General features: G+C 63.6%; 93 protein-coding genes, 1 tRNA gene, 1 other RNA gene and 2 pseudogenes (2 of these 97 running past the window's edge). 23 read left to right on the forward strand and 74 right to left on the reverse strand.

Translation table 11 applies throughout. The annotated features are described in order from the left end of the window. A protein-coding gene (locus KP001_RS13620; protein WP_217286161.1) for a PAS domain S-box protein crosses the window boundary here: on the reverse strand, nucleotides 1–1,530 show its 5' portion. The gene continues 1,209 nt to the left of window position 1, outside the view; the window shows 1,530 of its 2,739 coding nt (coding positions 1–1,530); it begins with the start codon at nucleotides 1,528–1,530; the stop codon falls past the left edge of the window. 287 nt (nucleotides 1,531–1,817) lie between these two features. Here KP001_RS13620 and KP001_RS13625 point away from each other — a divergent pair, with 287 nt between their 5' ends. Continuing rightward, nucleotides 1,818–5,486: a DUF748 domain-containing protein gene (locus tag KP001_RS13625; RefSeq protein WP_217286162.1), complete on the forward strand. Its 3,669-nt coding sequence runs from the start codon at nucleotides 1,818–1,820 to the stop codon at nucleotides 5,484–5,486. Between the two features lie 167 nt (nucleotides 5,487–5,653). Here the strand turns inward: KP001_RS13625 and KP001_RS13630 are convergent, their stop codons facing one another. The 3 genes from KP001_RS13630 to KP001_RS13640 all read right to left on the reverse strand — a co-directional run bounded on the left by KP001_RS13630 (nucleotide 5,654) and on the right by KP001_RS13640 (nucleotide 7,389). After that, nucleotides 5,654–5,815, reverse strand: coding sequence for a hypothetical protein (locus tag KP001_RS13630; RefSeq protein WP_217286163.1), 162 nt, complete (start codon nucleotides 5,813–5,815; stop codon nucleotides 5,654–5,656). Between the two features lie 71 nt (nucleotides 5,816–5,886). Then, a complete protein-coding gene (locus KP001_RS13635) occupies nucleotides 5,887–6,306 on the reverse strand; it encodes a low affinity iron permease family protein (RefSeq protein WP_217286164.1) in 420 nt (139 codons plus the stop codon). A 60-nt stretch (nucleotides 6,307–6,366) separates the two neighbouring features. Then, nucleotides 6,367–7,389, reverse strand: coding sequence for a hypothetical protein (locus KP001_RS13640; RefSeq protein WP_217286165.1), 1,023 nt, complete (start codon nucleotides 7,387–7,389; stop codon nucleotides 6,367–6,369). Nucleotides 7,390–7,602: 213 nt separating this feature from the next. On the opposite strand from KP001_RS13640, the gene KP001_RS13645 reads away from it, so the two are divergent. The 3 genes from KP001_RS13645 to KP001_RS13655 all read left to right on the forward strand — a co-directional run bounded on the left by KP001_RS13645 (nucleotide 7,603) and on the right by KP001_RS13655 (nucleotide 10,764). After that, a complete protein-coding gene (locus tag KP001_RS13645; RefSeq protein ID WP_217286166.1) occupies nucleotides 7,603–8,772 on the forward strand; it encodes a PQQ-dependent sugar dehydrogenase in 1,170 nt (389 codons plus the stop codon). A gap of 99 nt (nucleotides 8,773–8,871) precedes the next feature. Further along, nucleotides 8,872–9,762 (forward strand): LysR family transcriptional regulator, encoded by an 891-nt coding sequence (locus KP001_RS13650; RefSeq protein ID WP_217286167.1) that lies wholly within the window; start codon nucleotides 8,872–8,874, stop codon nucleotides 9,760–9,762. Nucleotides 9,763–9,843: 81 nt separating this feature from the next. Next, complete coding sequence (locus tag KP001_RS13655; protein WP_217286168.1) at nucleotides 9,844–10,764, forward strand: AEC family transporter; 921 nt, start codon at nucleotides 9,844–9,846, stop codon at nucleotides 10,762–10,764. Nucleotides 10,765–10,834: 70 nt separating this feature from the next. On the opposite strand, the gene KP001_RS13660 is transcribed toward KP001_RS13655, so the two are convergent. Next, nucleotides 10,835–11,800, reverse strand: a complete 966-nt coding sequence (locus KP001_RS13660; RefSeq protein ID WP_217286169.1) for a hypothetical protein — start codon at nucleotides 11,798–11,800, stop codon at nucleotides 10,835–10,837. A gap of 437 nt (nucleotides 11,801–12,237) precedes the next feature. Between KP001_RS13660 and KP001_RS13665 the strand changes: the two genes are divergently transcribed. Further along, nucleotides 12,238–13,338: an HD-GYP domain-containing protein gene (locus tag KP001_RS13665; protein WP_217286170.1), complete on the forward strand. Its 1,101-nt coding sequence runs from the start codon at nucleotides 12,238–12,240 to the stop codon at nucleotides 13,336–13,338. Nucleotides 13,339–13,418: 80 nt separating this feature from the next. Here the strand turns inward: KP001_RS13665 and KP001_RS13670 are convergent, their stop codons facing one another. After that, the gene (locus tag KP001_RS13670) at nucleotides 13,419–16,436 is read right to left on the reverse strand and encodes a response regulator (protein WP_239027779.1); all 3,018 of its coding nucleotides are present in this window, start codon (nucleotides 16,434–16,436) and stop codon (nucleotides 13,419–13,421) included. Between the two features lie 319 nt (nucleotides 16,437–16,755). Here KP001_RS13670 and KP001_RS13675 point away from each other — a divergent pair, with 319 nt between their 5' ends. Next, nucleotides 16,756–17,376, forward strand: coding sequence for a class I SAM-dependent methyltransferase (locus KP001_RS13675; RefSeq protein WP_217286171.1), 621 nt, complete (start codon nucleotides 16,756–16,758; stop codon nucleotides 17,374–17,376). A gap of 15 nt (nucleotides 17,377–17,391) precedes the next feature. Then, on the forward strand, nucleotides 17,392–17,610 hold the full coding sequence (locus KP001_RS13680; RefSeq protein ID WP_217286172.1) for a hypothetical protein: 219 nt from the start codon (nucleotides 17,392–17,394) through the stop codon (nucleotides 17,608–17,610). On the opposite strand, the gene KP001_RS13685 is transcribed toward KP001_RS13680, so the two are convergent. The 11 genes and pseudogenes from KP001_RS13685 to KP001_RS22400 all read right to left on the reverse strand — a co-directional run bounded on the left by KP001_RS13685 (nucleotide 17,593) and on the right by KP001_RS22400 (nucleotide 25,755). Further along, complete coding sequence (locus tag KP001_RS13685) at nucleotides 17,593–18,201, reverse strand: response regulator (protein WP_239027780.1); 609 nt, start codon at nucleotides 18,199–18,201, stop codon at nucleotides 17,593–17,595. The genes KP001_RS13680 and KP001_RS13685 overlap by 18 nt on opposite strands. A 255-nt stretch (nucleotides 18,202–18,456) precedes the next feature. After that, the gene (locus KP001_RS13690) at nucleotides 18,457–19,173 is read right to left on the reverse strand and encodes a DUF2459 domain-containing protein (protein ID WP_217286174.1); all 717 of its coding nucleotides are present in this window, start codon (nucleotides 19,171–19,173) and stop codon (nucleotides 18,457–18,459) included. Between the two features lie 168 nt (nucleotides 19,174–19,341). Next, nucleotides 19,342–19,686: a cupin domain-containing protein gene (locus KP001_RS13695; RefSeq protein WP_217286175.1), complete on the reverse strand. Its 345-nt coding sequence runs from the start codon at nucleotides 19,684–19,686 to the stop codon at nucleotides 19,342–19,344. Between the two features lie 145 nt (nucleotides 19,687–19,831). Then, nucleotides 19,832–20,503, reverse strand: coding sequence for a hypothetical protein (locus KP001_RS13700; protein ID WP_224961541.1), 672 nt, complete (start codon nucleotides 20,501–20,503; stop codon nucleotides 19,832–19,834). A gap of 1,025 nt (nucleotides 20,504–21,528) precedes the next feature. Next, on the reverse strand, nucleotides 21,529–21,687 hold the full coding sequence (locus KP001_RS13705; protein ID WP_217286176.1) for a hypothetical protein: 159 nt from the start codon (nucleotides 21,685–21,687) through the stop codon (nucleotides 21,529–21,531). A gap of 10 nt (nucleotides 21,688–21,697) precedes the next feature. Next, entirely contained in the window at nucleotides 21,698–21,847 is a 150-nt protein-coding gene (locus KP001_RS13710) for a cupin domain-containing protein (protein WP_217286177.1), read from the reverse strand. 11 nt (nucleotides 21,848–21,858) lie between these two features. Further along, on the reverse strand, nucleotides 21,859–22,044 hold the full coding sequence (locus KP001_RS13715; RefSeq protein WP_217286178.1) for an aldo/keto reductase: 186 nt from the start codon (nucleotides 22,042–22,044) through the stop codon (nucleotides 21,859–21,861). An 82-nt stretch (nucleotides 22,045–22,126) separates the two neighbouring features. Further along, nucleotides 22,127–22,978, reverse strand: coding sequence for an aldo/keto reductase (locus KP001_RS13720; RefSeq protein WP_217286179.1), 852 nt, complete (start codon nucleotides 22,976–22,978; stop codon nucleotides 22,127–22,129). Nucleotides 22,979–23,104: 126 nt separating this feature from the next. Next, on the reverse strand, nucleotides 23,105–23,716 hold the full coding sequence (locus KP001_RS13725; protein WP_217286180.1) for a flavodoxin family protein: 612 nt from the start codon (nucleotides 23,714–23,716) through the stop codon (nucleotides 23,105–23,107). Nucleotides 23,717–23,910: 194 nt separating this feature from the next. Then, complete coding sequence (locus tag KP001_RS13730; protein ID WP_217286181.1) at nucleotides 23,911–24,738, reverse strand: SDR family oxidoreductase; 828 nt, start codon at nucleotides 24,736–24,738, stop codon at nucleotides 23,911–23,913. Between the two features lie 37 nt (nucleotides 24,739–24,775). Continuing rightward, nucleotides 24,776–25,755 (reverse strand): annotated as a pseudogene (locus KP001_RS22400) (aldo/keto reductase). 404 nt (nucleotides 25,756–26,159) lie between these two features. Between KP001_RS22400 and KP001_RS13740 the strand changes: the two are divergent. Genes KP001_RS13740 through KP001_RS13750 form a run of 3 tightly spaced genes read left to right on the forward strand, consistent with a single transcriptional unit; the run spans nucleotide 26,160 to nucleotide 28,709 of the window. Then, nucleotides 26,160–26,753: a TetR/AcrR family transcriptional regulator gene (locus tag KP001_RS13740; protein WP_216511226.1), complete on the forward strand. Its 594-nt coding sequence runs from the start codon at nucleotides 26,160–26,162 to the stop codon at nucleotides 26,751–26,753. Between the two features lie 60 nt (nucleotides 26,754–26,813). Beyond that, nucleotides 26,814–27,581: a 4Fe-4S binding protein gene (locus tag KP001_RS13745; protein WP_217286182.1), complete on the forward strand. Its 768-nt coding sequence runs from the start codon at nucleotides 26,814–26,816 to the stop codon at nucleotides 27,579–27,581. Between the two features lie 54 nt (nucleotides 27,582–27,635). After that, nucleotides 27,636–28,709 (forward strand): NADH:flavin oxidoreductase, encoded by a 1,074-nt coding sequence (locus KP001_RS13750; RefSeq protein WP_217286183.1) that lies wholly within the window; start codon nucleotides 27,636–27,638, stop codon nucleotides 28,707–28,709. A gap of 62 nt (nucleotides 28,710–28,771) precedes the next feature. Here KP001_RS13750 and KP001_RS13755 read toward each other — a convergent pair. Next, nucleotides 28,772–28,987: pseudogene (locus tag KP001_RS13755) on the reverse strand (helix-turn-helix domain-containing protein); the annotation flags it as partial. 8 nt (nucleotides 28,988–28,995) lie between these two features. On the opposite strand from KP001_RS13755, the gene KP001_RS13760 reads away from it, so the two are divergent. The 4 genes from KP001_RS13760 to KP001_RS13775 all read left to right on the forward strand — a co-directional run bounded on the left by KP001_RS13760 (nucleotide 28,996) and on the right by KP001_RS13775 (nucleotide 34,815). Then, a complete protein-coding gene (locus KP001_RS13760) occupies nucleotides 28,996–29,211 on the forward strand; it encodes a flavodoxin (protein WP_217286184.1) in 216 nt (71 codons plus the stop codon). Between the two features lie 321 nt (nucleotides 29,212–29,532). Continuing rightward, entirely contained in the window at nucleotides 29,533–30,276 is a 744-nt protein-coding gene (gene lexA / locus KP001_RS13765) for a transcriptional repressor LexA (protein WP_217286185.1), read from the forward strand. Then, nucleotides 30,252–31,502, forward strand: a complete 1,251-nt coding sequence (locus KP001_RS13770) for a DNA polymerase Y family protein (RefSeq protein ID WP_217286186.1) — start codon at nucleotides 30,252–30,254, stop codon at nucleotides 31,500–31,502. The genes lexA and KP001_RS13770 overlap by 25 nt, the downstream gene beginning before the upstream one ends. Nucleotides 31,503–31,671: 169 nt before the next feature. Then, nucleotides 31,672–34,815 (forward strand): DNA polymerase III subunit alpha, encoded by a 3,144-nt coding sequence (locus tag KP001_RS13775; RefSeq protein WP_217286187.1) that lies wholly within the window; start codon nucleotides 31,672–31,674, stop codon nucleotides 34,813–34,815. On the opposite strand, the gene KP001_RS13780 is transcribed toward KP001_RS13775, so the two are convergent. The 24 genes from KP001_RS13780 to KP001_RS13895 all read right to left on the reverse strand — a co-directional run bounded on the left by KP001_RS13780 (nucleotide 34,781) and on the right by KP001_RS13895 (nucleotide 61,090). After that, nucleotides 34,781–36,940, reverse strand: coding sequence for a GAF domain-containing sensor histidine kinase (locus KP001_RS13780; protein ID WP_217286188.1), 2,160 nt, complete (start codon nucleotides 36,938–36,940; stop codon nucleotides 34,781–34,783). The two genes, KP001_RS13775 and KP001_RS13780, sit on opposite strands and share 35 nt — an antisense overlap. 347 nt (nucleotides 36,941–37,287) lie before the next feature. Continuing rightward, nucleotides 37,288–38,442 (reverse strand): cell division protein FtsZ, encoded by a 1,155-nt coding sequence (ftsZ, locus tag KP001_RS13785; protein WP_217286189.1) that lies wholly within the window; start codon nucleotides 38,440–38,442, stop codon nucleotides 37,288–37,290. A gap of 111 nt (nucleotides 38,443–38,553) precedes the next feature. Then, a complete protein-coding gene (ftsA, locus tag KP001_RS13790; RefSeq protein ID WP_216800665.1) occupies nucleotides 38,554–39,792 on the reverse strand; it encodes a cell division protein FtsA in 1,239 nt (412 codons plus the stop codon). A gap of 15 nt (nucleotides 39,793–39,807) precedes the next feature. After that, nucleotides 39,808–40,632 carry a cell division protein FtsQ/DivIB gene (locus KP001_RS13795; RefSeq protein WP_217286190.1) on the reverse strand — a complete coding sequence of 275 codons (825 nt, stop codon included), beginning with the start codon at nucleotides 40,630–40,632 and terminating at the stop codon, nucleotides 39,808–39,810. A gap of 94 nt (nucleotides 40,633–40,726) precedes the next feature. Then, a complete protein-coding gene (locus KP001_RS13800; RefSeq protein WP_217286191.1) occupies nucleotides 40,727–41,644 on the reverse strand; it encodes a D-alanine--D-alanine ligase in 918 nt (305 codons plus the stop codon). Between the two features lie 125 nt (nucleotides 41,645–41,769). Beyond that, nucleotides 41,770–42,675 carry a UDP-N-acetylmuramate dehydrogenase gene (murB, locus tag KP001_RS13805; protein ID WP_217286192.1) on the reverse strand — a complete coding sequence of 302 codons (906 nt, stop codon included), beginning with the start codon at nucleotides 42,673–42,675 and terminating at the stop codon, nucleotides 41,770–41,772. Beyond that, entirely contained in the window at nucleotides 42,676–44,058 is a 1,383-nt protein-coding gene (gene murC / locus KP001_RS13810; protein ID WP_217286193.1) for a UDP-N-acetylmuramate--L-alanine ligase, read from the reverse strand. Between the two features lie 138 nt (nucleotides 44,059–44,196). Next, nucleotides 44,197–45,273, reverse strand: a complete 1,077-nt coding sequence (murG, locus tag KP001_RS13815) for an undecaprenyldiphospho-muramoylpentapeptide beta-N-acetylglucosaminyltransferase (RefSeq protein WP_217286194.1) — start codon at nucleotides 45,271–45,273, stop codon at nucleotides 44,197–44,199. Beyond that, nucleotides 45,270–46,349, reverse strand: a complete 1,080-nt coding sequence (gene ftsW, locus KP001_RS13820; RefSeq protein ID WP_217289617.1) for a putative lipid II flippase FtsW — start codon at nucleotides 46,347–46,349, stop codon at nucleotides 45,270–45,272. The genes murG and ftsW overlap by 4 nt, the downstream gene beginning before the upstream one ends. Nucleotides 46,350–46,369: 20 nt before the next feature. Further along, nucleotides 46,370–47,731: a UDP-N-acetylmuramoyl-L-alanine--D-glutamate ligase gene (murD, locus tag KP001_RS13825; RefSeq protein WP_217286195.1), complete on the reverse strand. Its 1,362-nt coding sequence runs from the start codon at nucleotides 47,729–47,731 to the stop codon at nucleotides 46,370–46,372. A 152-nt stretch (nucleotides 47,732–47,883) separates the two neighbouring features. Next, the gene (gene mraY, locus KP001_RS13830; RefSeq protein ID WP_217286196.1) at nucleotides 47,884–48,960 is read right to left on the reverse strand and encodes a phospho-N-acetylmuramoyl-pentapeptide-transferase; all 1,077 of its coding nucleotides are present in this window, start codon (nucleotides 48,958–48,960) and stop codon (nucleotides 47,884–47,886) included. After that, nucleotides 48,960–50,369 (reverse strand): UDP-N-acetylmuramoyl-tripeptide--D-alanyl-D-alanine ligase, encoded by a 1,410-nt coding sequence (locus tag KP001_RS13835; RefSeq protein ID WP_224961566.1) that lies wholly within the window; start codon nucleotides 50,367–50,369, stop codon nucleotides 48,960–48,962. The genes mraY and KP001_RS13835 overlap by 1 nt, the downstream gene beginning before the upstream one ends. A 234-nt stretch (nucleotides 50,370–50,603) precedes the next feature. Further along, nucleotides 50,604–52,118, reverse strand: a complete 1,515-nt coding sequence (locus KP001_RS13840) for a UDP-N-acetylmuramoyl-L-alanyl-D-glutamate--2,6-diaminopimelate ligase (protein ID WP_217286197.1) — start codon at nucleotides 52,116–52,118, stop codon at nucleotides 50,604–50,606. Nucleotides 52,119–52,132: 14 nt separating this feature from the next. Beyond that, a complete protein-coding gene (locus tag KP001_RS13845; protein WP_217286198.1) occupies nucleotides 52,133–54,097 on the reverse strand; it encodes a penicillin-binding protein in 1,965 nt (654 codons plus the stop codon). After that, on the reverse strand, nucleotides 54,094–54,429 hold the full coding sequence (gene ftsL / locus KP001_RS13850; RefSeq protein WP_217286199.1) for a cell division protein FtsL: 336 nt from the start codon (nucleotides 54,427–54,429) through the stop codon (nucleotides 54,094–54,096). The genes KP001_RS13845 and ftsL overlap by 4 nt, the downstream gene beginning before the upstream one ends. Nucleotides 54,430–54,443: 14 nt before the next feature. Then, nucleotides 54,444–55,382, reverse strand: a complete 939-nt coding sequence (gene rsmH, locus KP001_RS13855) for a 16S rRNA (cytosine(1402)-N(4))-methyltransferase RsmH (protein ID WP_217286200.1) — start codon at nucleotides 55,380–55,382, stop codon at nucleotides 54,444–54,446. Then, nucleotides 55,383–55,865, reverse strand: coding sequence for a division/cell wall cluster transcriptional repressor MraZ (mraZ, locus tag KP001_RS13860; RefSeq protein ID WP_217286201.1), 483 nt, complete (start codon nucleotides 55,863–55,865; stop codon nucleotides 55,383–55,385). Between the two features lie 272 nt (nucleotides 55,866–56,137). Continuing rightward, nucleotides 56,138–56,467: a hypothetical protein gene (locus tag KP001_RS13865; RefSeq protein WP_217286202.1), complete on the reverse strand. Its 330-nt coding sequence runs from the start codon at nucleotides 56,465–56,467 to the stop codon at nucleotides 56,138–56,140. Between the two features lie 19 nt (nucleotides 56,468–56,486). Continuing rightward, nucleotides 56,487–56,981 (reverse strand): hypothetical protein, encoded by a 495-nt coding sequence (locus tag KP001_RS13870; RefSeq protein ID WP_217286203.1) that lies wholly within the window; start codon nucleotides 56,979–56,981, stop codon nucleotides 56,487–56,489. Nucleotides 56,982–57,258: 277 nt separating this feature from the next. Further along, nucleotides 57,259–57,680, reverse strand: an RNA gene (gene rnpB, locus KP001_RS13875) — RNase P RNA component class A. A 130-nt stretch (nucleotides 57,681–57,810) separates the two neighbouring features. Next, entirely contained in the window at nucleotides 57,811–58,527 is a 717-nt protein-coding gene (locus KP001_RS13880; RefSeq protein ID WP_217286204.1) for a zinc ribbon domain-containing protein, read from the reverse strand. 47 nt (nucleotides 58,528–58,574) lie between these two features. Continuing rightward, nucleotides 58,575–59,693 (reverse strand): Nif3-like dinuclear metal center hexameric protein, encoded by a 1,119-nt coding sequence (locus KP001_RS13885; protein WP_217286205.1) that lies wholly within the window; start codon nucleotides 59,691–59,693, stop codon nucleotides 58,575–58,577. A gap of 120 nt (nucleotides 59,694–59,813) precedes the next feature. After that, nucleotides 59,814–59,890, reverse strand: a tRNA-Ile gene (locus KP001_RS13890). 75 nt (nucleotides 59,891–59,965) lie between these two features. Continuing rightward, nucleotides 59,966–61,090: a THUMP domain-containing class I SAM-dependent RNA methyltransferase gene (locus tag KP001_RS13895; protein WP_239027781.1), complete on the reverse strand. Its 1,125-nt coding sequence runs from the start codon at nucleotides 61,088–61,090 to the stop codon at nucleotides 59,966–59,968. Between the two features lie 382 nt (nucleotides 61,091–61,472). Here KP001_RS13895 and KP001_RS13900 point away from each other — a divergent pair, with 382 nt between their 5' ends. After that, nucleotides 61,473–62,762 carry a sensor domain-containing diguanylate cyclase gene (locus tag KP001_RS13900; protein WP_217286207.1) on the forward strand — a complete coding sequence of 430 codons (1,290 nt, stop codon included), beginning with the start codon at nucleotides 61,473–61,475 and terminating at the stop codon, nucleotides 62,760–62,762. Nucleotides 62,763–62,981: 219 nt separating this feature from the next. Here KP001_RS13900 and KP001_RS13905 read toward each other — a convergent pair whose 3' ends face one another. From KP001_RS13905 to KP001_RS13925, 5 genes are all read right to left on the reverse strand, one after another. After that, on the reverse strand, nucleotides 62,982–63,773 hold the full coding sequence (locus tag KP001_RS13905; protein WP_217286208.1) for an outer membrane protein assembly factor BamD: 792 nt from the start codon (nucleotides 63,771–63,773) through the stop codon (nucleotides 62,982–62,984). Between the two features lie 74 nt (nucleotides 63,774–63,847). Further along, on the reverse strand, nucleotides 63,848–65,653 hold the full coding sequence (typA, locus tag KP001_RS13910; protein ID WP_217286209.1) for a translational GTPase TypA: 1,806 nt from the start codon (nucleotides 65,651–65,653) through the stop codon (nucleotides 63,848–63,850). A 105-nt stretch (nucleotides 65,654–65,758) separates the two neighbouring features. Beyond that, nucleotides 65,759–66,490 (reverse strand): tetratricopeptide repeat protein, encoded by a 732-nt coding sequence (locus KP001_RS13915; protein WP_217286210.1) that lies wholly within the window; start codon nucleotides 66,488–66,490, stop codon nucleotides 65,759–65,761. 57 nt (nucleotides 66,491–66,547) lie between these two features. Continuing rightward, nucleotides 66,548–68,053 carry a lytic transglycosylase domain-containing protein gene (locus KP001_RS13920; protein ID WP_217286211.1) on the reverse strand — a complete coding sequence of 502 codons (1,506 nt, stop codon included), beginning with the start codon at nucleotides 68,051–68,053 and terminating at the stop codon, nucleotides 66,548–66,550. Nucleotides 68,054–68,592: 539 nt separating this feature from the next. Beyond that, entirely contained in the window at nucleotides 68,593–69,729 is a 1,137-nt protein-coding gene (locus tag KP001_RS13925; RefSeq protein WP_217286212.1) for a DUF362 domain-containing protein, read from the reverse strand. Nucleotides 69,730–69,789: 60 nt separating this feature from the next. Here KP001_RS13925 and xerC point away from each other — a divergent pair, with 60 nt between their 5' ends. Then, a complete protein-coding gene (gene xerC, locus KP001_RS13930; RefSeq protein WP_217286213.1) occupies nucleotides 69,790–70,665 on the forward strand; it encodes a tyrosine recombinase XerC in 876 nt (291 codons plus the stop codon). A gap of 119 nt (nucleotides 70,666–70,784) precedes the next feature. On the opposite strand, the gene scpC is transcribed toward xerC, so the two are convergent. Together scpC and KP001_RS13940 are read right to left on the reverse strand one after the other, a co-directional pair. Continuing rightward, nucleotides 70,785–72,383, reverse strand: coding sequence for a succinyl-CoA:acetate CoA-transferase ScpC (gene scpC / locus KP001_RS13935; RefSeq protein WP_217286214.1), 1,599 nt, complete (start codon nucleotides 72,381–72,383; stop codon nucleotides 70,785–70,787). Nucleotides 72,384–73,018: 635 nt separating this feature from the next. Further along, nucleotides 73,019–75,100 carry a methyl-accepting chemotaxis protein gene (locus tag KP001_RS13940; protein WP_217286215.1) on the reverse strand — a complete coding sequence of 694 codons (2,082 nt, stop codon included), beginning with the start codon at nucleotides 75,098–75,100 and terminating at the stop codon, nucleotides 73,019–73,021. 201 nt (nucleotides 75,101–75,301) lie between these two features. Here KP001_RS13940 and KP001_RS13945 point away from each other — a divergent pair, with 201 nt between their 5' ends. Next, entirely contained in the window at nucleotides 75,302–75,730 is a 429-nt protein-coding gene (locus KP001_RS13945) for a PAS domain-containing protein (RefSeq protein WP_217286216.1), read from the forward strand. A gap of 82 nt (nucleotides 75,731–75,812) precedes the next feature. On the opposite strand, the gene bfr is transcribed toward KP001_RS13945, so the two are convergent. From bfr to KP001_RS13965, 4 genes are all read right to left on the reverse strand, one after another. Next, nucleotides 75,813–76,280: a bacterioferritin gene (gene bfr / locus KP001_RS13950; RefSeq protein WP_217286217.1), complete on the reverse strand. Its 468-nt coding sequence runs from the start codon at nucleotides 76,278–76,280 to the stop codon at nucleotides 75,813–75,815. Nucleotides 76,281–76,691: 411 nt separating this feature from the next. Then, entirely contained in the window at nucleotides 76,692–77,972 is a 1,281-nt protein-coding gene (locus KP001_RS13955; protein WP_217286218.1) for a uracil-xanthine permease family protein, read from the reverse strand. A gap of 63 nt (nucleotides 77,973–78,035) precedes the next feature. Further along, a complete protein-coding gene (gene upp / locus KP001_RS13960) occupies nucleotides 78,036–78,665 on the reverse strand; it encodes a uracil phosphoribosyltransferase (protein ID WP_217286219.1) in 630 nt (209 codons plus the stop codon). 215 nt (nucleotides 78,666–78,880) lie between these two features. Then, nucleotides 78,881–79,717: a rhomboid family intramembrane serine protease gene (locus KP001_RS13965; protein ID WP_217286220.1), complete on the reverse strand. Its 837-nt coding sequence runs from the start codon at nucleotides 79,715–79,717 to the stop codon at nucleotides 78,881–78,883. Nucleotides 79,718–79,928: 211 nt separating this feature from the next. Here KP001_RS13965 and KP001_RS13970 point away from each other — a divergent pair, with 211 nt between their 5' ends. After that, a complete protein-coding gene (locus KP001_RS13970; protein WP_217286221.1) occupies nucleotides 79,929–81,020 on the forward strand; it encodes a Glu/Leu/Phe/Val family dehydrogenase in 1,092 nt (363 codons plus the stop codon). Nucleotides 81,021–81,119: 99 nt separating this feature from the next. On the opposite strand, the gene KP001_RS13975 is transcribed toward KP001_RS13970, so the two are convergent. The 5 genes from KP001_RS13975 to KP001_RS13995 all read right to left on the reverse strand — a co-directional run bounded on the left by KP001_RS13975 (nucleotide 81,120) and on the right by KP001_RS13995 (nucleotide 86,917). After that, nucleotides 81,120–82,430 carry a dihydrolipoamide acetyltransferase family protein gene (locus tag KP001_RS13975; RefSeq protein WP_217286222.1) on the reverse strand — a complete coding sequence of 437 codons (1,311 nt, stop codon included), beginning with the start codon at nucleotides 82,428–82,430 and terminating at the stop codon, nucleotides 81,120–81,122. A gap of 130 nt (nucleotides 82,431–82,560) precedes the next feature. Then, on the reverse strand, nucleotides 82,561–83,523 hold the full coding sequence (locus tag KP001_RS13980) for an alpha-ketoacid dehydrogenase subunit beta (protein WP_217286223.1): 963 nt from the start codon (nucleotides 83,521–83,523) through the stop codon (nucleotides 82,561–82,563). 1 nt (nucleotide 83,524) lies between these two features. Further along, on the reverse strand, nucleotides 83,525–84,580 hold the full coding sequence (gene pdhA / locus KP001_RS13985) for a pyruvate dehydrogenase (acetyl-transferring) E1 component subunit alpha (RefSeq protein ID WP_217286224.1): 1,056 nt from the start codon (nucleotides 84,578–84,580) through the stop codon (nucleotides 83,525–83,527). Between the two features lie 69 nt (nucleotides 84,581–84,649). Then, entirely contained in the window at nucleotides 84,650–85,333 is a 684-nt protein-coding gene (locus KP001_RS13990; protein ID WP_217286225.1) for a TVP38/TMEM64 family protein, read from the reverse strand. 60 nt (nucleotides 85,334–85,393) lie between these two features. Then, the gene (locus KP001_RS13995) at nucleotides 85,394–86,917 is read right to left on the reverse strand and encodes a mercuric reductase (RefSeq protein WP_217286226.1); all 1,524 of its coding nucleotides are present in this window, start codon (nucleotides 86,915–86,917) and stop codon (nucleotides 85,394–85,396) included. 250 nt (nucleotides 86,918–87,167) lie between these two features. Between KP001_RS13995 and KP001_RS14000 the strand changes: the two genes are divergently transcribed. After that, complete coding sequence (locus KP001_RS14000; RefSeq protein ID WP_217286227.1) at nucleotides 87,168–89,738, forward strand: sensor domain-containing protein; 2,571 nt, start codon at nucleotides 87,168–87,170, stop codon at nucleotides 89,736–89,738. Nucleotides 89,739–89,927: 189 nt separating this feature from the next. On the opposite strand, the gene KP001_RS14005 is transcribed toward KP001_RS14000, so the two are convergent. The 16 genes from KP001_RS14005 to KP001_RS14070 all read right to left on the reverse strand — a co-directional run bounded on the left by KP001_RS14005 (nucleotide 89,928) and on the right by KP001_RS14070 (nucleotide 110,600). Then, entirely contained in the window at nucleotides 89,928–90,818 is an 891-nt protein-coding gene (locus KP001_RS14005) for a hypothetical protein (RefSeq protein ID WP_239027782.1), read from the reverse strand. An 89-nt stretch (nucleotides 90,819–90,907) separates the two neighbouring features. After that, on the reverse strand, nucleotides 90,908–91,057 hold the full coding sequence (locus tag KP001_RS14010; protein WP_183345221.1) for a lmo0937 family membrane protein: 150 nt from the start codon (nucleotides 91,055–91,057) through the stop codon (nucleotides 90,908–90,910). Nucleotides 91,058–91,111: 54 nt separating this feature from the next. Further along, nucleotides 91,112–91,303: a Thivi_2564 family membrane protein gene (locus KP001_RS14015; protein WP_217286228.1), complete on the reverse strand. Its 192-nt coding sequence runs from the start codon at nucleotides 91,301–91,303 to the stop codon at nucleotides 91,112–91,114. Between the two features lie 155 nt (nucleotides 91,304–91,458). Further along, nucleotides 91,459–91,638, reverse strand: coding sequence for a CsbD family protein (locus KP001_RS14020; RefSeq protein ID WP_217286229.1), 180 nt, complete (start codon nucleotides 91,636–91,638; stop codon nucleotides 91,459–91,461). A 207-nt stretch (nucleotides 91,639–91,845) separates the two neighbouring features. After that, nucleotides 91,846–92,097 carry a hypothetical protein gene (locus KP001_RS14025; RefSeq protein ID WP_217286230.1) on the reverse strand — a complete coding sequence of 84 codons (252 nt, stop codon included), beginning with the start codon at nucleotides 92,095–92,097 and terminating at the stop codon, nucleotides 91,846–91,848. A gap of 130 nt (nucleotides 92,098–92,227) precedes the next feature. Further along, nucleotides 92,228–92,878 (reverse strand): response regulator transcription factor, encoded by a 651-nt coding sequence (locus KP001_RS14030; RefSeq protein ID WP_217286231.1) that lies wholly within the window; start codon nucleotides 92,876–92,878, stop codon nucleotides 92,228–92,230. A gap of 18 nt (nucleotides 92,879–92,896) precedes the next feature. Next, nucleotides 92,897–94,831: a sensor histidine kinase gene (locus KP001_RS14035; RefSeq protein WP_217286232.1), complete on the reverse strand. Its 1,935-nt coding sequence runs from the start codon at nucleotides 94,829–94,831 to the stop codon at nucleotides 92,897–92,899. After that, a complete protein-coding gene (locus KP001_RS14040; protein ID WP_217286233.1) occupies nucleotides 94,815–95,822 on the reverse strand; it encodes an ABC transporter substrate-binding protein in 1,008 nt (335 codons plus the stop codon). The genes KP001_RS14035 and KP001_RS14040 overlap by 17 nt, the downstream gene beginning before the upstream one ends. A gap of 287 nt (nucleotides 95,823–96,109) precedes the next feature. Then, nucleotides 96,110–97,000 (reverse strand): M48 family metalloprotease, encoded by an 891-nt coding sequence (locus KP001_RS14045; protein ID WP_217286234.1) that lies wholly within the window; start codon nucleotides 96,998–97,000, stop codon nucleotides 96,110–96,112. A 10-nt stretch (nucleotides 97,001–97,010) separates the two neighbouring features. Then, nucleotides 97,011–97,520: an SH3 domain-containing protein gene (locus KP001_RS14050; protein ID WP_217286235.1), complete on the reverse strand. Its 510-nt coding sequence runs from the start codon at nucleotides 97,518–97,520 to the stop codon at nucleotides 97,011–97,013. Between the two features lie 50 nt (nucleotides 97,521–97,570). Beyond that, on the reverse strand, nucleotides 97,571–98,983 hold the full coding sequence (locus KP001_RS22030; protein ID WP_239027783.1) for a CHAT domain-containing protein: 1,413 nt from the start codon (nucleotides 98,981–98,983) through the stop codon (nucleotides 97,571–97,573). Nucleotides 98,984–99,009: 26 nt separating this feature from the next. Further along, nucleotides 99,010–105,894, reverse strand: a complete 6,885-nt coding sequence (locus KP001_RS14055) for a hypothetical protein (protein WP_239027784.1) — start codon at nucleotides 105,892–105,894, stop codon at nucleotides 99,010–99,012. Beyond that, nucleotides 105,879–106,172: a YdbL family probable chaperone protein gene (locus tag KP001_RS22035; RefSeq protein ID WP_239027785.1), complete on the reverse strand. Its 294-nt coding sequence runs from the start codon at nucleotides 106,170–106,172 to the stop codon at nucleotides 105,879–105,881. Before KP001_RS22035 ends, KP001_RS14055 begins: the two co-directional genes overlap by 16 nt. Nucleotides 106,173–106,186: 14 nt before the next feature. Further along, on the reverse strand, nucleotides 106,187–106,528 hold the full coding sequence (locus KP001_RS22040) for a hypothetical protein (protein WP_239027786.1): 342 nt from the start codon (nucleotides 106,526–106,528) through the stop codon (nucleotides 106,187–106,189). After that, on the reverse strand, nucleotides 106,515–110,132 hold the full coding sequence (locus KP001_RS14065; protein ID WP_217286236.1) for an AsmA family protein: 3,618 nt from the start codon (nucleotides 110,130–110,132) through the stop codon (nucleotides 106,515–106,517). Before KP001_RS14065 ends, KP001_RS22040 begins: the two co-directional genes overlap by 14 nt. A gap of 84 nt (nucleotides 110,133–110,216) precedes the next feature. Next, on the reverse strand, nucleotides 110,217–110,600 hold the full coding sequence (locus tag KP001_RS14070; protein WP_224961612.1) for a cytochrome c3 family protein: 384 nt from the start codon (nucleotides 110,598–110,600) through the stop codon (nucleotides 110,217–110,219). A gap of 458 nt (nucleotides 110,601–111,058) precedes the next feature. Between KP001_RS14070 and KP001_RS14075 the strand changes: the two genes are divergently transcribed. From KP001_RS14075 to KP001_RS14090, 4 genes are all read left to right on the forward strand, one after another. Then, entirely contained in the window at nucleotides 111,059–111,676 is a 618-nt protein-coding gene (locus tag KP001_RS14075) for a helix-turn-helix domain-containing protein (protein ID WP_217286238.1), read from the forward strand. Then, the gene (locus tag KP001_RS14080) at nucleotides 111,666–113,105 is read left to right on the forward strand and encodes an ABC1 kinase family protein (RefSeq protein ID WP_217286239.1); all 1,440 of its coding nucleotides are present in this window, start codon (nucleotides 111,666–111,668) and stop codon (nucleotides 113,103–113,105) included. The genes KP001_RS14075 and KP001_RS14080 overlap by 11 nt, the downstream gene beginning before the upstream one ends. A 199-nt stretch (nucleotides 113,106–113,304) precedes the next feature. Continuing rightward, nucleotides 113,305–113,994 carry an ABC transporter ATP-binding protein gene (locus tag KP001_RS14085; RefSeq protein ID WP_217286240.1) on the forward strand — a complete coding sequence of 230 codons (690 nt, stop codon included), beginning with the start codon at nucleotides 113,305–113,307 and terminating at the stop codon, nucleotides 113,992–113,994. Beyond that, nucleotides 113,991–115,343, forward strand: partial view of an ABC transporter permease gene (locus KP001_RS14090; protein WP_217286241.1) — the 5' portion only. The gene runs 1,200 nt beyond the window's last position; the window shows 1,353 of its 2,553 coding nt (coding positions 1–1,353); it begins with the start codon at nucleotides 113,991–113,993; its stop codon lies off the right edge, out of view. The genes KP001_RS14085 and KP001_RS14090 overlap by 4 nt, the downstream gene beginning before the upstream one ends.

Genomic DNA, 115,343 nt, shown 5'->3' on the forward strand with positions numbered 1-115,343 from the left:
GATCCCCTCCAGGTGCTGCAACGACTCGGGCGTGAAGCGGTCCTTACGGTGATCGTTGCACTGGATCAGGCCGACGATCTTGTCCTTGTAGCGGATGGGGACCAGTGCCAGGGAGGCGTACTTGCGGTGCATGCAGACGTTGCGCGGATTGTGGCGCGGGTCCTGGTCGGGGGGGAACCCCAGGAGCAGAAACGAGTCGTTGGTCCAGAAGCTCCCCCCCGGGGTGACGTTGGGATGCCCCTGCGGGACCTGCCCGGAGATGACCAGGCCGCAGGTGCATTCCAGGCGCACCTTCCCGTCCTGGTCCCTGCAGAGCCCGCCATCCGCCGAACGTTCCACCAGTGTATTTTCCTGTTCGAGCATCGCCTGCGGAAATCCCGACTGGGACCAATAGGGGTAGTCCTCCCCCTCCTGCAGGCGAATCCCGACTGCGGAAAAATCAAGCTTCACCTTGATCAAGTCGATGATGCGTTGCACCGACACCTTCAGGTCACCCGGCTCGTTCAGGACCTGCAGTACTTCCCTGCTCACCTCTCTGCGCGTCTCCGCCTGCTTGTGTTCGGTAATGTCCTGGTCCATCCCCCGGTACCCCAGGAAGTTTCCGTGCCCGTCGAAGTACGGGACGCCGCTGGTCTCCAGCACCACCAGCCGGCCGTCCTTGTGCCGGTTGGTGTTTTCCAGCCTGTGAAACGACTCGCGCCTGGAGCTGATGCCGGCGAAGATGGTCCTTATGCGGGACGCTTCCTCCTCGGGCATGAGGTCGAAAGGTGTTTTCCCGATCACCTGCTCCGGTGCGTAGCCAAGCAGTTCCTTCACCTGCGGGCTGGCAAAGGTGTAACAGGCGTTGGCGTCGACCTCCCATATCCAGTTGTGCGACGATTCGATCAGGTTTAGGTGGCGCATTTCCTTTTCCTGCAGCCCCCGGTGCATCCTCTCAAAGTAGATGAGGATCATACCGATGGCGATGCCGGTGGCAAGGACGCTGCCGATGAGAAAGCCCCAGGGGGCGAACCATTCTATGGGGCGCAGCAGCGGGTAGTCTGCCTGGTGGATCCCCCAGGCGATGAAGAGCCAGCCGACCACCCGGCTGGCGGTCTCGCCCTGCTCCGCCTGCTTCAACACCTGGATGCCGATGCGGATGTAGGTAAAGGCCAGGAAGGCGAAGATGGGGATGATGGTGTACAGGGTCGACAATCCCGCTGACACCGTGCCGATGGTCCAAAGGGCCAGCACTGTGCCGGTGCTGGTGAACCCATGCCCGGGGGCGGAGCCGATGAAATTCCTGGTGCCCGCCAGCAGGATAACCGCACTGGCGATGATGCAAAGGTAGTTGATTTCCTTGAAAACCAGGTTGGCAGGCCAGAGGACCGAGAGGATGAGAAACAGGTACCTGCAGACGTGTACTCCCCACGCGAATGCCCACAATTTCAGGAAACGCTCTTTGTAGCGTGAGTAAAGGTAGACATTAACCAGCGCCAGTACCGTCACCGAACTGGCAGTCGCTATCGCTGCAATGATTATCCAAGGCATCCACTACCTCTAACAAGCACTTCGAATCGGTCAGATCTACACGTTCTTGTAGCCTTCAAACAGTTGAATTAAGATACTAGCCAAATAAGGGCGAATTACCACCCTTTTATTTCATTCCGTAAGTGTTTTTAAAGATCTTTTATGGCAGGAGATTAAACTTAACTTCACTTTGCTGTGTCGGCAACCTCGCCGTACTGAGCAACATTGCGCAAATGTGGGGTGCACTTTATCACAAAAGTGTTAAGTTATTAGTAAGTGGAACGACAACCAGATCACCGAGGTTTCCCTTGCCAAAGATCAGAAGATACGCCGTCATTTCAATAGCAGTAATTGCCGTCCTGGTTCTTTTCATTGCAACGCTACTGCCCATCATCGTAAAAAATAAGGCGGTAGCGGCGATCGAGGATGCCACAGGGCGCGCGGCACGGATCGGCTCGGTCAGCATCAACCCGCTCACCCTGCACGTTGCGGTCAGGGACTTCGCCGTTGCCGAAAAGACGGGCCCGCCGCTGGTCGCCTTCCGCGCGCTGGAGGCAACCGTTGCGCCGGCATCGATCTTCAAAAGGACACTGATCCTCTCGGAACTCACCCTCGACACCCCGACCATCAACCTGGTGCGCACGGCCCCGAACCGCTTCAACTTCAGCGACATAATCGAGCGGCAACCCAAGGAAAAGCAGACCGAAAAAAAAGAGCCGACGCGTTTTTCCCTCAACAACATCACCATCAAGAACGGGTCCATGGATTTCGACGACCGCATCGTCGACGGCGGCAGGAAACACAGCGTCCGCAGCCTCAACGTCGCGATACCGTTCATAAGCAACAGCCCGTATCTCGCCGAAAAGTACGTCGATCCGCGCGTTTCCGCGGTCATCAACGGCGCGCCCTTCAATTTCGCGGGAAAGCTGAAACCGCTCAGCAAGTCCTTGGAAACCTCTGTCCACATCGGACTCAAAGAGCTGAGCCTGCCCCAATACATAGCCTACTCCCCCGTCAAGCCCCCTGTCGACTTCACCTCCGGCAAGCTCACCGTCGACCTCGACCTCGGCTATCGCATCTCCGCCAACCAAAAGCCGGAGCTGACCCTGAAGGGGCTGACCAGGGTGGATGGAGTCGCCGTCGATCTTCCGGGGGGGAAACCGTTGTTCCGCCTCCCCTTGCTGGAAGTGAAGGCGGCAAAACTGGAGGCGCTGGCCAGAAACTTCCAGTTCGAATCCATCAGCGCCGGCGGGCTTGAGCTTTTCGTCGAGCGCAACCAGCGCGGGGAGTGGATGTACTCGCGGCTCATCCCCCCGGCCAAGAAACAGGAGGAACCGAAGAAGGCGACCGAGGCCGAGCAGAAGACGGTACTCCTCGTCCCCTCTTTCTCCTTAAGCAAGGCGACCGTCCACTTCCGTGATGACCTGCCGAAGGGGGGCTTCAAGACCACGGTCTCGGACATCGAGCTCTCGGCGAGAAACGTCAGCACCGTGCCGGGAACGGCGGCTAGCTACCAGCTCTCGCTGAAACCCGACGACGGGGCAATGCTGAAAACCGAAGGGAAGTTTTCCGCCGCACCGCTGAGCGTCACCTCCTCACTCCAGCTTGCCGGACTCAGGCTCCAGCGCGCCTGGCCTTACCTGAGCCAGTACCTGACCGCGCCGGTGCAAGGCACCGTGGGATTGGCCGCGGAGGTCGGCTACAGCGAGTCCGCCGGCGTGACCCTACAGAAAGGGAACCTCACGGTTGCCGGTCTTGCCGCCCGCTACGGCAGCAAGGAAGGCTTCGACCTCGCCGCGCTGCAGGTGAAGGACGCCTCCTTCGGACAAAACGACAACCGCCTGGAGATCGGCGAGATCCGCCTGTCCCAGGGGAGCATGTCCCTGTCGAAAGAGGCCGACGGCAAGTTGTCACTCCTCTCATTGTTTGCCGACCAACCGGCTGCGAAGGCGTCCGCGCAAGCCTCGTCCCCCGTAGCTGGTTCACCGCGAAAGGGGGCCACCTCCCCCGTAGCAGCCTCACCGAGAAAGGGGACCTCGTCCCCCGTAGCGGGTTCACCGCGAAGGGGGATAACCTACCTCTTAAAGCAGCTCCAACTGGAGAAGCTCAACTTCGCCTTCACCGACAAGACCTTCGAGGAGCCGCCGCGCTTCACCCTGCGCAACACGAACCTGACCCTCTCGAACCTGCAGGGGCCGAAGTTCGCGCCGGCGCCCCTGCGCTTCTCCGCGACCTACGGCAAGGGGGCCGCCCTCAAGTTGAACGGCACGGTTACCCCCGCTCCCTTCCGCTACCGGGGGAGCGTCGGCATCGCCCGGCTCCCCATCGCCGATTTCGAGCCGTATTTCCCCGACACCTTCAATTTTTCCGTGATCGGAGGCTCACTCGACACCACGCTGAACCTCGACCTCGCGCTGAAGGACGGCAAGGCCAAGGGGAGCTTCCGGGGGAACGCGGGTGTGCGCGACTTCCACAGCATCGACGCCGTCGGCGATCAGGACCTCCTGAAATGGGAGAGCCTGCAGTTCGACGAGTTCCAGGGCAACTTCGATCCCTTCGTGCTGAACATCCGCGAGGTCGCTCTCAACGACGTCTACTCCCGCATCATCATCAGGAGGGACGGGACCCTCAACCTTCAAGACATGGTGAAGAAGGGGCCGGCCGCGCCTCCTGCACCCCTCCCGGCAACGGTCCAGGCTCCCGCGCCAGCCGGTGTGAAACCGGCGCCGGCAGCCGCCACTGTTGCCGCAGCGCAGGCACCCGCAGCACAGCGACAGGTCTCCGTCGGCAGCGTCACCATCCAGAACGGGACCCTGGCCTTCACGGACAACCACCTGCCCCAGACCTTCAACAGCACCTTCTACAACCTGGGCGGGCGGGTCAGCGGGCTTAGCTCCGAGGAAACGAAGTTCGCGGACGTCGACCTGCGCGGCAACTTGGAAAACCACTCGCCGATGCAGATCACGGGGAGGCTCAACCCGCTGCGGGACGACCTCTTCGTCGACCTCAAGGTCTCCTTCCGCGACATCGAACTCTCCCCGGTGACACCGTACTCCGGCACCTATCTCGGGTACGCCATCGACAAGGGAAAGCTGTTCCTCGATCTCAAGTACCTCATCGAGAGAAAGCAGCTCACCTCGGAAAACAAGGTGTTCATCGACCAGTTCACCTTCGGCAAGAAAGTGGACAGCAGCCAGGCCACCAGCCTCCCGGTGCGGCTCGCCGTCGCCCTGCTGAAAGACCGCAACGGGGAGATCCATCTCGACCTGCCGGTCACCGGGCGCACCGACGATCCGCAGTTCAGCATCTGGCGCCTGATCGGGCAGGTGCTGAAAAACCTGCTGGTGAAGGCGGCCACGTCCCCCTTTGCCCTGCTCTCGTCGCTTGGCGGCAGCGGCCAGGATTTCAGCGTCATCAACTTCCAGCCCGGCTCCAGCGAACTGCCGGCGGACGAAGAAAAGAAGCTGACCCAGTTGGCCAAGGTCGTCGCTGACCGCCCGGGGCTCAAGCTCGAGATCAAGGGATTCGTGGATAAGGGTAAAGATCCGGAGGGGTATCGCCAGGAACTCTTGACCCGCAAGGTGAAGAACGAGAAGTTCCTCCACCTGGTCAAGGAGCAGCAGACCAAGGAAGGGGAGAGCAGCGAGAACGTGCAGCTCTCCGCGGAAGAATATTCGAAGTACCTGAAGGCGGTCTACAAGAAGGAGAAGTTTCCCAAGCCGCGCAACGCCCTGGGCATGGTGAAGGACCTCCCCGACAACGAGATGAAAAAGCTGATCGTCGCCAACACGGTGGTCGGGGAAAACGAATTGCAGTCGCTGGCGCGCGAGCGCAGCGCCAACGTGATCAAGTACCTGGTTGCCAAGGGGGGGCTGCCGCCGGAAAAACTGTTCCAGGCGAGCGACAACATCTACAAGGCACCCGAAAAAGAAACCGCCAACCGCAGCCGCGTCGAATTCAACGCCATCGCGAGATGAAGCAGAGGACGGGGCTTCGCATGGGCCGGACCTGGAACTGGGCCTGGAGCCGCACAGCATTCTACATCCGGAGCGCTTTGCGCTGACCCGTGCGACAGCTGCCAGCGGCGCTCCAGTCTCGACGGTTCAACGGGCTCCCCCTGCCGGGCCAAAGCCGCGCAAGGGCGCTATCGTTTCTTTTTCTTTTTCCGGCCCTTCCTGGCATGATCGCCATGGCCGTGCGGCGGCTCGACGGTTTGCTGCTGATCGCTCTTCATGAACATGAACGGTATGATGACGACGGCGAAAAACGCCAGGATGGCGGCCAAAGCGATTAGTGGTGTCGACATAACTTCCCCCCTCTTTTCAATAGGCAAACTTGATCCACAGGCAGCCCGTCAGCCGCCTGCAATCCCTGTCCTCACACGGAAGGCGGGGTTGCCGCCTTCTGTTTTCTACCTTTCCTCAAGCTGTTGCGCGCATCTTCGGCCAGTTTCAGATAGCTCTCCCTGATCGTCTCCAGATCCTTCTCATCCAGTTCCTCCATGTTGAGGAGCGCGTTGTTCGCCCCCTGCAGTGACCGGATGATCTCGTCCAGCTTGAGCTGAGTGGCCGCGGAATCGCGGTTCTGGGTGTTCTGGATCACGAAGACCATCAAAAAGGTGATGATCGTGGTGCCGGTATTGATGACCAGTTGCCAGGTGTCGCTGAACTTGAATATAGGCCCCGTGACCGCCCAGACCACGATGATCGCCAGGGCGAATATGAAGGAGGACGGGTGCCCCGAGGTGTGTGAGGCCCAGGTGGCGAAGCGGCTGAAACGGGACATGTGGTGTTCCATGACTCCTCCAGTTCGTTCATTTGGCCGGAGCGGCCTGACGCCCGACTCCCAGGCGCGCGATTACTTGCCTCTTCGCCTTGTTGCAGCCGGAGGTTTGGCGGCGGGGGCGCTCCCCGGCCCGGCAGTCTCGCCACTCCTGAAATTGCCGCCGGCCTCCCGGTCGCGGCGGACGATAGCCGCCACCTCTTGCTCGGTCAGATCCGGATCTTTGCGCGCATCGGCAACCACCCAAAGGCCGTCCCGCTGCTCGCACCTGATCACGAAGGCCCATTGCCGGGACTGATCATCGGAGAGGATGATGTGCTGGACAGGCATCCCCTCGGTGAGGTTGGGGTCGACGGAAGGATCCTTCTCGTGTACCCGGAAAAACAGGGAAGGGATCCCCGTTTTACCGAACAGCTTTTCCCGCAGCCCCATCGCCTGTTCTTTCGTGTAACGGGTCCGGGTGGCGCGGTACAGGTCGTTCAAAGGGCCGCCGTTGGCAAGAGCCAGGATGTACTGACTGGCGGCGCTCCCCGGCCCGTAAGCGGACCCGACCCGGCTCTCCGGCAGTTCGGAAACGAACGAGATGCGGTAGGCGACCGGCGTGGTGCTGTCGGTGCTGAGCCGGATGAATCCCCGCCGCACCTTCCGGATCCGGGCCAGGTCCGTTACGGAGATCATCGACGTCTCGACCAGCTTGGCGCCCTTTTGCGGCGCGACACTCTTGCGGGACCAGACCCCTGGAACGGAATCATTGCCCGGCACCGCGATGGCGTCCTCAATCAGCAGGGGTCCGGTCGATCCTATGCGGATGTAACCGGGTCCATCGTCGGCGGCGACAACGTACCAGCTCTTCATGCCGGTCACGATCACGCCATCCGCAGGTCCCCCCCCTGCCTTCAGACCCTTGGCGGTGGAAAGCGAGTTGTTGGCTGTGGTAACGGTGAGCGGCTGCCCGGCAGCCCCCGGAGGAGTCACCGCCTCGTCCGCCTCTACCAGTATCCCCGGCTCCAGCCACCACGCCGTCTCCGCGAGAACCGGCAGAGATGAGGAGAGCGTGAGCACGGTCGCCGTCACAACATTGAGCATCCACTTTTTCATAATCCCCCCCTACCCCGTGATTTACGCATGGTGCGTCCACCCGCCTTCGGCAGGCGCAGCATACCACGCGAAGTTAACCACTATCAATGTAAATGTATCAACTCCCCCATCATCCCTTCCCGCAGCGCTCTCTGTCTCCGTGGACATCGCCCCCGAGCCGGATATACTTGCCGCGTTTCTCAGCTACCCAATCCGGATCCGCCGGGAGGTGCCATGATCAGCAGGAGAGCTTCGCTTTCAAAAACCTCAGCCGCGCTCTGTGCCATTGCCGTTTCCCTCTGCTCAGCCGCCTGCGCCGGTACCAGTGAGGCCGCGGCGCCGCCCCGCACTGCGTTCCCCGCCAAGCTCGCCCTGACCGCGGTAGCCAAAGGGCTCAAGCAGCCGACCGCCATCGTCAACGCCAGGGACGGCAGCAAGCGCCTCTTCGTACTGGAACAGCAGGGCAAAATCAGGATCATCCGCAACGGCACTCTCGCCCCCGCCCCCTTTCTCGATATCACCTCGCTCGTGAAGTCCGGGGGGGAGCGGGGGCTGCTGGGGCTCGCCTTCCCCCCCGACTTCGCCTCCAGGAAAACCTTCTACGTCGACTACACCAACAAAAGCGGCATCGGCAATACGGTCATTGCCAGCTTCAAGGCCGGCAACCACCCCGACGCCGCCGATCCTGCCAGCCGCAAGGAACTGCTCACCATCGTGCAGCCCTACGCCAACCATAACGGCGGACAACTCGCCTTCGGCCCGGACGGACTGCTCTACATCGGCATGGGCGACGGCGGCAGCGGCGGCGACCCGCACGGCAACGGGCAGCGGCTCGACACCCTGCTCGGCAAGATACTGCGCATCGACGTCAGGTCGGACGCGGCTCCGTACCAGCTCCCCAAGAACCCCTTCGGCAACGAGATCTGGGCCTACGGCCTGCGCAACCCCTGGCGCTTTTCCTTCGATCGCGGGACCGGAGATCTCTACATCGCCGATGTCGGGCAGGATGAGGTGGAGGAGATCGACTTCCAGCCCGCGGGCTCCGGGGCAGGCGCCAACTACGGCTGGAACGTCATGGAAGGGGACCGCTGTTTCAAGAAGCCCGGCTGCACGAAGTCCGGCCTCACCCTCCCCGTCGCCGTCTACCGCCATGGCGAGGGGAATTGCTCCGTTACCGGCGGTTACGTCTACCGGGGGAAGATAGAGCAGCTGCGCGGCATCTACCTGTACGGGGATTTTTGCAGCGGTCGTATCTGGGGGCTGCGCAGGGGCGGCGGAAAGTGGCAGTCCAGGCTGCTCCTCGATACCCCCTACGCCATCTCCACCTTCGGCGAGGACGAAGATGGAGAACTCTACCTCGCCGACTACGGCAGCGGCACCATCTACCGGATCGGAGCGCCTTGACCTCTCACCCCGGGGCTCGCTTTCGCGCGTACCATATTGCAGTGAAGGGGGATTCCGTGTACAACGTAGCGATCCACAGATCATGATCCCGGAGAAAAGATGTCCTTACGCAGCCTGCGCATCCTCGCCGCCATCGCCAGCAAGGGAACGTTCGCCGCCGCGGCGGAACAATTCCACCTGACCCAATCCGCCGTCAGCCTGCAGATGAAAAACCTGGAGGAGGAGCTGGGCGTGCCTCTTTTCGAACGGCTGGGCCGGGGCACCAAGCTGAACCTGAACGGCAAACTAGTGGTGGAACGGGGCCGGGAGATCCTCGACCTCTACGATGGCATGAAGACCGAGCTGTCACCTTCAGGCGCCATCAAGGGAGTCCTGACCCTCGGCGCGGTCCCCACCGTCATCACCGGTGCGCTCCCTCCAGTCCTCGGTCGCCTGCGCAGGGACCACGAGGACATGCAGGTGAGAGTCGTCTCCAGCCTCTCCGCGGAGCTGGCGCGGCAGGTGGAGGAGGGGGACCTCGACGCGGCGCTCACTACGGAGCCGCCGTTTTCCATCCCTGAGCACTACCAGTGGCGGGTCTACGATGAGGAACCCTTCTTCGTCGTCGCCCCCAAGGGGGCCACGCCCGCAACCGTCGCGGAACTTTTCAGTACCTACCCTTTCGTGCGTTTCGACAGGACGGCCTGGGCGGGTGCCCTCGTGGACGGTCAGTTGCTGGCGCAGGGAATCCGCCCGCGCGAGGTGATGGAGTTCGATTCGCTGGAGGCCGCGATGAGCCTGGTGCAAGAGGGACTGGGGATTGCCGTGGTGCCGCTCAACCGGCGGAGGTTCAAGGAGGCGCAAAGGCATTTCACTCTGACCCCGTTCGGGGCGCCTCAGTTGGTGAGGAGGGTCGGGATGTACCAGAAGCGCCGCCATCCGCGCCTCGCGCTGACGCACCTGGTGTTGGAGGAGTTGTGCCGGGAGTGCGGATACATAAAAAATACTTGAACTTCACCAAAGAAATATGAACTTTTCAGCTGTATGACCCCGTGCTACTCTGCTTCCACCACCGCCCGGAAGGAGAGTAGCTTGATCACCATAGTGAATGCCCTCACCCCCGTGCTGTCCCTCATCCTGCTCGGTTTCGTGATCAGGCGCAGCGAGTTCATTTCCCCTTCCTTCTGGCCCTCCGCCGAGAGACTCACCTATTTCCTGCTGATGCCCGCCGCCCTCATCCACAGCCTGGCGGGGAAGAACATCGGCTCGCTCCCCTGGTTCGGCATCCTGGTCAGCGTCGAGGGGGTCGTCGCCGCCAGCGCCCTCCTGGTCGTCGTGTGGGGCGCCGCCAACCGGGGCATGGGAGGCGGTGTCTTCACCTCGCTGTTCCAGGGAAGTGTCCGATTCAACACCTTCGTGGCGCTGGCCCTGGCGGAAAGCCTTTTCGGCAGGGATGGCCTCTTCCTGGCGGCCCTGGGGGCGGGCTTCATGATCGTGCTCATCAACGTGCTGTGCGTCTCCGCCTTCTCGCTTACCGTCGGCAGCGGCGGCGGGGTCGATCTCAGGCGCCTGGGCACCGACCTCCTGCACAATCCGCTGATCATCGGCTGCGTCCTGGGAATCGGCCTCAACGCGTCGGGGTGGCAACTTCCCGCCGCTCTGGACGGAACCCTTGCCCTCGCCGGGAAAGCGGCCTTCCCGGTGGGGCTCATGGCCGTGGGGGCGGCGTACCGGGCCGGCAACCTGGCCCTGCACTGGCAACCGCTGGCGGTGAGCTGCGGCATCCAGTTCCTGTGCAAGCCCGTGCTCGCCTGGTCGCTCACCACGGCGACCGGCCTTACCGGCGCGGCGGCGGGTGCGGTGCTGCTCCTTTTCAGCGTCCCCACCTCGCCTGCCTCCTACATCCTCTCCCGGCAGATGGGTGGCGACCATGACAGCATGGCCTCCATCATCACCGCCCAGACCTGCCTCTCCTTCGTCACGCTCCCAGTCACGGTCTGGATGCTCCTCTGACACCTCACGCAAAACGGGCGTCCCGCTTCCGGAACGCCCGTTTTCTTCCCCGTCGAAGACCTTCCCGTTTCTAACCGGCAACGGTCCCCTTGGCCAGCTCCGATTTCAGGAGCTTGTCGATCTCCTTCTTGAGCAGGCTTTTCTGGTCGTCCGACATCACGGACATCACGCTGCGCTCGATCCTCAAGGATTCCCCCTCGAACCCGAGCTTGTTCAGCTTGATAAGATCGGTCGCGAAGATCGGGATGTCGAGCTGCTTCACGTCATCACCCTTTACTTCCTTCTTGGCGAGGTTCGCGTACTTCTTCGTGATGGCGCTCGCCTGCTGCAGCTGGCTTCTCAACATCCTGGAGACATCGATGTCCTTCTTGCTGACGACGTCCTCGGATTTCGCGGTGATGATGATCTTCTCGATGTCGTCGCTGACGGCACTCAGGCGCACCAGGCTGATCTCCGCCTTGCCGTTTTCGTCGAGCATGACCGGGATGCTGGCACCATCGCCGGAGCTGACGGTAATTTCCTTGTTCACCAGCGGCAGCTTGACGAACTCGTCCTTCTCATCGAGCAGCTTCTTGTCGGACTTGATTTCGGTACGCTCCACGCGGCTGGTGGACTCGATGTTCATGAAGGGATTGAGCCCCGCAAAGCTCGTATCCAGGATGGAATCGGTGATGCTGTTGGGGATCAGGCCAAGCAGGAGGAAGTCCGCCAAATTGACAACGACGCCAACCGGCAGCAGCGCAACCCCGACCGGAACCTCGTAAAACTCGCGCAGCCCCTGGTACGGCGTCGAGAAATCGTAATCGGTCTTCATCTCGTACGACTTCACCCTGAACGCCTTGGAATCCTGTACCGCCACGCTGATCTGCGGCACGGTGACCAGCGACCCGGTGTTGGAATCGATGTCCACCGTGTGGGTCTTCTGATCCCGGATCACCTGGCTTTCCGTGATCGTGCTCACCTTGACGTGATTCGCGCACCCCAAAGAAAGCAGACATGACACTACGACCGAAACTTTCCCGACTTTTTTAAGCATTTGAAACTCCCTCCTCATCTTCCACTCATTTAATGATGCTTCTCAAAAAACACAATCAGCGCCGTCTCAAAGAATAACAACGGGCATGGCCTCGGTTTATGAGTCTTATCGCCATCAAGGCTGCCCCTGTAAGTATCGTGAGTATCGGTTTATATACAATATCAGTTGCTATGGCAAACAGATTGTGGGGCAAAGTGATAAAAATTACCGTCCTTTCCGGGCCTTAGAGGGAAAATGGTGTCTATCGACCCCAATTTTTGCATTCCTCCGGCGCCACCGCCACGGTCACCAGCACAGCGATCCAATGACATCTCTCCACCCTCCCATGCGCAGCGACACATTCAAGCGGAATGAGAATCATCCGATACGGTGGGAAGGCGGGAAAAGTTGCTTCATTATCCGGCCCACAGCATCCTGAGACGATAGGGAGAAACAAGATGTTCGAAGACGTGAAGGTGATCCTGGCGGACGACGACCCCCTCAACCTCGACCTGCTCGAGAAGATGCTGCAACAGTTCGAGTGCACCCTGATCAGGGCCGGCGACGGCCAGCAGGTGCTCGACGCCATCACTGCCGCCCCCCAGGTGGACCTGGTGGTCATGGACCTCAAGATGCCGGTTTTGGACGGCTACGAGGTGCTGCGCCGGATCAAGCAGGACGTGCACTGGCACGACATACCGGTGGTGGTGGTGACTGCGGACGGCGCGGAGGTGGCAACCGTCCTCGAACTGGGCGCCAACGATTTCATCGCCAAGCCGTTCAACCTCATCGAACTGCGCCATCGCGTCATGAACCAGATCCGCAACAAGAGGCTTGCCGATTTCGCCAAGGATACCAACGCGGTGCTCGAGGTGGAGGTAGCCAAAAGAACCGCGGCCCTGCAGCAGGCGCTGGCGAAGGCCCTGCAGACCGAGTACGAGATCTCGCTGCGCCTGGGCCGGGCGGCCGAGTTCAGGGACCAGGAAACCGGCTCGCACCTGAAGTGCATCAGCCAGCTTTCCAAGCGCCTGGGACAGCTGGCCGGCATCCCCGCCGACCAGTGCGACATTTTGTACTTCGCCTCGCTGCTGCACGACGTGGGAAAGATCGGCATCCCCGACTCGATACTGCTCAAGCCGGGCAAGCTAACGCCGGAGGAGTTCGCGGCCATGAAGGAGCACACGGTGATAGGGGGGAAGATCATGTCGGGAGCCCGGGATTACCCGGTCATCGAGGCGGGGAGGATCATCGCGCTGCAGCATCACGAGAAGTGGGACGGGAAGGGGTACCCTTACGGGCTCAAGGGGGAGGAGATACACATCTTCGCGAGGGTGGTGTCGATTGTGGACGTATTCGACGCCCTTTTGACCGAGAGGGTCTACAAGCGGGCCTTCAGCCCCGAGGAAACCGCCGGGATCATGATGGACGAAAGCGGCAGTTCCTTCGATCCGCATCTGCTCGAGCTGTTCTTCAAGCACGTCGAGGAGTTCCTGGACCTCCAGAAAAACATCCACGCCGACGCTCACCCCTTCGCCAGCATCACCGAAATGATCCGTTAGCCCCCGTCCCCCACATCCGCGCGGCGCCAGGTTCCCCACGCCGCCGGCGGCCCCCATGGCGGCGGACGGCTCCCGGCCGGTCAGGGGTTGTGTCGCTCCTTGGCGCGGATGCGCTGCAGTTTCTGGCTCAAATCGGCCAGACGGTAGGGCTTCTGGATGAACCCGGCCAGCCCCCTGCCGGTGAACCTCTCGGTGATCTCCTGCTCGCTGAAGCCGCTGGAAAGGATCACCTGCACCTGCGGATCCAGCGACCGCAAGAGCTGCAGGGCCTGTTCTCCGTCCAGGTGAGGCATGGTGAGGTCGAGGATCACGCAATCCACCTCGTCCTTGCACCGTTGGAACATCTCCACGGCGGCCAAGCCATCCTCGGCGGTGAGCACGCTGTAGCCAAGGCTCTCCAGCATCTCCCGCCCCAGGCTGCGGATCGCCTCCTCGTCGTCGACCAGCATCACGGTGCCTGAGCCGGAGGCCGCAATGGCGTGTCGCTCTTCTTGCGCGGTCTGCCGGCTTTCGGCGCGGCAGGCGGGCAGGTACACCCGGAACAGGGTTCCCCGCCCCGGTTCGCTGTGCACCTCGATGGTCCCCTTGTGCCCGCGGACGATCCCCAGGACGGCAGCCATCCCCAGCCCTCTCCCGGTGAACTTGGTGGTGAAGAAGGGGTCGAAGATCTTGGACAGGGTCTCCTGGTCCATGCCGCATCCGTCGTCGTCGACCTCGAAGTAGACGTAGAGCCCCTCCTGGAGCCGGTCGTTGAGCCACAACCGCGACAGGGCGGCGTCATCGAGTTCCCTGACGCCGGTACGGACCCTGATCGCCCCTTCCCTGTCGCCGATCGCCTCCGAAGCGTTTATCACGAGGTTCATGATGACCTGGCGGATCTGCGTCGCGTCCACCTCCAGCGGGGGGAGGTCGCCGGCCAGTTCCAGGCGCATCTGCGCCTTCTTGGAGATGGATACATCCAGCATGTGGCTCATCTCCCTGATGAGGGAGTTGAGGTCCAGCACCTCGATGACGAAGCTCCCCTTTCCAGAGTAGGCGAGCATCTGCTGGGCGAGGTCGGCCGCCCGTTGCGACGATTTCTCGATGTTCTGCAGGTTGCTCCGTGCCGGGGATTCCTGTGGCAGCCGCAGTAGCGCCAGTTCGGCATTCCCCATGATGGCCATGAGGATGTTGTTGAAGTCGTGGGCGATCCCCCCGGCCAGCACCCCCAGGCTCTCCAGCTTCTGGACGTGCAGGATCTGCGCTTCCATCTGCGTCTTCTCCTGGGATAGGCGCCGTTCATCGCTGACATCGCGCCCCACCACCAGCAGGTGTTTCTTGTCCCTGATCATCAGGCGGGACAGGATGTAGGACATCGCGACGTCCTTGCCGAAGCTCGTGTGCAGGTCTACCTCGCGCACCCGGGCCACCCCGTCTTCCAGCACCTGTTCCGCAACCTCCACGAGGCCGCTTTCCCGCCACGAATGCAGATCCCGGAAGTTCTGGCGCTGCATCTGCTCCAGGTCGCCCCCGGCGATATCGGCGGTGGCCTGGTTCAACAGGATGCACTGCCCCGACTCGCCGTCGAAGATGCGGATCCCCATCGGGGAGTACTGCATCAGTGATTCGAACAGCAGCAGGTTTTCACGTCGCTCCTCTTCGCTCTTTCTGTGCCCGGTGATGTCCCGGGTTATCCCCAGCAGCGAGACGATCTCTCCATGATCGTTGCGGAAGGGGACGGCGTGGGTGTCAAGCCAGACCCGCCCCCCCTTAAGCCCGATCGCCTCGAACACCAGGTTGCCGGGTATGCCGAGAAAGACGTTCCGGGTCAGCTCCATGAAAGCCTCCCGGTACTCCGGTGCGACCAGGTCGTAAACGCACGCCCCCTGCACCTGGGCCAGCGAATCCGCCTGTATCATCCCGAGCCCGGCACTGTTCATCATCTGCAGGCGCCCCTCTCTGTCGAGGAGCTTCACGCATTCGGGTTCCGTCTGGATGATCGTATTCAAAAACGCCTCGCTGCGGGCCAGTGCGTCTTCCCTGGCGCGCAACTGCTCCGCCATCGCGTCGAAGCTCCGGGCCAGGCTCCCAAGCTCCCCCCCCACCACGAGGGAGGAAATCTTGACCTCGGAATCCCCCCCGGCGAGCCTCTCCGAGGCGTCCTCGAGGACCTTGATGCGGTCGCCGATACAGCGTTTGCCGATCACGATGGCGCAGCCACAGGCGAGGAACAGAACCGACGACAGCAGCACGATGCTGTAGCCGAGCGCGCGGCGGGCATCGCGGGTAGCCACCTCGATGGGTATGCCGGCCGTCACGTACAGGTAGGGGGTGGTTTCCCCCGGCAGCCGCAGTTTGCGGTAGGAGATGATCCTGTTGTCGCCCTGCAGACCGGCGCGGACGTGGGTGTCGACATCCGGTCCTTGCTGTATCTTACGAAAGGCCGCCTCCGGGTAGGACTTGCCGACGTACCTCTCCTGGTCGATACCCCGGGCGAGGATGATGCCCTTGTGGTCGAGGATCACAAAACTGGACCGCGGGGGGAGGTTCATCTGCTGCAGCAGTTTTCCGTAATTGCCGATGTTGATGCTGACCCCGATCACCCCCGCCGCCCCCCCCCGCTCGTCTTTGAGCGGGTACCCCAGGTTGAAGACCGGCTTGGTGCTGATCCGGCTCACGATGTACTCGCCCGAGGAGAGCCTGCCGCTGGCGACGGCGTTTTTAAAGAAGCGCCTGGAGCTGACGTCGAGGGGCTGTTTCGTGGGGACCGCGGTCGCCCACATCCTCCCCCGCGGGTCCGAAATGGTGATGTTGCCGTACATCGGGTTCAGCTTGAGCAGCTCCCTCAGGATCGGCTCCACTTTCGACTTGTCCCGTTCCTTCACCTCGGGGAGCTGCGCCAGCGAGGTCATCAGCTGCTCGGCCGCCACAACCAGGTTGTGCTGCTCGGTCGCGATCCTCTCGCTTAGCTGCATGGTCTCATGCCGTGCCTCTTCCAGCATGGCGTTGCGGAACTCGATTCCGGAATAGAGGATGACGCCGGCCGCCGGCAGAGCGACGACGAACACGATGAGCAGCAGTAAAAAGCGGATGGACAGCGAGGATGGGCGAAACATCATACCTCTCTCTAAGGGCGAAACATTGACAAAGTGCCTCCGAAGGCTTTATGTATCTTAGCAGAAATTAAAGCGGCCAAAAATGTGACATTCCGAAAGAGAGAGTGCTATATGTCATTGCCGCGCCGCAGTTAACCTGTCAAGAGTGCCGTCTTTGCTTCCTGACCAGGAATGATGTTCCGCTGTTCCAGTCCCTCTCCCCGTGGGAGAGGGTGCCCGAAGGGCGGGTGAGGGGGGATGTGGATCTATGCGGAGAAAGATCGCCGCCGATCACCCCTTCGCTTGGCGCAGTCTCCCAGCCCATGCCGCGCGAGGTGGAGTCATGAACGTCTACAATGAACTGTTTCTCCCCCATCTCACCAACTGCGCCTGCGGTTTCAAGGCGCTTGCCCGCCAGCGGGAGCTGATCGTCCCGCTGGCGACCGGGCGCGTGCTGGAGGTAGGCATGGGAACGGCGCTTAACCTTCCTTTCTACGACAGGGAGAAGGTGAGCTCCCTTTGGGGGCTGGAGCCTTCGCCGGGGATGCGCAAGGCGGCGGAGAAAAACGTGCGGCGAAGCGGGATCGAGGTCCGCTGGCTCGACCTCTCCGCTTCCGCCATCCCGCTGGAGGATGCGACAGTCGACACGGTGCTCCTCACCTTCACCTTGTGCAGCATAGCCGACTGGCGCGGGGCTTTGGCGGAGATGCGGCGCGTGCTCGCGCCGCGGGGAAGGCTGCTGTTTTGCGAGCACGGCGCCGCGCCCGACGACGGCGTACTGAGATGGCAGCGGCGGGTCACGCCGTGGTGGAAACGGGTGGCGGGAGGATGTCACCTGGATCGTCCCATCCCGCGGCTGATCGAGACTTCGGGCTTCAGGATCGACAGACTCGATTGCGGGTACATGGAGGGGGTGCCAAGGCTTGCCGGGTATGTCTATCGCGGCTGCGCGCAAAAGGGGTGAGGAAGCGGGTTTGCCTTGCCCGCGGCACGCCCCGCCGAGGGGGAGGTGGAGGTCGGCGTCCCCCCCCTTGTTGTCATGAAGGTGGACGTGCGCCAGACGGGAGCCGAAACGCTCGATGATCTCGTCGGCGCTGCTGGTCTTGAGCATGAGCTCGGTGTGCCCGATGTCCAGGTGCAGCCCCAGTTCCGGCAGGGGAGCGGGTCTGGCACCACCTCGTCACACAGCGGCCGGTAAACAGCTCTTCAATACCTCCCGCAGCACCGACAGCTTGTACGGTTTCGGGACAAACCCGGCCACCCCCTTTCCGGCGAACTTGCGGGTCACCTCGTACTCGCTGAAGCCACTGGACATGATCACCCGGGCGCCGGGATCGATCTCGCGCAGTTCCCTGAAGCACTGTTCGCCGTCCATGTGCGGCATGGTCAGGTCGAGAACGACCACGGCGATGTCCGGCCGCGCGGCGTACACCTGCACCGCCTCGCAGCCGTCGGCGGCGGTGAGGACCTCGAAGCCGAGTTCGCGCAGCATGTCGCCGCCGATCCCACGCACCGTCTCCTCGTCGTCCACCAGCAAGGCGACGCCGCTGCCGCACCAGCTTTCATCATCCACCCCGCACGCTTGGGCGTCGTCAGGCGCCTCGAGCGGTCGTCCGCTCGCCGGCAGCAGCACCTTGAAGTTGCTCCCCCGGCCCGGCTCGCTGTAGACCTTGATGGCCCCCTGGTGGCCGCGGATGATGCCCAGCACCGCCGCCATGCCAAGGCCCCTGCCGGTGAACTTGGTGGTGAAGAAGGGGTCGAAGATCCTGGAAAGGGTTTCCCTGTCCATGTAGCACCAGGATTTTCTTGGGGACGGAGGCCTCGACATTGCATGGCAGGACCAACAGGGATATCAAGCAAAGGCATAAGAGAAGACATCTGAGAAGTAGTCTGGACATTCAGCTCTCCATTCTCAGAAAAAGGGGGTGTGAATAGTTGCCATGTTTACACTTTCTCAGAGAGTTGAAAAATCGGCAGCTAAATCTTGCCAGATAAGAGACAAGAGGAAGGATGTGATAATGCGTAACCTTTTTGGCCGGACCACCTACTCAGATGGCCGTAACTTCAGGTACGCCCTTTTGGCGTTCTTCGCCTGCCTCATGACGCCTGCCGAGCGCAGGGTGAAGAGCGTGTCCATGGGCACTCCCCCGCTTGCCAGCACCTTGGCTGTCCAGGTGTTGCAGGTATGGGTGATGAGGTAGTAGCCCCGGGCCTCGAAGAACCGGTTTTCCCGGTGCGGTGCCCCCTTCAAGGGGTAAGGATGCCGCACCGGGTCGAACTTGAAGCTCGCACGCAGCTGGTCCTTCAGATGTTTCAATCCCGTTTCCGATAGTTTCAGCTCGACCATGTCGCTGCCGCTGAACTGTTCTGCCGGTGTTGCCGGTATGGAGAAGACGTGCATGACGCTGGGATTTCTCCAGAACACAGCCTTCAAAAAGATAGGCGCCGTGACCTTGTCCGCCTGGTAAAACTCCGCCTCGCCCCATCCGAACTCGTAGTAGCGCCCGGGACGGAGGTACTCCCTGACAAAGCCTAACTCCTCACCCAGGTCTTCGCTCGACAGAGCGATCCCCGCATGCCAGCCGTGGGCGATGACGTAGATGGATCGTTCCTCCGCCCGCGTCGCCGGCAGGTAGTTCCACTTTTTGCTGCCGGCGCAACCGCTCAGCACCAGCACGAGGGGGACAAGAAGCAGGACCACCCACCATTGCAGTGCCGGTCCCCGTGCAAGAAGTGATTTGCTGCCGCGCGTCTTTTCCATGAGAACCTCCACGCAGCAAATAATGACAGGAAATTTTAAACTTTGGAGTAGCACTACTGGAAGGGAGCACGACAGCGAGGCGTGATGGTCCCACCAAATGACCAGATGCCGGCACGGTATGGGAGGCCTGCACAAACATCCAGACCATGAGGAGACTTTGCTATGAACTCACTCCTGCCTCACTATATCGACCGAGATCTCCACGGCCGGAATGGTTCCTCTGTTCTCGAGCCAGTGCGTGGTGTTGCGATCCTCTGGCCAGCCCACCCCTGGTCCGTAGTCCGTGGCGATTCCATCCCGATGGTCAGTGATCGTTCCTTGCAGGATGTAGACGGTGCCGGGTCTGTCCTTATGGTCGTGAACCGGGCCGAACACGCCTCCGGGTTCGATGGTCACCAAACGCATACGAAGTTGGCGCCCCGCCATCCCCTCTATCTCGGGACCAAGGTCAACCGTCGCAAGTAACTTCACCGTTACACCTTTTGTCTCAGGCGCCACCTGTTCGTTGCTCATCGCGCTCTCCTCTTGGTACTTTCAGGACCAGCCGCAATGTAGAATCTTGCCGTTTTCGGTCGGAGCCTCTACTTCTTGAAGTGTAGCTCTTTACCGTTGCCTCGTGTCAAGGGGTGACCCACCCGATACTCGTCACATGCATTGATCACAGAATGTTAACAGCACGCGCCGCAAGTAGAGCAATGACCAGCAAGGATATGATCGATTGCAGCATCATCAGGACTTTCGCCCAGCGCGACAGGACCGGTACATCCGTCGGGGAGAAGGCTGTGGAGGTATTAAAGGCGAGGAAGAGGTAGTCAATGAAATTCGGTGACCACTCGTGCAATCCCGCGGCATGCCTTCTTTCCGGCGCCATCGTCATCTGTGGAAAAAGGAAAGCGCCCTGTGAGTGATCCCCTCGTAGAGCCCGTTTGTGCGGCCCACCGGCATCCAGCCGCCAGTACCACGATGCGAATACCAAGATATTGGATAACCAGAGAGCTGCAGCGGACATCAGAAGCTCTTGCGGCATTTCCTTATGCGAAGGCAATGCCCTGATCAGCAACGCCAAAGAGATGATCAGGAAAATCGTCACCACGCCATTCAAGATGTAACCCAGCACCTGGTTTACAGTGTGGGCGCCTTGGTAATACGTGATGAGGACAGGAACGATAAGCGCGGAAATGACGACCAAAGGGAACCAACGCGTCCCACCAATCAGCAAAGAGGAGGGGAGTGCGGCGTACAGGCCGCCAAGTGCCAGCAACGCACTTAATGCCGGCCAGCGGGACTGCCAGGTGGCCTTCTTGGGTGAATTCTCGTCCATCTGTGTCATGGTTATCTCACATTCCAGTGTCTAAACTTCCCAAACCGGCTCCCCCTCCTCCCGTAGGCGGGGCAAGCAGAAGCTGAATCCCCCGCAGCAGAGCAAGGCTTGAGGCATACAATCGACCACGCGGTCCAGGCGAAGTTATACCAGCTGTTTGTGCGGAGTATAAAATGCCTAACGCTCCCGTTCTCTCACGCGGGGGGCACCTCTTCCTGGATGAGCAGGTGATTGGACCGGCGTAGGCTTTATCAACCTAATTCCTGTAAATCCCACAATTATCACCAACAACCACGCAATTCCCAACAGGAGAAGGATGTCGGCTCCTTCAGAACGGGAAACCGAACCGACGCCCTTGTGGCTAACATATGACGCAGGAGAGAGTGTTAAGCCCAGTAAAACAACCGACAACGCGATGCAGACACATCCGAAGAAAAACCTTGATGCCTTCAACTCAACATCAGGGCGCTCACGAGGTGGGACCGAAGCCAGTATCTTACCGCACGAATAGCATTTCGCATCGTCGGCGAAAATCAGAGTGTCGCAACTCGGGCAAGTCAGCACTTTTCCTCCACTCTGAGATCCTTCCGATGATGCTTGTCCCCCTTGATCAGGCAGGGCTATGGGAAAGGTTTTATTGCATCTTGGGCATTGGGCATGGCCAACATGACGAGGGAGGGTTTCGTACTCCTTATTGTACCCGCAGTGAGGACAACAGATTTTGATCATAGCCTTACCATTCATGAAATCGACCGGTGATCGGGCCAACCGTTTGGGTGGAGAAGAGGCTTCACCGCTCCGCCACCTGGTTTAGCCTTTCTCGCAACGGCACAAACAAACGCGCCTCAATTACTATCTTTCATGTATTACAACAAATACACGGCACTATATTGAGATCCTCCATACATGTCAAAGCCGAAGTGACGCGCCCTTGAACTGGTGTATTCCAGCGCTGCTGGATTTCATGAGGCAGTCAAGGGTTCACATCATCCGGAACGCGGAATATCACGGCCTGCTCGATGCCAGGATGATCATCAGCGCCTCCTGGAGTCGAGGCTCCCGTGGCTGAGCACCTCGTCGAAGGCGAAGTTGTCAAACACCTCGATCATTTCCGGGTCGGTGACCTTCAGGGTCGACTGGTGATTTGGAAAGAGTTCGTCATGGTTTTTTTCTGCAGTCTCGCTGATAGCCATATGATCCTCTTTACCTCAATTTGTCGTATTCGACTTCCGCTACCGGCTCCAGCCAGGTTGCTGGTCCCTTTTCGGGGTGGACCTCGATGGCAAGGTGCACAAACCAGCTATCTTTGGCCGCGCCATGCCAGTGTTTGACGTCGGCCGGGATTTCGACCACGTCTCCGGCACCTAGCTCCCTCGCCTGCCGTAAATCTGTGCGGTATCGAAGAAGGTCACGCCGCGTTCCGCGGCCGCCCGGACAAGCGCAACGGCCGCCTCCCTATCGGTTGCCGGTCCATAACCATGGCTGAGCCCCATGGCGCCGTAGCCAATGGCCGAGACTTCGAGGCTCCTACCAAGAATTCGTTTTTGCATGATCATTCTCCTTAAATGTGCTCGAGATGTTCAGGAATCCCCGTCGAGAGTTTCAGCCCCGGGTTATGTTTTCCGCTGTCACTCACAGATCGAGCTTTCTTTCGCCCAGCCACTTGACCATCATCGGGTCACGATGATCGAAGAAGCTGCTCTGTTTCCGATCCAGGGTCGCTATGGCCGCCATATCTTCAGCGCTAAGGGTAAAATCAAGCACGTCGAAATTTTCCCTCATCCGTGCGGGGTGCACAGACTTCGGGATTGCAACAACTCCTCTCTGGGTCAGCCAGCGCAGGACAACCTGCGCGACAGTTTTGTTGTATTTCTTGCCGATAGACAGCAACAACTCGTTGGTAAAAATATCGTTCTTCCCTTCGGCAAAGGGTCCCCAGGATTCGATCTGCACTTGGTTCTCCTGAAGGAATTCCTGGGTTTCGACCTGCTGGCAGAAGGGATGGGTTTCGATCTGATTGACAGCGGGAACCACGTCGTTGTGGACGATGAGGTCCATCACCCGGTCAGGCTGGAAGTTACTGACCCCGATCGCCCTGATCCTTCCGGCCCGATAGAGCTCTTCCATTGCCCGCCACGAACCGTAGATATCGCCGAAAGGCTGATGAATCAGGTAGAGGTCCAGGTAATCGAGCTGCAGCTTGTTAAGCGACTTTTCAAAGGCCTTTTTGGTGTTCTCGTAGCCGGCATCCTGGATCCACAGCTTCGTCGTGACGAAAAGCTCGTCCCGCGCAACGCCGCTTTTGCTGAGCGCACTACCGACGGCTTCTTCGTTCATGTAGGACGCCGCGGTGTCGATCAGGCGATAGCCGATCTGAAGGGCATCAGAGACGCTCCGTTCGCACTCTTGGGGATCAGGCACCTGAAAAACACCGAATCCGAGAATGGGCATCTCCACGCCGTTATTCAAAGTAATATTTTCCATGCTATTTCTCCTTTCGAACAGAAAAACGGTCCCGGCCGCAACGCCTGCGAAAACACCGGCACCCAAAGCTGCAATGGCTCCTGACAGCAGGACGCGGTCATAGGCACTGCGGCTTTTGGCGCGTATTTAATGCAGTTCAACGGCAACTTTGGGAAAGGGGTCGGCCGACGCCAGGCCCTTGCCGAGCCAGGCGATGGTCCGGCCCAGATGCTCCATGTTGTGCAGTGCCTCCTCATCACCTCGCACCTCCTCTTTGAGACACCCCACGCCCAGGTTCCAGTACAGGGAGCCGGGGACGATCATCGAGGAGGTGAGGAACATATGGTTGATGGTGTCGAAGACGTGGGTCGCACCGCCGCGGCGGACCGCCACGACCGCAGCCCCGATCTTGCCGCTGAAAGCGCCGCCGTTCGCCAGCGCAACAAAGCCGGCCCGATCGATGAGAGCCTTCAGCTCCGAAGTGACATCGGCAAAGTAGGTCGGCGAGCCGAGGATAATCGCGTCGGCGGCAAACATCTTTTCTATATACTCGTTCATGGTGTCGCTCTCGATGGCGCACTTGCTGTTTTGCCGTTCGACGCACTGCATGCAGGCTACGCAGCCCCGCAGTGGTTTCCCGCCTATCCGCAGGTACTCGGTGTCCCAACCCGCCGCCTCCAAGGGTTCCAGAGCTTTCTTAAGGAGAATCTCGGTGTTGCCGCCCGGTCTAGGGCTGCCGTTTATAGCAATTGCTTTCATTCACTTTCCTTTCACTTGTCGTTTAGAATGCCATCCGCATGATCTGAAGAGCCTCGTCCTTCGATTTGCCCTTTGCCGAAGTAAGCGGTGGTGGGAATGCTGAAAATGAAATTGTTCACTTTGGTTCTCCTGAAAGTTTTTTTAGATGTAGAAATGAAGAAGTCGTTCGGTTACGGGGGCAGCGAGCCCTGCGCTCACTTCGGCGCCAGATCGCCGAACCAGTAAGAGGCTGTGACCCCGCCGTCCATCAGGAAATCGCTGCCGGTGATGAAGGTCCCGTCCGGCCCCATCAGCAGAGCAGCAACCGCCCCCACCTCATCCGGGGTTCCGGCACGCCCGGCCGGAGAGAGCTCGATCATGCGGCGGTAGCCCTCGCCACGCGGACCGGTGAGTTCGTCATTAGCAAGAGGAGTGATAATGATGCCCGGGCTTATCGTGTTGACCCGTGCGCCACGCTTGCCCCACCGCACGGCCTCAGCCATGACCCGCAGCGAGTTGCCGCGCTTGGAAATCTGGTAAGCGTGGAGGGGGTCAGTCACCTGGTCCGGCTGGAGCATCGGCAAAGCGAGCAGTTCCTCGGCAGGGGTTGTCGCCAACGCCTTGTCCTGCTCAGGAGTCAGAGCCGGGAGGCGGTGCCCGGACTGGGAAGCGATTACCACCCCTGCCCCGCCAGGCACGATCACGTTGCCGAATTCCTCGAGCACCAGCGCCGTGCCGTACAGATCGACCTTGAGGATGGTAGCCGGTGCTGCTTGAGAGGGGGAAACACCAGCGGCATGAATGACACCAGAGACGGGGCCGATCGCGGTGGCCGTCTCGACCAGGGTGTGAACCGAGTCACGCGAGGATACATCGACGATTGCCGTGCTCACCTTGTATCCGGCATCGCCGAGGACCTTCGCAGCCACCTCGACATTATCCTGACGTAGATCGGCCAGCAGGACGTGCTTGCCGACGCTGACCCGCCGCGCTATAGCCTGGCCGATCGATCCGGCACCGATAACTACGATTACGTTGCTCATAACTAGCTCCTATCAAATGCTTTGCGAGACTCCTCTGCTATTCCTCCGAAAGGGACAGCAGTTCTTTGGAGAGTCGGTCTCCCTGGATGGCGATCACCGCAAGCCGCCTCTCGATCTCTTGCAGGTCGGTCGGCGTCAGCTCCAGTGAGGCGGATTTTATGTTGTCCTCTATGTATTCGAGCTTATCCATGCCAGGAATGGGGACGATGAACGGCTTTTGTGCCAGCAGCCACGCCAGGGCGATCTGCACCGTAGAGACTCCTTTGCCGCGGGCAATGTCGTTTAGCATTTCCACCAGGGGCATGTTGGCTTTCATCGCTTCCCGTGTGAAGCGGGGGAAGGTGGCCCGCAGGTCGGTCGCACTGTCGAACTCGGTGTCGGGGGTGATGGCACCAGTCAGAAAGCCAGTGCCGAGGGGGCCCCAGGGACGAAGCCAATCCCCAACTCCTCGCACACCGGCAACACCTCGGCTTCCGGCTCCCGGGTCCAGATGGAATACTGATTCTGCACTGCGGCCACCGGCTGCACCGCGTGAGCGCGGCGAATAGTGTCGGCTCCTGCCTCGGAAAGACCGAAATGCCTGACCTTCCCTGCGTCGATCAGCTCCTTTACTGCCCCGGCCACATCCTCGATCGGCACGTTCGGGTCGACCCGGTGTTGGTAGAACAGGTCGATGTAGTCTGTCCTCAGCCTTTTCAACGAAGCATCCGCGACCTTTTTGATGTGTTCAGGACGGCTGTTGAGTCCGCCATCCTCGGAAATCATGCCGAACTTGGTGGCGAGGATTACTTCCTTGCGGAATGGCTCAAGCGCATGGCCGACCAGTTCCTCGTTGGTGAAAGGGCCGTACGCCTCCGCGGTGTCAAAGAAGGTGATGCCTTGCTCATAGCCGGCCCGGATCACCTCGACCCCTTCGCTGATGTCGACCGCTTTGCCAGTACCGAAGCTCAAGTTCATGCAACCCATGCCGATGGCCGATACCTCCAAACCGCTGTTCCCCAATTTTCGCTTTTTCATACTGTCCTCCGTTTACTGTTTGCAGGAGCGTGCTGATGATTGAATCGTACACCCGTGCAATAAAAGGAGGTAGTTAGATCCTGTCTTATTTTTGCCTGATCGTCTGGATATAAAAAAAAGTGGTGTATCGGGACAAGGGGGCGCCACGGCAACGGATAGGAGGTGTGTTGCGGGCAAACAACTAAATATCCACGAGAGCGCTGGTGCAGGCATGGATACCACTGCCGGTGGGCGGAGAAATGATATTTGCTCATTGGACCGGGGAGGGAAAAGAAAATCCGGTCCATCGGCTAGACCTAAAGGGCGGCGATTGCTGTTTCTTGAGGTGATGTGTGAGGCACAGTCAAACCATCCTGAGGAAAACTTCTTGACACATTAGACCGACCGGTCTAAAGTCCGATGCCATGAAACGAATTCACAATAAAGATGACATCGTCCAGGTCGGGCTCGACCTCGTGCTAAGCAAGGGGTTTAGTGCTACCGGTGTTGAGACGATTCTGAAGCAGGCGAAGATCCCAAAGGGTTCTTTTTACAACTTCTTCTCCAGCAAAGAAGAATTCGGCCTTGCCATTATCGATAAATTTGTCGAGGACAGGATGGAAGTCCTCTATCCCATTTTGGCCGACGACTCTTTACCACCGCTGGAACGTGTCAAAAAGAGCTTCGAAACCATCATCGCCATATTTGAGAGTAATGATTGCTCCAAGGGGTGCTTGCTTGGCAACCTGGGCCTGGAGATGTCCGACCATTTCGAGAACGTTCGGCAACGCCTTGAGCAATCTCTGCAAAACTGGACAAAGGGGTTGTCAGAATTACTCCTGCAAGCCCAGGATGCGCATACCATTCCCGCAGAAATAAACGTTGAAATGCTGGCGGAAAACCTGATTTCGTCATTCCAGGGAGCACTGCTTCGCTCAAAGGTGAAAAAGTCCGCACAGCCATTAAAAGATTTCATCCACTTATATTTCAATGTCTTTCTCTCTCAGCGAGAAGGATAATAAGTTTTTTTTTGCGCCCAACACTACATAGACCGGTCTAAATAGTTGAGAGGAGTAGAGATGAAAGAACGCATACGCGATTTAGCCCTTGGGTGGGGTGTAGATGATGTTGGGTTCGCATCGGTCTGTGACTATCGCAGTCCCAACTCTCCTTCAATTGAGTCTCTGTTCCCCGGCGCCAGATCCATGATCGTCATGGCGTTTCGGGAACTCGCGGCATGCGAAAGCTCAAGCCCACAGATGGCAATGAGCGCCAGGCTCGATCTCATGGAATTTTCCCGTTCCGCCTGTTACCGTATGGGCCGCTTTGTGGAAGGTACGCTCGGCAGCCCCGCCATGACCGTTCCAGTCGGATATCCGATGGATTTCAACACCCCCGGAAAGATCGGAGTAGGTGAAGTGTCGTTGCGTCATGCTGCTGTCGCCGCGGGACTAGGCACCTTTGGCCGCCACAATTTGGTTGTTCATCCTCGCTTCGGGACCAGGGTGATTTTCACGGCAATACTTACCAAACTTGAACTTGCGCCGGATGTGCCCGTGGAAATCAATTCCTGCACCGACTGCGGACTGTGCGTGAGCAACTGCCCTGCAGGTGCACTCGACGATGCGGGAAAGACTGAAGTGCGGAAATGTCTAGGAAAGAGTCAGCCATTCGGAATGGGGGCCAATATCGCTTTCTGGTCCCGCTATGGTGATGCGACCCGCGACGAGCAGAAGGCGATGCTCCAGAGTCCGGAGTACTTAAGCCTGTACCAGGCAGGTTCCATTGGCTATCAATATTACTGCTTTCGCTGCTTCTCGGTGTGCCCGATTGGCCTCAGAAATTAAACGCCAGGTTCATGTGCCGGCAAAGTTAACGGAACAATGAACCCAGGAGGGAAAATGAAGACTCTGTTCGACCCGATCACCATTGCCGGAATGAAGCTGAAGAACCGTTTTTTTCGCTCAGCCACCTACGACGGATTCTCCGACGACAAGGGGCACCCCACTGCAAGACTCTACAAGACTTACGAGGATCTCGCTAAGGGGGGGGTGGGGACCATCATCACCGGTCTCACCTCGGTGAGCGATGCGGAGCAGTTGGAAAGCGGCCAGATGTCCTTCCGCGACGATTCTTTCAGCGCCGAGTACCGGACCATGACGGACGCCGTGCACAACCACGGAGCCGCAATTATCCTCCAACTCGCCTTTTTGGGGTCACAGTGCTACTCCCCTGCCGGGGACAAAACAATTTGGGGTCCCAGTGCCGTCAAAGATGTTGCCTTTGAGAAAACGCCACGGGAAATGAGCAGGGAGGAGATCGCCCGCATGCAGGAGGACTTCGCAATGGGGGCCCTGAGAGCGAAGCAGGCCGGATTCGACGGGGTTCAGCTGCACATGGCGCACGGGTATCTGCTGAGCCGGTTCTTGACTCCCTACTACAACCGCCGCAGCGACGAATACGGCGGCTCCATCGAGAACAGGGGGCGGGCGCTCTTCGAAACCTACTGCGCGGTACGCGAAAAGGTGGGACCGGCGTACCCAGTGCTGATCAAGATCAACAGCGAAGACTTTATTGAACAGGGGATGACCTTCGATGAGTGCCGGTTTGTCTGCAGAAGGCTCGTCGAACTGGGGATAGACGCCATTGAGGTCAGCGGAGGATATGCGTCGTCACCGCCGAGCGCGGGTCCCTGCCGAAAGGAAGAGGGGTACTTTGGCTCGTCTGCCGAGCACCTCGCACAGGAGCTCCCGGTTCCGGTGATCGCGGTTGGAGGAAACCGCGACTTCGACGCCATGACCGAATTTATCCAGCACACGGGGGTCACCGCAGCATCCCTGTCCCGGCCGCTGATCCGCGAGCCCAACCTGGTTGAACGCTGGCAAGGAGGAGACCGCCGTCGCGCGCTTTGCATTTCCTGCAACAGATGTTTCAAGCTGAACGGGACCGCTTGCGTGTTCAGCGCTGAAGCATAGAGGCTTGCTACGTCTGATGATCTACAGGTACAAAAGACGCCGTCAAGCTCCCGCTGAATTTCTCAGGCTGCGGCAGATGTCTGCCGCAGTCTGTTGATGTCTCTCAAGGGAGGCGCACCAAAGAGACGGCCGTACTCGCGGCAGAACTGCGAAGCACTCTCGTACCCCACGTTGAAAGCTGCCGTTGTAGCATCGAGGCGCTCAGCCAGCATCAGGCGCCGGGCCTCGTTCAGGCGCAGCATTTTCTGGTACTGCAGCGGACTCATGGCGGTCAGGGTCCATGCCCATGGCAGTCTTCACCTTTCTGGAAGGATATGACTTCTCTGGAAAGACCATCATCCCGTTCTGCACCCACGAAGGGAGTGGCATGGGACGCAGCGAGAACGATATCCGCAAGGTTTGCCCGGCGGCAACGGTGTTGAGGGGGCTCCCCATCGTGGGCGGCAGCGTTCGGACTGCGGAGGATGCGATCCGGAAATGGCTCGGGCTCCCGCGTCCGTAAAGCGTGAACTGCCGTATCCAACCTCTTATGAGCTTTCTTCCCGCGCTCTGTTGCCGCTGACACATTTCACTCCTTCCCAGTCGCGTCGACTCGTACGGAGTTTCATCCTCTCCTACCATCTACCATGCTGCCCACCACCAACAACTCCGCATTCGCCCGCCCTTGACTTGCGACAAACTTACGAGTATTCTCGCACACCGGATCCCGACGATCTCCCCTCGCCCCTGCGCCTCCCACTGAGGGATAGGGAATGTGGACGCTAGACGACGGGAGATTGCGACACCACGTGTTACGGGTAAAGGACGTTGAATGGAGGTGGGGATGACGCCTAAACAGAAGAGGGTGCTTGATTTCATCCTGGCTTTCGTGGACCACCACGGCTACCAGCCTTCGCAGATGGAGATCGCGCAGGGGTGCGGCTTCGAGTCCCTGGGAACGGTGCAGCACTACCTCCGCTCGCTGGAACGACACGGGCACCTGGCGCGCCAGGCTAATGCCAAGCGGGGGCTGCAGTTGGCGGCATCGACTGCTGGGACGCTGGACAGACAAAAGGCAAATCCCCCCAGTCCCCCCTTCGCAAAGGGGGGAACGCGTACGACACCTTCACGTGCAAAAAAGGGGGGGGGTACGGCGGGGGCTTTTGGACAGGGGGGAAATGTAAGTTTCCTGGAACTGCCACTGGTGGGTATCGTGGCGGCGGGAAAGCCGGTGCACGCTTTTGAATTGGCGGACGCCATCGAGGTCCCCTCCGCCATGGCGGGGCCGGGGAACGTGGTCTACGAGGTACGCGGCGATTCAATGGTCGAGATGGGGATCATGGACGGCGATTACGTGGCGGTACACCCGCAGTCGGTCGCGGAAAACGGCCAGACGGTGATCGCGGAGGTGAACGGCTCGATAACCATCAAGAAGTACCTGCGCAAGGGAAATACCATCCAGCTTGTCCCCGCCAACTCGGCGATGAGCCCCATCACGGTTACCGAAGAGGACGAGTTTCATATCAGGGGAGTGTTGGTGGGCTCCATGAGGTTTTATCGCAAGTGGACCGGGAAATCCTCCACATAACCGTGCCCGCCTTTCCCATCGCGCTGGCACGGGTGATCCATTCGCAGTTGCGCGGTCGCCCCGTGGCGGTGGCCCCGCTCAACTCGGAGCGCGCCCTGCTGCAGTCGGTTTCATCGGAGGCTGCCGCCGAGGGGGTGCATGTGGGGACGCCGATTTATCACGCCCGCAGGTCCTGCCCGTCGCTCATCGTCATCGCGCCGGATCCGCACCTGATGGCCAGGGGGAGCCAGGCGCTCATGGAGCTCTCGGCGGAGTTCACCCCCATGGTCGAACCGGGGGCGGGACGGGTCTTCCTGGACGTGACGGCATCGAGAAGACTCTTCGGCCCGGCGCGCGACGTGGCGGCGCGCCTGGAGAAGTCCATCGCGGGCGAACTCGGGCTGGAGGCGATGGCCGGGACGGGGGGCAACAAGCTGGTGTCGCGGGTCGCGGCGGACACCATGCGGGAGCCGGGAGTATATGACGTCTTCCACGGCGCCGAGCGTCCTTTCCTGGCGCCGTTCCCGGTGTCGGTGTTGCCCGGCGTGGGGGAGTCGCGGCAGACGCTCCTCTTTCGTGATCTCAACCTGAAACTGGTGCAAGAGGTCGCGGCGCTCTCGGTACCGCAACTGCGGCTGGCCGTGGGGCCGTTCGCGCCCCTCTTGCACGACCGGGCCTGCGGCATCGACCGCTCTCCCGTGCAGCCGCCGCGCATGTCGACGGAGATCGTCGAGGAAGGGCTTTTGGAGCAGGAGGAGAACGACGACGCCATCTTGCTTTCGGAGCTGCTGCGGCTGGTGGAAGGATGCGGCCTGAGGTTGCGGCGTCTGCGCAAGGGGGCACGCAAGATCACGCTCTCGGTCATATACGCGGACGGCGTCACACAGCAGGGGAAGAAGGTGTTGCCGGTGCCGGCGTCGCTGGATCTGCCGCTGCTTGCGGCCGTGGAGGAGCTCTTCTTCGCCACCTGCAAGAGGCGTCAGCGGGTGAAGAGTCTGCGGCTGAGCTGTGACCAGGTGGCGGAGGATGCGGGGCAGATGGATCTCTTTGCGGTCGTGCCGGCGCAAGTGTCCAGGAAGGAGAGCGACCTGCAGGAGACGCTGGATCTCTTGCGGGAAAAGCACGGAAAAAACGCGGTGCGCTGGGGGAAGGGGCTCGCGGCGCGCCGTGAGGTCACGGTCGCCAGCGAGGCGCCGCCGGAATGGGATCCGGAGCAGAACAAGTACATGACGGTCACTAAAAACTAAGGTATTAACAGGGATAAAGGGGATAAAAGGGATAACGGAAAAACCAGACTTCTGGTTAAGACCTAACGGCCACGTCCTTAAACCTCCCCCTCCCTGGCCCTCCCCCTCCGGGGGCGGAGCCCGTGTTCATCCCTTGTATCCCTTTTATCCCTGTCAATTAGGTTTCCTGATGTTCGTCCATCTCCACGTACATTCATCCCTCTCTCCCAACTGGGGCGTCCACTCGCCGGAGGCGCTGTGCGCGGAGGCGGCGCGCCTTGGCTTCGATACGCTCGCTCTCACGGACCGCAACGGGCTTTACGGGGTGCCACGCTTTCTCGACGCGGCGCGCGAGGCGGGCATCTCCCCCATCATCGGCACGGAGGCGGTGACGGAACAAAATCGCGCGGTGCTGCTCGCGGCTGACCAGGAGGGGTACGCCAACATCTCGCGCCTCCTCTCGGACCTCCACTGCGACAACTCTTTCGACCTCTGCCAAGCGCTCTCCCGCTACCGGCACGGCGTAATCGTCGTGAGCGACGACCGGCGCCTGCTATCTGCGTTGAAGCGGGTATCGGAGGATGGGCTTTTCGTGGAACTGTCGCCTGGACACGACATGCACAGCGCACTGGCGCTGTCGCGGGAACTGCGGCTGCCGGCGGTGGCGACGGCGAGGGCTGTCCTTCGCGCTGCGCGCTGCGCACCAGGGTCCCATGCGGCCGACACCCTCACCCCGACCCTCTCCCAGGGGGAGAGGGAGGATGGGGACGAGTCCCATCACGTGGTTCAGGGAACAGGGGTAAAGGGGACAGGCACCTGGCGGAGCCAGTCCCCTTTACGGGGGGATATCGGCGACTTCCACTTGCACCGGGTGCTGCGGGCCATTCACCTCAACACGAAACTGTCCCGACTGACGCCGGACCTGACGGCATCGGAGTCGGATGTGCTCTTCTCTCCGAACCAGATGGCGGAGTTCTTCCCGCACTGCCCGGAGGCGCTCCAGAACTCGCTGCGCATCGCTACCATGTGCCGCCGGGATTGGGACCTCTCCACCACCATCTTCCCCGCCTTCCGCGGGCTGGGCAACGACGACGCCTTCGAGACGCTCAACCAGCGCGCGCGGGAGGGGGCCCTCTGGCGCTACGGGTCCATCGCGCCCGACGTGGAGGCGCGCCTCGCCAAGGAACTCGCCATCATCCGCGACAAGGGGTTCGCCCACTACTTCCTGGTGGTGGAGGAGATCACCCGGCAGTCCCAGCGCACCTGCGGCAGGGGGAGCGCGGCGGCGTCGCTGGTCGCCTACTGCCTCGGCATCACCCACGTCGATCCCATCCGCCACAACCTCTTCTTCGAACGATTCCTGAACGAGGGACGCAGCGACCCTCCCGACATCGACGTGGACTTTCCCTGGGATGAACGCGACGCCATCCTCGACTTCGCCTTCGCCCGCTACGGCGCGAGACGCGCGGCGATGGTGGCGAACCAGGTGGGGTTCAAGGGGAGGTCGGCCCTGCGCGAGGTGGCCAAGGTCTACGGGCTGCCCGACTTCGAGATCAAGGAGATGACGGAACGCATCTCCGGTTTCTGGCGCGCGGAACAAAGCGCGGCCGCGATGTCCGGGCACCCGCTGTTCCAGGGGGAGACGCTCTCGCGTGACTGGCAGGAGATCGTCGCCACGGCGCGCCACCTGAACGGTCAGTTGCGCCACCTCTCGCTGCACTGCGGGGGGCTCGTCATCGTCCCCGACGAGATCCGCAGGTACGTTCCGGTGGAGATTTCGCACAAGGGGCTCCCCCTGATCCAGTGGGAGAAGGACCAGGCCGAGGACGCAGGGCTGGTGAAGATCGACATCCTCGGGAACCGATCGCTCGCGGTGATCCGGGACGCAATGGCCGCGGTGAAGGAACAGACAGGGATCGAAATCGACTACGCGAGCTGGCGCCCCCTGGATGACGGCCGGACCCAGAGCCTGATGCGCCGGGGACTCACCATCGGCTGCTTTTACCTTGAATCCCCCTCGGTGCGCCTGCTGCTAAGAAAGATCTGGAGTTCGACGGCGCCGCCGGAGACCTTCGCCATCGACCTCTTCGAGGTGCTGGTGCAGGCGTCCTCGATCATCCGTCCCGCCGCCAACAGTTTCATCCAGGAGTACGTGGCCAGGATGCAGGGTAAGAAATGGTCGCACCTGCACCCGCTGCTGGAACCGGTCCTCGGGGAGACGCTTGGCATCGCCATCTACCAGGAACAGATCACGCAGATCGCCATGGAACTGGCCGGTTTCTCTGCCAGCGAAGGGGACCTGCTCAGGAAGGTGATCACCAAGAAGCACCGGGAGAAGAGACTTGCCGATTTCCGGGCCAAGTTCATCGCGGGAGGAAAGGAGCGGGGCGTCACGGAACCGGTGCTGGACGCGATCTGGGAGCAGATCCTCTCCTTCGCCGGATATTCCTTCTGCAAGCCGCACTCGGCGAGCTACGCCCTGTTGAGTGCCAAGGCGGCCTACATGAAGGCGAACCACCCCGCGCAGTTCATCGCGGCGGTCATCTCCAACCAGGGGGGGTATTACTCGCCATTCGCCTACCTATCGGAGGGGCGCAGGCTGGGGCTCACCATACTGCCGCCGGACATCAACGAGAGCGACTACCACTACACGGGCTTCGAGAAAACGCTGCGGATCGGGTTGATGCAGATCGACGGGCTGACCCGGGAGGGGGCGCAGCGGCTCCTCAAGGAGCGCCGGGAGGGGGCCTTCACGTCGTTCCAGGATTTCCTGCGCCGGGCCAGCGTACAGCGGGCGGACGCGGAGCGGCTGGTGAAGGCGGGATGCTTCGACGCAGTGGAGGGGGAACAAAGGCGACCAGCGCTCTTGTGGGAACTGCTCCATTTCCAGCAGCAGGCGACGGCGCTCCTTTTCGAACAGAAAACCGAGCTCCCCACGCCACCCCCCTACGACGCGGAGACGGTCTTGAGGCAGGAAGTGGAGGCGCTCGGCTTCCTGGCCTCGCGGCACCCGCTCACCTTGTACAAGGCACAGTGGCAGAGGCACAGGCCCATCAAGGCGTCGGAGCTGATCAAACATTCGGGGAAGTGGGTGACCATGGTGGGATGGTGGATCACGACCAAGACGGTGGAAGACAAGCACGGCCGCCCCATGGAGTTCGTGTCGTTCGAGGACGTGACGGCGATCTTCGACGCCACGTTTTTCCCGGACATCTATGCCCGCTTTTGCCGCAAGCTGTCGCAGCGCCGTCCCTACCTCATAAAAGGGGTGGTCGAGGAGGAGTTCGGCGTGGCCACCATCAGGGTGAAATGGGTCGGTTTCCTGGACGGTTGAAGGGCCTCCCCCCCTCACCCTGCGCGTCGGCGCCGGTAAGGTCGGGAATTCCCGCCGCGGCCGCGCCGGTGAGAAGCGGGAGGTAGACGTTGAGGGTGGTGCCGACTCCGGGAGTGCTGTCGATCTCGACGTACCCGTCGTGCTGCTTGACGATGCCGTACACGATGGCAAGCCCCAGGCCACTCCCCTTACCGACCTCCTTGGTGGTGAAGAAAGGTTCCAGCACGTGGGCCCTGGTCGCCTCATCGATACCGGTGCCGGTGTCTGAAACCGTGAGCACGGCGTAACTCCCCGGCCTCCCGTATCCCCGCGAATCGATCCACTCGTCGTTCATCTCCATCATGCCGGTGCCGATGGTGAGCGTCCCCCCGTCGGGCATGGCGTCCCGCGCGTTGTTGACCAGGTTGGTGATCACCTGGTCGATCTGGCTGGAATCCGCGACGACCGCAAGTTTCTCAGGCCATAGATCGAACTGCAGCGTGATCCTGAAAGTCACCAGCCGGCTCAGGAGCTTGCGCAGATTTTCGATCACCTGGTTCAGGTTGACCGGTTCAGGATGGTTGACCTGTTTCCTGCTGAAGGCGAGCAACCCCTGGGTCAGCGAGGCGGCCCGCTCCGCGGCGTTCAACACCTGCTCCAGGTACCCCTGTGCGGGGTCGTCCCTTTTCATGTTCATCTGGGCAAGCGCGACGAATCCCATCATACCGGTGAGCAGGTTGTTGAAGTCGTGGGCGATGCCGCCGGCGAGCACTCCGACCGATTCCATCTTCTGTGACTGCCGGATCTGCTCCGACATGCGCCGCTCCCGCTCCAGGGAGATGGCGTTACGCAGGCTCATGCCGATGACCGGAGCGATGCCGGTTAAAAGGCTCAGATCGCTCTGCATCAGCGGGCGCTGCGATTTCTTGTTGTCGACCGCCAGGATGCCGAAAACCTCTCCGTCGCAGGCGATGGGGCAACAGATGAAGGAACGCGCCTCCAGTTCCTGCGACAGCACGAGGCTGCGCGGCGTGTGCAGGTGCTCCACCTCGGTGAAGTCGCTCACGAATCTGCTCTGGTTGTTGCGGAAACAGGTGACGAAGATGCCACGGCCATCGGTTGCGGTGAGGTCGAAGGAGGCGTTGGTCAGCGCGTCGCGTTGGGCGTCGGTATAACCGTAGCCGGTGCGGAAGGTCAGCCGCGATTTCCTGGCATCGGCCAGCATGATCACGGCGCGGTCGTACCCAAGCCGCTTCTCGATCACCTGGATGACGCTGTCCAGCACCTGGTCGATCCCGCTCTGCCTGCTGAGGGCCTGACCGACCTCGTTCACCATCCGGGCGTTGTTGTAGTTGACCCCCATCTGCGCGAGCACCTGCTCGGTCGATTCCTTCACCTGGGCCAGTGCGGTCTCGATCTCGCGAGTTTCCAGACGCTGCGCGAAGTAGGAAGTCCCCAGTGCGAAGAAGGCCAGGCTGGTAAGGAATTCCACCAGGTGCCCCACCTGCCAGAAGTGCTGCAGCAGCGCATAGACGATTAGGGCGAGCGGGAGAAGGCGGTTCCTGGCGCTGCGCACGGATGCGTACAGCTTCTTGTTCCAGGACACGATGTAGCGGCAGCACTCCCCCCCCTGGAAGATGCACTCCGGGTGCTCGATCTCAGGTGGCTCGTAATTGAACAGCATCACCACCGCCTCGAAGATGCCGATGCGGTTCTCGCACTGGTAGGGCTGTTCCTCCACCCCCTCGTGCGGGACCGCGGTGATCTCCACCTTGTTGTCTGCCAGTTTGGTCGCATCGTAGGTCGCGGACCTGCTGAAGTGGCCGGAACATTTCCCTATCGCGAGCAGCGTGTTGGCCGGGCCGATGAGGCCAAAGGTGTATTTCATCATCATGCCGTGGGCGCCGGCCGAGGCCGCGTGACGTCCCCCCTCCCTGGCGATGTCACTCCCCACCATCTGCGTCATGCGGGTATGGAAGCGGTCCACCTGGCGCTGGGTGAGCCAATGCCCTTCGTCGCTCAGCTCAAACGGGGTGATTTCCGCGTAGCGCAGCAGCTCCGGAACGTCCACCTGCGGATACTTCTTCTCCAGCAGGCTCACGAAGATCCTGATGATTTTGCTGTTGTAGAGGGGCTGCTCATCCATCGTCAAGGGGAACTCCGACTTAGCGTGCGCCACAGGGGCGGCCTGGTTTGGACAAAAAGGCCATTGTGAACCTATCGGATAAATCTGCGGATGCTTGAGGGAGAGGGGGGGATAGAGGCGAAAAAGGGAGGGAATCCCCCCCTCCCCTTGCGGGAGCGGGTACGGAGTGGGGGAGAGTGCCACCATTACCGTGCTTGCGGCTTCGCCCCCCCTGCCCCCTCCTGCCTCCTGGGGACAAAGCTCTTCGGCGCGCAGGGCCGTCAAGGGAGGGGGAAAGGCCAACCCGACAAAAAAAGGCCCGGCTCCCTCGCGGGGCCGGGCCTTGTCGTTTCGTCTGCGGGCCGGTGTTAGTCGACGGACTTCCTCAGGAAGGTCGGGATGTCGTACTGATCCTCGTCGTCCATCAGGAAGCTGCGCTGCTGCCTGGTGGCCTCGCGCTCCTGCTTGGCGCGGATGTAGGTTGGGATCTCGCGGTTCACCTCGGGCTGCGGTTTCACCAGGGTGCTCACGTTCTTGATCTCGTGACGCCCCTTATCGAGGTCGAAGCGGTCGCCGAAGCCAGTGGCAATGGCGGTGACCTTGATGGTCTCGCCCAGGTTCTCGTCGATGACCAGACCGACGATGATGTTGGCGTCCTCGTGCACCTTCTCGTGGATCACCTTGCTGGCGGCGTCGAACTCGTCCATGGTCATCGAGGAGGAACCGGAGATGTTGACCAAGACGCCCTTGGCGCCGGAGATGTCGATGTCTTCGAGGAGCGGACTGGAGATGGCCTTGAGGGCCGCGTCAACGGCGCGGTTCTCGCCGTTGCCCAGACCGATGCCCATCATGGCCATGCCGCGCTCGCTCATGATCGACTTGACGTCGGCGAAGTCGACGTTGATCAGGCCGGACTGGGTGATCAGGTCGGAGATGCCCTGCACCGCCTGGCGCAGCACGTCATCGGAAGGCTTGAAGGCGTCCAGGATGGACATGGACTTTCCGGCCAGGCCCAGGAGCCTGTCGTTGGGGATCACGATCAGGGAATCGACGTGCTTCTTGAGTTCCTTGATCCCGTCCTCGCCCTTGGCGAGACGCTGACGACCTTCGCGGGTGAACGGCTTGGTCACCACCCCCACGGTGAGGGCGCCCTGCTCGCGGGCGATCTCCGCGATGATCGGCGCCGCGCCGGTGCCGGTGCCGCCGCCCATGCCGGCTGCGACGAAGATCATGTCGGCACCCTTGAGCGCCTCGGTGACCTTGTCCTTGTCCTCGAGAGCGGCGTCGCGGCCGACGTTGGGGTTCGCCCCCGCGCCAAGCCCCTTGGTGAGCTGGGTTCCGATCTGTATCTTGACCGGCGCCTTGGACATCCTGAGCGCCTGCGCATCGGTATTGGCAACGATGAAATCGACCCCGGTGATACCCACAGCCATCATGGTGTTGACTGCGTTCCCGCCGGAACCACCAACGCCTATCACCTTTATCTTCGCACTCTGGTCGATGCTTTCATCGAAATGAAACATGAACTACCCCCCTTATGATCGCGCCCCCCGGCGACGGGAAAAATATTAGGCCGTTTTATACTACGTTTGCCGTGATAATGGAAGTCTTAAAACACTACATCTAGTGTTTTTTTAGAAGAACTCGCCGAACCAATCCTTCATCCTGCGGCTCACCCGACGGAACACCGTCTCGTCACTTTGCTGGGTCGGGAACTCGTGCACGCCCACGTTCTTGGAGCCGTAGACGACGAGGCCCACGCCGGTCGCGTAAACAGGCGAATTGACTACATCGGTGAGGCCGCCGATCCGTTGCGGCAGGCCGCGGCGCACCGGCAGGTTGAAGATCTGCTCGGCCAGTTCCGGCATCCCTTCCAGGATGGTGGAGCCGCCGGTGATCACGACGCCCGAGGCGATCATGTCCTCGAGGCCGCTCTTCACGATCTCGCGGTTCACCAGGGTGAAGATCTCCTCGACGCGCGGCTCCAGGATCTCGCACAGGAGCTGGCGGGAGAGGACGCGCGGCTTTCTGCCGCCGACGCTTGGAACCTCGATGGTCTCGTCCTTGCCGACCAGGGAGGAGAGGCAGCAGCCGTACTTCTGCTTGATGCGCTCCGCTTCGGCCATGGGGGTCCTGAGGCCGACCGCGATGTCGTTGGTGAGGTGGTTGCCGCCAAGCGAGAGCACGGAGGTGTGCTTGATGGCGCCGTCAACGAAGATGGCGATGTCGGTGGTGCCGCCGCCGATGTCCACCAGCGCGACGCCCAGTTCCTTCTCATCGGCGGAGAGCACCGCTTCGGAGGAGGAGAGCTGCTCGAGGACGATGTCCGCCACCTCGAGCCCGGCGCGGTTGCAGGACTTGACGATGTTCTGGGCGCTCGCCACGGCACCGGTGACGATGTGCACCTTGGCTTCCAGCCGGACGCCGCTCATTCCCAGCGGCTCGCGGATGCCGTCCTGGTCGTCAATGATGAATTCCTGGGGGAGGATGTGGATCACTTCGCGGTCCATCGGGATGGCGATGGCCTTGGCGGCCTCGATCACGCGCTTCACGTCCTCGGGGGAAACCTCGCGGTTCTTGATGGCGATGACGCCCTGGGAGTTGAACCCTTTGATGTGCCCGCCGGCGATTCCGGCGTAGACGGACTTGATCTCGCAGCCGGCCATCAGCTCGGCCTCCTCGATCGCCTTCTTGATCGCGGAGACGGTGCTCTCGATGTTGATCACGACACCTTTCCTGAGCCCCTTGGACGGGCTGGTGCCGATGCCGACGATGTCGATGCCGTCCTCGGTGACGTTGCCGACGATGGCGCAGATCTTGGTTGTGCCTATGTCGAGGCCGACGATCAGGTTATCCCTTCTGGTTGCGGACATGCTCCCCCCCTTTTCCTACACTTTTTTCACTATGATTTTGTCGATGTAATCGAGGTCTATGTAATCCAAAGCCTGCATTTGCGGTTTGAGGTCGCGGTAGATGTTGGACAGGCGCGCGAGCTTCTGGCTGAAGTCGCCGTTGCCCAGTTTCACCGGAACGCCCCCCTGCATGGTGAACAGGGTGAAGCCGTACCCCTTGCTGTAATGGATCTCCGAGATGTCGGCCAGGGTGAACACGCTCCCGCTCCTCAGGGTGGCTATCAGCTGCAGCGCGTTCTTGAGCGCCTCCTGGCTCCCCTTCGGGTCCTGGGCCAGATCCTCCTCGGTGATGCCGGTGATGAGCGGGAAGTCGAGGCGGTCCCCCTCGGAGAGAGACTTGAACAGCACTCCCTTTTCGTCCAGGTAGTAGAGGCATCCGACGTTGGCGACGGCCTGGGGCGTCCGTTCGGAAGCCGTTATCGAAAGGGTGTGCGGGAAGTAGCGGCGCACCTGGACCTGTTCCAGCCAGGGGTCCTTGGAGAGCCGCGCCATGATGGTCTTCAAGTCCAGCCCCAGCATGGAGTCCCCGGGCCTCACCCCGGCGAGGGTGATGATCTCGTCCCGGGAGACCTTCTTGAGCTGTGAAACCTCGATGGTTTCCAGACGGAGCAGCGTCGTGCGCGAGACGAGGCCATACGCCTTCCAGCCGCCGAAGCCGGCGACGGCGCAGATGGCAGAGGCGCCAATCCCCCGGGAGAGCCACTTGAGAATGGGGCCCCAGTTGATCGGCTTGCGCTCTTTGGGTGCCTTCTTAACCCTGTTGTGGGGCACCCTCTGTTTTTTAGCGTGCAGGTCGCGCATTGCAGTTACCGTCTAGATTGAATTTCAGTGCAACAAATAACATCCGGCTACAAATCAGGCTCAGACTGCAGGTTGAATCAGAGCTTCAGTTCGGTCAGATCTTGAGCGATGCGGCCAGGAGGATGCGCACCACCAGTTGATCGAAATCGATGTCCGATCCGCGGGCGATCTCCGGCAGCAGGCTCAGGTCCGTCATGCCCGGCAGGGTGTTCACCTCGAGAAGGTAGCACTCTCCCGCCTCGTTCACGAGGAAATCGACGCGGCTGTAGCAGTCGCACCCCAGGGCGGCATGCGCCTTCTCCCCTTCCTTCAAGACCGCACGGTAGACGTTCTCCGGCAGGCGGGCCGGGAGGATGTGCTCGGCGCCCCCGTCGGTGTACTTCGCCTCGTAGTCGTAGAACTCGTTCTTCGGGACGATCTCGATGGCGCCCATGGCGCGTCCGTCGAGGATGCCGACCTGGACTTCCTTGCCGCTGATGAACGCCTCGACCAGGATCTCGGAGTCGTAGCGGAAGGCCTCCTTGAGCGCCTTTGCCATCTGCCCGGGCTCCTTCACGATGCTGACGCCCACCGAAGAGCCTTCCTTGGAGGGCTTCACCACCACCGGGAGGGGGTTCTCGAGCTTCAGCTCCTCGCCGCGGCGCAGCACCTGGTAGGGGGCGAGCTTCAGCCCGGCGGCGGCAAACATCACCTTGGCGGCGATCTTGTCTATGGCAAGGGCGGAGGCGAGGACCCCGGAACCGGTGTAGGGGATAGCCATCAGTTCCAGGAGCCCCTGGACGGAACCGTCCTCACCGAAGCGGCCGTGCAGGGCGATGAAGGCTAACTCCACCTTCTCCCCGGCCAGTCGCTGGGCCAGGTCGCGCCCGACGTCGATGCCGACGGCGTCGTACCCCTGGCGCGTGAGCGAGGCGAGCACCGCCTTGCCGCTGTTAAGGGACACCTCGCGCTCTGCGGAAAGTCCCCCCATCAGCACGGCGATCTTCTTGGTTTTCAGCTCCTGTACGGTCATCGCGTTACTTCCTTTTTCTTTTTGTTTCCTTTGTCCTTGTACTGCCATCAGCTCCGGGTCCCCCTCTGGGAGAGGGTCACTTCCGTGTATCCCCTCTCCTTGCGGGTGGGGAAGGAAGATACAAGCTAAGCTTCGCCGACCACCCTTACTTCTTCTTCGAGCTCCACCCCGCTATGCTCCTTCACCCGGCGCTTGATCAGCTCCGCCAGGGTCAGGAAATCGGTGGCCGTGGCGCCGCCGCGGTTCACCAGGAAGTTCGTGTGCACCTCGGAGACCTGCGCCCCCCCGATCATCCAGCCACGCAGCCCCGCCTCATCGATCAGGCGCCATGCGCTCCCGCCGGGCGGGTTCTTGAAGAAGGATCCCGCATTGGGAAAGCCGACCCGCTGGCCGCCGCGCTTGGTGATGTACTCCTGTATGTTCTCCTCGATCAGGCGGCGCTCGGCAGGCTCGAGTCTCAGCCGCGCCCCCAGCACGATCTCGCCCGGTTCCAGCTTGAGAAAGCGGTAGCCGTATTCCAGCTCGCTTCTTTTCCGGACCAGCACCCCGCTCTCCCGCAGGGTGGTCAGCAGCTCGACCCGCTGCATGGTCTCGCCACCGTGGGCGCCGGCGTTCATGGTCAGCGCGCCGCCGAAACTCCCCGGGATGGCGCTCAGGAACTCGATCCCCCCCAGGCAGTTTTGCGCGGCGTAGCGGGTGAGGGCCTGGTTGGTGACCCCGGCGCCCACCTCGAGCCTCGCCCCCGGCAGCGGTTCCACCGCGTCCAGCCGCTTTAGGGAGACCACGCATCCCCTGATGCCGCCGTCGCGGACTAACAGGTTGTATCCCCCCCCTGCCACGAGGCACGGGACGCCGGCGGACCGGATGAGCACCATGGTCCGCTCCAGATCGGCAAGGTCTGCCGGCTCCAGGTAGAGATCCGCCGGGCCGCCTACCCTGAGCGAGGTGTGCCGGGACATGGGTTCGTCCCACAGGACGGTCCCCCGTACCTCTTGCGCCACCCGCTCCAGCTCGGCCCGGGACCAGGTCACTTATGCCCCCGCGGCCTTCAGGCGCTCCAGCATGGTCTCGCCCACCTGCCAGACGTTGCCCGCCCCCAAGGTGAGCAGGATATCGCCCGGTGCGAGCACCCGCTCCAGGTGTTCGCAGAGCTTGTCGCGCTCCGGGATCCAGGTGACGTCCTTCTGGCCGTGCCTTCTGACCCGGGCGGCCAGCGATTCGGCGGTGATCCCCTCTATGGGGGCCTCTCCGGCCGCGTAGATGTCGGTGAGGATCAGTACGTCGGCGTCGTGGAACGCCTTGACGAAGTCCTCGAAGAGCTCCTTGGTGCGCGAATAGCGGTGCGGCTGGAACACGACCACCAGGCGGTTCTCCGCGAAACCGGCCTTGGCCGCGGCCAGGGTCGCCTTGATCTCGGTCGGGTGGTGGCCGTAATCGTCCACCACCATGATGCCGTTCACCTCCCCCTTGAGGGAGAAGCGGCGCCCGACGCCGCCGAAGGCCTTGAACCCTTCCTGGATGGTCTCGAACGGAATGTCCAGTTCCATGGCGACCGCGATGGAGGCCAGCGCGTTCAGCACGTTGTGCGCGCCGGGCATGGAGAAGGTGATCTCTCCCAGCCTGACCCCCTTGTGGTGGGCCACGAAGCTCGTGGAGAAGCCGGAGAGGCGCACGTCGGTGGCGCGGAAGTCCGCCTGGGCCGAGAGACCGTAGCTGGTGAAGCGTTTCTTCACCCGCGGCAGGATGTCGGCGATGTTGCCGTTATCGAGGCAGAGGACGGCCAGGCCGTAGAAGGGGACCTTGTTGATGAACTCTACGAAGGTGTCCTTGATCTCCTCGATGCCGCTGTAGAAGTCCAGGTGGTCGGCGTCGATGTTGGTCACGACGGCGATGGTCGGGGAGAGGAGGAGAAACGAGCCGTCGGACTCGTCCGCCTCGGCCACCAGGAACTGTCCCTGGCCAAGGCGCGCGTTGCTCCCAAGCGAGTTCAGCCTCCCGCCGATCACCATGGTCGGGTCGATGCCCCCCTTGGCGAGGAGCGTCGCGACCATCGAGGTGGTGGTGGTCTTGCCGTGGGTGCCGGCGACCGCGACGCCGTACTTCATGCGCATCAGTTCGGCGAGCATCTCCGCCCTCGGGATCACCGGGATCAGCTTCAGGTGTGCCTCGATCACCTCGGGGTTGTCTTCATGCACGGCGCTCGAGATGACCACGACGTCCGCCTGGGCCACGTTCTCGGCGGCGTGGCCGATGAAGATCTCGCCCCCGAGGCTTTCCAGGCGCTGGGTGGTATCCGAGCTCTTCAGGTCGGAGCCGGTCACCTTGTACCCGAGGTTCAAGAGCACTTCCGCGATCCCGCTCATGCCGATGCCGCCGATACCGACGAAATGTATCCTCTCTATCTTTCCGTACACAGAAACTCCCTTAACGACCGTTCTACGTTCTATGTTCTACGTTCTACGTTAACTGCTCCCCCTTCCACAGGGGAGGCTTCTCTGGCAGCCGGTTCAGGTTTCAACGTGGAACCCGGAACGTAGCACTTGGAACGTCTGTTATTTTTTCAAAACCATGGCCGCGACGATGGCCTGAGCGGCGTCGAGCTGGGCCAGGGACCTGGCGTTCTTCTCCAACTCGGCCATCTGCTCGGGGTGCTCCATCAGCTGCAGGATCTCGGCGGCCAGGTGCTCGCCCGTCAAATCCTCCTCCAGGATCATCCTTCCGGCATCGCGCTTCACCAGCGACTCGGCGTTCTTCCTCTGGTGGTCGTCGGCCGCGTACGGATACGGGATGAAGACGCACCCCTTGCCGCAGGCGGTCACCTCGGCGATGGTGGTCGCCCCGGCCCGGCAGATCACGAGGTCGGCCGCGCCGTAGGCCGCGGACATGTCGTCGATGAAAGAAAGCACCTGTGCCTGGACGCCCCGGGCCTGGTACCCCTCGCGCACACGCGCCACGTCCTTCTCGCCGGTCTGGTGCGTGATGCGCAGCTTCCCCTTCACCTGCTCCAGGTGGGGCAGCGCCTCCAGCATGGCGGAGTTGATGCGCTGCGCGCCGGCGCTGCCGCCGAAGACCAGGATGCTGAAGTCTCCGCTCTTTCTGGCCCGCTGCTCCTGAAAGCCCCAGAGGATTTCCTTGCGGATCGGATTGCCGGTCATCTGGGTGATCCCCTCGGGGAAGAAGGCCGCGGCCTCCTCCATGGAGATGAAGACCCCGTCCACGACTCGGCTCAACACCTTGTTGGTCAGGCCGGGCAACGCATTTTGTTCATGAATAAATCGCGGGATCCCCATCCCCTTGGCGGCAAGGAGGATCGGAGCGGAGGCGTAGCCGCCGACACCGAGCACCAGGTCGGGCCGGAATTCCTTCAGGATCTTCCGGGACTGCGCGTAGCCGTACAGCAGGCGCCCGGCGCTCATAAGCTTCTTAACCGTACCGAGCCCCTTCATGCCGCTGGCGGAGATAAGCTCCAGCTTGTACCCAAGCTTCGGCAAAAGGCGCGCCTCGATGCCGCGCTCGGTCCCGACGAACAGGACCTCGTTCTCGGAACTCCGTGCCAGGAATTCCTCGGCCACCGCTATCCCCGGAAAGAGGTGCCCTCCGGTGCCGCCTCCCGCGATGATCAGCCTCATGGTGTCCCCCTCATCCTGGTGGAAACGTTGAGGAGCACCCCCACCGCGCAGAGCGAGATGATGAGCGAGCTGCCGCCATAGCTCAAAAACGGGAGCGCGATCCCCTTGGTGGGAAGCAGTCCCGTGACCACCGACATGTTGATGAAGGCCTCCAGGCCGAGCAGCGTGGCGATGCCGAAGGCGAGGAACCTGCCGAAGCTGTCCTCGGCGGCGATGGCGACCCGGATGCTCCTTTGCACCAGCAACAGGAACATCGAGGCGATGACCACGACCCCGATGAACCCCATCTCCTCGCCGAGGACGGAAAGGATGAAGTCGGTATGCGCTTCGGGGAGGTAGAACAATTTCTGTTTCCCTTCCCCGAGTCCCTGCCCGAAGAAGCCGCCGGTCCCGAGCGCCAGCCAGGACTGGATGATCTGGAACCCGGCGTCGGTCGGGTCCTGCCAGGGATCCAGAAACGCGGTGATGCGCCGCATTCGGTACGCCTTGGTGAAGACCAGGTAGCAGACGCCGGGCAGGGTGACGAGCCCCATCCCCAGGATGTACTGCACCTTGGTCCCCGCCGCGAAGAGCATCACGATGGCGACCACCAGCATGGTGAGCGCCGCCCCCATGTCGTGCTGCGCCAGGAGGATCGCGATGAAGACCCCGAGGATCAACATGTACGGGAAGAAACCGGACATGAACTGCTTGAGCTTCTCCTGGCGCTTCTCCAGCGAGTAGGCCATGTACATGATCAGCGCCACCTTGGCGAGTTCGGAGGGCTGGAAGTTGAAGCCGGGGAGGCGGATCCAGCGCGAGGCCCCCTTGGCGGTCCCCCCGATTCCCGGCACGAAGACCAGCAGGAGCAGGAAGAAGGTCCCCAGAAAGAGCGGCACCGCCCATTTCTTCCAGACGTGGTAGTCGACGTGCATGGCGAGCCCCATGCCGATGAACCCGATGAGCGCGTAGAGGGACTGCCTTTTCAGGAAGAAGAAGCCGTCGTGGAACCTCTTGGCCGCCATGACGGAGGACGCGGAGTAGACCATGACCACACCGAAACAGGTGAGGATCACCGCCATCATAAGCACGATCATGTCGTACCCCTCCAGTCGCCTCACTTCTTCTCAGCCTCCTTGGCCGCGCGTACCGCCGCCTTGAAGCGCTCCGCGCGCTCCTCGTAGTTCTTGAACATGTCGAAGCTGGAACAGGCCGGCGAGAAGAGGACCACGCCGCCGGGCCGGGTCAGCCTGCGGGCGGTCTCGACCGCCTCCTCCAGCGTGTCGGCGAAGTGGGTATCGGTGAGATCGCCCAGCGCCTGGTGCATCCGCTCCCGCGCCTCGCCGATCAGGACCAGGTGGCTGACCCGTTGGGATACGAGCTGGGCCAGCGGCTCGTAGGAGCCCCCCTTGTCCTTGCCCCCGGCGATGAGGGTGATGCCGGAGTCGAAGCTTTCCAGGGACTTGACCACGCTGCCGACGTTGGTCCCCTTGCTGTCCTCGTAGTAGGCGACACCGTTCACTTCCTCGACGAACTCCATGCGGTGCGGCAGCCCCTTGAAATGCTTGACCGTGGCGTAGGCGCAGTCGCCGTCGCAGCGCATGAGGAGCGTGGACGCCATGCTGGCCATGATGTTGTCCAGGTTGTGCACCCCCTTCAGCTTGAAGCCGTCGGTCCCGAAGCGGAGCACCTTGCCGTCGTGGGCGAAGGTGATGAATCCGTCACGGTAGCTGATCCCCTCTTCCAGCTCGTGGAAGCGGCTCATCGGGAAGAGGCGCGCCTTCAGCTTCGAGGCGCAGGCGGCCACCAGCGGGTCGTCGATGTTCAGGACCGCGAAGTCCTCGGGTCCCTGGTTCTCGAAGATGCGCAGCTTGGCGTCGATGTACTCCTGGAAGCTGTGGTAGCGGTCCAGGTGGTCCTCGGTCAGGTTCAAAAGCACAGCGACGTGGGGGCGGAAGCTCTCGACTCCCTCAAGTTGGAAGGAGGAGAGTTCGACCACGACGCGCTCCACCCGCTCGCCGCTCATGGCGAGTTCGATGAGGGGATTGCCGATGTTGCCGCCGACGAAGGTGTCGAAGCCGCACCCCTTGAAGATCTCTCCGGTCAGGGTGGTCGTGGTGGTCTTGCCGTTGGTGCCGGTGATGGCGACCATGGGGGCTTCGATGAACCAGGAGGCGAGTTCCACCTCGCTTACCACGCGGCGCTTCTGGGCCCGCGCCATCTCCAGCGGTTTGATGTCCATGGGGACGCCGGGGGAGACCACGATCAGGTCCGCCATCAGGAAGCTGTAGGGGACGTGACGGCCGAGTTCCAGGCAGAGGTCGAGATCGGAGAGTTCCGCCAGGACGTCCGCAAGCGCCTCGTCATCACGCATGTCGGTGACCGTGACGAGCGCCCCGCGCTCCGCCAGGAAGCGGGTCACGGCGACGCCGGTCTTCGCCAGCCCCACCACCAGTATTTTCTTGTCCTTTAATTCCATGTGACCTTCTTTTATCTCCAGAAAAACCTGAATCCCCCCTGTCCCCCCTTCGCAAAGGGGGGGAACGCGGGTTCACGGACAGTACGTTGTGGCCGGCGGCACCCTCGCTTCCCATTTCGCGATGAAACTTCGCAAAGGGGGGCGCAGGGCGGCTAGCGCATCTTCAAAGTCGAGATGGCGACCAGGGCCAGGATGATGGTGATGATCCAGAACCTGACGATGATCTTCGGCTCGGCCACCCCCTTCAATTCAAAATGATGATGAATGGGCGCCATGCGGAAGATCCGCTTACCGCGGTACTTGTACGACCCCACCTGGAAAATTACCGAAAGAGCCTCGACCACGAACACGCCGCCGACGATGACCAGCAGGATCTCCTGCTTGGTGAGCACGGCCAGGGTGCCGAGCCCTCCCCCGAGCGACAGCGAGCCGACGTCCCCCATGAATACCTCGGCGGGGTAGCTGTTGTACCAGAGGAACCCGAGACCCGCGCCGACCATGGCCCCGCACAGCACGGCGAGCTCGCCGCCGCCCGGGACGTAGGGGATCTGCAGGTAACCGGAGAGTCTCGCGTTGCCGGCGATGTAGCAGAACAGCATGTAGGTGGCGGCGTTGATCGCCACCGGGCCGATGGCCAGGCCGTCGAGGCCGTCCGTCAGGTTCACCGCGTTGCTCGCCCCCACGATGACCAGGGTGACGAACGGGATGAACAGTATCCCCAGCTCCGGGTGCAGCCTCTTGAAGAAGGGGAAGTACAGCTCGGTGGAGAAGCCGGGGAGGTTGTAGAGGAAGATGCCGACGCCGCCGGCCAGGATCACCTGCCAGAACATCTTCTGGCGCGGCGAGAGCCCCTTGGGGTTCTTCTCCACCACCTTCTTGTAGTCATCCACGAAACCGAGCACGCCGTATCCCGCGATGATGAGCAGGGTGAGCCAGATGAAGACGTTCTTCAGGTCGGCCCACAGAAGGGTCGGCACGATGATGCAGACCAGGATCAGCACCCCGCCCATCGTCGGGGTCCCCTGCTTCTTCAGGTGCGACTCCGGGCCGTCGGTGCGGATCACCTGGCGCGCCTGCAGCCCTTCCAGCTTCCTAACCACCCAGGGCCCCACGATGAAGGAGAGCACCAGCGCCGTGATCATGGCGTAGATGGTACGGAATGTCAGGTATTTGAAGACGTTGAAAAGCTTGTAGTCCGAGGCGAGCGGATACAAAAGATGGTACAGCATCAGTCATGCCCCCCTTGTTTCGTGGGTGCCAGCGCCTCTTTTACCGCCGTCGCCACCTTGTCCATCTTCATGCCGCGCGACCCCTTGAAGAGGACGCAGTCGCCGGGTTCGAGCCAGGCGATCAGTTCGCGGGATAGCTCCTCGTGGCTCGCCGCGTGCACGATCCGCTCTGCCGGGAGCCCCGCTTCCAGCGCACCCTTGGCGACCTCCCGGGCCAGCTCTCCCAAAAGGAAGAGACGCTCCACGCTCGCCGCCGCCTTGCCGCCGAGCTCCCGGTGTGCCTCCTCGGTGCCCAGGCCAAGCTCCAGCATGTCGCCCAGGACCGCCGCGCATCTCGCGCCGCCGGCCACGTCCTTCAAGGTGGTGAGGGCGGCCGCCATGGAGGCGGGGTTGGCGTTGTAGCTGTCGTCGATGAGCGTCACCCCGGCGACGTCCTCGAGCTGGAAGCGCTTGTCGTAGGGGGTGAATTCCTCGAGCCCCTGGCGGATCACCGCTCCGGACACGCCCAGCGCATGTGCGGCTGCCGCCGCGGCCAGGGCGTTGTAGATGTTATGCCGGCCGTAGGCCCTGAGCGTCACCTGCTCCTCGCCGTCGGGAAGCCGCAAGGTGAAGCTCTCCCCCTCTTTACCGAGGCTCCTGATGGAGGCGGAGGAAATCTCGGCGCCGCGCAGGCCGAAGGTGAGCCGGGTCACGTTGAGGTGGGTCGGGCAGGCCGAGATGAGCGGATCGTCCACGTTGTAGACGGCGACCGCGCCCTGTTTCAGGCGCAGGAACAGCTCACCTTTGGCGCGCGCCACACCTTCAACGCTCCCCAGGGTCTCCAGGTGCGCCGGGAAGGCGTTGGTGATGACCCCCACCTGCGGCTCGGCGATCTCGGCCAGCCGGTCTATCTCGCCGAACTCGCTCATGCCGATTTCGACCACCGCCCAGCGCTCGCGCCCGGTGAGGCGGAACAGGGTGAGCGGCAGGCCGATCAGGTTGTTCAGGTTCCCCTCGGTTTTCAAGCCGGGACCGGTCTGGGCCAGGATGCCCGCCAGCATCTCCTTGGTAGTGGTCTTGCCGTTGCTGCCGGTCACCGCCACCACCTTGAGGTCGAAGCGGCGGCGGTGCCAGGCGGCCAGGTCGCCAAGGGCGCGCAGGGTGTCCTTGACGGCGACGCCGCAGGCGCCCGCCGGAACACCGTTGCCGGCAAGCCAGCTCTCGGCCATGAGGAAGGTGGTGACGCCGCGTCCGGCCGCCGTACCGATGAAGTCGTGGCCGTCGAAGCGCTCGCCGTTGAGCGCCACGAACAGCTCGCCCGGGGCCACCTGGCGCGAGTCGGTGGAGACGCCTGAGACTACGGTCTGCCCCTCGCCGATCAATCTACCGCCGGTCGCCTCGGCTATTTCCTTAAGCGTGAACATCGCCATCTGGATCCTTGTTTCCTTATGCTGCCGGACGCTTGCGCCCTTATTCTTTTTCCCTGTGCCTTCTTGGTCCACCTCCCCTCGCGGGAGGGGATAGGGGGTGGGGGAAGGTTCCATCATCTCGCTCTGCGTGCGGCTTCACCCACCTCCCTGCCCTCATCCGTCAAGGGAGGGTGGGAAGCGGGTCTGCCGAAACTATGTAATGTGCCGCAAAATAAGGGAAAAGGGAACCTTTTTTTACGCCCTGAGCTTCAGGGCCGCGGCCGCCTCTTCTCTGTCGTCGAAGTGGAATTTCTCGGTGCCGACGATCTGGTAATCCTCGTGCCCCTTCCCCGCCAGGAGGACGATGTCCCCCGGGCGCGCGGCCAGGATGGCGGCGCGCACCGCGGTACGCCGGGACTCGATGGTGGCGAACCCCTTCTCGCGCACGCCCCCCTCCAGCTCTTCCAGGCTGTACTCCTTGAGGCCGGCCGGGATCCCCGCCCTGACGTCCGCGAGGATCGCCTCGGGGTCCTCGGTGCGCGGGTTGTCAGAGGTGACGATGGCGAGGTCGCTATAGCGGGCGGCGATCTCACCCATGACCGGGCGCTTTCCCTTGTCGCGGTCGCCGCCGCAACCGAAGAGGGTGATGATCCGGTCCGTCTTCAGCTCCGCTATGGTGGAGAGCACGTTCTCCAGGGCGTCGCCGGTATGGGCGTAGTCCACGAGGACGATGATCCCCTGCTCGTTGGGTACCCGCTCCAGGCGTCCCGGCACCTTCTTGTGCCCCTCGATCCCCGCCTCGATCGCCTCCCTGGGGACCCCCAGCGCGAGACCGGCGCCCACGGCGCCCATGATGTTGTACAGGTTGAAGCGCCCCAGGAGGTCGGAGTTGATGTTGATCTCGCCAACCGGTGAGTTGAGCCGGCAGCGGATGCCGTGCACCGAGAAGTTCACCTCGGCGACGCTCAGGTCGGCCGGGCCGTCGACGGCGTAGGTGAGGACCGGAGCCGCCGACTCGGCGGCGATCCTCGCCCCGTACGGGTCGTCCAGGTTCACCACGGCGCGCCTAAGCGGCTTGTGCACGTTCGGGGTCAAAAGGTCGGTGAAGAGCCGGAGCTTACTCTGGTAGTAGGACTCCATGTCCACGTGGTAGTCGAGGTGGTCGCGGGTCAGGTTGGTGAAGATGGCCACGTCGAAGATGCAGCCGTCCGCCCGGCGCTGCTCCAGCGAGTGCGAGGAGACCTCCATCACCGCCCCCTTCGCCCCCTGGTCCACGAGTTCCCTGAGGATCCGCTGCAGGTCGACCGATTCCGGGGTGGTGTTGGGGGCGGGGATGCTGGTATCCCCGAAGCGGTAGCTTATGGTACCGAGCACCGCGGCCGGTACGCCGGCACGCTCCATGATCCCCTCGACCAGATAGGTGGTGGTGGTCTTGCCGTTGGTGCCTGTGATGCCGACCAGCGGGATGTCACCGGTCGGCGTGCCGTAGAAGACCGCGGCCATGAGGCTCATGGCGCGGCGCGCATCGGGGACCTCGACACAGGTGACCCCGGCAACGGCGCAGGGGCGGTCCGCAATAATTGCGACCGCCCCCCCCTTTACAGCGGATGCCACGAATTCGGTCCCGTCGCTCTTCACGCCGCGCAGGGCGAAGAAGAGGGCGCCGGGCGTCACCTGTCGCGAATCGTAACAGAGCGACGTTATCTCAACGGCGTCGTCCCCGGTCGGCTTGGCGTCCGGGACACAGGCCAGAAGTTGTCTCAGATTCATACTTCCCCCATGGATCAGGCCGACGGCACGAAGCGCACCCAGACCTGGTCCTGCGTGGTGATGCGGGCTCCCGGCGGCGGGTTCTGCTCCACCGCGCGTCCGCTTCCCTGCAGCTTTACGTTGAGGCCGCGCTGCTCCATGACCCTCAGCACCTGCCTCATGCTCATGCCGCGGAAGTTCGGCATGGCCCCGGCGTCAGCCCCCTCGACCGTTCCCCCCTCGACCACCGCCTGCTCCGCCTGCGGCGTGATCTTCTCGGGTACGGGCGCGGACTTCTTCTTGACGCTCTTGTCCGGCGGGACGTTCAGGTAGCACAGGCTCTGCTGCGCTATGGCACTGAAGGCCGGCGCGGCGACGATGCCGCCGTAGACGTTGGCGGTGGGCTCGTCCACCATCACCATGATGGCCAGCCTCGGTTTCTCCACCGGCACGAACCCGATGAAGGAGCCGATCCGCTTGCTGGCCGAATAGCTGCGCCCCTCGACCTTCTGCGCGGTGCCGGTCTTGCCGGCGACACGGTAACCGTCTACCGCGGCCCCGGTGCCGGTCCCCCCTTCGACCACGACCCCTTCCAGCATGCGGGCCACGGTCTTGGCGGTCTCGGGCGAGATGACCCGTCTTTTCACCTGCGGTCCGAACTGCTGCAAGACGACCCCTTCGTCGTCCACGATCCGGTCCACCAGGTAAGGCTTCATCAGGTTCCCGCCGTTGGCGACGGCCGAAACCGCGGCGGTGAGCTGCAGGGCCGTGGCGGTCACCCCCTGGCCGAAGGAGATGGTGGCGAGGTCGATGCCGTACCACTTCTCCTGGGGGCGGAGCATCCCGGAAACCTCGCCGGGAAGGTCGATACTGCTCTTCTCCCCGAACCCGAAACCGGTGAGCGCCGTGAACAGGCGCTGCGAACCGAGCCTCTGGCCGATCTTCGCGGCGCCGATGTTGCTCGAGTACTTGAGGATCTGCGGCACGGTCAGCGCACCGTACTTGTGCGTGTCATGGATGGTCCTGCCGTACATGTTGCAGGAGCCGTTCTCGCAGTTGAAGCTGTCCCCGGGGCGGATCACCCCCGCTTCCAGGGCCGCGGCAACCAGGAAGATCTTGAAGGTGGAGCCGGGCTCGAAGCTGTCCGCTATGGCGCGGTTCCTGATCGCCCCCGGGGTCAGCTCCTTCATGTTGTTCGGGTTGAAGGAGGGGTAGTTGGCCATCGCCAGCACCCGCCCGGTGTCAGGCTCCATGACGATCGCGATCCCGGCCTTGGCGCCGTTTTTCTCGATGGTCTTGGTCAGTTCCTTCTCGGCTATGTACTGGATGTTCTTGTCCAGGGTGAGGACGACGTTGCTCCCCTTGGAGCCCGCCTTCCCCTCGCTCCCCTTCTTCAAGGCTATGTCGCGCCCGAGGGCGTCCCGCTCGGTCACCAGGTAGCCGGTGTTGCCGAGGATGATGTTGTCGTACTTCTTCTCGACCCCTTCCAGGCCGCTAGGGTCGAGCCCCGTGAAACCTATCACGTGAGCCGCAACCTGCGAGTTCGGGTAGAAGCGGCGGCTCTCCTTTACGAACCCGACACCCTCCAGGTCGAGGGCCTTCACCTTTTTCGCCTGCTCGGGGGGCATCCTGCGTGCCAGCCAGACGAAGTTCCTGGCCGCTTTCAGCTTGGCCTCGAGCTCCTCCCTCGTGCACCCAAGCACCGGGGCGAGTTGGGTGGCGGCCTCGGGGATGTTCTCCATGTTCCTGGTTTCCGCGTAGCAGGAGTCCATCTCGATGGAGACGGCGAAGGGGGCGCTGTTGCGGTCGAAGATCCCCCCCCGGCTGGGTGTCAGCGGGATGCTCTTCTGGTGCTGCTTCTCCGCGATCTTCACCAGCTTGTCGTTGTCCAGCACCTGCAGGTAGAAGGCGCGACCGGTAGCCGCTATGAAGAACCCGATGAAGAGCAGAGCCACGAAGCGCATGCGGACCCGGGCCCATTTCTCCCACTTGTCTATCACTTGACCAGGACCACCTGCTGGTCGGTGGGGAGCGCCATGCCGAGCTCACCCTTGGCGAGCGCCTCGATGCGGGCCGGCGCCTTCAGGGACGCCACCTCCACCTTGAGGCGCTTGTTCTCCTGCTGCTGGTCCCGGTACTGCCTATTGGCCTCGCCGATCCTGAGGTTCAGGTCGATGACCTCGACCCGGGACCATACGTGGAAGATGGAGACCAGCGTGAGCAGGACCATGACCCCCGTCAGATACCGGAAGCTGATCCAGTTTTCCCTTACTACCGCGCCGGGGCGTGCCGGTGCGGCGACCTTGCCGTAGGCAACTTTGCTCTGTGCCATAGTGGTACCTCTTGTTAAATCTTCTCGATGCCTCTAAGGCGTGCGCTCCTGGAGCGCGGGTTTGCATTCAGTTCGTCGTCCCCGGCCTTGACCGCTTTTTTGGTCAGCACCTTGTACTGCGGAACCCGGTTGCAGACGCAGATCGGGAGTTCCTTGGGGCAGGTGCAGCCGGCGGCGGCGTTACGGAAGGCCTCCTTGACGATGCGGTCCTCCAGCGAGTGGAAGGAGATCACCGCGCCGCGCCCCCCCGGCTTCAGGAGCTTCAGGAGGTCCGTGAGCCCATCCTCCAGGCTCTTCAGCTCCTCGTTGACCGCGATCCTGAGCCCCTGGAAGGTCCGGGTCGCCGGGTGCAGCCGCTCCTCCCACTTGGCCTTGGGTATGGCCCCCTTGATGATGTCCACCAGTTGCATGGTGGTCTCGATGGGGTGTTCCTGCCTGGCCTTCACGATGAAGGAGGCGATCCGCTTGGCCCAGCGCTCCTCGCCGTACTCCGCGATGATGCGGAACAGTTCGGCCTCGGAGAGGGTGTTCACCAGGTCCGCGGCGCTCGCGCCGGAGCTTCTGTCCATGCGCATGTCCAGGGGAGCGTCGGCCTGGAAGCTGAAGCCCCGCTCCTCCTTGTCCAGCTGGTGGCTCGAGACACCCAGGTCGAGGACGAAACCGTCGATGGCGTCCACGCCGGTCTCGGCCAGGGTTGCCGCTATCGAGGAGAAGTTCCTCTGGAAGATCCTGACCCGGTCGCCGAAGGGGGCGAGCCGTTCGCGGGCCACCGCGATCGCCTCCGCGTCCCGGTCGAACCCGATCAGCACGCCGTCCGGCGCGCTCGCGGTGAGCACCAGGCCGGCGTGGCCCGCGCCCCCGAGGGTGCCGTCCACGTAGATGCCGCCGGCCCTGGGGGCGAGCAGTTCGAGGACCTCGTCCGGGAGCACCGATATGTGATGGAAGTCCTCCATCTACAGGCCAAGCGCCGTGAGCCCCGGCGCGTCGATCGGGAAGTTCTGCTCGTCCTGGGCACAGACCTGGGCCCAGATGGCCTGGCTGTATATGTCGATTTTCTTCTGCATGCCGACGAAGTGGAGCTCACGCTCCAGCTGCGCGGCCTTTCTCAGGTCGGGGGGAACCAGGATGCGCCCCAGTTTGTCCGCCGTGCACTCGACGGCGGGAACCAGGATGGTGCGCCGCACCGAGGCGAGCTGATCCACTGAGAAGCCCAACGCCGCCCCGTCCTTCAGCCTTTCTTCCAGGGCGAGAAACTCACTGTGGGGATAGATGACGAGACCGTAGCTCATCTGCTCCCCGCCCAGTCGCATCGGAATGGACTTGGTGAGGAAGAAGCGCTCGTCGCCGAAGCTGTCGACCAGAACCTCGCGAAATTTCGCGGGAATGCTGGTGCGCCCCTTGGCGTCGATGGTCGTGTCGAACTTCCCTCTGAACATGGTTTCCCCGGCACCTGTTTCCACTTTATACCACTACATACCACTTTCGTGCACGAACTATACGGGAGGCAAGGGTTGATGTCAAGGCAAAATTAGCGGCAAATAGGGAATTTTTGGGAGGTTTTCCGGTGGGTTAAGCGGGAGACGGGAACCGGTGGCAAGAAGTGGTAAAAGCGCGGGTGGTGAACCGGGGTCAATTAAAATATCAAGCGGACAGAGGGAAAAAACGCGGCGGGCGGGGCCTTGAGGGCCCCGCCCGGAACGGTGCGACATCACTGGTTCTTTTTCCTGTCGAAGAGGGAAACCACGTTCCCCTTCTTCTGTCCTCCCCCGTTGTCGACCGGGGGCACCGGCTTTTGGGGCGGCTCGGGGGAGACGATCTTCTCGAGCATGACCGGCGTACCGGACATGGTGAAGGGGGCGCCGTTCACCTGGCTCTCGTCCAGGATCCAGTGATACACCTGGAGCGGCACGGTGAGCACCAGGAGCTGCACCTGCCACCACCCCGGCTTCCCATCGGGGATGATGTCCTCGATCCGGGCGTAGAAAGCGGGCTTGTTGTCGATGTGCGCCAGCACGATGTCGTTGATGGTTGTCGTCATGGTGACTTCTCCTTTGCGGTCAAAGCAGGGGGCCGTCCATGCTCCGCCCCGGGAACAGGGCGCGGATCTCCGCGTAGCGGGCGGCAAGCTCCTGCTCCATCTTGTAAAAGCGGGAGACTTCCTCCCGCGGCAACTGATCCTCGATGAGGTCGCAGTTAAAGGTGATGCAGTTGAAGGGGCGGTACCCCGGCGGGATCAGGCACTCCGGCTCACCAAGGTACGGGCAGAGCCCGTTGTCGAAGCGAGGCGCGAAGAGCGGCTTCCCGGCGGCCAGGTAGACCAGGAGGTCGACCGCGCTGAAATGGTACTTTCCCCTCGCGCAGCAGGCCCCGCCGCAGCCGGCGCAATGGGCGGCGGCGTCCACCTGGGCGACCAGTTGCTGCATCGCCTCCTTGTGCGCCGCCATGCCGCGTGCGAACTCTTCCAACTCCAGGCGGACGGGATGGGGCAGGCGCCCGAACGCCGCCGTCACCCTGTGCACAGCCTCTTGCCACTCATGATCCCAACCTGCCACGTGAAACCTCGTGCAACATAAAAAAACGCCGTCCGGAGCGACCGGAAGGCGGGGCTAAATGCTCAAACCGCTTATTTAATGCAAAGACGCAGAGACGGCACAAAACGATGAACGGCAAAAGCATGAGGCAGCCGCGGTTCCAGTTTTTCTTTGCGGCTTTGCCTTCAGGGCCGGTTCAACATCCATGCGTACAGCCCGCCGGCACCACGCAGGTGGCCGGAAGACGGGCAGATGCCGAAGGTTGAACGCTGAACGTTGAACGATCTATTTGTATATTGGCCGAAGCAGCCCGTAAGCCGGGTTCTGTTCCCGCCACCGGTTACCCGGAGGCGGGCGATGATCATTCATCTAGGAGTACCGTTGCCGGCACCCTCAAGCAACCAACCCGGAAGCACGGACGGGCCGTCCTTGGCGCTTCCCTATTTGGTCTTGCTCCTGGTGGGGTTTACCTGGCATCCGGCGTCGCCGCCGGACCCGGTGAGCTCTTACCTCACCCTTTCACCCTTACCCCCCTTCGCCAAGGCTTCGGGGGGCAAGCCCCTTAAGCTTTGGAATTGGCGGGCGGACTTCTCTCTGTGGCACTTTCCCTGGGGTTGCCCCCGCTGGACGTTATCCAGCACCATGCCCTGTGGAGCCCGGACTTTCCTCCCTCCACCATCGCCAAAGGCTACGGTGAACAGCGATCATCTGGTCTGCTTCGGCCAAATCTCACAAACTGGTTCTGCGTTCTATGTTCCAGGTTCTACGTTGACACCGCCCAGCTCTCCGCGCCAATTCCGCCGCAGCAACGGGCGGGTTTTAACGTAGAACTTGGAACGGATGTTAGCTTTTAGTCCTGCACTTCCTGCTTCATGATCAGGATGCGCTGGCAGTGCGGGCAGGTGATCACGTCGTCGGCGCGGAACAGGGTGTTGTAGAGCTGCGGCGGCAGGTGCATGTTGCATCCCATGCAGTTGCCTTCCTTGGCCTCGACCACGGCGACGCCCCTTCTCTGGTCACGCAGCTTGCTGTAGCGCTTCATCACCGAGGCGGGGAGCCCCTTCACGGTCTCTTCACGGGTGGCGGCATCCTTGGCGATCCCCCCCTCCAGCGCCTCGACCTTCTGCTGGACCTCGGCCTGCTGCGAGGCGACGTTGCCTTCCAGTTCGGCGAGATCGGCTTCGCGCTTGGCGATGTCCCCGTTTATCTCCTCGATGGCGTTGATCTTCTGCAGGATCTGCTCCTCCAGCTCAGCGATCAGCTTCTTCGCGCCGGAGATCTCCTTGGAGACCGCCTGGTACTCCTTCTGGGTCTTGATCTCCTTCAGGTGCGACTCGGAACGGTTGATGTTTTCGTTCTCGGAGGCAAGGTTCGCCTCCAGGGTCCCCTTCTCGTCCTCGAGTGCGCTCACTTCCTCGCGACGCGCCGCGATCTTCTCCCGGGCCTCCGCAAGCTTCGCGTCCAGCGCCTGGGACTCGCTCACCAGCTGCGCCTTCTCACCGTCCAGACCGTCGATCCTGAGATCGATCTCCTGCAATTCGTATAACGCCTTCAGTTTGTTACGCAAAATCCGCCTCCCCAACTACCTTTTTATGTTCTTAAAGAGCAGATGCCTCACCAGAAGCTGAAAGGTTCCTGCTCCCCTTGGTATTCCACTACTTCCGCCTCGAAACGGCGCGCCGCGAGGACGTCCTTCAACTGCGCACCAAGCCCCTGCACCATCAGTCGCTCGGTGGCAAAATGGCCGGCATCGAGCAGCGCCACGCCGAGCGCCTCGGCCTCACGCGCCTCGTGGTATTTGACGTCCCCTGTCACCAGGATGTCGGCGCCTTTGCGGGCCGCCTCGTGCAACAGCGAAACGCCCGAGCCGCCACAGACCGCCACCTTCTTCACCTGGCGCTCCGGGTCCCCCACCAGCCGGACCCCCGCGGCGCCCAGGCGTTCCCGTACCTCCTTCGCGAAGCGTGCGGCCGGAACCGGGGCCGCCAGCGTGCCGATGCGCCCCAGACCGCGCGACGGGCCCTGGTTCAGCACCGGGTAGAGGTCGTAGGCGGGCTCCTCGTAAGGGTGCGCACCCCTGAGGGCAGTCACGGCCGCACCGGTACGCTCCTTCAGGAGCAGGAATTCCAGCCGGCTCTCCGGCTCCGCGTGCCCGGCACCGACCTCCCCCACGAACGGCTTGGCGCCATCCACCGGGGTGAAGCGCCCGGTCCCCTCTACCTGGTAGGAACAGTCGCGGTAGTTGCCGATCGGCGGCATGAAGGGGGAGAGCGCGGCCAAAAGTTTCTCCTCGTACCCGCGCGGCGCGAAGAGCACCATCTTCACGTACTCCACCCCCCCGGTGATCTTCAGGGGCTGCGCCCCCTCGAGACCGAGGCGGGCGGCGAGAAGATCGTTCACGCCCCCGTGGGCTATGTCGAGGTTGGTGTGCAGGGAGATGATGGCGAGGTCGTGCTTGAGGGCGAGGATGGTAAGACGGCCGGTCTCGTCGGCGGCGGTGATCTTTTTGAGCGGGGAGAAGATGAACGGGTGATGGGTGACGAGCAACTGGCAGCGGGCCTCGATGGCCGCCTCCACGGCGGGCCGCCCGGGATCGAGCGCCACCATGATACGGGAAACCTGGGCGACGGGGTCGCCAAGCTGCAACCCCACGTTGTCCCAGGATTCAGCGAAGTGAATTGGGGCAATTTTACCAGTTATTCCAACTATATCCGATATTCTTGGAGTTATCATCACGCTCAAAAGAAAAAGAGTGCAACCGCTTGGTGTGCACTCTTTCTCCCCACTAGAAGTGTATTTTTTCGTCTGACCAGGTGCTTTAAGGGCATCCCCACATCATCCTAATTTGTAAGGTGGTGGGCCCACCAGGACTCGAACCTGGGACCGACCGGTTATGAGCCGGTAGCTCTAACCAACTGAGCTATAGGCCCGAAAAGCGAAATTAAAACATATAGTAAAAGGATTAACGTGTCAAGCTTCTATTTTAATGACAGAAGCCACCGCTTCTAATACATCTCGTACTTGAGCAGACGGCACTCGATGGGGCCGTTGTAGAGCACCATCCTCCGGGTAGCCTTCAGCCCCACCGACTTGGCGAGCTCCAGGTTGCCGGTGAAGAGGTAGGCGGTGTATCCCTTGCAACGCTTCTTGAGGGTATCCCCGATCTCCTTGTACAGCGGGCGCAGCGCCTCCACCTCGCCGAGCCGTTTGCCGTAGGGAGGGTTCAGGATCAGCACACCCGGCCCGGGAGGGGGTTCCAGTTCCGCCATGGGAAGCCGCCCCAGCACCAGGCGCTCCAGCACGCCCGCCCGTTTCGCGTTCTGCACGGCCATCCCGACGGCGGAATGGGACAAGTCGGAGGCCTGCACCGGCGCCGGGAGCCGTTCCAGCATCCCGGAGCGAGCCTCCGCCACGATCCGGTCCCAGAGCGCACGGTCGAACCCCTGCCAGCGCTGGAACCCGAAGCCGCGGTTGAGTCCCGGTGGGATGCGCAGCGCCTTCAGAGCCGCCTCGATGGCGATGGTCCCGGTGCCGCACATGGGGTCGACGAGCGGGGTGCCGCCGTCCCAGCCGGAGAGTTCCACCAGCGCCGCCGCCAGGTTCTCCTTGAGCGGGGCCTCGTGCCGGTCCAGACGGTAGCCGCGCCGGTCCAGCGGCTCGCCCGACAGGTCGAGGCTCAGGGTGCAGCGGTTCTTGAACAGGCGCACGTTCACGCGCAGGTCCGGGTCCTTCGTGTCCACGCTGGGGCGGCTGCCGAAGTGATCCCTGAGCGCGTCGACGATGGCGTCCTTGGTCTTCAACGCCACGAACCCGGAATGGGTGAGCGTCGAGTCCCTCAGGTTGCAGTCGACGGCAAGGGTGAGCGCCGGGGTGAGAAAGCGCTCCCAGGAGATCCCCCGCACTTCGCGGTACAGCTCCTCCGGGCTCTCACAGGGGAACTCTGCGAGCGTCATCAACACACGGCTCGCGGTGCGCAGCCAAAGGTTGGCCCGGTAGGCCGCCTCCATTCCCCCGGCGAACCGGACGCCACCGCTCTCGGCGGTAACATCGGGCACGCCTAGCCTTACCAGCTCGGCAGCCAGTGCCTCTTCCACCCCCTTGGCGGTGGTGGCGAAAAAAAACTGCTTCATCATCTCTCCTTAAAAACCGTGCCCGGGGCCGTGTCATGAGACCTCCGGGTCCACGACGCCACGGGCGCTCTCGGCGTGCCGCCGACCTTCATGAGGACTATACACGTAGCGGCTTTGCCGCCGCAACGTCAAAGGGCAAATTAATTTGGCGACGCGGTTGTATTGATTAAAAATAATGATAAAAAATTAATTTCTTTAGTTGCGGAGGCGGCGTGCCGATAGGTAGTTTCATGAACACGGCGCAGGCTTGGTTTTGCACCCCTGGCGCCACCGATCGGGGCATTTCTCCCACCGGCGCGGGGGCTTGCCTTTGCGTCGGCGTCATTTACAATTTCCCGGTGTCCGGTGCCACAATCCCCTGTTTTATCGGAGAAAATAGCACATGAAGAGACTGTTAAGAGTCCTTATCGTAGAGGACGCCCCGGACGATGCACAGCTGATCGTGATCCAGCTCGAGCAGGGGGGATTCGACGTGCATTTCCAGCGGGTGGACAGCGCGCAGGCCCTGACCGGCGCCCTGGAATCCGCCCCGTGGGACGTCATCATCTGCGACTACGTGATGCCCGGCTTCAGCGGCCTCAAGGCGCTGCAGATACTAAAGGAGCGCGGCAGCGACGTCCCCTTCCTGATGATTTCCGGGAAGGTGGGCGAGGAGGCTGCGGCGGCCGCCATCCGCGCCGGCGCCGATGACTTCGTACTAAAGGGGAACCTGGCCCGCCTGGTGCCGGCGGTGCAGCGCTCCATCGCCGAGGCCGCGCTGCGTCAGCAAAGCCGACGCCACGAGCAGGAACTCAAGGAGAAACTGGAATTCATCCAGGTCCTCATCGACACGCTCCCCACCCCGATCTTCTATAACGACCCCAACGGCCTGTACCTTGGCTGCAACAAGGCCTTTGAGGAGCAGATCGGCATGAACCGGGACGAAAACATCAACAAGAGCATCTACGAGATCCTCCCCCCGGACCTGGCCGCCCTCTACAGCCGCGGCGAGGAGTCCGCGGAGAACGGCGTCGGACCGCGCAGTTTCGAGGGGACCATCACCTGCGCCGACGGCGAACGCCGGGACATGATCTTTTACAGCGCCACCTTCAAGAACTCGGGAAGCAGCTCCGGTGGCGTCGTCGGGGCACTCCTCGACATCTCGGAACGAAAGCAGGCCGAGTTGAAGCTGCGCTACCTGAGCAGCCACGACATCCTGACCGGCATCTACAACCGCGCCTACTTCGACGAGGAGCTCGAGCGGCTGAGCAAGGGGCGCAAGTTCCCGGTCAGCATCGTGATGGTCGATGTGGACCGCCTGAAAGAGGTCAACGACCAGCAGGGGCACGCGGCGGGCGATGAACTGCTCCGGCACGCGGCCGAGGTGTTGAAAAACGCCTTCCGGCGCGAGGACGTGGTGGCGCGGGTGGGGGGGGACGAGTTCGCCGCCCTGCTCCCCAACACCGACGAAGCCACCCTGCGCGAAGCCATGGAGCGGCTCCAGGCCCAGCTGGCGCAGAACAACCAGGAGCACGCGCCGCTCCCCTTGAGCCTCTCCATCGGTGCCGCCACCGCCCATGACGGCGAGGAGCTCATGGCCTCCTGGCGCCTGGCCGACCAGCGCATGTACCGCCAGAAGAAAGGTCGCAAAAACAGCAACGCCGGCAGCAGGCAGCACCAGTTGGTGGCCTAGCGCCGGCGGCAGGCAGTCTGGGCGCGCGTCCCGTCTCCGGGGCGCGCGCCTTTTTTATTTTCCGTTCGACGTGATCTCCCGCCACATGCCTCCGCCACCCACCTCCCGGTGGAGAGGGCTGAGGGGAGCCGGCAGTTATCCCCCCTTGGACACCCTGTTCCGGAAGGGAGGGAACGGGGTAAGAGCACGCTTTTTTAAGCCACTACCTTCCGCTACTCCCTACTTGAAGATGATCATGGGAAGCTCGTCCTTGCCTGCGGCCGGCTTCGCCCCCTCCCCTTTCGGCTCCTCACCCTTCGCCTCGCGCGCCTTGGCCGGATATTCCGTCTCGAGCCTTTTCGCCACCTCTTCGGCACGCGCCGTGTCCCCGGACTTCAGGTAGGCCTGCTGCAGGTAGAAAAGGGTGTCCGCGAGCCCCGGTTCGCCGGGGAAGCGCTGCAGCGCCTCGCTCAGACGCTTGATGGCCGAAGGGTACTTCTTGGTCCTCAGGTAGAAGTTCCCGACGTAGTTTTCGTAGGCGAGTTCCTTGGCGCGGCAGTCGGCGAGCTTCGCCTTGGCGTCCTCCGTGTACTCCGAGCCAGGATACTGGGCCAGGAACATCTCCAGGTAGTGCACCGAATTCTTGACCGCCGTCTGGTCGGTGTCGATGCCGGTGATCTGGTTGTAGTTGGCAAGCCCCAGGCGGTACAGCGCGTAAGGGGCCTTCTCGTTACTGGGGTGGAGCTTGCGGAAGTCCTCGTAGGCGGCGGCCGCCTCGATGAAGGCGCCGTTCTCGAAATGGGCATCCGCGATCTTCAGCTCGGCCTGCGCGGTCAGTTCGGGATTGCTGTAGCTCTCCTTCACCTTCTTGAACTGCGCGATGGCGTCCTCGAAGTGCCGGGAGGCGTAGGCGGCCTCGCCTTCCTTGAAGTAGGTCTCAGGGCCCTTTACCGGAGCGGGGGCCGTGGCGCAGGCGCCCAGCAGGGTAAGCAGGGTGGAAAGGCCCAGGTAACGCAGGGGTCGAGAGTGCATGTATGACTCCTTGAGGTGCGATGAGATCGTTCAAAGCCCCCGAAGCCGGAACCGCCACGGCCGGGGGTGATGTTTCAGGACCGGCCGGCGCGCTTGCGCTTGGTCGGATCGAGCTCCTTCTTGCGCAGACGGATCGAAACCGGAGTCACCTCGACCAGTTCGTCCTCGTCGATGAACTCGAGCGCCTGCTCCAGGGTGAGGACGCGCGGCGGTGTGAGCTTGATGGCGTCATCGCTGCCGGAGGCGCGCACGTTGGTGAGCTTCTTCCCCTTGCAGGGGTTCACCTCGAGGTCGTTGTCTTTCGCGTGCTGACCGATGATCATGCCGCCGTAGACCTCTACGCCGGCCCCAAGGAACAGGATGCCGCGCGGCTGCAGCGCGTCCAGCGAGTAGGCAGTCGTCTCCCCCTGCTCCATGGCGATGAGGACACCGTTCTTGCGTCCCGGGATCTCCCCCTTGTAGGGAGCGTAGTCGTGGAAGGTGTGTGTGATCACCGCGGTGCCGCGGGTCTCGGTGAGGAACTCGCCCCTGATCCCGATCAGGCCGCGGGCCGGCACGATGAACTCCAGGCGCACCGTCTCTCCCATCGGGTTCATGGCGACCATCTCCCCTTTACGGGGTCCCATGCGCTCGATGATGGCGCCCTGGTACTCGGCGGGGACGTCCACCACCAGGTACTCCATCGGCTCGTGGCGCACGCCCTCGACCATGCGCATGATCACCTCGGGCTTGGAAACGGCCATCTCGAAACCTTCGCGGCGCATGTTCTCGATCAGGATGGAGAGGTGCAGCTCACCGCGCCCGGAGACCTGGAAGGTATCGGCGTTGGCGGTGTTGGCGACCCTGAGCGACACGTTGGTGCGCAGTTCGCGGTCCAGGCGCTCGCGGATGTTCCTCGAGGTGACCAGCTTGCCCTCGCGCCCGGCGAAGGGGGAGGAGTTGACGATGAAGTTCATGGAGAGGGTCGGCTCGTCGATGGCGACGTAAGGGAGCGGCATCGGGTTTTCGGCAGAGGCCAGCGTCTCGCCGATGCCCACCTCGGTGAAGCCCGCGATGGTGACGATGTCGCCGGTGAAGGCCTCCGGGATCTCGACCTGCTTCAGCCCCTCGTACCCCAACAGCTTGGTGACGCGCCCCTTGGAGATGGTGCCGTCGCGCTTGATGAGGGCCACGGTCTCGCCGGCGCTCACCTTGCCGTTGAAGATCTTGCCGGTGGCGATGCGGCCGATGTAGTCGTTGTAGTCGATGTTGGTGACCAGGAGCTGGAAGGGGGCGTCCGGGTTCCCCTCGGGGGGATGCACGTTGTCCTTGATGAGCTCGAAGAGGGGCTCCATGTTCTCGCTGGGCTGGTCCATCTCCCTCATGGCGTACCCCATCTTGGCGCTGGTGTAGCAGATGGCGAAGTCGAGCTGGGCGTCGGAGGCCTGCAGTTCGCAGAACAGGTCGAAGACCATGTCCACGACTTCGGAAGGGCGGGCGCCGGGGCGGTCCACCTTGTTGATCACGACGATGGGCTTGAGACCCAGGTCGAGCGACTTCTTCAGCACGAAGCGGGTCTGCGGCATCGGGCCGTCGAGGGCGTCGACAAGGAGCAGCACGGAGTCGACCATCTTGAGCACGCGCTCCACTTCACCGCCGAAGTCGGCGTGTCCCGGGGTGTCCACGATGTTGATCTTGTAGTCGCCGTGGTGGATGGAGAGGTTCTTGGCGAGGATGGTGATGCCGCGCTCCTTCTCCAGGTCGTTGGAATCCATCACGCGCTCGGTGATCGCCTCGTTTTCCCTGAATACTCCGGACTGCTTCAACATGGCATCGACCAGGGTGGTCTTACCGTGGTCGACGTGGGCGATGATGGCGATGTTTCTGATCTTCTCCTGCATGCTTTACTGCTCCTTTTCGCTTGGCTCGGCTACAAATAAAAAGACGAGCAGCAAGCCCGTCTTAAAAAACAGCTCAATATGGCATTTTTCAGATATCTTTACAAGTTATTTTCTGATGATGCGGCGCTGCTTTCCGCTCATCCCAGCCATCTGCTGCTTCTGGATGGTGCCCAGACTCTCCAGGTGGAACTGCAGCCACATCTCGCCGTACCCTTTCATCTTCATCTTCTTCCCTTCGCGCAACAGCTCCAGGTTCTGCTTCAGGTTTTCATCTGCGGGGAGTTTCGCCACCCCCTTGGCCAGGATCTCGCACGCCTTCACGTTCTCGCCGGTCTCGTTGAGGCAGTAGCCGTAGAGGGCGTAGAGCAGCGACTCCTTGGGGCTCGCCATGAGCGCCTTGTCGAAGGTCTCTTTCATCTTGTCGTGCTTGTTCTTCTTCATGTAGGTGACGCCGAGCATCCCCATGGTGACCCAGTTCTTGAAGAAGCCCTTCTCCAGGTACGGGAAGGCGGTGGCGAACTCGCGTCGCACGAAGTAGACCATGCCGATGGCGGAATTGATCTGGCTCTCCACGTAGATCTGCCACTTGCCGTAGCGCAGCGCCGACTTGAGGTCGCGAATCCCCTTCTCGAAACGCTGTGCCTGGATGTCCTTCATGGCCGGTTCCATGATCTCTTCGAGCTTTTTGGTGATGATGCGGGAGATGATCAAAAAGCTCGCCATGAAGACGATCATCGCGCCCAGGAGGGCGGCCCACCAGTACGCGGTGCCGGCGGCGAGGATGACGACGAGGAAGACTGCGATTGCTGCGCCTGCGGAAATGAGAAGGTTGTACATCGGTTGATTTATCCTTTCGTGGTGCGGGTCACGTGATGTGCGAAACGGTTGACGGGGTTAGCCTTCGTCCTTGACCAGGGCGCCCTTCTTCTCCTGGTACTTGGCGACGATGATGCGCTTGCCGGGCTTCAGGGCCACCCGGGTCTTCAGGTTGTTCCAGGCGGAGAGGAGCCTGGCCGTTACGTTGAACCTCTTGGCGAGGGAGGCGAGGGTATCCCCCTTTTTGACGGTGTAGTACTTGTGGAACTCCTGGAGCTCCGCCTCGGCCTTGGCCACCTGGGTCGCGGTCCTGGTCTCGGCCTTTGCTTCCGCCTTGGGTTCCACCTTCGCTTCCGCCGCCGGATGGGCCTCGCCACGCGCCGACGCCACCTGGACCGGGATGGTGAGCACGCGGCCGGCAAGCTTCACCTTCTTCTTGCCAATGTTGTTCAGTTCGGCGATGGTCTGCTGGCTGGTGTTGAAGCGCCGGGCGATGGAGGCCAGGGTGTCACGCTTCTTGGCGCGGTACTGCACGTTCCTGACCCGCTCGACGTAACGCTCCGACTCGGGGATCTTGGCGTATTCGGCGGCGCAGGTGGTGCCGGCCCCTTTGGGCACCTTCAACTGGTACCCCGGGTAGTCCGGCGGAGTCGTGGCGCGGCGCAGCTCCGGGTTCAACTCCTTGATATTCTGCAGGGGAACGCCGCAGGCCTTTGCCATCACGTCCAGGTCGGTGCGGGACGGGACAGGCACCTGGTCGAACTCGATCGGCGGGAGGTAAGCGACGTCCGCGAAGCCGAACTTGGCCGGTTCCTTGGCGATGATCGCGGCGGCGAGGAGCTTGGGGACGTAGTCCTTGGTCTCGCGCGCCAGGTAGCTCCCCTTGGAGATCTCCCAGAAATCGCGGGTATTGTACATGTTGATGGCACGCAGGATCTTGTTCTCGCCGGCGTTATACCCCGCCGCGGCCAGGTACCAGTCGTTGTTGAAAAGCGCGTACAGCTCTTTGAGATAAAGCGCCGCGGCGACGGTCGCCTTCAGCGGATCGCGCCTTTCGTCGATCCAGGGGTCGATCCTGAGCGCGTAGCGCTTGCCGGTCGCGGGCATGAACTGCCAGGGGCCGACGGCGCTCGCCACCGAGACGGCGTGCGGTATGAACCCGCTCTCGATCATGGCGAGGTAGACCAGGTCTTCCGGGAGCCCTTCCTTCTTCAGCACCGTCTTCATCATCGGGATGTAGCGCTCGCTCCTGGAGAGCCACTTGGCGAAGAAGCCGCGGCCGGATCCCTGGAAGTAGCGGGTGAAGTACTCAACCTTGGAATTGAAGGTAAGGGGGATGTCGGATTCCGGCAACTCCATCTCCGGCAACTTCAATTCGAAGTCGTCCGGATCGGCGTCGACGTCGTCGTTGCCGGGGAAGTCGGCGGAGGTAAGGCCGAGCCCCTTTGAAAGAGCGAGGTCGGCAGAAGCGAGCTGCTGAGTCTGGGTTTCCTTGCGTCCGGAATCGTGAAAGAGCTCTCCGGGCGCCGCGAGGGCGAGGCAGGGGGTCAGAAGTGCAAGTATGACAACGGTAACTTTGATCATTCAATACCTATTTTTGGGTGACGGCACGCGTACGCACAGGTGCGCAGAATAGCGGAATTTGGCACAGTTGTCAATTCAAACGGGTTTTGGCTCCTGCAGGCAAAGGGGCGGCAGCGGCTCCCGCGCGGGGTCCACCTCCTTACCTGGTGCATCGGGCGATGCCGGGCTGAACTTTAGAGAGATTCCCCTCTCCCCCCCGGGAGAGGGTGCCCGGAGGGGGGGTGAGGGGTGGTTTCCTGACCCTCCAGCGCGAAGGCAGAAGGGGAGGGATGAGGACCATCCGGGCCGAAGAGAGAAAACGAAAAAGCCCCCGTGGTCGACGGGGGGCTTTTTTTCATGGGGAGCCCGCCGCGGTCAGGCGACGGGCCAACTAGGGCAACCTTCCTTGCAGTGGGTCACCGGACGGATCATAAAAAAGTTGGTCCACATGTCGCGATCTCCTTTTCCCTGGTTGGAATTGCATCCCTCGCTGTGTGGTTCCCGGAGGATGGGAAAAAATATAATGGCGCCCCATCCCCTTGTCAACCTGCCCCGGCGCACTACGACCGGCGGCCGGTTTTCTTCATCAGCCACAAAAGCCAGCCGTCCCTGAGGGTCAGGGCCGCGTGCGGGCAGAGCTCACGGCAGCAGAAGCAGCGGATGCATCGCTGGTAGTCGAAACGCAGCCTCCCCCCCTGCACCCGTATCGCCGCCGGGGGACAAGCCTTGACGCAGACGCCGCAGAGTTCGCACGTGCCGGGGACGACCTCGGGGCGGGAGGTGAACTGGTTTCTGAGCCGGTTCTTCAAGAATCCCGGGAGCCCGAACTGGACGTCGGAAAGATGGGGAAGCCGGAGCGGACGCTCCAGTACTGCGTCGGGGTCGGGCCCCAAAACCGTGACCTCCTCGCGCCGCGAACCGGGAAGCCCCATATGCCTCGCGGCGCTCTCCAGGTAGAGAAGCTGCTGCGGAATCCCGGCCACGCGGGCGGCAACCTGGTCCACGGCAACCGCGTTGTCACCGGCCAGCAGCACGCCCACCGGGCAAGGGTCCCCGCTTCCAGGACCGTTCCCCTCCATCGCGACCACGGCGTCCACTATGTTCAGATCCGGCTCGCGCAGCCGGTAGAGCTCGATCAGCATGTTCGCGAAGAGCTCCTTGTCCGCCCCCGCCTTGAGGTGCCAGGCCGCCTTCGCGGTCCCGACCACCGCCCCGAACAGGTTCTTCACGCAGCACGTCATGGTCATCATCTCGTGCGTCTTCAGCTTGGGGAGGTTGATCAGGCGGTCCGCCTCGATATACGGCCGCGCCAGCTGGAACTCCTTGAAAGTCCCCGCGCCGGCGACGGGGAGGGATTCGGTGAAGGGGACGAACCGAGCGCCGGTCTCCTCGATGACCGCCATCATCCCCGAGCGCTCCGCCACCCGCCTGCCGCTTCCCACGCCGGGAGAATCCCCCACCAGCGCCACGCCACCTGCCCGCTGCACCTCCAGGATCACGGCGCGCAACAGCTCCGGATGCGTGGTCACCGCCGCCTCGGGCGGCTTGGCGGAGAGCAGGTTCGGCTTGATGAGCACCCGCTCGCCCGGCTTCACGTAGCGCTGCATCCCGCCAAGCGGCTCAAGGAGCCGGGCCACCCCTTCCCGCATCTCTTCGCGCCCGTACCCCGGAACCCGCTCCAACGCCACCTGGTGCATCTCATCCTCCCCGTCAAAAGCTATTGTAAACCGGCATCGGCCTGAGGTAGATTGCATACCATGAAACGGGCCATCGAGCAATTCTGCGGTTACCTCGAGACCGAGCGCAACGTCTCGCCCCACACCCTCGCCGCCTACAGAAGCGATCTGGAGCTGTTCGCCTCTTTCCTGGCGCAGCGCGGAGAGCCGCTACCGGAAGCTGTCGATCATCTCGCCATCAGGCAGTACCTTGCCCAACTACACAAGGGGCACGCAAAGAGCTCCATCGGGCGTAAGCTCTCCGCGATCCGGGCGCTGTTTCGTTTCCTGCTCAGAGAGGGGCGCCTGGAAAAGAATCCCGCCGAGTTGGTCAGCACCCCCAAGAAGGAGAAGCGCCTCCCCTTTCACCTGAACATCGACCAGGTGAGCGCGCTCGTCGAGGCGCCGGCGGGGACCAGGCTGCCGCTCAGGGACCGTGCCGTTCTGGAAACCCTCTATTCCTGCGGGATCAGGGTGAGCGAACTGACCGGGATGAACGTGGGGGACCTCGACCTGGACGGCGGTCTGGCGAGGGTGATGGGCAAGGGAGGCAAGGAGCGCATCGTGCCGGTAGGCTCTTTCGCAAGGCAGGCGCTCTCCTCCTACCTCGCCGAACGCGGCAATCCGGGCGCGGCCGAGCCGCTTATCTTGAACAGCCGCGGGAAAAGGATCAACAGGCGCAGCGTGACGCGCATCGTGGATGATCATATGCTGCTCATCGCCGCCATGCGCAAGGTCTCCCCGCACACGCTGCGCCACACCTTCGCGACCCACCTTCTGGAAGGGGGCGCCGACCTGCGCGCCATCCAGGAGCTCTTGGGGCACGCATCGCTCTCCACCACCCAGAAGTACACCCACGTCAGCATCGACAAGCTGATGGAGGTCTACGACCAGGCCCACCCCAAGGCGCGCCGCTAGCCGCCAGCCGGCAATGTAACCGGTTGGATGTCGGACCAGTCGAACCTGCGCCACCTGCACACCTACAAAAAAAGGCCCCGCCGTTTCCGGCGGGGCCTTTTTGCTTTTCAACCGCGAGACTAGTCTTCGCAGAGGTCGATCTTCACATCCCAGTTCTTGAGCTTCATGGTGCCGTTCTTCTCAAGGTTGAGGTGCATTTTGAAGGCTCGATCCCACAGCTGCGGCTCGTGACCGACCTTCCTCGCCAGGCAGTCCTTCTCGGCGATGTTGAGGTACTCGGTGAGCTGCGCCTTGTAATCCGGGTGCGCGCACTTCTCGATGATGCGACGGGCGCGCTCCTTCGGAGCCAGGCCACGCAGGTCGGCGAGACCCTGCTCGGTGATGACGCAGTCGAGGTCGTGCTCGGTGTGGTCGATGTGCGAGCAGTGCGGCACGACGCAGGAGATACCGGTCGGGTCGGTCTTGCTCGGACGGGAAGACGGGGTGTGCATCATCTTCAGGAAGCCGTTCCTGAGGAAGTCGCCGGAACCGCCCAGGCCGTTGATCATACGGGTACCGCCGACCAGGGTGGAGTTGGCGTGCGCGAATATGTCGATTTCAACCGGGGTATTCATGGCGATGCAACCCAGACGACGGATCGGCTCCGGTGCGTTGGAGATGGAGAGCGGACGCAGGGTGATCTTGTCAAAGTACTTGTCCATGTTCTCGAAGAAGCGCGGGAAGCCCGGGCTTGCGGAGAGGGACAGCGAGCAGGAGGAAGCCGCGTCGAGTTTGCCCGAGTCGAACAGGTCCAGCATGGTATCCTGGAGCACCTCGGTGTAGACGGTCAGGTTGCTGAAGGGGCCCTTGGCAAGGCCACCGATGACGGCGTTGGCGATGGAGCCCACGCCCGACTGGATCGGGAGCAGGTTCTTCGGCAGACGGCCCGCTTTAACCTCGGCGGTGAAGAAGTCGATGATATGGTTCGCGATCGCCTCGGAGGTGTCGTCCTGCTCTGCGAAGGCGCGACCCTGGTCACGCAGCTTGGACTCGACGACTGCCACGACCTTGCTCGGGTCGCACGGGATCGAGGTGGAGCCGATCCTCTCGCCGGCATGGGTGATGCCGAAGATCTGGCGGTTCGGCGGGGTGAGCGGGGTCAAAAGGTCATGGATCCCTTCGAAGGAAGGCTGTCCGGTGTTCACCTCGAGGATGATCTTGTCGCAGATCATCAGGATCTCAGGGATAACCCCGCAGGAAGAGGTCGGCACCAGCGAGCCGTCTTCCTTGATGGCGGAGACTTCGATGATGGCGAGGTCGAGCTTGCCGCTCTCGGAGTCCTTGGTGTAGAAGCCGTAGCCCAGGTCCTGTGCGAACAGGGAGAGGTGCTTGTCACCCATGCGGATGCGGCCGGAGTTGATGCCAGCGGCGATGTTCTTGCCGGTCTGGTACGGCCAGCGGCGGTCGATCATGTCCAGAGTAGCCCAGCGGTCTTCGGTTTCGGCACCGACGGAGGCGCCGATGAAGAGGTTGAACTTCAGCTTGCCCTGCAGGTTGTTCTTCTCCACGTGGTCAGCCAGGGCGATGGGCACCACTTTCGGATAACCGGCCGGGGTGAAACCGGACCAACCAAGGTTCATCCCGTTCTTGAAGAAGTCAATGGTCTGCTCGGGAGTCATGACCTTGTTCAAAAGTTGTTTGCATTGTACCCGGTCTTGAAGTGTGCCGTACTCGGACATAGCTGCCTCCTGTTTTGTTTTGATGTTTACGAACAAATCAGCATAAAGCTGACAAATCACATGTTTTTTTGACGCCGTCCGGACGATAAAACGCCTTGTCTTCGCGTGCTTTTGTCCAAATCCCCCAAAAAGTAGAACCGGATTCTACTTAAGGGGAGTCGCAGAGTCAACTAAAAACCCGCCTTGCCCCTCATCGCGGCCCTGTCCCCCTGAATTGGCAGCGAGGTGACGCGGGGAGCGGAAATCACGGCAATGTATACAGTATGCAATCTAATCTGAACTTGCCGTTCACGTCAAGAATAAAAAGTTGTTTCGTGAGTCAGGCGATGTCGCTTCTGCCAGGGGGGATGCGGTTTATTCTGTTAAATTGGGTATTTTCATGAAGGGGAGAGTTCAAGCGCAGATCTAAGTTTTTCTTTCTATTCTGCCCCTCTATGGGCGGTGCCAAAGACGGTCGCCGCCCCGGGGACGGCGGTGGCGGCGCTCCGTGACGCCCGGGACGCGGCCCCGGCACTTCCTGCAGCGGGGAGCGCGTCCTACACAAAAATAAAACAAAAGGAAGGGGGGGCGCTCCGGTGGAGCTGCGGCCGCATAACGAAAAAGCCGGGGCACGCTGGCGCGGCCCCGGCCCGCGTCTACTTCGCGAGGTACCCGAGACGAACGGCGCCCCAATGCCGGTTGTTGAACACGATAGGAGTTGAGATGTCGTTCATGATCTCTCCGGTGTCCCTCATGTAGGTCTGCAGCAGGTACGGTTCCGTGTTCTGCGCGGCCTTGAGTCCGGTCTTGTCATCGAAGATCCGCTTGGTCCTGTTGTTGACCTTGTCGGTGTCCGGGTCGCCGGTCAGAGGTTTGGAGTAGCGCAGGTTGTGGCAGGGGACGTAGCCGTGATCGTCGACGCAGATGGCGAAGAATACGGTGCCCTTGCGCCCCAGGATCTCCTCCTGCACCGGCCCCACATACTGGTCGAAGAAGCTGTCGAACGCGGTGTGGTACTTCTGCGGCGACGTGTCGGCAATGGGGCGGTAATTCCGGTCGAAGAGGTCGGACATGGAGATCCTCCCCGACGCCACCCCCTGCTCGATGGTCGCGGTCAGCTTATCCCTCAGTTCGGTGGCGAGGGCCTTCATCTCGTCGTGCCGGTTGCCGACGCTGAATTTCCCCACGGTGGAGAAGATCTGCTCCGCCACCCGGGTCAATTCCGTCACGGCCCGGTCACTTTCCAGCATGTCCTCGTGGACCCCGGAGGCTGAACTTGAGACGTTGTGGATTTTTTCCGCGATTTCGTTGGTTGTGGCGCTCTGCTCCTCCGTGGCCGAGGCGATCTGGTTGATGAGCTGCGCCGTTTCCCCCGCGAGTCCGAGTATCCGCTCCAGGCACTCCCTGGCCGCCGCCGACTTGGCGACGCCGTCCTCGACCCGCCCCTGCTCCTCGGTGATGGAGCGCGCCGCCTCGCGGCTCTCGGTCTGGATGTTGGTGATGATCTTGGCGATTTCCTTGGTCGAGGTGGCCGTCTTCTCCGAAAGCATCTTCACCTCGTCGGCGACCACGGCGAAGCCGCGACCGTGCTCTCCGGCGCGCGCCGCCTCTATGGCGGCGTTCAGGGCGAGGAGCTTCGTCTGGTCGGCGATGTCCTCGATGAGGACGATGATGTCCCCGATCTGCGCGGACGAGGCCTCAAGCCGCTCTACGGTCCCCAGGGTCTGCGCCACGTTCTCCCTGATCATGGTGATGGAGGTGCAGGCGCCGTCCACGACGCCCATGCCGCGGTTGGCCGCCTCGTCCACCTCCGACGAGAATTCCGCCGCCTGATGGGTGTTGCCGGCCACGATGTTGAGGGTCGCCGCCATCTCCTCCGTTGCGACCGCCACGGCCTCGGAGCGCTGCTTCTGGTCCGCCGCCGAAGCGACCGTCCTGGTGGCGCGACTGGAGACATGGCACAGCGAGATCGAGATGCTCTCGGCAAGGTCGTAGAGCACCGTGATCGTCTCGCGCAGCATGTTGACCAGGTGGTTTATGTGGCGCGCCAGGTCGCCGACCTCGTCGTCAGAGCGGACCGGTATCTCCTTGGTGAGATCCCCCTCCCCTTCCGCGATGTCCTTGAGCTTCTCCGAGAAGAACAGGATCTCGCGCATCACGGACTTCCTGAAGAATATGTACATCCCCCCCATCATGCAGACGAAGAAGAGGCAGCCGGCACCCACCAGGATGGCGATCATCCTCACCGCGCTCTGGTAACCATCCTCCAGGGAAGAGGTCAAGAGCACGGCGCCGAGGTACTTGTCCCCCGCGTCGTGGCACTGCTGACAGCGCTGCTCGTTCTTCATCGGCACCGCGGCGCGCAGGGTATGCACGCCGCCCACCGTCTCCCGTCTCTCGACGCGTTTGCCGGTGGCGAAGCTTTCGGTCACATCCTTGTTGACCGCTCCGGTGACCGGGTCCTTGCCGTCCTTGCCGAAGATCTGCAGGTCGAAGCCGAACTTCTGTTCCTTGGCGACCTTGGCCAGGTTCATTACCGACTTCGAGTCGTCCTTCATCATGAACGACGCGATCTCGTCGATGATGACGGCCGACATGGTGCGGCTGTTCTGCTCCTGCAGCTTCATGGTCGAACTGTACTGGAGCCAGATTGCCAGACACCCGACGATGGTGATGCCGACCAAGAGGTTCACCCCGATGATCGCCAGGATCTTGTGCATCAGCTTGTTTTTGAACATCGTTCCTCCACGGTGGACGCCAGAGTCCTTTGTCAGTAGTAGGAATATCGGCAACTGTCTACACTTCTTTAGAAACAGCGTTAAACATTACAGACAATTAATTCACAGCCCCGAGCGCGCACTCCCGCTCTTTTGATCTGGGTCAAAAACCGGATGTGAAGAGGGTGGTATCATTGAGACAAAACTACACGGGAGGCCGACATGAAAGAGGTCGACGTACAGGAGCTGTACCGGCAACTGGTACAGAACTGCAACGATGCAATCATCTACTCTGACAGGGAGGGGCTGATCAGGCTGTGGAACAAGGGAGCTGAAGAGATGCTGGGGTTCACCGCCGGGGAGGCGCTGGGGCAGTCGCTCGACATCTTCATCCCGGAAAACCAGCGTGCCCGCCACTGGGAGGGATACTACCGCGTCATGGAAACCGGCACCACGCGTTACGCCAAGGAGCTGCTGGCCGCCCCGGCGCTGAAAAAGGACGGTTCGCGCATCTCCACGGAGTTCTCCATGACCATCATCAGGGACGCCGAGGGGAATGTCGCGGGCACCGTGGCGGTGATGCGGGACGTGACGGCCCGGTGGCTAAAGGAAAAGGCGCTACGGGCACGCCTGGCCGAACTGGATAAGTGACAGGTTTCCCAGGCGGAAAAAAAGAGGGCGCCGGGTGTGGATCCCGGCGCCCTCTTCTCATCTCAACCTGGCGGCAATCGCGTCAGCCGACCTGGTCGACCAGGTAGTTCTGCACCCCCATCTGCGAGATCTGGTCCAGTTGCGCCTCGATGTCGTCGATGTGATCCTCCTCCTGCTTGAGGATCGACTCCAGCAGTTCCTTGGTGCCGTTGTCTCCCAGCTCCATGGCCAGTTTGATGCTCTCGTTGTACCCCTTGATGGCGCTCTCCTCGAGGGCGTGGTCGAACTGGTGCATCTTGGGGATCTCGCCCCCGATGTGGATCGGGTCCAGCCTGCTCACGATGGGGCGCCCCTCCAGGAACAGTATCCGCTCGATCAGCTTCTCCGCGTGCTTCATCTCGTTGATGGCGCGCTCCCTTATGGCGGAGTACAGCCTCTTGTAGCCCCAGTTCTCGCACATCTCCGCGTGCACCATGTACTGGTTGGTGGCGGTGAGTTCCTCCGCCAGGCGTACGTTCAACTGCTCGATCACCCTCTCGTTTCCCTTCATGGACGACCTCCTTTTTTTGGCGGCCCGGCAGCTGCGGGGCGCGGTTCGCTTCCGGCAACCGAAAGGGTGCGCCGGCTGACAGGTTAATTTATTCTAATTTAAAACGAATAGATTATACCCGCGCGAGCCGGGTTGGCAATTCAAGAGCCGCTTAAGAGGGGAGGAGAAAGCCGTGCCCCCGGGAAAGTTCCACCCGAACGTCTCTCCTTTGCCCCCCTCCCTTGCGGGAGGGGTTAGGTTGGGGAAAGTGCCACATTTGCGCTAATGGCAGCTTCACCCCCCCCCCGCCCCCTCCCGTCAAGGGAGGGGGAGGTGACAGAGGAGTGTCCCAGTCAAATCCCGGGGCACCAACAAAAAACGCCGCCCCGCTTTCGCGGGACGGCGCATGTCGTTGCAGTGGGGGAAGGGGCGCTACGCCACCGTCTCCTCCGGTTCCTCCTCGACGGCGTCGCCACCCATCGGGGCAGCCTCACCTTTCGGGAGGAGGAGGTTCAGCAGGATGGCGGCTATGCCGCACAGGCTCACGCCGTGCAGGTGCTGGCCGGCCACGTTGATGCTGAGCCCGCCGATGCCGAAGACCAGCACCAGCGAGACGATGATCAGGTTGCGCGGACGGTGCATATCCACCTGTGCATGGATCAGGGTGTTGAGACCGACGGAAGCGATGGAGCCGAACAGGAGCATCATGATGCCGCCCATGACCGGCACCGGGATGGACTGCAGGATGGCGTTGAACTTCCCGAAGAAGGCCATGACAACGGCGAAGCCGGCGGCCCAGGTCATGATGACGGGGTTGTAGCAGCGGGTGATCATGACGGCGCCGGTGACCTCGGCGTAGGTGGTGACGGGGGGGCCGCCGACGAGTGCGGCGGCGCAGACGGCCAGGCCGTCGCCCAGCATGGTGCGGTGCAGGCCCGGCTTCACGGTGTAGTCCTTACCGGTCACCGCGCCGATGGCGACCACATCGCCCACGTGCTCGATGGCGGGCGCCAGGGCTACCGGGACCATGAACAGGACCGCGGACCAGTTCCACTCCGGCGTCACGAACTTGGGGACCTCGATCCAGGGCGCCGCGGCAATCTTGGAGAAATCGACCAGGCCCAAGAAGATGGAGAGCACGTAGCCGACGGCGACGCCGGAAAGGACCGGCAACAGCCGGAAGATGCCGCGGGCGCGCACGGCCACGGCCGCGGTGGTGGCAAGCGAGATGCCGGCCACGAGGAGCGCGGTGTTGTAGTCGACCAGGACGCCCTTGCCGTCGCCGGTCTTGCCCATCGCCATGTTGACGGCCACGTTGGCGAGCCCCAGGCCGATGATCATGATGATGGGACCGACCACCACCGGCGGCATGATGCGGTGCACGAACTCCGCGCCGCGCAGGTAGATGGCGAGCGAGAATGCGAGGTAGAGCCAGCCGGCGGCGAAGAGCCCGGCCATGGTCGAGGGAAGCCCCCAGGTCTGCACGCTGTAGATGATGGGCGCGATGAAGGCGAAGGAGGAGCCCAGGAAGATGGGAACCTGACGCTTGGTGCAGAGCTGGAAGATGATGGTCCCCACCCCCGCGCCCAGAAGGGCCATGCTCGGGTTGAGGCCGGTGAGGATCGGCACCAGCACCAGCGCGCCGAAGGCGACAAAAAGGATCTGCGCGCCGGACAGCGCCTGGCGCCAGACCGGATCTTTTACTTCTGACATGCAATAGACCTCACTTGGAAGATGATACGGAGGGAACGCCCCCGCTTACGTGCAGCAGGGGTGTTACTTGGTGCCGAAGATCTTGTCGCCGGCGTCGCCGAGCCCCGGCAGGATGTAGCCGTTCTCGTTCAGGCGCTGGTCGATGGCGGCCACGTAGATGTCGATGTCGGGATAGGCCGAGGAGATCTTCTGCAGTCCTTCGGGCGCAGCGACCAGGCAGAGCACGCGGATCTGGCGGCAGCCGCTTTTCTTCAGCATCTCGATGGTGGCGGCCATGGAGCCTCCGGTCGCCAGCATGGGATCGATGATCAGCGCGAGGCGTTCGTCCAGCTTGCCCACGAAGCGCTCGAAGTAGGTGTGCGCCTCGAGAGTCTCCTCGTTCCTGGCCAGTCCCACGACGCTCACCTTCGCGTTGGGGATCATGTCCAGGACCCCTTCCAGCATGCCGATGCCGGCACGCAGGATGGGAACCACCGTCACCTTCTTCCCTTTGATCTGCTGGATGTCGAGGGTGTTGCCGTCCCAACCGGTGATGGAGCGCGACTCCAGCTGGAAATCCCTGGTGGCCTCGTAGGCGAGCAGGCAGGCGATCTCGGCGGTGAGCTCGCGGAACTTCTTCGTGCTGATGCCGCACTCGCGCATCAGGCCAATCTTGTGCTTCACCAGGGGGTGGTTTACTTCGTGGACGCTCATCTGCCTCTCCCGTCAAAAATTTTGGTCTTACCATACCGGATTTCATCTCTGGAAACAAGCAGTTGCGCATTAGACAAAGCCAATCGGAAGGGACGGTTTGATATGGTCAGACCACCGGCGGGACGAGTTGCCGTTGCCGGTGGCGGCATGCGCCGCGAGGTCCGGAGGTGCGGAAAAAGTAGCGCAGAGAGGCGGGGTTGGCTCGGAGGGGTGGATCAGAAATGACGGTACGATAGGACCCGTACGCCGTACCAGGTGCCGAAGGCGAGGACAATGACGGTGACAAGAAGGCACAGCAGCGCCGCCGCACGGTGCACCCAGTTCTCGCGGCTCCGTTCCCGGTACCCCAGCAGCTTCGCCGCGACGATGCCGCCGACGATTCCGCCGCCATGCCCCCAGTTGTTGATGCCGGGCATGACCAGGCCGAAGACCACCAGGCTGATCAACCACCCGCTCACTTCGCGCGAGACCGCCTGACCGTAGTTGCCGCCGCGGCTCTTGCCGAAGTAGAACAGGGCGCCGATCAGGCCGCAGACCGCCGCTGACGCGCCGATGGTGAATGGGACGCCGGCCAGGACGGAGAGGACGTACCCCGCGACGCCGCTTGTGGTGTAGATGACGAACATGCGGCTCGCGCCGAACTCCGCGCAGACCCACGGGCCGATCTGCCGCAGCGCCATCATGTTGAAGAGGATGTGCAGCGCCCCGCCATGCAGGTAGTTGGCGGAAACGAGCGTCCAGACGCCGTACCGGGAGACAGGGTAGGTACCGGTCGCGCCCAACAGCGCGAGGCTGTTGTCGTCAGGAGAAAGGAATCCGAACAGGCCGCCGCCGAGGGAAGTCCCGCTGGAAATAAGCAGCGACAGGAGGTAATACGCGACGTTGACGACGATGATACCGTTTATGACGAGTTGGGAACTTTTACCGCCGGAGAGGACCTCGATCACCCTCCCCCCGGACGGCGGGAGCGCCGCGCCACACCAAAGGCACGAGGAGTATCTGGCATCGGTGGCGCGTCCGCACTCGGGACAGGTTATGGAGGGGTGAGCCATCAGGAATACCTCTGAGAGAGTTTGCGCCCCACTGTACCATCTTCGCCAAATAAAACAATATGGAGTGCTCAGTATGCTGTTAAAGGGCGTGTTCTGGCAGTTACATGAGGTGGCTGCGCGTCAGGTGCGTTGCGACATCATCGCCGCGTGATAGATTCTTATCGTCCTTAACTTCATTCAAATCCTGTGCAGCACGCCGGCGAGGTGTCCTATGACAGAAATCTGTCGTGATGAGCTTGGACCCGCATCCATCATTCACCTTTATTCGCCGAAGGAAGCAATCCAGGCCTTCGTTGTCATCGACAACATCGCGCTCGGCCCGGCGGTCGGCGGGGTGCGCATGTCGCCCACGGTAAGCGTCGAGGAGGTGGCACGGCTAGCACGGGCCATGACCCTCAAGAACGCGGCGGCGGGGCTGCAGCACGGCGGCGCCAAGGCGGGGATCGTCGCCGACCCGTCGGACCCGCGCAAGGAGAGGATCTTCCGGGTCTTCGCACGTATGATCAAGCACCTCACCGACTACATACCCGGCCCCGACATGGGGTGCGACGAGACCGCGATGGCCTGGATCAGGAACGAGACGGGGAGGTCGGTGGGACTCCCCGCGGAACTCGGCGGGCTGCCGCTGGACCAGCTGGGAGCCACGGGTTATGGCGTGGCCGAATGCGCCGAGGTCGCGGCCGGATTCGCGGGTGTCGAATTGAAGGGGGCGCGGGTCGCGGTCGCAGGGTTCGGGAGCGTCGGCAGGGCTGCGGCGCGCTTTCTCCTTGAGAAAGGGGCCCTGCTGGTAGCGGCCTCCGACAGCCGCGGCACGGTCCACGACCCTGCCGGCCTCGACCCGGCCGCCTTGGCCGAGGTGAAGCGCCAGGGGGGGAGCGTCGCCGATTACGGCAAGGGAAAGCGCCTGTCGCGGGACAGGATATTCGGCGTTCCCTGCGATATCCTGGTGCCGGCCGCCACGCCCGACGTGATCCACGCCGGAAACGTCGGTCAGGTCCAGGCCCGCCTGATCCTGGAGGGGGCCAATATCCCCTGCACCGCTGAGGCCGAGAGGCAGCTGCAAACCCGCGGGACGGTGGTCGTCCCGGACTTCATCGCCAACGCGGGGGGGGTGATCATGGCGGCAATGGAATATGCCGGGCGGAACGAACAGGAGGCTTTCGCAGTGATCGGCGAGAGGATCAGGAAGAACACCGCGGTGGTGCTGGAGAGGGCGGCGGGCGCAGGGATCCTGCCTCGGGAGGCGGCGGACGCCCTGGCTCGCGAGCGGGTCAAAAAGGCCATGAGCTTCAGGGATTACTGAGGAACGGCAGGTTCTCTGCGTCCGGGGTGACCGCTGCGGCCACGTACCGGTTGGGAGAGAGGGTGCTCCCCCAGTGATGTTCCTTCCGCCTGCGCGTCCTCAGCCGCAGTCGAGGAACAACAGGGCGGGGTCTTCGAGGAAACGCAGTACCTTCCCCAGGAACCTGGCGGCGTCGGCGCCGTCGGTAGCCCGATGGTCGAAGGTGAGGGAGAGGGGAAGGATCTTCCTGACGACGATGGCCCCGTGGTGCACCCACGGGCGCTCAACGATGCGCCCGAATCCCATGATGGCGACATCGGGCCAGTTGATGATGGGGGTGGCGAAGGTGCCGCCGAAGTGACCGTAGTTGGTGATGGTGAAACTGCTGCCGCGCAGATCCTCCAGTGCGATGCTCCGCTCGCGTGCCTTGCGCCCCAACTCCTGGATCGCCTGCGCCAGTTCAATGATGCTCTTTTTATCCACATCCCGGATCACCGGGACCATGAGCCCCTCCGGCGTCTCCACCGCGATTCCGAAATGGTAGTGCCGCTTCAGCACCAGTTCCTGGGCCTCGTCATCGATGGAGGCGTTCAGGAGGGGGTGCTCCTTCAGCGCATGCTGCACGGCTTTCATGAAGAAGGGGAGGAAGGTGAGATGGGTGCCGCGCGACTCCACCTCCCCCTGTTCCCGGATGCGCATCTCAAAGATATCCGTTATGTCGACCTCTTCCATGCTGGTCACGAAAGCCGTGGTCCTCTGGGAGGCTATCACGTTGCGGGCGATGGTGCGGCGCAGGCCGCGCAGCGGCACCCGCTCCTCCGTCCCGGCGCCCCCCATCACCTTGGCGGAGGGAGGGAGCTGCCGGTCCAGGTCCTCAGGCCTGATGCAGCCGCGGGGCCCGCTCCCCTTGACGCTCCTGAGATCGATGCCCCGCTCGCGCGCCAGCTTGCGCACCATCGGCGTCGCCAGCCCCGCGAACCCACCCGGCTCCTCCGCGGCTGCAGCCTCCGCCGCCTCGGGGAGCGCCCCCGCGACGCCGGACGCTGCCGTGCGCGGTTCATCCTCCGCCTCCGGGAGGGATCCCACGATCCCCACCGACGCCGGCCGGGGTGCCATCCCCTGCGCCGGGAGCGGGGTTTGGGACCCGGATCGCCCCAGCACCGGGGACTGCGCCTTAGATGCCGGCTCGGCCGCGCGCTCCGCCAGTGTCAGCAGTACCTCGCCCACCCGCACTGTCTCCCCCTCCTTGTAGCGCAGCCCCGAGACGATGCCCGACCGGGGCGAGGGGACCTCGACCACCGCCTTGTCCGTCTCCACCTCCAGCAGCGGCTGGTGCTCACGCACCTGGTCCCCCTCCGCGACCAGCCAGCGGCGCAGTTCCACCTCGGCGATCCCCTCGCCCAGATCGGGAAGCTTGAAGTCGAAAGACATGGGTGTCTCCTTGAAATGCCTGTCTATAGCTCCTCCCCCCGGAGGGGGGAGGTTGGGAGGGGGAAGGGTTGCGACAGCCGCGACGCGCCCCCTCCCTAGCCCTCCCCCTCCAGGGGAGGGAACTGTGCTCCTAGTACTGCAGCACCTCGTCGAGGGCAGACCTAATTTGCTGTACATCAGGCAGGTAGTGGTCGATCAGCTTGGCCAGCGGCACCGGGACGTCCGGCGCGGTGACCCGCAGGATGGGAGCGCGCAGGTGCAGGATCGCCTCCTCGGCGACGGTAGCCGCTATCTCGGCGCCAAAACCGCAGGTCTTCGCGGCTTCGTGCACGATCACCAGCCGCCCGGTCTTCTGAACGGAGGCGACGATGGCCTCGCTGTCGAAAGGGTTCAAGGTCAGCAGATCGAGCACCTCCGCGTCGTACCCCTCCACCGCCTTCAGCACCCGCTCCAGCATGCTCCCCCACGCCACCACGGTGACCGAGCCACCCTGTCGCGCCACCCGGGCCCGCCCCAACTCCACCAGATATTCCCCATCCGGCACCTCCTCGCGCAGGAGCCGGTACAGCCGGGTGGGCTCCAGGAACAGCACGGGGTCGGGGTCGCGCAGCGCCGCCACCAAAAGCCCCTTGGCGACGTAGGGGCCGGACGGCACCACCACCTTCAGCCCCGGCACCTGGCAAAACAGCGCCTCGGTGCTCTCCTCGTGCAGTTCAGGCGCCTTGATCCCGCCGCCGTAAGGGGTGCGGACCACCATGGGGCAGCTGTAGCGGCCGCGGGAACGGGAACGCAGCCGCGCGGCATGGGCGAAGAGCTGTTCGAATGCGGAATAGGTGAAGCCCATGAACTGAATTTCCGGCACCGGACGCAGGCCGTAGGCCGCCATGCCGATGGCCGCCCCCATGATGCCGGACTCGCACAGGGGGGTGTCCAGCACGCGGTCAGCGCCGAACCGCTCCAGGAGCCCCTCGGTGACCCGGAACACGCCGCCGTCCCGCCCGACGTCCTCGCCCAGCAGGAGCACCCGGTCGTCGCGTTCCATCTCCTGGGCGAGCGCCAGGTTGATCGCCTGTACCATGTTCAGCTGAGCCATGTCAGCGCACCTTCCTTTGCCCCGCCTGGCGCGGGGTGAGCGTCGCGAGGACGTCTTCGAAGAGTTCCGCCGCGGCCGGCGGGGAGAGCGCCTCCATCTCCGCCACCCCGGCGTCGACTATGGCGGCACCCCGGGCCGCTGCCTCATCCCGCTTCTGCGGGTTCCAGAGCCCGCGTCCCTCCATAAAGCGCTCCAGGCGCAGGATGGGGTCGCGCTCCTCCCAGTAGGCGACCTCTTCGGCCGAGCGGTAGCGCCCGGCGTCATCGGCGGTGGTGTGGTCGGCCATGCGGTAGGTGAGGCATTCGATGAAGGTGGGACCGGCGCCGCTTCTGGCCTTTTCTACCGCCTGGCGGGTGGCCCGGTACACGGCGAAGACGTCGTTGCCGTCCACCTGCACCCCCTCGAACCCGTAGGCGATCGCCTTTTGCGCCAGGGATGCGGAGGCGGTCTGTCCCTTGAGGGGGATGGAGATGGCCCACTGGTTGTTCTGGCAGATGAAGACCAGGGGGAGGTTGAAGACCCCGGCGAGGTTCATCCCCTCGTGGAAGTCTCCCTTGGAGGTGGCACCGTCGCCAAAGTAGGTGACCACCGCCACCGGATCGCGCCGGTAGCGCGCGGCGAGCGCGGCTCCCGCCGCCTGCGGGATCTGGCTTCCGACGGCGACGCAGAAGGGGAATATATTCAGCTGCGGCGGCGCCTTCTGGGCCCGCTCATCGCCACCCCAGTATTGCAACAGTTGCGCGACCGGGTACCCAAGCGTCAGGTGCGCGCCCATCTCCCGGAAGGAGGGGAAAAGCCAGTCCTTGCCGGTAAGGGCGAAGGCGCTTCCCACCTGGGCCGCCTCCTGCCCCCGGATCGGGGGATAGGTGCCGATGCGCCCCTCCCGCTGCAGGGCCACGGCGCGCTCGTCGAAGATGCGCGCGAGCAGCATCAGCTCGTACATGCGCCACATCTGGGCGTCGGAGAGTTCCGGCAGCAACTCCGGGTCCGCCTCCCCCTTCTCGTTCAGGACCTGCAGGCGCTTCACGTGGAAATCGGCAAGTATCAGTTCCGGCATGGGCCGCCTCGTTTTTAATAAAAGGTGGGCTGAACGGTTAGGAGAGTGTAAACGGACACTTGCAGGATGTCAAAAGCGGTTGTGCCGCTGTTTCAGCCTCGCGTACAGGACCGGAACCATGGCGAAGAGCCCCAACAGCGCGAAGGAGCCGAGAACGCGCGGCGAGGCGACGTCGGCAAGGGAGTTTATGGTGGCAAGGCTCGCACCCGCGTTGACGAAGACGAAGCCCCCGGGGATGATGCCGGCCAGGGTCCCGAGGACAAAGACGCGCAGCGGCAGGCGGGTGAGCCCCGCGGCCAGGTTGATCAGGAAGAAGGGAAAGAGCGGCACGAGCCTTAAAAACAGCAGGTAGTTCCACCCCCGCCGCTCCAGCTCCCGGTTAAGCCCTTCCAGCCGGGCGCCGAAGCGGCCGGCTACCATGTCCCTGAGCAGGTACCGGGTGACGAGAAACGCCAGCGTGGCGCCGATGGTGGCGGCGCACACCGCGTAGACGGTGCCGGCGAGCACACCGAAGATGGCACCAGCCGCCAGCGACAGGACGGCCGCGCCGGGGAGGGAAAGGGCGGTCTGCAGGATGTAGATCGCCATGAAGAGGGCGACGCTCGCCCCCCGGTGTTGAGCGTAATACCCGGCGAGGAACTCCCGGTTCGCCTTGAGAGCATCCAGGGTGAGGAAGCGCTGCAGGTCGAGGTAGAAGAACAGGGCCACCGCGAGGGAGGCGGCGAGGACGATCAGGATCTTTTTCAGGTTCATGAAAGGGATGCTCCTGCATCTGTGGGGTATGCAGGTTTTAGCATATCGGCGGCGCGGGCGTTACCATTTTCTTCGCCAGCAAAGCCATGCGCGCAAGAGCCGCTGCACCAGGGGGGTGAGGCGGCGGCGCTGGTAGGCATCGGCGAGCTTGCGCCACGACTCGGATTGGGTGGGATAGGGGTGGATGGTGTTGCCGATGGCGGCGAGGCCGAGCCCCGAGCCGATGGCCAGCGTCATCTCGCTGATCATCTCCCCGGCGTGCCGCGCCACGATGGTCGCCCCCAGGATGGTGTCCCCTCCCTTCTTGAGATGCACCCGGGCGAAGCCCCGCTCCTCGCCGTCCAGAACCGCCCGGTCGACCTCGGAGAAGGGAACGGTGAGGGTATCGACCTCGATGCCGCGCGCGGCGGCATCCGCCGGGTACATCCCGACATGGGCGACCTCGGGATCGGTATAGGAGCACCAGGGGATGGTGAGCGAGGAATTCCTGCGCCTCCCCTTGAAGAGCGCGTTGGCGATGAGGATGCGGGCCTGGGCATCGGCCGTATGGGTGAACCGCAAGCGCGAACAGACGTCCCCCGCCGCGTAGACGCGCCGGTTGGTGGTCTGCAGCGTGTCGCCTACCGTGACGCCGTCCCGGTCGTACGCAATCCCCGCCTCCTCCAGCCCCATTCCCTCCACGTTTGCCGCACGGCCGGCCCCCACCAGCACGCTTCCGGCCGCGACCTCGAAGCCCCCGCCATCCCGCCGCAGCCGCAGGAGCTTCACGCCGTCGCGCAGCTCCACCGCCGCCACCTTTGTCCCCAGGTGCACCGTAATCCCCTCGCGGCGGAAGGCCTCCAGCAGCACCGCTGCCGCATCGGGGTCGTCGCGCCCGAGTAGCTGCGCGCCCGGCTCGATGAGCGTCACCTGCGAGCCGAAGCGGGCGAAGGCCTGCGCCAGCTCGCAACCGATGGGACCGCCCCCGATCACGGCGAGCGTCGCCGGGAGTTCGGTGAGCGAGAAGACGGTCTCGTTGGTGAGATATCCCGCCTCGGGCAGCCCCGGGATCGCGGGGACGGCGGCGCGGGCGCCGGTGCAAAGGGCGGCACGGGAAAAATGCAGCTCCGCACCGGCCACCTCTATGCGGTCCGCCGCCGTGAAGCGCGCCGTTCCGAAGAAGACGTCGACGCCGAGTTCGTCCCGGAAGCGCAGCGCCGCGTCGTGCCGTCCGATGTTCGCCCGCAGGCGCCGCATCCGCTCCATGGCCGCGCCGAAATCGGGGCGCACCCCTTCGCCCTGCGTGACACCGAAGGTGCCGGAGCGGGCGTCGAAGACGGCGCGGGCCGCCCGCAGGAGCGCCTTGGAGGGGACGCAGCCGACGTTCAGGCAGTCGCCGCCGAGAAAGGCGCGCTCGATGAGCGCCACCCGCGCCCCCAGGCCGGCCGCACCCGCCGCGCAGACCAGCCCCGCGGTACCGGCACCAACCACGACCAGGTTGTAACGGTCAGCGGGCGCGGGGTTGGACCATCCATCGGGACGCACCCTTGCCGCAAGCAGGCGGTTCTGCTCGGTGTCCGGCACAAGGTGGAGAGCATCGGTCATAGTGGTCACCCGCTTTCACCGCGGCGGTGGGCAAGCTCCTGAAATAGCGTCCATTGAAGGGAGTGAATGAACCAGCGCTTCGATAATTCCCGGTGCACTTTTGCTCCGTTTCCCTTATCATTTTTATCATAATAATCGCGGGGAGGCCGGGCCAATTAGGAGAACCATCGGCATCGGCAGTGCAACCGCCTGAAATCACAGTACCGACAGTAGCCGCAGAACTCATTTGGCCGACGACACGGAGGAGCCCATGAGCCGAGCAGCTGGGACGAACAGCATCACCGGGACTCGTTCCGAAAAGAGCACCCATAAAAAGACAGCAAAGGCCATGCGCCTTTCCCGCAACGAGCTTGCCGCGCAACTGGAGCTCTACGCCGACCTTTATGAGCACGCGCCGGTCGCCCATATCACCCTGGACCGCCACGGCGTGATCCGTTCCGTCAACCTCACCGGCGCCGACATGTTGGGAGTGGAGCGTTCCTCCCTGCTGGGGCGCAAGTTCGCTGACCTGTTCAGCGAGAGCTCCCGCCGCCCCCTGGCGGAGTTTTTCGAGCGCCTCCTCGCCTCCAACGAGGGCAACTCCTGCAACGTCCTTTTGTCCGATGCCGGGAACGCGCTGCAACAGCTGCGCATCGTCGCCATCCCCTGCCGCGGCCGCTCCGAAATCAGACTCGCCCTGATAGAGATCACCGAGAGCGAAAAGGCCGCCAAGGCGCTGGGTATATCCGAGGCGCGCTACCGTGGCCTCTTCGAGGCCGCCAAGGACGGCATCATGATCGTCGACGCGGCCACTGGCGAGATACATGACGTCAACCCCTTCCTCATGGAGATGCTGGGGTTTCAGCGGGACGAGCTTGTGGGGAGGCTGCTGTGGGACGTCCCGCCGCTGACGGTGCTGGCGGCAAGCGAGACCGAATTCGCGGTGCTCCAGCACCGGGATTACCTGCACAACGACGATCTGCGCCTGTCGACGCGCGACGGCCGCAGCGTGATCGTGGAGGTGGTCGTCACCGGATACAGTATCGACCGCAGCAAGGTGCTGCAGTTCAACATCCGCGACATCACGGTGCGCAAGAACGCGGAGGAGGCTCTTTCCAAGAGCGAGGAACAATGCCGCACCATCGTCAGCAACATCAACGAGTACGTCTACAGCGTCCGCTTCGAGGACGGCGACATCAAGTCCGTCTACCACAGCCCCAAATGCCTGGACATCACCGGGTACAGCCCGGAGGAATACTACCGGGACCCGCTTTTGTGGTTCACCATGATCCACGATGAGGACCGCAACCAGGTGGTCCAATTCCTGAACAGCATCTTCGCCGGAGAGGACCAGGCCCCCATCCGGCACCGGATCGTGCACAAGGACGGGTCGATACGCTGGATCCTCAACAACTGTGCGGTGCAACGGATCCGCAAGGGGAACCGGGTGACCATCTCGCGCCTGGACGGCTTCATCCTCGACATCACCGACATAAAGCGCGCGGAGGAGAACATCTTTTTCCTCGCCCACCACGACCCGCTCACCAAGCTCCCCAACCGCAGCACCCTCTACGCCAGGATCGAGGATGTGCTCCGGGTGGCCCAGAAAACGCGCACCAGCGTGGCGCTTCTCTTCCTCGACATCGACGGTTTCAAGCAGATCAACGACTCCATGGGGCACGACATTGGGGACCGGCTGCTGCAATCGGTGGCGCGCAAGCTCGGGGACTGTACCCGCTCCTGTGACGTGGTGGCGCGGCTGGGGGGAGACGAATTCGTGGTGGTGCTGTGGGACTGCGGGGTGAGCGAAACCAGCTTCGTGGCGGAGAAGATCGTCAACGCGGGGTTCCCACTGCAGGGAACCAACGTGATCGTGACCCCCAGCATCGGCATCAGCCTCTATCCCGAGGACGGCAAGGACTACCTCGCCCTTCTGAAGCACGCCGACATCGCCATGTACCACGCCAAGAAACTGGGGGGGAACAACTTCCAGTTCTTCACCCACAAGCTCAACGAGATGGCGCACGAGCGCTTCGCCCTCGAGGCGGAGTTGCGCCATGCGCTCGAGCACGACGAATTCGTGCTGCACTACCAGCCCAAGGTAGACCTGGCCACCGGCCACTTCACCAGCATGGAGGCCCTGATCCGCTGGCAGCATCCGGAACGCGGCCTGATCATGCCGGAGCATTTCATCCATATCGCCGAGGAAAGCGGCCTCTTGCACCAGATCAGCAAGTGGATCATCCCCACCGTATGCCGGCAGATCCGGCAGTGGCAGCACCAGGGGCTTGGGCAGGTCTCGGCGGCGGTGAACCTCTCCGCCAGCTTCTTCCAGCACCGCGACTTCGAGGAGACCATCGAGGCGTCGCTGCTGGAGACCGGCATCCCGCCGGAGTCCCTGGAACTGGAGCTCACCGAGGCGACCATCATGAGCGATCCGCAGCGGGTGCTGGGGAGCATGGCGGCGATGAAGGCGCTGGGGCTTCAGCTTTCCATCGACGATTTCGGTACCGGCTACTCGAGCCTCAGCTACCTCAAGAAGCTGCCGGTGGACAAACTCAAGATCGACCAGTCCTTCATCCGAAATATCGCACGCGACAACGACAACGCAGCGGTGGTGCGGGCGGTGATCAGCATCGGGCGGAGCATGCAGCTCAGGGTCATCGCCGAAGGTGTGGAAAACGCCTCCCAGCTGGCCTGGCTGCAGGCTGAGGGGAGCGAGGAAGCGCAGGGGTACTACTTCAGCCGCCCGGTGCCGGTGCAGAAGATGACTGCGCTGCTCAAGGAAAAAGCGAATTTCCTGCACAACCCGCGAGGACGGCTGCAGGGCAGGCAGTTCTGAAAGGAGGACGGGGGAGTGGGGGAAGGCAGACGGCTCGACTGATGGCATCCCCCCTACCCCCTAGAGCCGGCAGTTGTTGAAGCCCGCAGTTACAAAAAACAAGAGGCCGGCGCAGGGAAATCCGCTTCCCATGCGCCGGCCTTTTGTCGTCTCGAACACGGTACGGCAACCAGGCCGCACCGTTACCCGTCAATCCTCGTCCTGCCCGTCGTCCTGCCCGTCGTCCTGCCCGTCGTCCTGCCCGTCGTCCTGCCCGTCGTCCTGCCCGTCGTCCTGCCCGTCGTCACCCCAGCCTTGGTCGTCATCATCAGGGGGCTCCAGGCCATACCGTGGCATGGGCGCGAAGCGGTGCATCATCTCCTGGTGGTTGCGCTCCATCTCATCGGTCAGTTCGGCCCGCTGACGCGCCATCGTCGCCACGGTCTCCGCCAGCAGGTCCAGCTTTTTCTCGCGCGGGGCCTGCTCCATCTCACGCACCAGCGCCGCGAGCTCCGCATCCTGCCCCTTCACCTTCCGCATCATCTTTTCCATCATCATCCCGTGCCCGAAGGGCCCGCCACGCATCCCGTCCCGGGCTCCCCGCCCGGTGGCGCAGCCCGGAGTTCCGCAGCCGGCGAGCACCGGCTCGAGATGCCGCTTCACCTGATCCGGGTCGATGCGGTCCTGCAGCACCAACTGTTCCAGTTCCCTCAGGTGGGTCTTCACCTGCACCAGGTGTTCATCCATCATGCGCTGCCGCTCGGGGGGCACCTCCACCGATGCGCCGGCGCGGTACTTTTCCATCTCCTCGACGCCGCGCCTCATCTCCGCCACCGCCACCCGCGCCAGTTGCGCCGGGACCGGGGCACCCTGGTCAGCGGCGGCGTAAAGGAGGTGGCCAAAGTTGGCGACGTTTCTGTGGTAGGCCATCATCAGCAGGTGCTGGGGGGAGCGCATCATCTGCTGTCCCTTCGGGTTCTTCATCACGTAGCCCGGGGAACCCGGCACGGCGTCCCGCATCTGCGGCTTCCCGTCGGAAGCCGGGCGGTCCTGGCCGGCTGCGAGGGCCGGCAAAGCGGCAAGAACTGCTAAGGCTATCATCATCTTTCTCACTGGCGGCTTCCCCCTGGGTACGGTTTGGAGTCGGGGCCCCGTGGCCCCGCCTCTTTCTCTTTGCTGCGGTTTACTGGCTAGAGCGGCCTGCGTCCCTGAATCAGGTTAAGTATAACGATGATGATGGCGATGACCAGCAGCAGGTGGATGAAGCCCCCCAAGGTATAGCTCGTCACCAGCCCCAACAGCCACAGTACCAAAAGAATCACCACGATGGTCCAGAGCATCTCTGCCTCCTTTGGGAGCTTTCCGTTGATTGCCGGAGCTCCCGGTTGCCTGTGTCACTTACCCACTCTGAGCTTCGTCAGGTTGTCCAGTAGTCCGAACACGTTCAAAAGCCAGAGCACGACCACGATGACTACTACGGCGTTGAGTATCGACTTGATCGATCCAGCCATGGGGATGTACGTGTTGACGAGCCATAGCAGGACCCCGACCACGATCAGAACCAGTAAGACATGTACCAGCGGCATGGGTGCCTCCTCTTTGACCGGCTGTCCGTTGCAACTAGGGGTAGCGCCACGATCACCAGCAGAGCGACCGCAGCCACCACCGGGCATCCCGGGAAACTCCCGCGAAGGCACCCTCCGCAGCGTTGTCTCCACCCGGTGGCAGGCCAGGTGCGGCGCTATTTCTCCAGTTTTTTCTCCGCCTTACCGACGTTTTTCTCGACCTTGCCGGTAATTTTTTCCCCCCTGCCCTCTTGCTCCATGGAAACATTGCGGGTGCCCTTTCCAGCCGTTTCTTTGACCTGTCCTTTCAACTCATGCATTTTCCCTTTGCCTTGCTCTTTCGTGCTCGCTTTCATGGTGTACCTCCTGATGATGCTTTGGTGCCTGGAAGGTGCAGGTTGCATGGTGACTGCGGTCGCTCTGCTGGCGATCGACGCGGCGGCTGAACAGGAAAGCGTACCATTAATATTAAATTTTATTAATTTACAACGGGACAAGTTTATAGTGCACGGCTTATGTGTCAAGCGTTATGGCGGGGAAACTCAGCAGGGAGGCGGGGGAACTTATTTTTTACGCGTGGAAGGGACCAGGAACCTGGCGTGCTCGGGGTGCCGGCACAGGTACTGGTGGCCAAAGGCCATGGCGTAGGGGCAGGAGCGTTTCTTTGCCATGCAGATGGAAAATGCCGGGACCAGGGGGTGGGTTCGGCAGAGCGTCTCGTCGGGTTGCCCGGCCGCGACGCCGGATTCGCCCGTCTCCTCCGCGGGGACTTTCGTGGTGTCGCAGGCCTCCTCGGCGTGCTCCTTGCTGCGCATTCGCTACTCCTGGCGGGTTGGTTTACGGCTCAAACCATCGCCAGTATGCGGTGAAGACTCCCTCAAATAAATAGGGAAATTGGCAAGCCCCGCTGCGGCATATCACATGCCGCCCGGGGCGGGGCCGCCGTCACTTCAAAGAGGTCAGCCCCTGCCGCACCGCGTACTTGGTCAGCTCGGCGATGCTGAACAGGTCCAGTTTCTTCATGATGCTGTGGCGCTGGTTTTCAACGGTTTTGACGCTGACGCCGAAGGCGAAGGCGATCTCCTTGGCGTTGGAGCCGTTGGCGATGAGCTGCAGGATCTCCCTCTCGCGGGTCGAGAGATTCTCGTAGGTGGCCGGGACATCCTCGGGGATGCGCTGCAGGTATTCCTTGATCAAAAGGGTGGTCACCCTCGCCGGCAGGTACGTCTCTCCGGCGGCGATGGCGCGGATGGCGGTGGCGAGCTCGGAGAAGGCGGCATCCTTCAACACGTACCCGTTGGCCCCCGCCTTCAACACCTCCACCACGAAGCGACGGTCCGATTCCATGGACAGGGCCAGGACCTTCACCTCCGGGAAAGCGGTGGTGATGCTGCGGGTGGCATCGATGCCGTTGGTGTCGGGCATGGAGATATCCATCACGATGATGTCGGGGCGTTCCTTCCTGGTCAGGCGGATCGCCTCTGCGCCGGTTCCCGCCTCGGCGCTCACCATCATGTCCTCTTCCTTGTCAATCAGCGCGCGCAGCCCCTGGCGCACGATGGCGTGGTCGTCGGCGATCAAAACCTTCATCTTCATGTCCCCCCCTTTATCAGCCTAGGATCCCAGCGGTACCCTGATGGTTGCCACGGTCCCGCCTGCTCCCTTGTTGGTGACGGTAAAACTCCCGCCCAGGTGTTGTATCTTCTGCCTGACGTTGACCAGTCCGAAGCCGCCGCTTCGCGTTACCGACGCATCCTGCTCCGCCCCGTAACCGACGCCGTCGTCTTCAACCGAGATCACCAGGACCCCGTCGCACCGGGACAACTCGACCCGGCAGCGCAGCGTGCCGGCGTGCTTGATCACGTTCAGCATCAGTTCGCGGACCGCCTGGAACAAGGTGGAGCGAATCTCGTAGGGCAAGGTCTTTTCCTGGCCGTCGTCAATGAACTCCGTATCCAGCCCGAAATCCGCGCTGAACTCCTCACCGAGCCACCGCAACGCCGCCTCCAGCCCCGCACTGGCGAGAAGCGGGGGACGGAGCTGGAAGGTGAGCGACCTGATATCCTGTATGGTCTGCTGGACCAGTGCTCCTACCGCCTCGGCCTCGGCCTCGCATTCGGCGGCGGGAACGGTGCTGGCCAGGGCGTCCAGTTTGATCTTGGCCAGGATGAGCCGCTGGCCGACCTGGTCGTGCAGCTCGCTGGCGATACGGTCGCGCTCCCGCTCCTCGGCCATGGCCAGGTCGAGGGCCATGTCCTGCAGCTTCTGCTGCTGGGCCAAAAGCTCGACTTCCACCTTCTTGCGGATCTCGATCTCCTGGGTCAGGTGCTCGTTGATGAGCTGCAGCTTCGCCGTCCTCTGCTGCACCTCCTCCTCGAGGTGCTGGCGCACGCCAGCCAGCATCTCCTCAGTCTGCTTGCGTTGGGTGATGTCCAGCACCACTCCCATGAGACCGGTCACCTCCCCCCCCTCCGAGATGAGCGGCTGGTAGCTTGCCAGCCAGTGGTGCAGCACCGGGTCAGTTGGATCAACCCTCCCCTGCACTTCGACATTCAGGACACACTCCCCCCGCTCCAGGACGGGGCGCCAAAGTTCCCGGATCTGGGCAGCCACCCCAGGCGGCAGCACCTCGTCGATGCGGCGCCCCACGTGCTCGCAGATGCTCTTTCCGTTGAGCCTGGCCAAGTGCTCGTTGAGACGCAAGTAGCGCAGGTCACGGTCCACCACGAAGAGCCCGACCGGGGTGTGAGTATAGATATTGGCCAGTTCCTGCAGCTGCATCCGGTAGCGTTGCTCGCTAGCGTGCAGGGCCTGGGTGTAATCGCCCATCTTCTGGGTCACGCCGTTGAACAGCCGGGCCAGTTGCGACAGCTCGTCGTCCCCCTCCACCTCGATGCCGTGGGTCAGATCCCCGGAAGCGACGACGTCCGCGCCCCGCTTTATGGCTGCCATGCGCCGGCGCAGCACCCCGTTCAAAAACGCCGAGTTGAGTATGGTGACGAGCGCCATCAAAACGACGAGCAGCAGGGTGAGGTAGATCATCCGGTCGCTGGCCCTGTGGAAACGGTCCCGGGCCAGTTCCTGCAAGTTCACCGCCTCCTGCTGCAGCGCGGAGTCCTTGAGCATGATCTGGCTGTAGAGCCGGCTGGCGAACTCGTCGTGATGGGCCGGGTCTGCCACCGGGATCCGCCGCACCTGCTCGACAAGCCGCTTCGATATCTGCACCGATTCGGCCAGATCGAGCCGGCTCCGTTCCAGGATCTGCTTCGCGGCATCGTCTTCAACCTGCGGCAACCCCTGGGCCAGCAGACGCGTGGCAACCTCATTGAGGGCGAACCACTGCTCCCTGGCCCGCTCCAGGCCGAAGGAGAAGTACTCGTCACGCATGGTGGCCCGGTGGAACACGGTGGACTGGATCTGATCGGCCACCACGTGGTTACGCTCGGCGACGGCCAACTCCCTGGATGACCAGGCGAGCAATGCCGCCACGATCACCAGGAGGGTGAAGGAGAGCAGCGAGATTATCTTGAGTCTACGGGCGAAGGTCACTTTTCAGCACCTGCTGACCGACCGCCTCTGGCTTCACGGCCAAAAGCGGACGGGGATCCACCGATTCCAGGTAATTGGGCATACGAACCTCCCGCACCAGGCGCAGCGCACCGGCCCATCGCGTCTCGTCCTCCAACGCTATCAGTAGCGCATGGTCGAGGCCCAGCTTGCGTTCGCTCTCCCCCCAGCACTCGGAAAGCACAGCCGGGGGAAGCTTTGAAGCGGCAGCCACGATGGACTGGGCCTCCTTCGGGTGTGCCGCGGCGAATTTCTCGGCGCGGACCAGGGCGCGCAGCAACCGCCTCATGGCCTCCTGGTTGCTCGCCACGTATTGGGTCTGCCCTGCGATGACGAAGGTCTCGGTATAGATATAGGGGTCCTCGAAGATGACGCCTCGCCCGGAGAGGCTCCCGGCGATGATCTTCTCGTTGGGCACCCAGGTGGATACCGCATCGACCCGGCCGGCGAGAAGGGCGTCCTGCATCTGTTCCGGCAGCAGGGGGACCAGGACCACGTCCTCGATGCTCAGACCGTTGGCGGTAAGAAAGGACGAAAGGAACATGTGGGTGGTGGTTCCCGCCGTGAACCCGATGCGCCGCCCCTTAAGATCAGAGGGGCGGGCAACGCCGCTTTTGCGGTCGGCGAGGATGGCGTGATTCTTGTTGGAGGTGAAGATGCTTGCCAAGAGGGAGAGTCTCTGCCCCTGCAGCGTCGCGAAGACCACCGGGGTTTGGGCGACGGTGGCTACATCCGCCTTCCCTTCCAGCACCGCCTGCAGAGCCGCCTTGCCGTACCCGAATGGATGCGTCTCGACGCTCAGCCCCTCATCCCGCATGAACCCCCGGGCGAGGGCGATGTGAACGAGCCCGCAATCGTGCTGGGTGGAATAGGCCAGGCGCAGGGGCAGGGGCGGCCCCGTCTGGTGCTGGACCTGGCTTTGGCAGCCGGCGATGCACAGGCACAGTATCAGTATGAGCGTGACTCTCAGCATCCACTCCTTCGTGTCCGACGGTGCTTCGCGGGGGGGGGCCAATGACGGCGGTTACCGTCAACTGTCCCTGGCTGCGAATCTTCCAAGCTTTGTCTCACAAAATTGAGAACAAATATATGACGACTGGCTAACAAAGTGCAATTAATTTTAGCATAAAGAAGCCACTGTTACAGTGTCTTGGAAAGAAAGTGTTCCGCAAAAAGCACGGGCAGGCTCTTTGAGCCTGCCCGTGCCATTGCCGATGTCAGTGATCGCCTCCGTTTGCGAAGACTATGACTGTCGTTGCATCACTTGACCGCTTTCCCGCCCTTCCCCGGTTTCACGTACTTGGCGAACCGGACCGGAAGGGTCGCCGAGCCCGCGGCCGGGTACTTGTCGAGCCGCGCCGACAGCCGCTCGATCCGCTCGTCCAGCGGCGGATGGGTGGAGAACCAGGATCCCTTCTGCGCCGCGGTCGCCTCCTGTTTCTTCAGCTTGCGCAGCACGCTCACCAGTGCCGACGGGTCGTAGCCGGTCCGGTAGGTCGTCTCCAGGGCGGCCTGATCAGCTTCGAACTCCATCCCCTGGTCCAGCCCCTTGTCGAACAGCGTCGACTGCAGGTCGCTCATCATCGACTCGAACTGCTGCCCCTTGCTCCCCTTCATGTTGGCGGCGGTGATGGTGGCAGCGCCCTGCAGGAACTGGGCGCGCCGTATGCTTTTCAGCGCGTGCTTCTCCGCGACGTGCCCCACCTCGTGCGCCAGGACCCCGGCGAGTTCCGCCTCGTTGTCCAGGACGTCGAGGAGCCCCCGGCTGATGAAGACGATGCCGCCGGGGGCGGCGAATGCGTTCCGCACCGGGCTCTCCAGCACCACGAAGCGGTACGGTATGGTGGAGCGCCGGCTGTTTCGGGCCACCGCGTTCCCCACCAGGTTCACGTATTTCTGCAGCGCCTCGTTTTGCACAGGCTTGCCGAAACGCTGCATGCTGTCCAGCGCCAGGCTCTCGCCCACGGTGCACTCGGTCTGGTAGGTCATCTCCTGCGACGAGGAGAGTACCTGGGTCGCCCCGGAGAGGATCTTCCCTTCCTTGGATTCCGGTTTCATCAGGTTGTTGAGCTTGTCCTGCCATCCGGCATGGGCCTGGGCGGCGACGAGGCAGGAGAGCGCGACCAGCGGTAAAAGACGTAGTTTTTTCATGGCTCCCTCCTTATTGGGCGTACTCGCCGATTTTCCCTTCCTTGAGGAAGGCCTTGACCTCTTTGTCGGACACCTTGCGCGCCAGGATCTTGTCCAGCTCCTTCTTAAGCCCCTCCGGCGTGCCGTGCTGCTTCGCGTAGGCGGCGGTTTCCGGGGAGAGGCCGCGCACGCTGCGGGCGCTGTCCGCCTTGGCGGTGTTGATCTGGCTCTTCTGCATGCTGTCGCCCAAAAGCCCGTCGCCCCCCGCCACCTCGGCTACCGGCTGGGTGTCGGAGACCCGTCCCGCGTAAACCCACCCCTCCTTGCCGTCCGCGGTCCTCACCTTGAGCCAGCGCCCCTCCCCCTCCACGAGGGTCAGCTCCGATCCCACCGGGAGGTCGGCCAGGTTCGGTGCGCTCACCGACTGGTCGTTTTTGAGGGTGGTCCCCTCGCTCACCACCCAGCGTTTCTCGGCGCACAGGGCCTGCCCCGCGCACAGGGCCAGAAGCAGCAGCGCGCCGCCTAAAGCTCTCTTTCTCATGATTTCACCTCCGTGTAGCGGCCGGATTCCGATCCGGCCGGGATGTCGAACTACTTGTAATCGCCCGTCAGTACGAACGCCCCCCAGTAGCCGGGGTGCGGGTAGCGGTTCCTCACGTGCAGCATGGCCAACCGGAGCGCCTGGGCCTTGTCGCTCAGGCTGTAGTCCCGGTAAAACTGCTTCATCAGTATCGCGCTGGAGACGTCTGAGACGCGCCAGAGGCTGGAAACCAGGGCATGGGTCCCGGCAAAGAGGAAGGCCCGGTTCATGCCGATCACGTCGTCGCCGCTCTTCACGTCCCCAAGGCCGGTCTGGCAGGCGGAGAGGACCACGAGGTCCGCCTTGATGTCCAGCCCGAACACCTCCTCGGCCTGCAGCCGGCCGTCGTTCTTGCCGTCCTTGGCCAGCCGGATGGATGAGAAGAGCGGGTTCACCGTGTCAAACTCCCCATGCGAGGCGAGATGAATGATACCGAACTTGGCGATGTTCTCACGCACCCAGCTCTCGGTGGCCCGCTCCCGGGTCAGGGTGGTCACGTCGCTGTAGTTCCAGCGCAGCGTCCCGGCCTCCTTCTCGGCGAAGGGGAGGTCGAGGGCGGCGTTGCCGAGGTCCGGGTTGCCGATGGCCAGTATGCGCAGGTTTTTGCCGGGCTGGCGCCGGGCCAGGGTGTGGCGGTACACCGAGGCGGCCGGGAGGTGGAACAGGGTGTGCCGGTCCACCAGGTAGTCCCGGCCGTCGTAGAGCGTGGCGAAGGAGAGGTAGTGCAGGCTGCCGTGCGGCACGACCCCCACCGTCTCCCCTTCCGGGACGCCGGCAAGGGGCCCGGAGAGGAGGATACGGTAGAGCTCCCGCGAGTTCTGTTCCAGGGGCTCCAGGTTCTGCAGCATGCGCCGGTAGGTGGCGACCTTGTCGGCGAGCTCCCGTGCGGAAACCCCGAGCACGAAAAGCTCCGCCCCCTGCCGCCCCAGCCGCCAGCACAGGAGCCGGTCCGGGAGCTGGTAGTAGGAGAGGAGGGTCACCCCCGGCTCCAGGAGGGCCCGGACCTCGCCCGCCGTCACCGGGGCCACCTTGACCAGCGCGAGGAGCTCGGGGCGGCGCCTTTCGATGTCGAGCAGGAGGTCCTGGTAGTCGGCGCGCAGCTTGTCCAGCGCCGCCGCGTACATGGTACGTTCGGCGGGAGTCGACGCCTGCAGTGCGAGCTGCTCCTGTTCCTGGATCTGCTCCCTGAGCCGGTTCTGCCGGTCGTAGAGGTCCTGGTCGGCACCGCCGGCGAGGGAGAGGCGCTGCCGCCCCAGTATGTCGATCAGGTTCCTGGCGCGGGAACGCTCGGCCACGGTGAAGGCCTCGTCATGGCGCCCAAGGTCAACCAGAAGCCCCACCAGCCCCTGGTAGACGTCCATCTTGTCGGCGAGGAAGCCGTCTTTCAACTGGTCCAGCTTGATCTCGGCGCGCAGCCCCTCCACCGTGTCGAGCGCCTGCCGGTACGAGGTTACCGCCCCTCGCGGTCCCCCCCCTGCTCCTGCAGCCGCGCCAGGCCGAGCAGGGCGCGCCAGCGCACCTCGCGCAGCAGCATGGCGTCGGCGAGCTCCAGTGCCTTCCGGTAGCTCGCCGTGGCGGCGTCGCGCTGGTTGCCGCGCGCCTGGGCATCTCCGAGCGCCAGGTGGATCTTCGCCTGGTTCACCTTGTCGCCGATGGCGTCGGCCAGCCCCGCCGCCTCGGTGAGGAGCGTGAGGGCGCCTGCCGGGTCTCCCATCTTGAGGCGGGTCTGACCCAGGTTCCTGAGATCGTAGGCGATGGCCCAGCGCGAGCCGAGGGCGCGGTCTATGGAAAGTGCCTGTCCCAGGCTCTCCAGCGCTCCCTGGTAGTCGCCCGACTCGCGCCGCACCAGGCCGATGTTGTTCAATGTGGTGGCGCTCTCGTCGCGGCGCACCTGCAGCTTGCCGGCCAGCTCCAGGGCCTGCCTGAGCTCGACCAGGGCGCGCTTGTTGTCCCCCAGGGTCCACCAGATGAGGCCGCCGGTGTTCTTGGCCATCACCTGCTCCAGCGCCCAGTTCTCCTTGAGCGCCGCCTTTTCCACCTGCTCGCGCAGGTCGAAGGCCTCCTGGTAGCGCCCCTGGAACCAAGCGTTGTTCCCCTGCTCCAGGACGATGCGCATCCGGGTTTTCAGCCCGCCCCCCGCCTTGGCCAGCGCCTCGCGGTAGAGCGCATCTGCTGCGGGGAAGTTGCCCAAAAGGCGTTCACAGCGGCCGCGCTCCAGTATGGTCTCGGCCTCCAGGGCGTTGTCGCCGTTCTTGGCGTAGAGGTCCTGGGCCTTCCGGTAGTAGCGCTCCGCGACCGCGAACTGGTTCAGGCGCAGGTCGAAGATGCGCCCGAGGTTCCGGTACTGGTCCGCCAGGTTCAGCTCGTCTTTCAGCTGGGCGCGCAGCCCGGCGGACTCCTCGAAGAGCGAGCGCGCAGCGGAATAATCGACCGCGTTTTCCATGACCACGCCGAAGTCGGAGAGGGCCGCCGCCTGGTCCTTGGCGAGCCCCAGGTCGGCGAAGATGGAGACACCCTCCTTGAGGGCGGCGGTCGCCTCCTTGAAATGCTCCAGGCGCCCCTGCAACAGCCCCAGCCGCAACAGGGCGTCGGCGTGCTCCGCCGAGTACGGCTTCTCCTTGGCGAGCCGCTGCACCAAGCTGTCGGCGTGGCTCACGGCGCGCTCGGTGAAACCGGCGCCGAAGGCGCTCTCCCGGGCGTGGCGGTGCAGCGCGGCGCGGTTTTTGGCCAGCTCCGGCGTCGCCTCGGCGACCACCAGCGCGTTATCGAAGAGGGCCAGGGCCTGCGCGTAGCGTCCGTCGTTGTGCGCCTGCACACCCTTTTTCACGTAGTCGTTGAAGAGCTTTTTGGCGAGCAGCGCGCTCTCGGCGGCGTCCCCACCCCAGTCGCCGATGAGAAGCCAGCCGGCCGGGAGTTCCCGCCGCGCCTGGGCCAGCGAACGATCCGCGTAGCTCTTCACGAAGGGAGCGAGGTCGGCGGGATGGTCCGCCAAAAGAAGACTCGGCACACCGAGGAGAGAGGCCATCTGCCCAAGGTACCAGGCCTGCCCCGTTCCCCCTTTGGGAGCGACGAGCAGCGACACCGAGTCGCCGTCGGCAAGTTCCGCCAGGTCATGGCGCACCCCGGCGGCATCCTCCCAGGAGGCGCCGAGCGCTCCCCCCGCGCCGGGGCGGCTGGGAGCAGAAGGGAGGAGCCCCGCGGCGGCGGGGAGCGTCACGGTGTGGGCATCGGCGAGGCGGCCCTGCAGCCCGTCGGCGGGGAGCTTCACAAACGGCGCCAGCGAGGGCCACACCCCCGCCGGGTCAAGCACCTGGGTCCGCAACGGACGGCGCCCCTCCACGCTCTTCAAAAGCTGGCTCGCGCTCACCCCCCAGGTGAGGGGCTTCGCCGAGGGGAACTGCTCGGGCCGCTCGTAGATGGCGACCAGGGCCGGGTCGTTGAACCGGGCGGCGACCGCGGCGCGCGGCACGGTCTCGGCAGTAATGCCGTCCTTGGCGCCGAAGGAGAAGACCAGGAAGCGGTTACCGGGTAGCGCGACCAGGCGCAGCACTGGGCGTCCCGAAAGGCGCTCCATCACGTCGATGGCCTCGGCGGGCTGCGGCGTCAGGGCCCGGCAGAGCTTCGCGCCTTTGCCGGAGGAGCACTCCTTGCGGAACGAGGCGAGGAGTGCCGCGAAGCGTTCCCGTTCGCCGGCGCTCCCCCCGGTGAGGGCGGCAGACGAGGCGGCGAGGCGGAGCGCGCCGGGACCGGCGACCGCGTAGTAGGGGGGAAGGAGTTCCAGTTTTTTGCCCAGGAGGGTGTCCAGGACCGTCTCTTCCTGCTGTGCGCGGAGTTTGAGGTAGGCTGCATCCTCCGGTGCGGCCTTGGCAAGAGCGGCGCGTACCCGGTCCAGCTCGGCGAGGTGCGGGGCGGCCTTGAGCAAGAGGTCTAGGGTCGCGTCGTCGTCGACACCGAGGAGGCTACGCCCCAGGATCTGCACCCGCTCCAGCTCGGAGAGGCGCTCCACCAGGGCGAAGCCCTGCTCCGGATCCTTCCCGGAGAGCGCCTCGATGCGCGGGGCGAAGCGCTCGGTCAGCTCGCCGAGGCGCAGGTCGTACTCGGTGGTGGGGAGGCGGTCCAGGAGTTTGAGGGCGCCGTCGTAGTCACCCAGCGCCGCCTGGGCGCGCCAGGCCATGGCGTCGTTGCCTGCAGTGCGCGCCTCGGCGAGCGCCGTGGTGTAGCCCGCCTGGGCCGCCTCGGCAAGGCCGAGTGAGGCGAGCGCCGCTGCACGGTTCAGGCGCGCCGCCAGGCGCGCGTGCACTTCTCCCCCTCCCCTTGCGGGAGGGGGTTGGGGGTGGGGTAAGGTGCCACGAGGCGCGCCCGTGCCCAGGGCGAGGTCACCCACCCCCCTGCCCCCTCCCGTCGAGGGAGGGGGAGATGAAGCGAGCACCCTGTCCCAGGCGGCTATGGCCTTGTACAACAGTGCCTGCCGGCTCCCGTCGTCGGGGCGGCCGGAGGCGAGGCGCGCCAGGATGGCACCGGCGTCGTTGCCGTAGCGGGCCGAAACTTCGGGAGGGAGGGCATCGCGATAGGAGCCGGCCAGGGCCGAGCAGGCCGCCTGGGACTCCAAAAACTCCGCCACCTCGCCCGGCGCGGCGTTTTCCGGGACCAGCATCCCCCAGTTGACCAGGTTCAGCATGGCGCCCACCGCGTTGCCGTTCTTCAGCGCGACGGCGGTGGCCGTCCTGAACCCGACGGCCGCGGCAGCGCGGTCGCCGCGCGCGTAGGCGAGCTGGGCGGCGCGGTGGCTCAAAAGGCCCACGCCGAAGAGGTCCCCTTCCGCCACCTGGTCCACCCGCTCCGGGTAGCGCCCGAGCAGTTCCCTGAACAGCTTCTCCGCCGTGGCGTTGTCGCCCAGGTCGGTGGCGATGCGGGCCAGATAGCTCTGCGCCAGGCGCCGCTCCTGCTCCGCCGAAAAACCGAAGGCGGCCTCCGTGGCGCCCCCCTTGTTCAGGGCGACGCTGGCGGCCACATTGATCAGCCCGCCGCCGCGCTTGGGCGCGCTCTTCTTCTCCGGGGGGTACTGGTCCAAAAGCGCCAGCACCTCGGTGAAGCCGTCCCGGGAAAGCAACAGGAGCCTCTTCTTCTCCGCGCCGGAGGCGGTCTCGGCCTGGCGGTAGGCGGCGATGCTCGCCGAGCGGCGGTTGGCCGCCAGGTTGCCGTGGCGCCCGAGTGCCCGGTTCAGCCGGTAGGCCTGGTCGAAATGCGCCAGCGCCGGCTCGAAACGCCCGGCATCGAAGTTGGCGAGCCCGAGCCGGTCATGCAGCTCCGCGCCGGTCTCCACCAGGCGCGGCACGTTGTCCAGCTCGCGCTCGACGGCGGCGGCCATCCCGTTCAGTTCCAGGAGATACTTCTCCCCCTGGGGCACCCCGGCACAGGCTGCGGCGGCAAGCGTGCGCTGCCGCGCCAAAAGGCCCCTGAGCGCCGCGTCGAACTTCCGCCATCCCGCTGCCGGGGGTGCCTCGGCCCGGTCCGCACCGAGGAACTCCAGCTCCGCGTTGATGGCCTGCTGTCCGGCAAGCCGCTGCTCCTGTTGCGGCGGGAGCTTCTGCCCGGCGAAGAGGCGCTCGTTCACCCGGCGGGTCAGGCGGCCGAACTGTTCCAGGGCGCGCGCCGGCTCCAGTCGGGACTCGGCGAGCTTGAGGGCCCGGCCATAGCCGTCGATTGCGGCCTGCTTCTCCCCCACCTGGAAGGCGACGGCGCCGTAGCGCTGCTCGAAGAGAAGTTCGGTATCGGCGTTGTCGAAAGGGACCTTGGCGGCGAGGCGCTGGCCGTAAAAGCTCCAGGCCGTGGCGTTACGCCCCAGAAGGAACGCGATGTTGCCGATGTTAAGCGAGAGGTTCGCGCTGTTGTCGGGGCTTTCCTGGGGGCGGTTCAAAAGCTTGGCGCGACGGTAGAGGTTCAGGGCCCGCTCCAGCCCCCCCTGCTCGCCGTGCACCGTTTCCAGGACCTCCGCGATGTAGCCGCGGGTCTGGAAGGGGTACTCCGAGCCGGGGAGCCGCTCGGCGGCCCGCGCGATCAGGCGGTCCCCCTCCTTAAGGGATTCCTTTCCGGGGAGGTAGGTGAGGCAGAGCCCGGCGCCGTAGAGAAGCACCGGGTCGTCCGGATAGGAGTTCAGCATCTTCCGGTACAGCTCCAGGAGCTCCGGGGCCTGCCCCTGGGCGGCGACCGATTTGATGTAGCCGCGGTGGGCCTCCAGGCTGCGCCCCTCGTAGCGGATCAGGTCGAGAAATGCGGCCCGGGCGGCGGCTACCTCTCCCAGGCGGTACAGGCTCTCACCGGCTGCGAGACTCTTCCTCAGGTAAGCGGCGCGCGCCAGCTGGTACAGCGGCGCGTCCTCGGGGTGCTCCCCCATCTCCTTCTCGTAAAGCGCCGTCGCCTCGCCGTAGCGCTCCTCGCGATAGAGGATCTCGGCGAGCGCGAAGCGCGCCGCCGCGGTGGGAGTGGCAACGGCGGGAAACTGCTCCAGGACGGTCCGGTAGGCGTCCTTGGCCCGGACCCAGTCGCCGCCCCGGTAGGCGAGGTCGCCGGCCCTGTTCCAGGCTCCCATGGAGAGGCGCGGCAGGGTCCCCCGGTACTGCTCGGCAAGAGCCGCCAGGCGCTCCCGCGCGTCGGCGGTTTTCGCGGTCAACTGGTCCAGAATCTCGGCGATGGCCGCCTCGGCCCACTGTTCCTGCCGGTCGTATTTCTTGGCCACCTCGACCAGGGCCGCAACCGATCCCTCCCCCCCCTCGATGCGGGACAGCAGCCTCGCGCGCCGGTAGGCCGCCTCGGCCAGGATCTCGGCAGAGGCGGAGCCAGTGGCGAGGGCCTTCTCGAAGCGGGCGATGGCGGCCAGTTGGTCCTCGGCGCCTGAGCCGTACTCGGCCTGGAGACGGGCGCCGTCGACAAAGGCCCGCGCCGTCGCGTCGCTCCCCTTGTCCTGCGCCGCCCGCAGCATCTCCTCCTGCGCCTCGGAGATCACCCCCTTGCGCCGGCCCGCGACGACCACCTCCTCGCAGCGGCTCTCCGCCTGCAGGCGCAGCCGGGCGATCTCGGCCAGCGCCGATTCGGGGAAGGATGCATAACGGACCGCGGCCTCGGCATAACGCTCCTGCGCCTGGGCACGCTCGCCGGCCTGCTCCATGAGCCCGGCGAGGGCCAGCGAGGCCAGCCCCCCCTCACGTGTCGGGGCCTCCTCCCGCGCCAGCACGCGCAGGCAGGCCAGCCGCGCCATCGCCGGGTCGGCCGGCTGGCGCTCCAGGATCACCCGGGCGACCTGCCACTGTCCCGCCGGATCCGTCTGGTCCGGGATCTCCCCCGACGCCGGCAGCGAAAGTACCTGCCCCCCCGACGCCGCGCCCGCAACGAACAGCACCCGCTCGGCGGCCGGGACGGGGGCCGCTGTGGAAAGAAGTCCGGAGGTGAGCGGGAAGGCGGCCGGGAAACCGTGGCTCCCCTGGCGCCCAAGCTGCAGCCGGAATACGGCGCCCCCCTCCGGTCCGCCCGCCGTGTCCCCGGCCGGGGGCGCGAAGCGGGTGAAGAGGATGGTATCGCCGTCCTGCCAGGCGGGGTAGAGGTCGCGCTCGGCGCCGGCGGTCAACTGGGTCAGGCGCCCTCCCCGTTTATCCCAGAGCCAGAGATCGCCCCCCGGGTCCTTGTCGCGGGAGACGAAGGCGATCCTGTCGCCCTCAGGTGAGACCGCCGCGAAGGCCGCGTCAATGCCGATGGGGAGGGTTTCCCCCTTGCCGGTGCCAAGTTCCAGCCGCACCAGGTCCCGGCGCCCGGCGCCGGGAAGCTGGCGCTGGTAATAGAGGGCGCTGCCGTCGGGGGCGAAGCCCGGAGCATCCTCGCCGGCGTCGTTGCCGGTGAGGCGCCGCGGCGCGGCACCCGGTCCGGCCAGATCGATGAGCCAGATATCCCCCTTCAGGTCGTCGCGCTCGTCGGCGTAGGCGAGCCTGGTCCCGGTGGCGTCGAAGGCGGGAGCTGAGATGCGCACCGGCCCCTTCGCCAAAAGGCGCGGCAGTTCGGCTACGTTCCCGGCGGTGTGCAGCCAGAGCTCGTAGCCGGCGTCCCCTTTTTCGACCGTGGCGATGAAGCGGCCGTCCCGGGAGCGCGCCGCGTAGAGCACCGACTGCGGCGTGTAGACTGCCGGCGCCGGGGCGACCTCGGGACGCGAGCGCGGCGCCGGGCGCGGCGCCGCCGGGGCCAGCAGTTCCTCACCCAGCGGCACCGCCTGCGCCGTCCCGGGGAGGAGCGCGGCGAGGGCCAACAGCAGGGTTATCTTCTTCGCGGCGGCGTTCATCGGGTTACCCATTTCCCGTCGTCATCCTGCACCTTGGTACCGGGGGCGCTGTTCTGGCGGTTCACCCTGGCGAAGACCTTGCGGATGGCGGGAAGATCCTTGGCCGTGAAATTCTCGTTGGTGCGCACCACCCTGAGCATCAGGATCTCGCGGGAGCGGTTCACCTCGTTGACCACCTGGCGGAACTCCCCCTCGCCGAAGCGGGTGGCGAAGGCCTTCAGGTCCGCCTGGGCCTTTTCCGGAACCTCGCGGCTGAAGCTGGTCAGGGTCCCCTCGAGGTTCTCCCCCACCCATCCCAGCCGTTTCAGTGCATCGACATCGTCGGCGTGGAAGGCGATGTTCTCCAGCGCCTGCGCGGCCTCCTGCTGTTCGGGGAGTGCTTGGGGGGCGTCTCGACCTTGCCGGTGGGCGACACCCCGCGCACCGAGGCGACCAGGAGCACATCCTCCGACAGCGCGTTGTAGGTTCCCAGCACCTGGTTCTCCAGCGAAGTCCGCTCGCTCACCACGTTGACGTCGACCTTGGCCAGGGTGCAGCCGCCCCCTGCCAGCAGAAGCACGGCAATGGAGAGGCGGACGAGAATGGACAACGGTGAGTGGTTTAAACGTCGAACGTTGAACGTCGAACGTCTGTTAGTTTTGGGCATTGCTCCTCCTTTTCAGGGACGGCTTACCTTTTTCATCGATTACCAGTGTGTCGGAGCGGACCAGGTCCAGGAGTGTCCTGGACGAGGCGATGGAGGCGAGCAGGCGCTTCAACTCGTTCTGTATGGGGAGCTCGGAAAGGCGCAGCCGCTCGATCCTCGGGATGGCCAGGTCGACCCCCTTGACCGAGAGCTCCCCCTCGCAGTCCAGCGCCCCGTCGACGGCGCTCACCCGCAGCCCCTTGAGGTCCGCCGTCTTCAGCGATTTGCGCTGCGCCACGATCTTCTCGTTGCGCTGGTACGGGTCGAGCGCGAACAGGGCCCGGTCCAGGATGCGCGAGCTGAAACGGCGCAGATTCAAGTTCAGGCGCATCCCCTCCAGGAGGGCCCGCTGTTCGGTCGCAAGCGGCGCGGAAAGGCTCAGTTCGCCGGTCAGCTCCCCTTCGCCTCCCGGCCGCTCCCCTCCCGCCGCCGGGAAGAGCAGCACCGGGTCGAGACGGGAGAAATTGCAATAGGTCGAAAGCACCGGGACCTCGCGGGAAAGATCGATCATGCCGCGCGCCCGCACCGTCCCCCCCCCCACCTCAGCCTGGAAGAAGCTCACCCCCAGCGCTTCGGGCTCGAGGAGGAGGTCCGCCTCCAGGGCGCTGGCCGCGATGGGAACCGCGCCTGACTTGAAGGAGACGCGGCGGACGCCGATCTTGCGCGGCCCGCCCATGAGCCCCCGCAGGTCCTCGTAGATGCGTGACGCCAGATCCGAATTTTGCGCGCCGGGCGCGCTGACCGGCGCGGGCCGCACCAGCCCCGTCGAGAGCGGCACCCACGCCTCACCCTCCCCCTGCGATTGTGCCAGGGCGTAGCTCCGGTCCAGCACCAGGTCCGCCCTGACGCCGCTCGCCGCGACCCCCTTGCCATCGGCCACCCCGAAATCGCGGCACTTTCCGTACCCCCGCACCCTCAGCTCGCGCGCGGCGGTGAGGTCGACGCGCCCCCCCGCCGAGACGTTGCCCGCCAGTTGCCACCCCGCCAGCACCTGCTTCGCCTCCGCCGGGAAGTTCCCTTCGAGGTGGGCGAACATGGTGGCGTCGAGACGCTTCAACAAGGTGGCGGCGTCGAACTTCCCTCCCTGGTCCTCGAGGAGGGAATCGATGCGCCCGACGGTCAGGTCGGCGATCTGGGACAGCCCCAGCGAGGCGATCTTCAGCTCCTCGGTAAGCCGGAATTCCTTCCACCCCGCCAGTTCACCCTGGAGGGTGAGGGTGCCGGAGCGCAGCGGCAAGGTCGCCGCCGTGCCGGAGAGGCCGGTGAGCGATGCGAAGCGGAAGGCGCCGTCCACCGCGAGGGGCTCTCCCTGACGCGGCAGGACCAGGCGCATCTGCGGCGCCGTGGTGAGCCCCTGCACCCGGCAGGTTCCCTGGCTTGCGGGGACACGCAGGTCCAGGTCGTTCAAGGTGAGCGTGAGGTCGGCGCGCTCCAGTAGCGCGAGGCTTCCCTTCGCCTTGCGCAGCGGGTTCTCCTCTTTGGGAAGCTGGGCTACCGGCAACGGCGCCGCGACATCCCAGGACGCGGCGGCGAGGCCGGCGGCGTCGAACCCGGCGGGAAGAAACGGGCGCGCGACCGGCATGAGGCGGCGCAGGTCCAGGCGCAGATTCCCCTTGGTGGCGGCGAGCTGCCGCCCCTGCCCGGTGAGCGACGCTTCTGCATCGAGCGCGAGGGCGTCCGACGCCGCAAGCAAGCAGGTCGCATGCTGCACGGTCGGGCTCCCCTGCCCCTTTGGCGGCAGGTGCACCCCTTCGGCGGCGAGACGGGCGCTAAACGGCTGCAGCGTCACGTCCTTCCCCTGCTGGTGCGCCTGCACGCTCCGGGCGGAAACCCGCACGAGCGGCAGCGCAAGATCCAGGGCGCCGCCGCTAAAGGCGCGGGCTTTCAGCTCCAGCTCCTCCCGCAACCCTTCCAGCGCCAGCTCGCTTCCCACGCCGACCCGCTCCAACTCCAGCTTTTGCCTGGCGTCGACCAGGGCGCGTTTCCCCTTCAGGTCGATCTCCGTCATGGCGAGGCTCACGCCCCCCTTCATGCCGTCGATCCGTACCGGCTTCTTGCCGGCGAGGTCCACCCGCCGCCCGGACCAGGAGAGGTCCGCCGCGACGCGCACCGGCTTCATCTTTTTCAGGGGGATCGTCGCCCGGTCTATGGATATGGCGATCCCCTCACCCTGCAGCGGGCCGCCGGCAAGCGCCAGTTGCAGACGCGGCAGGTCCAGCACCATCTTCTCTATCCGCACCGTCCCGTCGGTCCCCGGTCCCTGCAGCCGCGCGTCCAGCCTGTCGAGGGAGGCCGTCCCCTGCAGCTCCCGCACCGGGAGGTTCTTGGGAAGAAAGGGCGCCGCCACCTGCCGGGCCCGCCCCAGGTCCAGGCGCAGCGGTCCCAGCTCGGCCGCGACGCTGCGCGACTTGTCGGTGGGACGATCGACCAGGGCGTGCCAGGATGCGGTGATGAGCCCCGGGCTGGTCAGGCTCCCGTCGTCGAACGCCACCTGCTGACGCGCGTGGTTGCTGACCAGCTTCTGGCGCAGGTGCAGCTCCAGCGGGGCGAGTGACCCAGTCCTGCCGGGAAGCCGGTTGACCGCCAGCCGGTCGCCGTCCAGGGCAAGCGCCACCCGCAGGTCTCCCGTCCGGTCCGTCCGCGCCGCGAGCTCCAGCGTCACTTTGCCCGAGGGCTCGGGAAGGGGCTTCTTGGCGAAGGGGGCCGCGAGTCGGACAAGCTCCGGAAGGGAAAGGGCCAGGCTGGCCTTGAGTCCCTCCGGCCGGGTCACCCCCCCAGCGGCGCTGAGCGCGACGCCGGGAAGAGCCGCCCGTGCCGTCAAGGACGCCGCCGCCGGTTTGATCCGGTAGCTGGCCGTGACCAGGTCGGTGACCTCGATACCAAGGCTCACGGGCTGCGCCCTGCCGCCGTCGACGGCGACCTTCCCGCTAACGGAGCTGCGGACGGGGAGCCGGCTCAGCGAAGGGACGGCAAGGCCGAAGGAAACGTCGCTCAGGAGCAGGTCGCGCTTGGTCGCAGGGTCGGCGTAGTGGAGCGTCATGGGGGCGGCATCGGCCGACAGGCGCAGGTCGAGCGGCAGCGGCCACTCCAGGGACTGGAACTTCTGCACCCCTTCCGCGATGCGGGTGAGAGGATCCTTGAGCGGCTTCGCCCCGGGGGGCTTCGGCGGGCCGGGGGCGAGTTCGGCCTCCAGCTTCTTGATCTTGAGGTCGATGCCCAGACACCAGCGCTTGGTCGCCTGATCGCGCGAAAGGCCCGGCTCGAGTTTTAGTTGCTGCAGGGAAGCATGCAGAAGCGGCGGCGGACCGTCCCCCAGAACCAGTCCGGTGAGGGCGATGCCATCGGACCAGGAGACCTCGAGGTCAGCCCAGGAAACGGGTTTTTTCAAGGTGTAGGAGATCCCCAGCCGCAAGAGGGACTGGGCCGGACCTGTGGAGAGGATCGCCGGCAGCAACGCCACCAGCAGCACCAGTAGCAGCAGCGCGGAGAGCGCCAGGGTGCAGCCGGCGAAGATGACGCGTCTGACGCGAAGGGTACTGATGTAGGCAAGGAGGCGACGGCGCATCAGTGAATGTCCCAGGGGCGGAGGAAAATTACGAAGAGTTTCTTGTTATCATCTCCGCCGTTTAAAGTCAAACCGGATCGCCCCTCAGGAGTCGGACTTCAGGTAGGTATGGCAGATGTAGCAGAGGGCATCGCCGTCCCTCACCAGGTGCGGCGCCGGCCTGGTCAGGTTATGGCAGGATAGGCAGGTGAGCTTGCCGTCCTCCAGAATACAGCCAGCCGCCAGAACGTCGGAAACTGGTGCAAACTCGGCCGCTCTCGCTGGAGGTGGGTACCTGCGCAGCACCGGGTGTTCATTGGTATAGAGGCAGTGATCGTGGAGACAGACGGAAACTGGACGTGTGGAGTCTTCTGAGTGGCATACCATGCACTCCGCCATGGTGAGAATGCGGTTGGCGGCGGTTTGGTGGTAGGTGTTGGCTTCGCCCATCTCGAAGAAGAGCATGCCACCCAAGGCGATAGCAATCATTGCCAGCAGCCTTAAATGCACCTTCCCTGACTCTACCATAAGTCACCTATGTATTAGCGTTCATAAGGCTCCATATCAGGCTGTATTTAGGTGTCATTGTGACATTATATCGCATTGTTCAAGCTCACCTGCAAAGGATAGCACAGCGGCTATGACAGACAACGACGTCACAATTATATTCGATTCATTGGCCCCCTTCCTCCCGCTCCATCCGCAAAGGGGACTGGCTCCGCAGGTGCCTGTCCCCTTTGCCTTTTGTCCCCTTTGACAACGGTAACGGCGACTGTCCCCCCTCCCCTCGCGGGAGGGGGTTAGGGGGTGGGGGAAGGTGCCATCACCTCGGTCCCCTTGCGGCTCCTCACGATACCCGCAAGCCGATTGTGAGCACGCTCATTTTTACCTTGACCATCACCGCGCTTCTGCTATAGTGAGCGCGTTCATTTTACGGAGAACAGTCGATGCGCATCAGCGAGCAGGCAAAACAGTTGTGCCGGGCCCGGATCCTGGAAAAGGCCGCCGAACTCTTCTCCGCGCGCGGCTTCGACCAGACCACGACCCGCGACATCGCGCTCGCGGCCGGCGTCGCCGCCGGCACCATGTTCAACTACTTCCCCAGCAAGGAAACCATGGCGATGACCATGGTGAACGAGGCTCTGGCGCGGGGACGGGATGAATTCCTGACCCGCCTGGAGGGGGGCGAGTCGCTGGAGGAGGAGCTGTTCCTGCTGATCGGCTCGGAGCTCCGCCGCCTGCGCCCCCTGCGCCCCTTCCTGGGGCCGGTGCTGGAGCGCTCCCTGAGCCCGTTTCCCCGCAGGAACATCTGCCGCGAGGGGGAAACGGCGCGCCAGGAGCACCTGGAGTGCGTGCGGCACATCATGGAGCGGCACGGCTTCGCCGCGTCTCCCGAAGACGTTTCCTGCACCATCTACTGGTCGCTCTACCTCGGCATCCTCGCCTCCTGGACCGGCGACGGCTCCGAGAACCAGGAAGCCTCCCGCGCTCTCATCGACTACGCCATCCGCACCTTCGTGCAGATGATTTCCGGCGCCACCCGGGGAGGCGACCATGTCCGCTAACGCTCCCAATAGAAAAGGGATCGAGGCGCGGGCGGCCCTGCTCGATCTCATGCCGCGCCAGGAAGAGGACGCACGCAGGCGCCTGGCCGAGCTGGTGGAAAGCGTCGCCGCCAGGCGTCCACCCACCACCTCCTTTTCCCGGCTCTGTATCCTCGGGTCCCTGCAGGCCAAGGTGACCTGCGCCTACCTCGCCTACTGGCTGCGCAGCCGCTGGGCCGACGCCGACGAGCGGGAGCGGCTCAAAAGCGAGACCCACCTGAAGGCGGCGCTGGAGCTCTTGGGCACCATGGGGTACCTGCGCGGAGCGGTCATGAAGCTGGGGCAGATGCTGGCGACCTTCCCGGACGCCCTCCCCGACGAGTTCGCCCGGCTTCTCCCGGCGCTCCACTTCGAGGCGCCCCCCATGCATTACGCCATGGTGCGCGAGGTCTTCCTGGACGAGTTCGGCAGGGAGCCGCATGAGCTCTTCGCGAGCTTCGAAAAGGAGGCCTTCGCCGCCGCATCACTGGGGCAGGTGCACCGCGCCCGGCTCCATTCCGGCGAACTGGTGGCGGTCAAGATCCAGTATCCCGGCATCGCCCGCACCATCGAAGCCGACCTCAAGAACCTGCGTCTGCTCATGCAGCCGATGCGGCTGGGGGAGGACTGGGGCAACGTCGTGGCCAAGCTGGCCGAGGTGGAACGGGTGCTCCTCGCCGAGACCGACTACCTCGCCGAGGCGAGCTTTGCCCAGACCGTGCGCGACTCCTTCACCCCGGAAGACGGCATCGTCATCCCGCGCGTCTACCCCGAATACTCCACCCGGCGGGTGTTGACCACCGAATACCTGGCAGGGGTGCACCTGGAGGAGTTCCTCGCCACCGCCCCCTCCCAGGAATTGCGCGACCGCTACACCCACCTGATGACCCTCGCCACCATGCGCATGCTGTACCGCACCCACTGGCTCCTCGCCGATCCCAACCCCGGCAATTACATCTTCATGCCCGACGGGCGGCTGGGGCTCGTGGACTTCGGCTGCACCCGGCAGTTGACCGAGGAGGAGTGGCAGGTGCAGGTCGAGGTGGAGGAGGCGCTGCTGCGCCGGGACGAAAAGGAGATGGAGCGTCTCATCGTCAAGTCCTCGCTCTACGAATCGGCCGAGCAGATGGGGCGGGAGCGCCTGGAACTGATCGGCACGGTGATCCGCTGGCAACTGGAGCCGTGGCTCACCGAAGGGATCTTCGATTTCGGCGATGAGGATTTCTTCCGCCGCGGCATGGAGGCCATGGCCGCGGTGACCCGCAAGGGGTTCATGCGCGGCATGCCGGTGCACATCTGGACCACCCGCTTCGTTTTAGGGGCGCGGGGCGTCGTGTACCGCTTGAAGGGGCGCTGCGATTTCCAGGATATCTACCGGCGGGAGAGCGGGCGTAACAAGGCGCCAGCGTGAGCCGAGCCAGGATTTCGGGCAGGACGGCGCATGGCGCGAAGCCCCCTCGCCCTCAGGGAGAGGGGCGGGGTGAGGGCGCCTGTGGTTGGGCGGATGATTATTCGCCCCTACAGGTTGGTTGCGGCCGGTAAAAAATTGCATCGACCAGACATCTGTAGGGGCGAAAAATCTTTCGCCCCCTGCCAAGGAGGAACCAACCGTGCTGCAACTTAAAGACGTGGTGAAATCGTACGACGGCAAATCGACGGTGATGGCGCTCTCAGGCATCACCCTCTCCATCGCCGCCGGCGAGATGGTGGCCATCATGGGACCGTCGGGCTCGGGCAAATCGACGCTCTTGAACCTGATGGGGGGACTGGACGTGCCGAGTTCCGGCGAGGTGCTGGTAGCGGGGACCGACCTCGCCCGGCAAAGCGAAAAGGAACGCTCCCTGTTCCGGCGCGACCACGTATCCTACATCTTCCAGGCCTACCACCTGATGCCCACACTGAGGGTCAGGCAGAACGTGGCCCTGCCGCTGCGGCTCGCCGGGGTCGCCGCCAGGGAGGCGGAGTCCAGGGTGGAGCGGGTGCTGGCCGAGGTGGGACTGGAACACCGCGCCGACCACTTACCCGACGAACTCTCCGGGGGGGAGCGCCAGCGCGTCGCCATCGCCCGCGCCCTGGTCACCGACGCGCCGCTGCTCCTAGCCGACGAACCGACCGGCAACCTGGACAGCGCCCGCGGCAAGGAGATCCTCGCCCTGCTCCGGTCCATCCACGGCCGGCGCGGCACCACCATCGTCATGGTGACCCACGACCACGAGGCGGCCTCCGCCTGCGACCGTCTGATCCGGCTGCGGGACGGCAGGGTCGAGGAGGACGGCGCCACACCGGGAGGTGGACGATGAGGTTTTTGCTGCGGCATCTCTCGCTTTCCTACGCCCGGCGCCACCTGGCCAAGACCGTCCTCACCCTCCTGGGTGTCGTGGTCGGCGTCACCACCTTCAGCTCCATCAAGACGGCGCAGGACGCGCTCGTGGTCGGCATCGGCTCGACGGTGGACCGCGTCGCCGGCAAGGCGCAGCTCCAGGTGACCATGGAGGGGGGGGTACCCGAATCCCTGCAGGAAACGCTCAGGAACCTCCCCGGCATCCGGGCCACCTCCCCGGTCATCGAGCAGATCGTGGTCCCGGAAAAGGGGGAACTGGGGAGCCTGATGGTGATCGGAGTGGACCTCCTCGGGGATCGTGAGATGCGCGACTACGGCTTCGAAGGGGACGACGCGGACCTCGACGATCCGCTCCTCTTCCTGGCCCAGCCCGATTCCGCCCTCTTCACCCGCGAGTTCGCCCAACGCGCCGGCCTCGCTACCGGCGCGGCGCTTACCGTCAAGGTGCCAAGCGGCGTCAGGAAGGTGAAGGCGCGCGGGCTGATGAGCCCCAAGGGGTTCGCCCAGGCCTTCGGCGGCAACCTGATGGTGGTGGACGTCTACGCCGCGCAGGAGCTCTTCGGCCGCGGGCGGCGCTTCGACCGCATCGACGTGCGGCTCCAGGACGGGGTGAGCGTGGCGCAGGGGACCGAGCTGCTGCAAAAGGCGCTCGGCCCCGCCTACCGCGTGGAGACCCCGGCCAGGCGCGGCGAGCAGATGGAGCGGCTGGTGGCAAACTTCACCGCCGGCTTCAACGTCTCCAGCGCCTTCGCCCTCTCCATCGGTATCTTCCTCATCTTCAACGCCTTCAACGTCTCGGTGAACCGCCGGCGGCGCGACATCGGCACCCTGCGCGCCCTCGGTGCCACGCCGCGCCAGGTGCAGGTCCTGTTCCTGGCCGAGGCCCTCATCATCGGCCTCCTAGGCGGCGCGCTCGGCTGCCTGGCCGGGACCGCCTTCTCCCAGGCGCTCCTGGTGAGCATGGGGCAGAGCACCGAGATGGTGTACGGCATCTCGGGCTCGGGGGTCGTGCACCTGACGCCGCCCATCGTGCTGCAGTCCATGCTGCTCGGCCTGATCGCCTCGCTGGTCGGAGCCTGGGGCCCCGCCCTTTCCGCCTCGCGCATCTCCCCCACCGAGGCCTTCGCCAAGGGGTCGTTCCAGGCCAAGGTACAGCGCCGGGTGGCGCCGCGGCTGGCCGCCGGGGCCGCCCTGGTAGCCGGCGCGGTGGCGCTCGCGCTCAGCAGCGTGGTGAAGGGGAACGCCCTGGTGCTCTCGGTGCTCCTCTTGGGCGGCATCGGGCTCGTGCTCCTGATCGGCCCGCTCTCC

Origin of the sequence: Geomonas subterranea, from assembly GCF_019063845.1 — a bacterium.
Taxonomy (GTDB): Bacteria; Desulfobacterota; Desulfuromonadia; order Geobacterales; family Geobacteraceae; genus Geomonas; species Geomonas subterranea.

Excerpts from the sequence above, each read along its gene's own strand:
- KP001_RS13925 (WP_217286212.1), bottom strand. The coding sequence starts at position 69,729 with ATGCACCAGGTGGCGTTGGAGCGGGTTCCGGGGTACGGGCGCGAAGAG.
- KP001_RS13645 (WP_217286166.1), top strand. The coding sequence starts at position 7,603 with ATGATCAGCAGGAGAGCTTCGCTTTCAAAAACCTCAGCCGCGCTCTGT.
- lexA (WP_217286185.1), top strand. The coding sequence starts at position 29,533 with ATGACGCCTAAACAGAAGAGGGTGCTTGATTTCATCCTGGCTTTCGTG.
- KP001_RS13745 (WP_217286182.1), top strand. The coding sequence starts at position 26,814 with ATGAAAGAACGCATACGCGATTTAGCCCTTGGGTGGGGTGTAGATGAT.
- KP001_RS13750 (WP_217286183.1), top strand. The coding sequence starts at position 27,636 with ATGAAGACTCTGTTCGACCCGATCACCATTGCCGGAATGAAGCTGAAG.
- KP001_RS13980 (WP_217286223.1), bottom strand. The coding sequence starts at position 83,523 with ATGGCTCAGCTGAACATGGTACAGGCGATCAACCTGGCGCTCGCCCAG.
- KP001_RS14040 (WP_217286233.1), bottom strand. The coding sequence starts at position 95,822 with ATGCTGAGAGTCACGCTCATACTGATACTGTGCCTGTGCATCGCCGGC.
- xerC (WP_217286213.1), top strand. The coding sequence starts at position 69,790 with ATGAAACGGGCCATCGAGCAATTCTGCGGTTACCTCGAGACCGAGCGC.
- KP001_RS14020 (WP_217286229.1), bottom strand. The coding sequence starts at position 91,638 with ATGAAAGCGAGCACGAAAGAGCAAGGCAAAGGGAAAATGCATGAGTTG.
- KP001_RS13900 (WP_217286207.1), top strand. The coding sequence starts at position 61,473 with ATGAAGAGACTGTTAAGAGTCCTTATCGTAGAGGACGCCCCGGACGAT.
- murG (WP_217286194.1), bottom strand. The coding sequence starts at position 45,273 with ATGAGGCTGATCATCGCGGGAGGCGGCACCGGAGGGCACCTCTTTCCG.
- KP001_RS13920 (WP_217286211.1), bottom strand. The coding sequence starts at position 68,053 with ATGATCAAAGTTACCGTTGTCATACTTGCACTTCTGACCCCCTGCCTC.
- KP001_RS14000 (WP_217286227.1), top strand. The coding sequence starts at position 87,168 with ATGAGCCGAGCAGCTGGGACGAACAGCATCACCGGGACTCGTTCCGAA.
- KP001_RS13650 (WP_217286167.1), top strand. The coding sequence starts at position 8,872 with ATGTCCTTACGCAGCCTGCGCATCCTCGCCGCCATCGCCAGCAAGGGA.
- KP001_RS13630 (WP_217286163.1), bottom strand. The coding sequence starts at position 5,815 with ATGTCGACACCACTAATCGCTTTGGCCGCCATCCTGGCGTTTTTCGCC.
- KP001_RS13905 (WP_217286208.1), bottom strand. The coding sequence starts at position 63,773 with ATGCACTCTCGACCCCTGCGTTACCTGGGCCTTTCCACCCTGCTTACC.
- ftsA (WP_216800665.1), bottom strand. The coding sequence starts at position 39,792 with ATGTCCGCAACCAGAAGGGATAACCTGATCGTCGGCCTCGACATAGGC.
- KP001_RS14030 (WP_217286231.1), bottom strand. The coding sequence starts at position 92,878 with ATGAAGATGAAGGTTTTGATCGCCGACGACCACGCCATCGTGCGCCAG.
- KP001_RS13940 (WP_217286215.1), bottom strand. The coding sequence starts at position 75,100 with ATGTTCAAAAACAAGCTGATGCACAAGATCCTGGCGATCATCGGGGTG.
- KP001_RS14080 (WP_217286239.1), top strand. The coding sequence starts at position 111,666 with ATGTCCGCTAACGCTCCCAATAGAAAAGGGATCGAGGCGCGGGCGGCC.
- mraZ (WP_217286201.1), bottom strand. The coding sequence starts at position 55,865 with ATGTTCAGAGGGAAGTTCGACACGACCATCGACGCCAAGGGGCGCACC.
- mraY (WP_217286196.1), bottom strand. The coding sequence starts at position 48,960 with ATGCTGTACCATCTTTTGTATCCGCTCGCCTCGGACTACAAGCTTTTC.
- KP001_RS13665 (WP_217286170.1), top strand. The coding sequence starts at position 12,238 with ATGTTCGAAGACGTGAAGGTGATCCTGGCGGACGACGACCCCCTCAAC.
- KP001_RS13970 (WP_217286221.1), top strand. The coding sequence starts at position 79,929 with ATGACAGAAATCTGTCGTGATGAGCTTGGACCCGCATCCATCATTCAC.
- KP001_RS13760 (WP_217286184.1), top strand. The coding sequence starts at position 28,996 with ATGGCAGTCTTCACCTTTCTGGAAGGATATGACTTCTCTGGAAAGACC.
- KP001_RS13945 (WP_217286216.1), top strand. The coding sequence starts at position 75,302 with ATGAAAGAGGTCGACGTACAGGAGCTGTACCGGCAACTGGTACAGAAC.
- KP001_RS14050 (WP_217286235.1), bottom strand. The coding sequence starts at position 97,520 with ATGAGAAAGAGAGCTTTAGGCGGCGCGCTGCTGCTTCTGGCCCTGTGC.
- ftsL (WP_217286199.1), bottom strand. The coding sequence starts at position 54,429 with ATGGCACAGAGCAAAGTTGCCTACGGCAAGGTCGCCGCACCGGCACGC.
- KP001_RS13715 (WP_217286178.1), bottom strand. The coding sequence starts at position 22,044 with ATGCAAAAACGAATTCTTGGTAGGAGCCTCGAAGTCTCGGCCATTGGC.
- KP001_RS14005 (WP_239027782.1), bottom strand. The coding sequence starts at position 90,818 with ATGATAGCCTTAGCAGTTCTTGCCGCTTTGCCGGCCCTCGCAGCCGGC.
- KP001_RS13725 (WP_217286180.1), bottom strand. The coding sequence starts at position 23,716 with ATGAAAGCAATTGCTATAAACGGCAGCCCTAGACCGGGCGGCAACACC.
- KP001_RS13995 (WP_217286226.1), bottom strand. The coding sequence starts at position 86,917 with ATGACCGATGCTCTCCACCTTGTGCCGGACACCGAGCAGAACCGCCTG.
- bfr (WP_217286217.1), bottom strand. The coding sequence starts at position 76,280 with ATGAAGGGAAACGAGAGGGTGATCGAGCAGTTGAACGTACGCCTGGCG.
- KP001_RS13670 (WP_239027779.1), bottom strand. The coding sequence starts at position 16,436 with ATGATGTTTCGCCCATCCTCGCTGTCCATCCGCTTTTTACTGCTGCTC.
- scpC (WP_217286214.1), bottom strand. The coding sequence starts at position 72,383 with ATGTCCGAGTACGGCACACTTCAAGACCGGGTACAATGCAAACAACTT.
- KP001_RS14025 (WP_217286230.1), bottom strand. The coding sequence starts at position 92,097 with ATGCGCAGCAAGGAGCACGCCGAGGAGGCCTGCGACACCACGAAAGTC.
- rsmH (WP_217286200.1), bottom strand. The coding sequence starts at position 55,382 with ATGGAGGACTTCCATCACATATCGGTGCTCCCGGACGAGGTCCTCGAA.
- murD (WP_217286195.1), bottom strand. The coding sequence starts at position 47,731 with ATGGAATTAAAGGACAAGAAAATACTGGTGGTGGGGCTGGCGAAGACC.
- KP001_RS13955 (WP_217286218.1), bottom strand. The coding sequence starts at position 77,972 with ATGTCAGAAGTAAAAGATCCGGTCTGGCGCCAGGCGCTGTCCGGCGCG.
- KP001_RS13895 (WP_239027781.1), bottom strand. The coding sequence starts at position 61,090 with ATGAAGCAGTTTTTTTTCGCCACCACCGCCAAGGGGGTGGAAGAGGCA.
- KP001_RS13700 (WP_224961541.1), bottom strand. The coding sequence starts at position 20,503 with ATGACACAGATGGACGAGAATTCACCCAAGAAGGCCACCTGGCAGTCC.
- KP001_RS13635 (WP_217286164.1), bottom strand. The coding sequence starts at position 6,306 with ATGGAACACCACATGTCCCGTTTCAGCCGCTTCGCCACCTGGGCCTCA.
- KP001_RS13660 (WP_217286169.1), bottom strand. The coding sequence starts at position 11,800 with ATGCTTAAAAAAGTCGGGAAAGTTTCGGTCGTAGTGTCATGTCTGCTT.
- KP001_RS13800 (WP_217286191.1), bottom strand. The coding sequence starts at position 41,644 with ATGACCGTACAGGAGCTGAAAACCAAGAAGATCGCCGTGCTGATGGGG.
- KP001_RS14070 (WP_224961612.1), bottom strand. The coding sequence starts at position 110,600 with ATGATTGCTATCGCCTTGGGTGGCATGCTCTTCTTCGAGATGGGCGAA.
- KP001_RS13730 (WP_217286181.1), bottom strand. The coding sequence starts at position 24,738 with ATGAGCAACGTAATCGTAGTTATCGGTGCCGGATCGATCGGCCAGGCT.
- KP001_RS14045 (WP_217286234.1), bottom strand. The coding sequence starts at position 97,000 with ATGAAAAAACTACGTCTTTTACCGCTGGTCGCGCTCTCCTGCCTCGTC.
- KP001_RS13685 (WP_239027780.1), bottom strand. The coding sequence starts at position 18,201 with ATGGACAGGGAAACCCTTTCCAGGATCTTCGACCCCTTCTTCACCACC.
- KP001_RS13775 (WP_217286187.1), top strand. The coding sequence starts at position 31,672 with ATGTTCGTCCATCTCCACGTACATTCATCCCTCTCTCCCAACTGGGGC.
- KP001_RS13990 (WP_217286225.1), bottom strand. The coding sequence starts at position 85,333 with ATGAACCTGAAAAAGATCCTGATCGTCCTCGCCGCCTCCCTCGCGGTG.
- KP001_RS14015 (WP_217286228.1), bottom strand. The coding sequence starts at position 91,303 with ATGCCGCTGGTACATGTCTTACTGGTTCTGATCGTGGTCGGGGTCCTG.
- typA (WP_217286209.1), bottom strand. The coding sequence starts at position 65,653 with ATGCAGGAGAAGATCAGAAACATCGCCATCATCGCCCACGTCGACCAC.
- KP001_RS13690 (WP_217286174.1), bottom strand. The coding sequence starts at position 19,173 with ATGGAAAAGACGCGCGGCAGCAAATCACTTCTTGCACGGGGACCGGCA.
- KP001_RS13840 (WP_217286197.1), bottom strand. The coding sequence starts at position 52,118 with ATGAATCTGAGACAACTTCTGGCCTGTGTCCCGGACGCCAAGCCGACC.
- KP001_RS13675 (WP_217286171.1), top strand. The coding sequence starts at position 16,756 with ATGAACGTCTACAATGAACTGTTTCTCCCCCATCTCACCAACTGCGCC.
- pdhA (WP_217286224.1), bottom strand. The coding sequence starts at position 84,580 with ATGCCGGAACTGATACTTGCCGATTTCCACGTGAAGCGCCTGCAGGTC.
- KP001_RS13885 (WP_217286205.1), bottom strand. The coding sequence starts at position 59,693 with ATGATAACTCCAAGAATATCGGATATAGTTGGAATAACTGGTAAAATT.
- KP001_RS14055 (WP_239027784.1), bottom strand. The coding sequence starts at position 105,894 with ATGGGTAACCCGATGAACGCCGCCGCGAAGAAGATAACCCTGCTGTTG.
- KP001_RS13915 (WP_217286210.1), bottom strand. The coding sequence starts at position 66,490 with ATGTACAACCTTCTCATTTCCGCAGGCGCAGCAATCGCAGTCTTCCTC.
- KP001_RS14065 (WP_217286236.1), bottom strand. The coding sequence starts at position 110,132 with ATGCGCCGTCGCCTCCTTGCCTACATCAGTACCCTTCGCGTCAGACGC.
- KP001_RS13695 (WP_217286175.1), bottom strand. The coding sequence starts at position 19,686 with ATGAGCAACGAACAGGTGGCGCCTGAGACAAAAGGTGTAACGGTGAAG.
- KP001_RS13705 (WP_217286176.1), bottom strand. The coding sequence starts at position 21,687 with ATGGCTATCAGCGAGACTGCAGAAAAAAACCATGACGAACTCTTTCCA.
- KP001_RS13780 (WP_217286188.1), bottom strand. The coding sequence starts at position 36,940 with ATGGATGAGCAGCCCCTCTACAACAGCAAAATCATCAGGATCTTCGTG.
- KP001_RS13965 (WP_217286220.1), bottom strand. The coding sequence starts at position 79,717 with ATGGCTCACCCCTCCATAACCTGTCCCGAGTGCGGACGCGCCACCGAT.
- upp (WP_217286219.1), bottom strand. The coding sequence starts at position 78,665 with ATGAGCGTCCACGAAGTAAACCACCCCCTGGTGAAGCACAAGATTGGC.
- KP001_RS13640 (WP_217286165.1), bottom strand. The coding sequence starts at position 7,389 with ATGAAAAAGTGGATGCTCAATGTTGTGACGGCGACCGTGCTCACGCTC.
- KP001_RS13720 (WP_217286179.1), bottom strand. The coding sequence starts at position 22,978 with ATGGAAAATATTACTTTGAATAACGGCGTGGAGATGCCCATTCTCGGA.
- KP001_RS13835 (WP_224961566.1), bottom strand. The coding sequence starts at position 50,369 with ATGGCGATGTTCACGCTTAAGGAAATAGCCGAGGCGACCGGCGGTAGA.
- KP001_RS22040 (WP_239027786.1), bottom strand. The coding sequence starts at position 106,528 with ATGCCCAAAACTAACAGACGTTCGACGTTCAACGTTCGACGTTTAAAC.
- KP001_RS13795 (WP_217286190.1), bottom strand. The coding sequence starts at position 40,632 with ATGCGCGACCTGCACGCTAAAAAACAGAGGGTGCCCCACAACAGGGTT.
- KP001_RS13865 (WP_217286202.1), bottom strand. The coding sequence starts at position 56,467 with ATGACGACAACCATCAACGACATCGTGCTGGCGCACATCGACAACAAG.
- KP001_RS13740 (WP_216511226.1), top strand. The coding sequence starts at position 26,160 with ATGAAACGAATTCACAATAAAGATGACATCGTCCAGGTCGGGCTCGAC.
- KP001_RS13975 (WP_217286222.1), bottom strand. The coding sequence starts at position 82,430 with ATGTCTTTCGACTTCAAGCTTCCCGATCTGGGCGAGGGGATCGCCGAG.
- ftsW (WP_217289617.1), bottom strand. The coding sequence starts at position 46,349 with ATGATCGTGCTTATGATGGCGGTGATCCTCACCTGTTTCGGTGTGGTC.
- KP001_RS14010 (WP_183345221.1), bottom strand. The coding sequence starts at position 91,057 with ATGCTCTGGACCATCGTGGTGATTCTTTTGGTACTGTGGCTGTTGGGG.
- KP001_RS14075 (WP_217286238.1), top strand. The coding sequence starts at position 111,059 with ATGCGCATCAGCGAGCAGGCAAAACAGTTGTGCCGGGCCCGGATCCTG.
- ftsZ (WP_217286189.1), bottom strand. The coding sequence starts at position 38,442 with ATGTTTCATTTCGATGAAAGCATCGACCAGAGTGCGAAGATAAAGGTG.